Source organism: Streptomyces sp. NPDC017940, from assembly GCF_044328435.1.
Classification (GTDB): Bacteria; Actinomycetota; Actinomycetes; order Streptomycetales; family Streptomycetaceae; genus Streptomyces.
Genome location: NZ_JBIRHJ010000005.1, coordinates 111,700 through 227,042 on the forward strand (window position 1 = coordinate 111,700; position 115,343 = coordinate 227,042).

Consider the following 115,343-nt stretch of genomic DNA (forward strand, 5'->3'; position numbering starts at 1 on the left):
GGCGCCTTGCGGGGGCACAAACCCGGGGACGCGGGGGGGGGCCGCAGGGGGTCGAACGCGGGCGGCGGGCCGCCCCGCCGCCCGCCCCCCCCCCCCCCCCCCGGGGGGGGGGGGGGGCCTTCCCCCCCGCCCCCCCCCGCCCTGCTTCAGGACGTGCGCCACTTCTGGGCGGGGTGGTTGTGGCATCCCCACATCTGGATGGCAGCGCCCTGGGCCCGGTTACCGCCGGAGATGTCCAGGCACAGGTTGTTGTGGACGCTCACCAGGGGCGCGTCCGTGCCCGCCCAGGTCCACTTCTGCGCCGTCCGGTCGTCGCGGCAGGTGTACATCTGCACGGCCGCGCCCTGGTGGGGGTTGCCCGCGACGATGTCCAGGCACTTGCCCGAATGGTCGTTGCGCAGCTTGCCCCCCTCCCACGTGAAGCGCTGGCCGGGCGCCCCGTGGCACTCCCACGTCGTCAGCAGCGCCCCGTCGCCCGCGTTGCCGTTGCTCACGTCCAGACACAGGCTGTTCAGCTGTGACTGGAGCAGAAAACCCACCCGGGCCCCGCGGGCGCCGCCCTTCTCGGCCGCCGGGGCGGGATCGGCGGCCGCCGATGCCGTGAAACCAGCCGTGCCCACCGCGATCACCGACGCTGCCAGGATCGCCGCCCGCCGCTGAGGTCTGCGCATGCCTGTCACCTGTCTCCTTGGTCCTCATGTGCTCGCACCGGTCAGTGCCGGAGCCAGCATCCACAGACCACTCACGGGCCACCAAGCGCTGTTCCGTTCAGCGGAACGCACCGGCCGCCCTGTACGGGGCCGGGGCCAGGTCACCGCCCGGTGATGCGGGCCGAGGTGCACAGGTCCTCGGGCGAGCAGGTCCTCGTGGTCCTCGGCGCCCAGCCGGGTCACCCGCCCCTCACCCGGTGTGGCGGGCGGTTCGGCGAGCGTCCAGCGAAAGACCCACTCCACCACGCCGGTGAGTCCAAGGCACTCCCCCACATGCCTCTCCACGCCCCGCGGGCCGGTGAACTCCCTGACCGTTCCGCGCAGTTCACGCGCGGCGTGCAGGACGAGGTCCGCAGCCGCCACCGCGTCGCCGACGCTCCGCACATGCCCGCGTGCGGCGTCCGCGGTACCGGCCGGGGGCGGGCGGCGCCCGTCCGGGTGCCCGGGGTCCCGCCGTGGAGCGTGTTTTTGACGGGGGGTCAGCTCGCTGCGGGGTGGGGGTGGGGTGCCCGGGGAGGGCGGGCTGGCGTTTGTGGCTGCGGGTCCGGTGCCGGGCGCCGTATCGTCCTGTGCGGCAGCACGGCAGCACGGCCTCCTCGTAGTCCCGTATCCCCGTATCGCAGCCATCGCGGCATCTCGGCATCGCGGCGCGGGCGGCGGGCTCTCGCCACGACCCCAGGAACGGACGGCGCAGTGATCTCCAGACACGGGACCGGCAGGGCGCAAGGAGCGGCGGGCAGGCGGGTGCGCGGTGGCGTGGCGGTGGGTGTCGCGCTGCTCGTGCTGACGGCGTGCGGCGGATCGTCCGGCGGCGGCGACGGGAAGGGCACCGGGGACGCGAAGGGTGCCGCCGGTAGGGCGGGATCCGCCGCTGACCGTACCGGTCTGACGTTCAGGCCCGCCGCCGGGCAGAGCGCGGCGGGCCTGAAGAGCGCCGCGGACCTGATGCGGCACCGGGCCACCGCGATGGGCCTGCGCGGGGCCCGCGTCGAGGTCGCCGCCAGTGCCATCACGGTGAGCGCGCGGGGAGCGTCGAGGGCGAAGCTCACGGTCCTCGGCAAGCAGGCCCGGCTCGACTTCCGCCCCGTCCGGGGCCAGGCCCCGGCCACCGCCAAGGCCCAGTGCCCCGCGGCCGAGGGGCCCTCGGCCGAGCCGCTCACCGCCTGCGCCACGAACGGCTCCGACGTCCGCTACGACCTGGGCCCGGTCGCCGTGCCGGGCACCGATGTGTCCACGGCGCGGGCGCACCTGGACGAGCGCAGCGCGCAGGGCTGGCTGGTGGATGTCACCTTCACCGCCGCCGGCGCGCGCAGGTTCGCCGCCCTGACCGCGAAACTGGCCCCCCAGGCACCTCCCGCGAACCAGCTGGCGGTGGTCCTGGACGGCACGGTGATCTCCGCCCCCGCCGTCCAGCAGGAGCTCACCGACGGCCGGGTGCAGATCTCGGGGGGCTTCACCCGGTCATCGGCCGAGGAGCTGGCCGCGCAGCTCTCCGCGGGGGCGCTGCCGGTGCGGCTGCGGGTCTCCTGAGCGCGCCGCGCGGAGGGTGGTCCTAGGTCCGGGGGGTGCCGGGGCGGCGGCGGGCCAGGAGGAGGCCGCCGAGGGTGCTCTCGGGGGAGCTGAGGGTGTGGAGTGTCTCGGTGGTGAAGCCGGCGTCGTCGAGCCAGGCGGTCATGCGGGCGGGCGGGCGGCGGTGGACGTACAGGTGCATCGGATGGCCGCCGTACCCCGTGGTCTTGAGCTGTGCGGCGTTGCCGACGTGGAAGGCGAGCAGCAGCGGGGCGCCGGGGCGCAGCACGCGCGCGAAGTGGGTGAGGACCGCGGCGATGTCCTCGTCGGGTACGTGGATCAGCGAGTACCAGGCGACGAGGCCGGCCATGGAGGTGTCGGCGAGGTCGAGGTCGGTCATGGAGCCGACGTCGAAGCGCAGGTGCGGGTGGTCGCGGCGGGCGACGTCGACCATCCGGGGCGACAGGTCGACGCCGAAGGCGTCCACGCCCTGTTCGTGCAGGTAGGCCGTGATGCGTCCCGCTCCGCAGCCCACGTCCGCGACCGGTCCCCCGCCGCGGGCCCGCACCCGGCCGGCGAACCGCTCAAGGGCCGCGCGTTCCTGGGGTGCTTCGTCCAGGAGGTGGCGTAGCCGGTCGGCGTAGTCGAGGGCGACGGTGTCGTAGGAGGTCCGGGCCTCGTCCAGCCAGGTGCCGGTGTTCGGTTCGCTGTCCACGCCCGCAGGCTACGCAACAGCCCTCACCCGGTGCTCTCTTGGGCGCGGTCCTTGCGGGCCGCGGGCAGGGGGCCTTGCTCAGGTGGACAGCAGGGGGCTGCCGGGGGTGCGGGGCTTGGGGGTGCGGGGCTTTGGGGTGTGGGTCCGTGACAGCTGGTGGCGGGCGACGATCAGCGCGGTGTCGATCTCGCGGGTGCCGGTGGCCGCGCACAGCGCGTAGGCGGCGTCGTTCATGCGCCGCTGTGTCTGTTCGGTGCCCAGGTCGGCGTGCAGCCCGCGCAGCGTCTCGTACCGCTCGACCAAGTCCTTCAGGACTGCCTGGTGTGCCCTGAGCATCGCCGGTTCTCCCTCGTGTCCGCCCCCCGCGGGGGTCTGCACCAGGTCGTGTGCCCCGGCTGGAGGCCGGTATTCCTCATTGCGCCGGGCCGCGCGGCGGCAGCCGCCGTGTGATCCGGTCGAACAGGTCCGTCAGGGGTTCGCCGATGTCCTGGCCGAACCCGGTCAGCCCGTAGGTCACCCGGGGCGGCGGACGCCGATCCTGCCGGGTACGGGCGGGCCGGGGCGATTACCCGCGAGTAGGGCACGCCACGCCCCCCGGCGGCGGGGGCCGGGCGGGGGTCAGGGGGTGAAGGGGGTGTCCTGTTTCCCCTCGATCCTGACCTGGTAGGCCTCTTTCTCGCCGTCGGTGTCGATGAGGTGGACCAGCGTCCAGAAGTCGCCCTCCCTGCCGTCGTGCAGGCGCAGCGTCCCCTCCCCCGCCAGGAAGATCGCGTACGCGCTCGCGTCGTCCCGCGCGGTGAGGGTGGCCCGCCACCCCTGGTGGCCCTCGGGCGGGGCGAGGCGGGCCGCCGCCCGGTACTCGACGTCGTCGGCGATCACGGTGATGATCTCGTCGGTGCTCATGACGCCATGGTCGCCCGCGGGCCGGGGGGACACCACTTCCGCACCGGCGGCGGGCGGCGGGCGGCCCCGGGCGCCGCTCAGTCGCGGTCGAGGTGCTCCCTCACGACCTTGCGGCTGGCCGCGTCGATGTCGTAGGTCGTCTTGTTCCAGTCCTTGGTCGTCACGACGTCGACGGACCACACCAGCGCGCCCGCCTTGTCGGAGTCGTCGAGTTCCACGGAGGTGACGGTGCCCTTGGTCTTGCCGGTGGCGGTCCGGGCGGCCTGCTGGGCGCTCACCTCGGCCTTGCCGAGCCGGTCCGCGAGCTTGCGCTTGTCGTCGGCGTCCTCGTCGGACTCGGCGCGCGCCCTGTCCGCCTTGCCGGTGACCGCGTCGACGTCGACGGTGTGGGCGGCGCCGTCGGCCGTGGCCACCTCGGTCTCCCACACGGGCTTGTCCGGCGTGCCCTTGAGCTCGACCGAGACCGGCTCGGACTTGTCCACCGCCGCCACCGCGGCGTCCAGGGCCTTGTCGTAGCCGACCTTGGCCCTGGGGAGGAGCTCCTTGCGCTCGGCCTGGTCCTCGGTGAGGGTGGCGCCGCCCGCCGACGCCGAGGTCGGGGCCTTGGGGGTCCCGGCCGCGCCGGTCTTCGCACTGTCGTCGCCGTCGTCGCTGCCGCAGCCGGTGAGCAGCGCCGCCGCGAGGGCTGCCGCGCACACCAGGGCGGCGCCCCGCGGGGCGGGCCGGCGCCGGTGTCCGGGAGCGTGAACATTCCTTTTAGTGATCATATGGGCACGTTAAGGGAGATATCGGTGCGGTGCAGGGACACGGGCGGCAAGGGCGGTAGCGGCGCGCCGTGTCCGGGGCGGGGCGCTGGGGCCCGGTGATGATGGGTACGTACACGTACCGCACCCCGCACCCCGCGTACCGCGTTCATCCCTCATCACGAGAAGAGGCGAAGGCATGCACATCGACCTCACGGGCCGGACGGCCCTGGTCACCGGCTCCACGCAGGGCATCGGAGCGGCGATCGCCACGGGGCTCGCCCGGGCCGGTGCCCGGGTGGCCGTCAACGGACGTGACCGGCAGCGGGTGGAGGAGGCCGTCCGGCGCCTGCGCGGCGAGCTGCCCGATGGCGACTTCGTGCCCGTGGCCGCCGACGTCGCCGCCGAGGACGGACCCGGCCTGGTCCTGCGGGCGCTGCCGGAGGTGGACATCCTCATCAACAATCTGGGCATCTTCGGCGCCAAGGACCCGCTGGAGATCACCGATGCGGAGTGGCGGCGCTACTTCGAGGTGAACGTCCTGGCCGCGGTCCGGCTCACCCGCACCTACCTGCCGCAGATGGCCGGGCGGGGCTGGGGCCGCATCCAGTACATCGCCAGCGACTCGGCGGTGGCGGTGCCCGCCGAGATGATCCACTACGGCATGTCCAAGACGGCGCTGCTCGCTGTCGGCCGCGGCTTCGCCAAACAGGCCGCGGGCACCGGGGTCACCGTGAACTCCGTCATCGCCGGGCCCACCCACACCGGCGGCGTGGAGGACTTCGTCTACGAACTCGTCGACCGTGACCTGCCCTGGGAGCAGGCGCAGCGGGTCTTCATGAAGGAGCACCGGCCCCAGTCCCTGCTCCAGCGCCTCATCGAGCCCGAGGAGATCGCCCACATGGTCGTCTACCTCAGCTCCGACCTGGCCTCGGCCACCACCGGCGGCGCGTTGCGGGTGGACGGCGGGTACGTGGACGCGATCCTTCCCTGACCGGGGCCCCGGGCGGGGGTGCCCGGGCGCCGCTCCCCAGCCCGCTCCGCGCCCGGGCGGGCGGGCGGGCCGGGGAACGGCAGCATCGGGTCAGCCCGTGCCGGTGAGGGTGACGTTCTGGCGCCGGGCGGCGTGGAAGTGGGGCAGCGGCAGGCCGCCTGCGGAGCGCAGTTCCAAAAGGGCGACCTCCACGCCCGCCCGGCCGGGGGTCACCGATCCCGGCGTGAGCGTGCCCGAGCTCCGCCAGCGGTGCTCGGCGCCGTCGCACACCGCGCGGCTGCCGTTCAGGGACTGCTTGACGCGGGGGTCGCGCTGGCTGACCGAGACGGCGAGGAGTACCGGGCCGGTGGCCCCGGCGCACCGGTAGGTGCCGGACAGGGTGACGGTGGTGTTCCTGGAGATCGTGCCGGTGGGATCGGCGCCGACCCTCTCACCGGCACCGGCACCGGCACCGGCAGCACCAGCGCCGGCGGCGGCCGGTCCTGCCGGGACACACAGCACGGCCGCCGCGCAGAGCACGGCGCCAAGGACGGGGCGTAGGGGCATGGAATGCCTCCCAGTTCGTTTCGGGCGGGGGCATCCACTGATACGGCAGGGCGCGGCGGCCGGGCGCGACCCTCACTCCATCTGCGGCGCGTCATCCCGCCGCATGGCCAGGCGGGCGGCTCAGCCGGTTGCCGCCGTGCGGTAGGGGCGGAAGAAGGTGCGCAGTTCCCTGGCGTAGAGCTCGGGTTCCTCGAAGGCGGCGAAGTGGCCGCCGTGTGCGGGTTCGCTGAAGTGGACGAGGTGGGTCGTGCGCTCGAGCCAGGCCCGGGGCGGGCGGACGACGTCGCCCTTGAACAGGGAGAATCCCGAGGGGACCTCGACGCGGCGGGTGAGCTGCTCGGGCGCGATCGCGGCGTTCGCGCGGTACATGCGCATCGAGGAGCCGATCGTCGAGGTGAGCCAGTAGATCATCACGTTGGTGAGGATCTCGTCCTTGGTGTAGCTGCGTTCGATGTCGCCGCCGCAGTCGCTCCAGGACCGCATCTTCTCCACGATCCACGCCGCCAGGCCCGCGGGTGAGTCGGTGAGCCCGGCGGCGGCGGTCTGGGGCTTGGTGCGGTGCACGGCCGCGTAGGCGCCCTCCTGCGCGCTCCAGGCGGTGACCTCCTCGAACCAGGCGCGCTCTTCGGGCGAGAGCTCGGCGCGCTCGCCCGCGAAGTGGGGCAGGCCGCCGTCGGTGCGGTGGACGGCCACCACCCGCTCGGGGTGGTCGAGGGCGAGGTAGCGGCTGACATGGCTGCCGATGTCCCCGCCCGCCGCGCCGAACTTGTCATAGCCGAGGGCGCTCATGAGCTGGGCCCACAGGCCGGCGACGGCGATGGAGTCGGGGGCCGGGCCCGCGGGGCGGTCGGAGTAGCCGAAGCCCGGCACGTCGGGCACGACCACGTCGAAGGCGTCGGCGGGGTCCGCGCCGTGCGCGCCGGGGTCGGTGAGCAGCGCGACGACCTTGGAGTAGCGCCAGAAGGAGTCGGGCCAGCCATGGGTGAGGACCAGCGGCAGCACGGGCCCGGCGGGGGCGACGGCGCGGGCGTGCACGAAGTGGACTCCCGCGCCGCCCAGTTGCGTACGGAAGCGGGGCAGACGGCCAAGGGCCGCCTCCTGGGCCCGCCAGTCGAAGCCGTCCGCCCAGTAGGCGAGCAGTTCCTTCAGGTAGGCGGTGTCGGTGCCCATCGTCCAGCCGGCGTCCTCGGGCACGTCCGGCCAGCGGGTCGCGCGCAGCCGCGTGCGCAGGTCCTCGAGTTCCGCGGGCGCGGCCCGCGCGGTGAACGGCTCCAGGTGAGGCTGTGCGTGCGGCATGGCAGGCATGCTAACGCGGGCGCCGCCCGCCCGGCCCGTGCGGGGTGCGGCGGTCCCGCCGGGGCCCGGAAAGGGGGCGCGGGGATGTCAGGGCGGCGTCAGCGCCGGGTCAGGGGCCCGGTGCAGACTCTTACCTGTGACCGGGAGACGCCAAGTCCCCCGGGAGCTGGGAGAGGTGCCCGGAGTGGCTTATCGGGGACCGAGGTTCGCTTCAGTCGGGTGCAAGCCCACGCAGGTTCGAATCCTGCCCTCTCCGCCACCACCGCTGTGACCGGCGGCGCCCTGCGGGGGCCGGCCTGGGCCGGGGCGCCAGGCGCGCCCCGGGCCGAGCGCCTTCCGTATCGAGCAGAGCCCCCGGCCGGGGGCGGCCCGTGCCACCGTGCTGCGGTGGGGCGGGCCTTTTCGCCTGCGCCGCCGCGTCCGGTGCGCGGGTCCCTGCGCTCCGGTGCGCGGGTCCCTGCGCTCCGGTGCGCGGGTCCCTGCGCGGGCGGTGGCGCCCCTCCCTTGCGGGAGCCACCGCCCGGCGGCGTCACTCACCAGCGTACGGGCAGCTCCCGTACGCCTCTGATGAGCATGCCGGGCAGCCAGTCCAGGGTGTCCAGGTCGGTGTCGGCGGCGATGTCGGGGCAGCGGGTGAGCAGGGAGTGCAGGGCGATGCGGCCCTCCAGGCGGGCCAGCGGTGCGCCCAGGCAGTAGTGCAGGCCGTGGCCGAAGGCGAGGTGGCCGCGGGTGTCGCGGCGGATGTCGAAGCGGTCCGGGGCCTCGAAGTGTGTCTCGTCGCGGCCCGCGTCGCTCAGGACGATGCGTACCGTGGAGCCGGCCGGGATCAGTACGCCGCCCATCTCGACGTCGGTCAGGGCCAGGCGCTCGAGGGTGGACTCCACCGGGCCTTCGTAGCGCAGCATCTCCTCCACCGCCCCCTCCACCAGGCTCAGATCGGCGCGCAGCAGGGCCAGCTGGTCGGGGTGGGTGAACAGGGCGCGCATGCCGTTGCCGATCTGGTTGACCACCGTCTCGTGGCCGGCGATCAGCAGCAGGCTGCACATGCCGATCAGTTCCTCGGGCGCCAGGCGGTCGCCGTCCTCGTCGAAGGTGTGGATCAGGGCGCTGAGCAGGTCCTGGCCCGGTTCGGCGCGCTTGGCCCCGATCAGGCGGGGCAGGTAGGCGGCCTGTTCGGCGTAGGCGGTGCTCTGGGCGCCGGGGCTGGTGGGGGCGAGGATGTCGTTGGACCAGCGGCGGAAGGTGGCGCGGTCCAGTTCGGGTACGCCGAGCAGTTCGCAGATGACGGTGATGGCAAGGGGGAAGGCGAAGGCGGCCAGGAAGTCGGCGCGGCGGGCGCCGTTCGCGGTCATCTCCTCCAGGAGGGCGTCGGTGATCTGCTGCACGCGCGGGGCCAGGGCCTGGATGCGGCGGGGGGTGAACTCCCGGGAGACCAGGCGGCGCAGGCGGGTGTGGTCGGGCGGGTCGGCCATCGACATATGGGCCAGGCTCGGGTCGTCGGGGGCGGCGCTGATGATCTGCGCCAGGCGGCCCTGGCCGCGCCAGTCACGGCTGAGCCGGGCGTCGGCGTAGGCGGCGCGGCAGGCCTTGAGGCCAAGGACGAGGTAGACCTCGGGGCCGTCCGGGGTGCGGACGCGGTGTACGGGGCCCTTGGCGCGCAGGGCGGCGTAGACGGGGTGGGGGTCGCGGACGAAGTCGGGGCTGAGCTGCAACAGGTCGGTGGTGGTGCCGCCGGCGCGCATGCGTTGAGGTCCCTTTCGTCTGGGTGAGCGGCCTCGTACCCGGCCGCATGGGGTGGTGCGCGGGACTCGGTGGTACGCGGTACTCGGTGCAGTGCGGGGCTCAGGGTGTGCGTTGTGCGCGGTGACGCGCGGGGCTCGGGCTTGGAGGTGCGCGGTGCCCGGTGACGCGGGTTCGCGGTGCTCGGGCATGGGTGTGGCGCGGCACCGGTGTGTCCGCCGCCGCACACGGCGGAGGGTTGACGGTGCCGCGCCATACGCGGCCCCGGGCCGCCGGGCGGCGGTCGCCCGCGCTCCCCCTGACCGGGCGCGCGGGCGACCGCGGCTGCGGCTGCGGCTGTCGTTACCAGGTGACCATGAGCGACTCGACGCCGTACACCAGGCTTTCCTGGCGGAAGGTCAGTTCGTTGAAGTCGCCCGCAAGGCGCAGGTCGGGGTAGCGGTTGAAGAGGGCGGGGATGGCTATCTCGACCTCGCGGCGGGCCAGGGAGGCGCCGGCGCACAGGTGGGTGCCGAAGCCGAAGGCGACGTGGCGGTTCTCGCCGCGGTCCAGGTCGAAGCGCTCGGGGTCGGGGAAGGCGTTGCCGTCGTGGTTGGCGGAGGGGATGGCGAGGACCGCCAGGTCGCCGACGGACATCCGGGCGCCGGAGAACTCCATGTCCTCGTCGACCACGCGCAGGATGTTGTCCTGGGAGACCGACCAGAACCGCAGCGACTCCTCGACGAAGGCGGTGATGCGCTCGGGCTCCTCGGCCAGCTGCACCCGGATGTCGGGGTTGGTCATCAGGGTGAGGGAGCTGAGTGTGATCTGGCTGGTGGTGGTCTCGAAGCCGGAGACGAGGATGAAGCGCACCATCGGCAGGAGGTCCTTGCGGTCCAGCTCGCCGGTCAGCACCCGCTCGTGGAGCAGGCGGCTGATCAGGTCGTCCTTGGGGTCGTGCTCCTTCTCCTCTATGAGCTTGTTGAGGTAGTCGTTCATGTCGTTGAAGGCGGCCCACGACTTGGTGGGGTCGTCCAGGCTCAGGCAGTCGCGGCTCTGCTGGGCGAACAGGAGGTAGTCCTGCGGCGGCACCCCCAGGAGCTGGGCGATGACCTGGGTGGGCAGGGCCAGGCAGAACTCGGAGTACAGGTCCAGGGGGCGCGGCAGCGTCTCCAGGCGGTCCAGGAGCTGCTCGACCAGGGCCTCGATACGCGGGCGCCACTCCTTGATCCGCTTGGCGGTGAACTCCGTCATCATCATGTGGCGCAGCCGGCCGTGCTCGGGTTCGTCCTTGCGCCAGAAGGAGTTCAGGTCGTGGCCGGGCGGCAGTTCGGTGCGCTTGCGGTTCATCTTGTCGTCGTCGGAGCTGAAACGCGGGTCGTTCATGGCCTGGCGGACGTCGGCGTAGCTGGTGAGCAGCCAGGCCCAGCCGCCGTCGGGCATGTCCACCTTGACCGGGCCCTGCTCGCGCAGTTCGGTGTACTGGGCGGGCGGGGCCATGGGGCACTGGCGGGCCATCGGATAGGCGGGGTTCGCCATGATCACACGTCCTCATACGTAGCAGGTCCTGGGGTGAGCCGACCCTATGAGGAACCTCTGACGCACGGCTGACCCCGGACTCAGGAATGGCACGGGCGCCCCGGTGACCTCGCCTTTTCCTCAAGTGCCCCTTGAGTCACCTCTGTCACATTGAATGGTGGCGCCGCCCGGGCGGTACATCCCTGTCACGGCGGCGTGCCCGCCGGTGCCCGGGCGTGCCGCTCCCCCGGCGCGCCGGCCGCTTGCCCCCTGCTCATCCCCTCCCCACACCTGGTAGGTCACCATGCCCTTTGTCACGGCCAAGGACGGCACCCGGCTCCACTACGAGGACTGGGGAGAGGGCCGGCCCGTCGTGCTGCTCTGTTCGGCCACCATGGACTCGCGCATGTGGGAGTTCCAGGCCCCCTACCTGGCCGGGCAGGGGCTGCGCTGCGTCCTGCCCGACCGGCGCGGCTTCGGCCGCTCGGAGCGGCCCTGGAACGGCTACGACTACGACACCCTGGCCGACGACCTGGCCGCCCTCCTGGACCACTTGGAGCTGTCGGACGCCACCTTGGTCGGCTATGCGATCGGCGGCGGTGAGGCGGTGCGCTATCTGGCCCGGCACGGCTCGGCGCGGGTGGCCCGCCTGGCCCTGGTGGGTGCCACCACTCCCTTCCTGCTGCGCGGCCCCGACAACCCCGAGGGCCTGGACGCCGATGTCCTTGAGCAGGTGCTCGACGCGATGGGGACCGACCGCGCCGGGTGCGCGGCGCGGATCGCCGGCCCCTTCTTCGGCGGCCCCGACGCCGACGTGGACTCCCTCGCGCTCTCGCCGGAGCTGGTGCACTGGCTCGTCCAGATGTCCCTGGAGGGCTCCCCGCGCGCCACGATGGAGATCACCCGCACCCTGTTCACCGAGGACCTGCGCGCCGACGTGCGCGGCGTGGGCGTACCGACGCTCATCGTCCACGGCGACAACGACCTGAGCGCGCCGCTGGAGCTGTGTGCCCGGCGCACCGCGGACCTGATCCCCCACAGCCGTCTTGAGGTGTACGAGGGTGCCGCGCACGGCCTGTTCGCCACCCACCGGGAGCAGTTGAACGCCCATCTGCTCCAGTTCGCCCGCGGCCACTAGGCGCGGGCCCGGCCCGCCCGCACCGACGACGCCGCGCCCGCACCCCCGTTCATCGGGGGGTGCGGGCGCGGCGTCGTCGGTGCGGGGCCGGGCGGCGGGGTCAGTCGATGCCGCGCACGATGTGCGGTTCGGCCGCCACGGCCGCCTCGTCGTCCGCTCCGGCGAGCCGCAACGGCGGGGCCGTGGGCGGGATGTGGTGGAACACCCTGCCGTACTCCTGCGGGTCATCGTGCACCGGGTCCTCCCGTCACCGAGGTCCGCCGCGAGCGGGCCCAAGGGGTTCGATCGGACCACCGTGCCCCAGCACGCTCCAGATCCGGTGGAGAGGGCCTCGAGGACGGCTGGGGTATGTGCCTTCGTGGTCGGCTGTGGGGCCGGGGGTGGGGAAGACTGGGCGGCACGCGGATACCTTCGGGGCAGCGGCCCGGGGGCCGCCCTGCGGTCTGAGGAGGGACGGGAAGGGGCCGGGCACGCGAGCGGGCCGCCCCTGCTGGTGTCAGGGACGGCCGGAGCTTGCGGAGCGTGGTGCCCGCGGGGCGGGCGGAGTGCCAAGGAGGGGACCGGGAGGGGCTCCCCGCGCCGACCGGATCGCGGTGGGGGCGCGGGGAAGCCATTCCGAGACGGGCGGCCTGCGCGTCACGGGGAGGGGATCACCGGTGTTTCCGGCTTCCGTCCCGTGGCGTGGTGTTCCCGCCTGTCTCTGTCCCGTGCACGGTGGGTGATTCCTACTGTGCTGGCACCGGCCGGAGTCTTGATGGACTGCGGCTGGAGTACGGCCGGGGTGCGCCCGCCCGGCTCAGCCGGTGCTCTCGGAGGGGACGGGGGTGTGGAAGCCGCGCTGGTACCACAGCAGCGGCGGGGCGGCGGCGCTGTTGGTGCGGATCTCCAGCGGGGTGCCGAGGAGCAGGTCGTGGTCGCCCGCGCGGATGACGTCCACCGCGCGGCAGCGCAGCAGCACCTTGGCGCCGGGCAGATAGGGCGGTCCGGCCTGTCCTGCGCCGTCCTGCCAGGCGGCGAAGTCGCCGTCGGCGAAGCGGTCCACGCCGCGGGCGGCGAAGCGCGTGGCGAGGTGGCGGTGGCGGGCGTCCAGGACGTTGATGACGAACTCGCGGGCCTGTGACATCGGGGTGTGGCAGCTGGAGGTCAACGCGATGCCGACCATGACCAGGGGCGGTTCGAGGGAGACCGAGGACACCGAGCTGGCGGTGAAGCCCCAGCGCCGGCCGGTGTCGTCGACGGTGGTGACCACGGAGACGGGGGCGGCAAGCAGCGCCATCGCGTCCTTGAACGCCTGGGCGTCCGCCGCGGTGGGTGTCTGCTCCTGAACTGGGCTCATGGGGGCGGTGCTCCTTCGTCTTGAGGGACCGGCGGGCTCGGCGGGGGCGGGCACTGGAGACGATGGCAAGGACGGCTCAAGAGGTGCTCGAGAACGCCGAGAGCAGTCCCTGCACGGGGCGGTGGGTCAAGTGGGTGTCGAGTCGCGGGCGGCAGGATGAAGGGGGTGGGCACAGTGCCGACCGGAACACGTTAGGAGCTGCACATGGCGGTCAAGGAGCCGGTCATGTCCGAGGGCGAGATCCTCGGCTGGCTCGCGGAGAGGCTGGGCACCCACGTGTCCGTGCCGGTAGCGCAGATCAGTCCCGACGTCCCGTACGCCGAGTACGGCCTTGACTCCGTCGCGGCCCTGGGCCTGTTCGGCGACATCGAGGAGAAGTTCGGGCTCGTCCTGGACCCGATCGTGGCCCTGGAGCACGAGACGCTCACCCAGATGGCCGCGTACGTGGCCGTGGAACAGCCCGAGGCTGTGCGCAGCTGACCGTGCCGCAGGCGGCGGGGGGGGGGGGGGGGCGGGCCCCCCCCCCCCCCCCCCCCCCGGGGGCGGGGGGCCCCCCCCCCCCCCCCCCCCCCCCCCCCCGCCCCCCCCCCCTGGGGGCGGCGCGGGGGGCCGTCACACCCCGGGCGGGTGGCCCCGGGCCCGGGGCCGGGGGGGGGGGGGGGGGCCGGCCCCCCCCCGCCCGCCCCCGCCCGCTTTCTGTGTGCCCTGCCCCCCGCCCCGCGGGCCCTGCCCCCCGCGGGCGCGGTGCCGGCGGGGCAGGGGGGTGTCAGTCGCGGTCCACGGAGACGCCGGTGGTGCGTCCGCCCAGGGTGAGGACGGCGACCACCAGGGCGGCCATGGCGGCGGCGATGAGGGTGAACATGGTGCCGGGTCCGTGGCCCTCGAGGACGGGCAGGAGCACGAACGGCAGGGCCGCGGCGGAGAGTTTGGACAGGGAGTAGGCCAGGCCGGTGGCCGCGGCGCGGATCTCGGTGGGGTACTGCTCGGCCAGGTAGACGTGGCTGACGGTGGAGAAGACGTTGCTGACCAGGGTGTAGAGGATGCCGAAGAAGACCAGGAGCGCGGCCGACCCGGCGTAGGCGAAGCCCAGGCCGGACAGGGCCATCACCGAGGCCGAGAGGGCGACGAGCTGTTTGCGTTCCATGCGGTCCATCACCGGCACCGAGAGCAGGGAGCCCAGCGGGTAGCCCAGGAAGGACACGGCGGTGAAGCCCAGGCCGGTGACCACGTCGTAGCCCTTGGCGGCCAGGATCTGCGGGGCCAGGGCGCCGAAGCCGTAATAGCCCACCACCGACAAGGTGGTGAACAGCCACAGCATCGCGGTACGGCGGCGGAAGCGGGCCTGGAAGACCGTGCCGATGCCCGCCGGCCTGGCCGCCGGGACGGCCTTCTCAGCCGGGCGCGGGCCGCCGGCGGGGGTGTGGAGCTCGGCGCGGGCGGGGGCGGGCAGCGTGGCCTCCATGCGGGCCACGATCTCTTCCGCCTCCTCGTGGCGGCCGCGGGCGGCCAGCCAGCGCGGGGACTCGATGAGGTTGCGGCGCAGCATCCACACCACCGCCGAGCCGAGCGCGCCCATCACGAACAGCCAGCGCCAGCCGTCGATGCCGAGCGGTGACAGCGGCACCAGCCACAGGGCGGCGAAGCCGACCGCGGGCACGCCGCAGAAGGCCAGGGTGTAGGCCCAGGCGGTGTAGCGGCCGCGCTGTTTGGCGGGCAGTACGTCGGCCAGGTAGCAGTCCGACAGGGACTGTTCGGCGCCGATGCCCACCCCGGCGAAGAAGCGGGTGACGATCAGGAACACGGCGTTCGGGGAGAACGCGCCGAGCAGGGAGAAGCCCGAGTACAGGGCCAGGTTGATGAGGAAGGCGCGGCGGCGGCCGTAGCGGTCGGCGACGCGGCCAAGGAGCAGGGAGCCGAAGAACTGTCCGATGAAGGCCGAGGCCAGGACGAGTTTGAGGGTGGTGCCGTTGAAGGCGAAGTCCTCCTGGAGCACCGTGGAGATGGTGCCGGAGAGGTTGTTCTCGAAGGTGTCGAAGAGCAGGCCCACACCGACGACGGCGGTGAGCTGGCGGTGCGTGGAGGTGACCGGCATCCGGTCGAGGCGGTCACCGATGGAGGGCGCCGCGGCGGCTGTGGCCTGCGGCGCCGTCTGAACGGCCATGGTGCTGGTCTCTCCTTGTGGGGCGGGGACAGGGCGCGGCGGAGGGCGGGGGGTTTGGGTGACGTGCGCCTCCGCCCCGGCAGGGGGGGTGCCGGGGCGGAGGCCTTGGGTGCCCTGCGCCCCCTCTTCCGCACAAAAAGGGGGGGCGGGCGGTTGTTGCGGGTGGGACGGAGGGGGGTGGGGGTCAGGCCGCGGTGTCCAGGCCCTTGCCGGTGCGGGTGGGTTCGCTGACCTCGTGCAGGAAGGTGGCGACCTGGCGGTAGGACTCCCAGAACCCGACCTCGAGGTAGGGGATGTCCCGCTCGGCGCAGTAGTCGCGGGTCAGTTCGCGGGCCCGGCCCAGGTTGCGCTTGGGCATCGCGGGGAACAGGTGGTGCTCGATCTGGTAGTTCAGGCCCCCGTACAGGAAGTCGATCCACCAGTTGGGGCGGATGTTGCGGGAGGTCAGGACCTGGCGCTCCAGCCAGTCCAGGGCCTCCTTCTCCCCGTCGCGGACCTCCATGCCCTTGTGGTTGGGGGCGAACATCAGGCCGAAGTAGACGCCGAGGGCGGCGTGCTGCACCAGGACGAACGCGATGGCCTGCAAGGGGGTCAGGAAGTAGAAGACGGCGCCCAGGTAGATCGCGGCGCGCAGCACGACCAGGCCGATCTCCATCAGCCGGTGCTTGGTGCCGGGCTTGGCGAGCTCCTTGACGGTGGTCTTCTCCATCTTGTAGCCCTCGAGGACCAGCAGGACGAAGAACAGCACCCGCTGGTGGCGGACGATGAAGCGCTGGACCGGGGTGCGGGCGGCGTACTGCTTGATGTCGAAGATCGCGGTGCGGCGGCCGATGTCGGGGTCGAGGCTGATGTGGTTGGGGTGGCTGTGGTGGCGGTTGTGGTGGTTGACCCACCAGGCGTAGCTGACGCCGCTGAAGAAGTTGGCGTGGAAGTAGGCCACGAACGTGCCCACCCGCTTGTCGCGGAACATGGCCTTGTGGCCGACCTCGTGCCACATGTAGGCGCTCTGTACGCCGCACATGCCCAGCCACACCGCGACCGGCATCTGCCACCAGGAGGCGCCGATGAGGAAGAAGGCGGTCAGGCCGGCGCCGATGAGGGCCAGGTTCAGGGCCAGGCGGCGGTAGTCGTAGCGGGTGTCGAGGTCAAGGAGACCTTCGGCCTTCACGCGCTTGAAGAGCTCGGCGAAGGTGGCGGAGGCGCCCTTGCTGCTCGCCTCTCCCGTTGCGACCGCGAGTCCGGGATCGAGCGTGCGTACCGAGCCTGGTTTGGTCTCTTGGATATTCGCAGACTGCATTGAGGGATCTCCTTGAGCAGGCGTATCGCGGCTTAAGGCACCGGATGAGAGCACACGTCAGCGTCGGTCAGGGGCCTGATGCGGCACTGATGGGTACGTGGACCGGCGCTGGAGTGCGCGTGGGGTGCCCCTGGTGCCGCGCGGGTCGGCCCGGGTGCGGCGGGGCGCGGTGCGGGGGCTGCGGGGGCGGTGCGCGGGGGGGGCCGCGGTCCCCGCCCGCCGTGCGCGGCGGGCGGGCCGGGGCGGGGCGCGGCTGCGGCGCGGGTGTGCCGTGCCTCGAGCGCGCCTGTCCCCGCGCTCTGCCTCATGCGGCGGCGGTCTCGCCGGCCAGGCGGGCGTCCAGGGCGCGAAGGACGGTGTCCGCGGCGCGGGCGGTCTCGGCGTCGTCGGGGGCGCCGATGATGCCCATCAGGGCCTGCACCAGCTGTTGTTGCAGGGCCTCGGCCGCGTCCGGCGCGGGCGTGGAGTCGGTGCCGGTCTCGGTGGCGGTGGCGGGTCCGGCGTCGGTGCCGGGGGTGGTGTGGTCGGTCATGGCGGTTGCTGCTCCTTGCTGCGCCGCGTGCGCCGCGGCGCGCGTCGCCGGGTGAAAGGGGGGCACTTCCCGGGTGCGTCCCCGGTGGGGAGTTGCGTCCCCGGTGGGAAGGGGTGGCGTCCCCGGTGGGGAGGGGGTTTGGGTCAGAAGGCGTTGCAGGCGCGGAAGATGTGGGCGAAGGCGGCGAGGGAGGCGGTGTCGCCCTCGAAGGCCACGTACTCGGGGATCGGGTCCGCGGGCGCCCACTTCTCCTTGTAGGCCAGCTGGGTCTGGGCGGGGTAGAGGGCCGCGCCCTGGTCCCACAGGAAGTGCATCAGCCACTGGAAGGCCGGGCTGTGGCCGGGCAGTTCGTTGGCCTGGTCAAGGCCGGTGAAGGGGGTGAAGCCGAAGTGCAGCCACTGGCTGCCCTCGGCGCGCAGGACCTCGATGACCCGGGAGTTGATGGCCTCCATCAGCCCCGGTGAGGATTCGGGGATGCGGCGGCTGAGGTCGTGCATCCAGCCCGCCCGCTCGCCGTACACCGGGGAGTAGGAGATGTAGCCCACCGGGCGGGCGTCGATGGTGCCCACGAACAGGCGGCGGTGCGCCTGGCCGGGGCCGCCGATCTCGCCGACCAGGAACTCCAGCGGGCGGGCCTCCTCGCCCTTGGAGCGCAGCCAGTTGGTGTCGATCTCCCTGATCGCCTCGGTGTGGTCCGTGGCCGGTACCTCGCTGACTTCGAGGCCGTTGCGGAAGGCGCGGGAGATCTTGTTGCGCATGCGCATGAACCGGCCGCCCTGGAGGGTGAAGTCGGGCAGGTGCACCACCCAGGAGGCGCCGAACTGGTTGACGGTGAAGCCGCGCCGGGCGTAGATCTCGGCGTCCGCGCGCTGTAGCTGGGCGCTCACCACGCGCAGGTCCTGGGCGTGGGCGTGGTCCAGGAAGCGGTCCAGGAGGGGGCCGTAGTGGTCCTCGGCGGCGAAGGGGCCGCCGAGCTGGACCAGGTAACGCCCGGCCCGGCGGTAGGCGATGACGCCGTCGAGGCCGGGGGCGGTGAAGGCCAGGGTGCGCCGGCTCATGGCCAGGAAGGCGCTGGGGTTCTCCGCCCGGGTGTGGGTGCGGATGGCGTGCAGGACGGTGTCGGGACCGCCGGTGGTCTCGGGACCGGCGGTCGTCTCGGGTCCGGCTGCGGTGCCGGGTCCGGCTGCGGGGGTTGTGCCGGCCGGGGCGGTGGCGGAGGTGGTCGGGGTGGCTGTCGGGGGCATGGGGCCCTCTTCCTTCCGGGAGCGGCTCTGCCCGCCGCGTGCCGGGGCGGCGCGCTCCGGCGCCGGGCGGAAAGCCGAAAGCGTGGAACTCGGGTGTGGGACACCTGAAGTAGAGCACTGCGGATATGGCCCCTGGAAGAGCCGCCGGTGCGGGCCGAGGGGGAATTCAGTGCGCTGTCAGCGGCATATCAGGAGCGGGCGGAGACTGGTCTCGAAACCGGGACGGAAACGGCAGTTCTTTTTCCTTGCCCGGACATCAGGAGAGGTGCCCGGAGTGGCTTATCGGGGACCGGAGCCCGTTGCGGTCGGGCTCCCTCGGGCGCAAGCCCACGCAGGTTCGAATCCTGCCCTCTCCGCTGGTGGTCACGGCCAGGTCCGTCAGTCTGGAGAATGCCTCATGCCCTTCGCGGCGTCCCCGGCCCCCCGGCGGGCCCTGGTCGTGGTCAACCCCACGGCCGGCACCGCCCGCCCGCAGCTGCTCCAGGAGGTCGTCGGGCGCTGCCGCGCACGGCTTGCCTCGGTGGCGGTGCACCGTACGACGCACCGGGGCTCGGCCACCGAAGCCGTCCTGGCCGCGCACGCTTCCGGTGCGGGCCCGGCGCCCGATCTGGTCGTGGCCGTCGGCGGGGACGGCACCGTACGCGAGGTGGTGCAGGGCCTGCTGGCCGTGCACCGCCAGGCCTCCCCCGCCGCAGGTCCCGCCCCGGGGCCGGCGGCGCTGGCCGTGGTGCCCGCGGGCACGGGCAACTCCGACTACCGCATGCTGTGGGCCGACGCCCCCTGGGCCGATGCCCTGGCGGCGACGCTGGCGGGCGATGCCCGCCGGGCGCGGCTGCGCCGTATCGATGTGGGCCTGCTGGCAGAGACCGGTGCCCTGGTGCTCCTTGGCGCCTGCTCCGGTCTGATCGCCGAAGGCCTGATCACCGCCCGGGCCATCACGGTGCCCGGGCGCGAACGCTATGCCCGGGCGCTGCCCGCGGCGGCCGCCGCGTTCACGCCCTATCCGGGGCGGGTCACGGTCGATGGCGCCGTGCTGCACGAGGGCGCCACCGTCCTTGCGAACGTGGGCGGCGGGCGCTACCGCGGTGGCCAGTATCTGATCCTGCCCCACTCCGAGCTGGACGACGGTCTGCTGGATGTGTGCGTCGTGGGCGCCGAGGTGGCCGCGGTGGACGTGCCGGACCTGGCCCGTGCGGGGCTGCTGCACGAGCGGCCCGGCGTGGTGCACGGCCGTGGCAGGCGCATCGTCGTGGAGCGCCTGGACGGGCGCCCGCTGTGCTTCGAGCACGACGGTGAACTGCAACAGCCCTCCTGGACCAGCATGACGGTGCAGGTGCTGCCCGGCGTTCTTCCGGTGTGGGGCGCAGCGACGAAGGAAGTGACGCGTGTCCATACTCAAGGAGCTGTGCCGCTGGGCGGCCTGGCTGCGTCCTGAGGACATTCCCGCGCCCGTGCGGGCGCTGGCGAGCAGTCAGCTGCTGTCGCAGCTCGCCTCGATCAGGGCGGGGATGGCGCATCCGCTGGGCCGGCGTCTGATCGAGGGGTTCGGCCCGCCGTTGCAGGCCGATCCGCGGACCTCGGCGTGTGTCCTGTCGGGCCTTGGGTCCTGGCTGAACCTGGACGACACCGCCTATGCGGGCCATCTGTCGAACTCCACGGTGTCGGTGCCGCTGGCCTACGCCTACGCGCGGCGTCTGGAGGGTCCTGCGCTGCTGACGGCGGTGGTCGCCGCCAATGAGTGCGCGGCCCGCATCACGGCCGCTGCCACCTTGGGTCCGCTGCGCGGGCACAGCGCGGTGCACACCCATCTGGCCGGTGCGGTCAGCGGGCGCCTGCACTGCGAGGGCGCCGACGACGCGGTGTGGCGCAGTGCCATCGGCCTGGCCTTCGCGATGCCCAACTGGCCGCTGATGCGGGCCTTCCTGGCCAGTGACGCGCGGCTGTTCAACACCTTCACGCCGGTGCGCACCGCCATGGACTCCTGCGACGCGGCGCGGGCGGGCCTGCACGGGGCGTACGACATCCTGGAGCACCCCGACGGGTTCTTGGACCGGTTCGCCAGTGTGCCGCTGCCCGATGCGATCAACGCCTCCCTCGGTGAGCGCTGGCACACCGAGACCCTGTCGTTCAAGATGCACCCCGGCGGTCCGGGGGTGGACGCGGCGGTGGACTGCGCGGCGGCCCTGCACCGCGAGCTGGGCTCCTTCGGGCCCGAGGACATCGAGGACATCGTCGTGGAGGCGTCGCTGTACACGCTGTTCGCGGGCAAGAAGGCGGCGTCCTATGTGGTGGGGCCCGGCTCGCCGCTGGGGGCGCTGGTCCTGCACACCCCTTATCCGGTGGCCACCGCCCTGCTGACCGGCGGGCTCACCGTCAACGACTTCGCCGCGCCGCTGTTGAACGACCGGGCCCGCTGGAGCGTGGCCGAGCGGGTGCGCCTGGTGCACGACCCGGAGCTGACCAAGGCGCTGTTCGCCTCGGACGCGCCCTTCGGGGAGGCGGTGCGCCAGGCGGGGAAGGCCGCCGGGCCCTGGCTGCGCGCGTTCGGCGGCGAGGAGGTCGCCGAGCTGGCAAGGGAGGCGGCCGCGCAGCCGGTCAGGCACTCCTTCGCCGCGGCCGCCAAGGCCACCGGCGCCCGTGTCACCGTGACCCTGCGCGACGGGCGCACCGCCACCCGCAAGCGGATGATCCCGCTGGCCGCGGCGGGGCCGCACACCCGCGCCCACCACGCCGAGCTGATGCGGGAGAAGTTCCTGGAGTTCGGCGGGCCCGAGGACGTCGCCGACGCCGCGGTCAAGCTGGACTCGATGGACGCCGACGACCTCCAGGAGTGGATCGAGGCGGCGCTGCGGTAATCCGCGAGGCGGGTATCAGCGCACCGTCAGGCGGCGCTGCCAGCATCGAGTGCCGGTGGGCCATTGAGCGCGGCCAGAATTCAGACGTGGGAAAGGTCCTTTGATGCCTGAAAAGGAACTCCGCAGCTACAAGCTCTATATCGCGGGCAAGGACGTCGAAGGCGACGGCTGGGTATACACCGTCAGCGCCCGGTCGCTGCTCGAGGATGTATTCACCAGCATCAGCCTCAAGCGGGAACTGGAGCAGAATCCCGATTCCGATGCGGCGGGCCACCCCTATGTGGTGGGCCGCTGCGCGATCGCCAGCGACGCCTCCATCGACCTGGCCACGGAGGCCGCGGCGGCTGCCGCGTCCGCCTGGGCCGAGGTGCCCCTCGAGCGCAGGATGCGCCTGGGCACCATGTTCCGGGAGGAGTTGATGCGCCGCGAGGACGAGTTCTTGGACATCCTCACCTCCGAGGCGCACCCGCTGCGCCTGGCGCGCTGGGAACTGAGCTGCATGAAGCAGATCTACAGCGAGGAAAGCCTGTACTGGTACCGGCAGCGGATGCACACCGAGTTCGAGCACGAGGGCCGGCGTCTGATCGTGCGCCGCCAGCCCGACGGTGTGGTGGCCTTCAACCCGCCGCAGAACGCCCCCGCGCCCAGCGCGGCCCTTGCGGTGCTGGCGCTGATGGCGGGCAACGCGGTCGTCATGCGCGCCCCGCGCTCCATCGCGCTGTCCACGATGTGGCTGATGCGCGATGTGGTGGGCCCGCTGCTCGATGAGATCGGCGCGCCTCCCGGCGTGCTGAACGCGGTGTGCTCCAACCCCAAGCAGACCCTGGACCGGTGGGTGACCTCGCCGCTGGTCAACGACATCTTCTACATCGGCGGCAGCGAGGAGGGCCTGCGCTTCCAGGAGAGCTGCGTGGCCAACGGCAAGAAGCCGATCCTGGAGCTGGCCGGCAACGACACCATCGTCATCTGGAAGGGCGCCGACCTCAAGCGTGCCGCGGAAGCGATCTGCGAGTCCTTCTACGGCTCGGGGCAGATCTGCATGGTGCCCAACTGCGTCCTGGTGCACCCCGACATCGCCGATGAGCTCATCGAGGCGGTCACCGAACGCATCAAGCTGGTGCGCCCGGGCTATCCCGAGGACGAGGACGTGCTGCTGTCCCCGGTGCGGCGCAGCGAGAAGTTCTTCGCGCTGCTCAAGCAGTCCCTGGACCGCGGCGGTGAACTGATCTGCGGCGGCAACCGCATGGAGGTCGACGGCACGGTCTCGGAGACCGGGGTGTTCCTGCAACCCACCGTGGTCCGCGTCAACGGGCTTCCCGGGGCGCGCACGCACGACATCGTGCGCAGCGAAACGTTCTTCCCGCTGCTGCCGATCGTGGTGCCCGAGCAGGGCGCGGACGACGACGCCCTGCTGAACTGCTTCATCGACTTCGTCAACTCCAACGAGTACGGGCTGCGCAACTCGCTGTGGGTGAAGTCCGCCCGCGTCATCAACGCCTTCGTGCAGCGTGTCGTCAACGGCGGCCTGCTGAAGATCAACGACTCGCACATCGGGTTCCTGCCCTATCTGCCCAGCCACGGCGGCACCGGTCTGACCGGCGGCGTCTACGGCGAGGCCAACTACCCGATCCTGAAGACCTCGCACGTCCAGGGCGTGTCCATCGCCCATGACATCAGCCCGCACGAGGCCGTCTTCGGCCCCTGAACCGCCCTGCGCGCCCGCCCCGGGACCCGGGTGCGGGCCCCGCTCCCGGCCGCCGGCCGGGTGCGGCCCCCCGGCGCGGGGGCACCGGCTTCGATCCACGTAAACGGAGGTGTTCCCCGTGCGTACCCTGGATTCGGCCCGCGCGGTCTGCGACCGCTACCACCCGGGGCTGCTCAAGGCGCTCGATGCCATCCCCTTCACCGAGCGGGAGGCCCTTGACAGCCCCGCGCTCGGCCTGTTCCGCAGCCACGGCGGGGTGGGGCTGCTCGTGCCCGCCGAGTTCGGCGGTTTCGGCGCCGACCCGGTGGAGGCGGTGCAGGTCCAGCGCGCCATCGGGGCCGCCTCGCCGTCGGTGGCGGCGGGCGTGACGATGCACCACTTCACCGTGTCGATGCTCTACGCGCTGGCCAAGGGCGCGGGACGGCTCACGCCCGCGCAGCTTGAGCTGCTGCACCGGGCGGTGCCCGACCAGATCCTGATGGCCTCGGGCTGGGCGGAGGGCAAGAGCCAGCAGAACATCTTCTCCCCCTCGGTGGCCGCCGAGCCCGTCGCGGGCGGCTACCGCCTCAACGGGGCGAAGAAGCCGTGCAGCCTGGCCCGCTCCATGCAGCTGCTCACCGCGAGCATCGCCGTCCCAGGCCCCGACGGGCGCCCGGAGCTGGCCCTTGCCCTGGTCCCCGCCGACGCGCCGGGTCTGAGCGTGCACCCCTTCTGGGGCACCGAGGTCCTGGCCGCCTCCGAGAGCGAGGAGGTGCGCCTGAGCGATGTCTTCGTCCCCGACGACATGGTCATCCGCACCACCGACGACGACCCGCACCGGGTGGACGACCTGCAAGCCGCCGGTGTCATCTGGTTCGAGATGCTCATCTCGGCCGGCTACACCGGGGCCGCGGCCGCCCTGGCCGAAGTGGTCCTTCAGCGCGAGCGCGGGGGATGCAGCGAGCGGGCCGCGGTCGTCGTCGCCGCCGAGAGCGCCTTCGCCCTCCTGGAGGGCTGCGCCCGCGCGGTGCGCGAGGGCGGCCTGGACAGCGAGCAGGCCATGGCGCAGGTTCTCGTCGCCCGCTACGCCGCCCAGGACGCGCTGGCACGGGCCACCGAACTGAGCCTGGAACTGCTGGGCGGGGTGGACTTCATCCGCCACCGCGAGCACGCGATGCTCGCCGCCTCGGTGCGCCCCCTGGTCTTCCACCCGCCGGGCCGCATCTCCACCGCCGAGGCGCTGGTCGGCTACTTCGCCGGCGGCCCGCTGGCCCTGTGAGGCGCGCGCGGCCCCACCGGCCCGCCCCCGGGGGGCCGCCCGCCGCAAGACCCGGGCCGCGCCCGCCCGCCGTTCGTGTTCCCGCCGTTTCAGCACCCGTCCTTCCAGGGAGTTATCCGTGACCGTGACCCAGGACATCAGGGTCGACACCGAGGACGACATCCTCGGCCTGTACCGGGCCCACCTCAGCAAGGGCCGTGCCACTCTCGCCGAGCTGTTCGGCAGCCACATGGAGGTGTCCTCCGCCGGGAACTGGGTGACCACCAGCGACGGCGAACGCTTCCTGAACGCCGGCGGCTACGGCGTGTTCATCATGGGCGCCCGCCACCCCATCGTGATGGAACACGTGGAGCGGCAGCTGCGCACCCACCCCGCGGCCACCCGCATCCTGCTGGAGCCGACCGTGGCCCGCGCCGCCGAGGCCCTGGTGTCGGTGATGCCGCCGGGCCTGGACCGGGTGCACTTCGCCCTCTCGGGCTCCGAGGCGGTGGAGACCGGCCTGAAGCTGGCGCGCGCCAACGGCTTCAAGCGCACCGTCTCCATGCGCGGCGGCTACCACGGCAAGACGCTGGGCGCCCTGTCGGCCACCGCCAAGGACGTCTACCAAAAGCCGTTCCGGCCGCTGATCCCCGACGTGCTGCACCTGCCCTTCGGGGACGCCGACGCCCTTGAGGAGCAGCTGCGCGCCCACCCCGGCGAGGTCTGCGTGATCCTGGAGCCGGTCCAGGGCGAGGGCGGCGTGATCATCCCGCCCAGGGGCTACCTCAAGCGCGTCGAGGAACTGGTGCGCGAGTACGAGGGCTTCCTCATCCTGGACGAGGTGCAGTCCGGCATGGGCCGGCTCGGCGAGTGGTGGGGCGCCGACATCGAGAACGTCGTGCCCGACGTGCTCCTGGCCGGCAAGGCCCTTGGCGGCGGTGTGCTGCCCGTCTCCGCGGCCGTGGCCACCCGCAAGGCCTTCCGCCCCTTCGACAAGGACCCCTACGTCCACACCGCGACCTTCTCCGGCCAGCCCCTGCTGATGGCCGCCGTGCAGGGCGCGGTGCAGGCCATCCAGGAGGAGCGCCTGGTCACCCGGGCCATGGACCTGGGCGCCCGGCTGCTGCCGAAGATCGCCGAGATCGCCCGGCGCAACATCGGCGACCTGGTGGTCGACGTACGCGGCCGCGGCCTGCTCATCGGGGTGGAGCTGACCGAAGCAGGACTTGCCGGGGAGCTGCTCATCGAGCTGTTCAACCACGGCGTCGTCGCCAACCACTCCATGAACGGCAACTCGGTGGTGCGCTTCACCCCGCCCGCCACCCTGACCGAACTCGATGAGCAGTTCCTGCTCGACTCCTTTGACAAAGCAACCCTCGACCTGGTCGCAGGCTCGGCCCGGATGCCGGAAGGCGGTAGCAACTGATGCGCCACGTGGAACTGGACGCCGTAGTCCTTGACGAGAGCGCCGAGAAGGTCTTCACCGAGGTCGCGCGCTTCGACCGCTTCCCCGAACTGGCCCCGCACGTGCAGGCCACCACCGTGCACGCCGCGCTGCCCGCGACCCGGGGCAGCTCCAGCTGGGAGCTGCACTTCCGCTCCGGCCTGCTGCGCTGGACCGAGACCGACGTGTTCGACACCACCGCGCTGACCATCGGCATCGAGCAGGAGGACGGCGACTTCGACTCCTTCGCCGGCACCTGGTCCTTCCGCCAGGACGGCGCGAACGTGGCCGTGCACTTCGAGGCCGACTTCGACTTCGGCATCCCCAGCCTGGAAGGCATCCTCGACCCGATCGCCGAGCGCGTCATCAAGGAGACCGTGGCCTGGGCCGTCACCGGCCTGTTCGAGCGCACCGAGCTGCGCACCGAGGTCGAGCTGGGCACCCCGGCCGACGCCGTCGGCGTGTAACGAGGAGAGCGAGCGTCATGGACCAGGCGAACCCCTTCGAGACCCCCAAGACCTTCGCCGTGCACCGGGCCGAGTACCTGGTCGGCTTCGCGGTGTCCACCGCCCTGATCATCGCCCACTTCGGGGAGATCAACTGGTGGGTGTGGATCGGTCTGTTCCTCTACATCGACCTGATCGGCTACATCCCGGGCGCCATCGCCTTCAAACGCAGCGGCGGCCGCCCCATCCCCAAGGCCTACTACGTCCTGTACAACGTGATGCACTCCCTGATCACCCAGGCCGCGGTCGTGGGCCTGTGGTGCTGGTGGTTCGGCCCGGAGTGGGCGCTGCTGGCCATCCCCTGGCACCTGAGCGGGGACCGGGGCCTGTTCGGCAACTTCATGAAGTCCTTCGCGCTGCCCTATGAGCCGGTGCGCCAGCAGGGCTACCTGCGTCTGCTGGACGATCTGCGCCTGGCCCACCCCAAGCCGGTGGGGCACGTCATGGATCCCGAGCCGGTGGGCCACCTGCCCGCCGTGCCCGCGCAGAACCCGCTGCCCGCCCCCGCCCCGGTCGCCGCGGCCAACAACACAGAGCGGCCGGTGTCCACCGCGGCCCGCTGACACCCCGCCCCGTGAAGCCATCCCCCGGGCCCCCCTCCTCCTTGGCGGGGCCCGGGCCAGAAAGGAGCACCACCCGCCATGACCGGTACACCGCAGCAGCCGCAGCCCGTGGCTGTGGAGGCCGACTTCGACGCCGCTCCGGGCATGCTCGAGGGCGCGATGGAACTGACGATCGGCCCCAAGGAGTGCAACCTCGCCTACTGGATCACCCAGGTCGCCCAGGGCACCCTGCGCGAGCGGGGCGTCACCGGGCACCACGAGAGCGCGCAGGTGCCCGACTTCCTCAAGGCGCCGGGCCCGCTGCGTGAGGCCCTGGTCCTGGAATTCGGGCTGCGGGCGCTGTCGGAGGAGATCGCCACCCGCCTGCTGGCCCCCTACGTCGAGATCGCCCCGGGCATCCTGGAGATGGAGTTCTACTCCACCCAGCTCCTGGACGAGGCCCGCCACGCCCGCGTGTTCCGCCAGCACCTGGTGGAGCTGGGCATGCCGGAGGCCACGTTGCTCGAGGACATCGAGGAGATGGCGGTGGACTTCCGCCGCGAGGTCCTCAAGCCGGTCATCGACTTCACCCTGGACATCGTGCAGAAGCAGCGCGACTTCTACGGCGGCGTCGCGGTCTTCGCCATCGTCATCGAAGGCGTCCTGGCCCCGGCCGCCGAGCTCAGCGAGCGCAAGTGGACCCCGCTGTCCCCCGCCACCGGGGAGATCTCGCGGGGCACCTCCATCGACGAGATGCGCCACCTGACCGTCGCCAACACCATCCTGCGCGACTACGTACGCGACAACCCCGCCTACCGGCCGCGCCTGCTGGAGATCCTGCGCTCGGGCGTGGAGCTGTGGGACAGCGTCGACGACCGCAAGTTCGTCATGCACCGCGAGGAGCTGTTCCAAAAGGGCATGGCCGAACACGCCGGCCTCATCGCCGACTACGAGATCTGGCCCGGCACCCGCCTGCTGGACACCACCGCCGACCAGCGCTACGCCATGGCCGAGCAGTGGACCGACACGATGGCCGAAGCCCGCCTTGCCGAGATGGGCCTGCCCCTCGAGGTGATGCGGTCCACCACCAAGGCCGTGGCGTGAAACGCGCCGTCATCGCCGGCGCGGGCGCCTACCTGCCGCCCAAACTGGTCACCAACGCCGACCTCACCGCGCGCCTGGACACCAGCGACGCATGGATCCGCACCCGCACCGGCATGTCCGTGCGCCATGTCGTGGAACCCGGCACCGCCACCTGCGACCTGGCCGTCGAAGCCGGCCGGCGCGCCCTGGACGCCGCCGGCAGCGACGCGGACATCGTCATCCTGGCCACCACCACCCCCGACCGGCAGGTCCCGCCCACCGCACCGGAGATCGCCGACCGCCTCGGCCTTGGCACCGTGCCCGCCTTCGACCTGTCCGCGGCCTGCGCCGGCTTCCTGTACGGCCTGTCCACCGCCTCCGGTCTGATCGCCACCGGCGCCGCCCGGCGCGTCCTGCTCATCGGCGCGGACGCCTTCACCACCATGGTCGACCCCGACGACCGCACCACCGCCGTGCTCTTCGGGGACGCCGCCGGCGCCCTGCTGCTGCGCGCCGGGGACGCCGGTGAACCCGGCGCCGTGGGCACCGCGGTCCTGGGCAGCGACGGCAGCCTGGCCGACCTCATCCAGGTCCCCGCGGGCGGCTCCCGCAGCCGTGTGAACGGGCCCCTGGGCGCCCTTGCGGACCCCAAGGACCTGTACTTCAAGATGAACGGCCGCGAGACCTTCCGGCACGCGGTCACCCGCATGAGCCAGTCCTCGCGGGCGGCCGTCACCGCCGCCGGCTGGGACATGGCGGAGGTGGACCGCCTCTGCGCCCACCAGGCCAACGCCCGCATCCTTGCCGCCGTCGCCGACGAACTCGGCTTCGAGAGCGCCCGGCAGCTGTGCAACGTCGCCGAGGTCGGCAACACCGCGGCCGCCTCCCTGCCCACCCTCCTTGCCATGGCCGCGGCCGAGGGCACCCTCAAGAGCGGCCACCGCGTGCTCCTGACCGCCTTCGGCGGCGGCCTCTCCTGGGGCGCGGCCACCCTCACCTGGCCCGACACCGACGTTCTCGTGGACTAGAAAGGACCCCCCATGTTCGACACCCTCAAGGAAATACTCGTCGACAAACTCAAGGTCGACCCCTCCCGCATCACCCCCCAGGCCACCCGCGAGGAAGCCGAACTCGACTCCCTGGCCGTCGTGGAGCTGTCCATGCTCCTGGACAAGGAGTACGGCGTCGTCATCAGCGACGACGAACTCATGGAAGCCGAGAACATCGGCGAGATGGCCCGCATGATGACCGAACGCCGCGCCACCGTCTGACCCCCCGGGCCCCACACCACCCCCCACAACCCCCACACACAGCACAACCCGCACCACCCCCACAGCACCACCCGCACCACCCGCACCACCCGCACCACCCGCACCACCCGTACGGAACCATCCGCACCACCGCACGGCTCGCATCACCCGCTCCACCCGCACGGCAGGTGCGTCCCGCCGCCCTGCGCGGCCGCCCGGCCCCCCCTGTGGCCGGGCGGCGCGCACGGCAGGCGGCGCCGCCGCACGGGCGGGCGGTCCATCAACCGGCACGCGTCCAAGGAGAGTTCATGCACGACGCACGGGAGCTGATCGAGGCGGGCGAGGTCGCCGTACAGCACCTGGCACGGCGGCGCTTCCCCCTGGACACCGCCGCCCTGGAGAGCGCCCACAAGAACCGGGCCGCAGCCCTTGGAACCGTGGCCGACCTGCGCGCCGAGCTGAAGAAGGCCGCCCGCGGCGGGCCCCCCACCCCCCAGGCCCGCGAGGCGATGCGGCAGCTGCGCGAGCGCGTGCAGCAGGCCCAGGACAGCGCCCGCGACGCCGAGAGCGAGCTGAGCGCGCTGCTGCTGTCCATCCCCAACCTCCCCGCGCCGCAGGTGCCCGAGGGCCACAGCGACGCCGACGCCGTCGAGATCCGCCGCGGCGGCCCGCCCCCGGCCCCCGCCGAGCAGGCCGTGCACCACGCCGACCTCGGCGAGCGGCTGGCCATCCTGGACACCGCCCGCGCCGCCCGCCTCTCCGGGGCCCGCTTCACCGCCGCCCGCGGCGCCGGCGCCCGCCTGGAGCGCGCCCTGGCCGACTTCTTCCTGGACCTGCACACCGGCGAACACGGCTACACCGAGCACTCCGTGCCCTACCTGGTCAACCGCCAGACCATGACCGGCACCGGCCAGCTGCCCAAGTTCGAGGACGACCTGTTCGCCACCCGCGTGGGAGAGCGCGAGCTGTTCCTGGTGCCCACCGCCGAGGTCCCGCTGACCAACCTGGTGGCCGGGGAGGTGCTGGACGCCGGTGACCTGCCGCTGGCCATGACCGCCCGCACTCCCTGCTTCCGCGCCGAGGCCGGATCCTACGGCCGCGACACCCGCGGCATCCTGCGCCTGCACCAGTTCGAGAAGGTGGAACTCGTGCGCGTGTGCGCCGCCGAGGACGCCCCCGAGCAGTTGCAGCTGATGCTCTCCCACGCCGAGGAGTGCCTCACCCGCCTGGAACTGGCCCACCGCACCGTCATGCTGCCCGCGGGCGACCTGGGCTTCAGTGCCCGCACGACCTACGACATCGAGGTGTGGCTGCCGGGCAGCGGCGCCTGGCGGGAGATCTCCTCCGTCTCGGACTGCGGCACCTTCCAGGCCCGCCGCGCCGGCATCAAAGTACGCACCCCCAAGGGCGGCAAGGCCTACGCCGCCACCCTCAACGGCTCCGCCCTGCCCATCGGACGCACCCTGGCCGCCCTGCTCGAACAGGGACAGCAGCCCGACGGCTCCGTCACCCTGCCCCGCGCCCTGCACCCCTACACCGGCTTCACCCGCATCCACCCCGGCGGCACCACCAGCTGACCCCACACCCGCCCGCCGTGCCCGCCCTGCCCGCCGGGCCCGCACGCCGCCGCCCCCCGCCGGCGTGCGGGCGGGGGGCGGCGGCACCGTACAGGCCCGGGGCGCGGGGCCGGGCGGCGGGCTCATGCGGAGCGGGCCAGCTCCGGCGCCGGCTGCACCGGAAGGACCGGCGCCTGGTTGAGGATGTCGAGGAAACGTTCCCGCAGCTGTGGCGAGGGCTCCATGCCCAGCTCGGCGACCATCCGGCCGCGCGCGGCATGATAGGTCTCGATCGCCTCGGCCTGGCGCCCGCACCGATACAGGGCCAGCATCAGGATCTCGGTGATCCGCTCCCGCCAGGGATGCACCACACTGAGCCGCTTCAACTCCCCTATGGCCGAGGGAACTTCGCACTCGAAGTCCAGCCACAGCTTGTCCTCGGTGGCCACCAGGTGCTCCTCGCCCAGCTGCACCGCCACCGACTGGCACAGCGGCCCCTTGGCGGCGTCCTGCAACGGGGCGCCCCGCCACAGCTGAAGGCACTCCTCGAGCAGGGCCGCCGCCTGCCCCGCGTCCTGCTCCATCACCGCGCGGGCCTGGGCGGCCCGGCGCCGGAAGACGTTCATGTCGAGGTCGCCGGCCGCGAACTCCAGCGCGTAGCCGGTGGAGCGGGCGAGCAGCGCCGCCTGTCCCGGCCCCCACTCGTGCAGGGTGCGGCGCAGCCGCGAGACATGGGCCTGCAACGCGTTCTCCACCGTCAGCGGCGGGTCGTCGCCCCACAGTTCGGTGTAGAGGTCTTCGGCCGGCACCATGCGGCCGCCGTTGACCAGGAGCACCGCCAGCAGGGCCCGCTGCTGGGCGCCGCGCACACTGTGGAACTGTCCGCCGACCTCGACTCCGACCGAACCGAGCACCTTGAACTTCACTGCTTGCTCCTCCCTGCCAAACGCCCCTGAAGGGTGCTGGCCGCAAGCGGCCGGCGGGGCGGTACGGAGTGTGCTGTGCGTGTTGAACGTTGCACCAGGACCTTGAGCCCGGCTCGAAACCGGCCGTGCGCCCGGCACCGCGGCAGCCCGGCGGGGGCGGGCCTTGAGCAGGTCTCAAGTGGAGGTCGAGTCGGCTCTGTCACTGTGGAATCCGGGAGCCGCCCAAGGGCGCGTGCGCGTCCGCGGCCCTGTCCCAGGCAGAGTTGTTGAAGCGATCAAGGAGTACGCGTGAGTGACCTGACCGAACTGGCCGGCCGGTACATCAGCATCTGGAACGAGCCGGACGAGGCCAAGCGAGCCGCGGCGATCGCCGACCTGTACACCGCCGACGCCACCTACACCGACCCGGTGGCCGACGTCTCCGGCCACGAGGGCATCGCCACCGTCATCAGCGGTGCCCGCCAGCAGTTCGCCGGTTTCGAGTTCAAGATCCTCGGTGAGGTGGACGCCAACCACCACATCGCCCGCTTCCAGTGGGAGCTGGTGCCCGCCGCCGGCGGCGAGAACGTCGTCATCGGCTTCGACGTCATCGCCACCGACGGCGCCGGGAAGATCAAGACCGTCTCCGGTTTCCTGGACAAGGTGCCCGCCGGCGCCTGAGTCCTTCGCACGTCTTTCTCGGACTGTGTGCCGGGCGGCACCTCCGCATCCACCTGCGGGGCTGCCGCCCGCTCGCGTCCCCGCAGCACATCAGCTGACCTCAAGGAGCACCACGATGAGTACGGACACAGGGGCGCCCGCCGCCGGGACCGAAGAGGCGGTGACGTTACCGGCTGCCGCGCCCGCCAAGGGTGCGGCCGCACCTGGCTGGGGAGCCCTGGCCATCGTGATGGTGGGCACCTTCATCACCGTCCTCGACTATTTCATCATCAATGTCGCCGTGCCCGCGATCCAGTTGGACCTGACCGCCTCCTCGGCCCAGTCCCAGCTGGTCATCATCGGCTACGGTGTCGCCTTCACCGCGGGCATGATCACCGGCGGGCGGCTCGGCGACCTCTACGGCCGCCGGCGCATGTTCAGCCTGGGCATGCTCGGTTTCACCCTCGCCTCGGCGCTGTGCGCGCTGGCGCAGAGCCCGGACGCGCTGGTGGCCTTCCGGGTGCTGCAAGGGGCCGCGGCCGCGCTGATGGTGCCGCAGGTCCTTGGCATCCTCGGGGTCGTCTACACCGGGGCCGCCCGCGCGCGGGCCTTTGTCGTCTACGGCCTGGTGATCGGCCTGGCCGGGGTGTTCGGACAGGTCATCGGCGGGGCGCTGATCTCCGCGGACGTGGCCGGGCTGACCTGGCGGGCGATCTTCCTGATCAACCTGCCCGTCGGCGTCATCGCCCTGGTGCTCACCCCGCGGCTGATCCCGGAGTCCCGTGCCGCCAAGGGCGGGCGCCTGGACCTGGTGGGCGCGGTGCTCTCGGCGGCCGCGCTCGCGGCGATCGTGCTGTCCCTGGTCGAGGGCCAGGAGCGGGACTGGCCGCTGTGGACGTGGCTGCTGCTGGTGGCCGCGGTGCCGCTCAGCGCCGCCTTCGTACTGCACCAGCGCGCCCGCCAGCACGACAGCCCGCTGGTGGACTTCGCCCTGTTCAAGGGCCGCACCTTCCCCGTCGGGCTCGTCGCGATGCTGCTGTACTTCCTGGCCATGGGCTCCTTCTTCTTCCTGCTGGCGCTGTATCTGCAACAGGGCCGGGGGCTCTCGCCCGCCGAGTCGGGCCTGGTCTTCCTCACCCTGGGGGCCGGTTACCTGGGCTCCTCCATGCTCTCCACGAAGCTGGCCGCACGCCTGGGCGACGGCCTGATCATCTCCGGCCCGCTCACCCTGGCGGTGGGCTATGTGCTGACCGGTCTGACCGCCTCGTGGATCGACACCGACAAGTCCATCGGCTGGATCATCGCGCCGCTGATCCTGTCGGGCATCGGCATGGGAATGACCACCGGGCCGCTGACCGGGGCGCTCCTTGCGGGCACCGACCCCGAGCACGCCGCGGCCGCCTCGGGTACCGCCAACACCGTGCAGGAGGGCGGGGTCGCCGTCGGCGTGGCCGTCGTCGGCGCGGTCTTCTTCCCCGCCCTGGGCGAGGCCCCGGTGCCCGGCGACTATCCGCACGCCTTCGACGTCGGGCTGATCCCGCTGGTGGCGTTCTGCCTGGCCTCCTCGGTGATGGTGCGGTTCATGCGGCCGCGCGCCGACCGCAAGGCGACCGCCAAGACACCCGCCCCGCACTGAACCCGGGGTGCCGGGCCACCCCGGCGCCCACGGGCGATCCCCCGCCCGGACCAGGCCGAGCCGACGCACCCCGCGGCTCGGCCTTTCGCCTGCCCGCACCCGGCACAAGCGGCGCCCACACCCGGCAGGGGCGGTGCCCGTACCCCGGCGGGGGCGGCGGCGCGGGGGGGGCGATAGGGCGCCATTGCCGGGCGAGCGCCCGGTCAGTGGCGTGTCAGGCGCCGGTGGTTGGCTTGGCGCTCAATTCACCGGCGCGGCCCGTGCGCGCCCGGACCTCCACGGATCGGTCACCGCCATGTCTGACACACCCATACCCCTGGAGCAGCTGCGCGAGCTGCCCGCCCACGAACGGAAGGAAGAGATCGAGATCCTCGTGGTGGAGCTGTTCAAGGACGCTCTGCTGATGGAGGACGACGAGGACCTCCCGCTGGCCGTCAGCTACTTCGACCTCGGCCTGACCTCGCTGCGCCTGACCGCGCTCAAGCAGAGCCTGGAGGAGCTCCTGGAGCTGACCATCAACACCAACGTGCTGTTCAACGAGCCCACCGTCGAGCAGCTCGTGTACTACCTCACCGACCTGATGGCCGGCGCCTCCGCCGCTTTCCAGCCCGCACCGTAGCCGCCACCGGTTAGAAGGAGCCTTCGCGGACATGTCTTTCGACCACCGCCCCGCCACCGCCGAACCCGTGCCCGCGCCCGTGCCCGCTGGTGAGCCCGTCGCGATCATCGGTGTGGGTCTGCGCTTTCCCGGCGGCAGCACCAGCCTCGATGAGTTCGACACGTTCTTGCGCGCCGGTGCCTCGGGCATCGGGCCGCTGCCCGGCGACCGCTTCGACGTCGCCGCCTTCACCCCCGAGGGCCCCGACGACAAGGGCAAGATCAAGGCCTCGGGCGGCGGCTATCTGGACCGCATCGACCTGTTCGACGCCGGCTTCTTCAACATCTCGCCCAAAGAGGCGCAGTACATCGACCCCCAGCAGCGCATGATCCTGGAGACGGCCTGGCAGGCCCTGGAACACGCCAACATCGACCCCACCCCGCTGCGCCGCTCCAGCGGCGCGGTCTATGTCGGCGCCAGCTCCGTGGACTACGCCCTGGAACTGGACCAGCTGCCCTATGAGGACCTCGACGGGCATCTGGCCTCCGGCATCACCCTGTTCCCGCTGGCCGGGCGCCTGTCCTACTTCCTGGGCTGGCGGGGCCCCTCCATCAGCGTGGACACCGCCTGCTCGTCCTCCCTCGCCGCCCTGCACCTGGCGGTGACCGCGCTGCGCCGCGGCGAGACCGACATCGCGCTGGGCGGCGGCGTCAACGCCCTGCACCACCCGCGCATCCCGGTGATGTTCTCCAACGCCCAGATGCTCGCCCCCGACGGGCAGTGCAAGACCTTCGACGAGTCGGCCGACGGCTACGCCCGCGCCGAGGGATGCAGCGTCGTCGTCCTCAAACGGCTCTCCGACGCCACCCGCGACGGCGACCGGATCCTGGCGCTCATCCGCGGCACCGCGGTGGGCCAGGACGGCGACAGCGCGGGACTGACCGTGCCCAACGGGCCCGCCCAGGAACGCGTCCTGCGCCTGGCCCTGGCCGACGCGGGCCTCAAGCCCGGTGACATCAGCTACGTGGAGGCCCACGGCACCGGCACCCCGCTGGGCGACCCCATCGAACTGGGCGCCATCAGCAACGTGTTCACCGAAGGCCACAGCCACGACGACCCGCTCCTTGTCGGCTCGGTCAAGACCAACCTGGGCCACATGGAACCCGCCTCCGGCCTGGCCGGGGTCATCAAGGTCCTGGCCCAGCTGCGCTCGGCGACGATCTACCCGCACCTGAACTTCACCACCCCCTCCAAGCGCATCCCCTGGGAGGTGTATCCGGTACGGGTGCCCACCGCGGCCGAGCCCTGGCGCGCCCCGGTGCGCCGGGCCGCGGTCAACAGCTTCGGCTTCGCCGGCACCATCGGCGCGGTCGTCCTGGAACAAGCCCCCGACCCCGCCCCCACCGCCACCCCCGCCGGCACCGGCACCGGCAGGGCCACGGACACCCGTACGGCAACAGCCACAGGTACACAGCAGGCACCACCCGCCCGGGCGGGAGCGGCGGCCGGGGCGGGAGCGCCGGCCGGGGCGGGGGCGGCGGCGATGTTCACGCTGTCCGCCAAGAGCAGCGCCGCGCTGCGCGAACAGGCCGCGCGCTACCGTCAGTTCCTTGAGGAGCGGCCCGACACCGACATCGCGCGCCTGTGCTACACCGCCAACGTGGGCCGCGCCCACTTCACCCACCGCCTCGCCGCTCCCGTGGAGAGCCGGGAGGGCTTGCTGAAGGTCCTGGAGCGGGTGAGCCACCCCGACCACGTGGTGGAGCCCTCCGGCATCCGCAAGATCGCCTTCATGTTCACCGGCCAGGGCTCGCAGTACCCGGGCATGGGCGCGGCCGCCTACCGCCAGTTCCCGCTGTTCCGGCAGGTGGTGGACGAGTGCGACGCGCTGTTCGCACCCCACGTGCAGCGCTCGGTGCGCGATCTGGTCCTGGGCAGGGGTGAGGACCTGCACGACATCGAGCAGACCCGCTACACCCAGCCCGCCCTGTTCACCCTGGAGTACGCGCTGGCCCGGCTGTGGCTGTCCTGGGGCGTCAAGCCCACCGTGCTGATCGGCCACAGCATCGGCGAGGTCGTGGCGGCCACCGTGGCCGGCCTGTTCACCCTGCCCGACGCGGTGACGCTGGTCGCCGCCCGCTCCCGTCTGATGCAGTCGGTGCGCACCGCCGGCGGCATGGCCGCCGTCAGCGCCCCCGCCGACCGGATCGAGCCCCTGCTCGAAGGGCGTCCGCTGCTGGCCCTGGCCGCCGTCAACGGCCCCGAGCAGTGCGTGATCTCCGGCGCCGACGCCGAACTGGCCGAGGTCAGCGCCCTGCTGCGGGAGCAGGGGGTGCGGGTGAACGACCTCACCGTCAGCCACGCCTTCCACTCCCCGCTGATGGCCGAGGTCTTCGACGAGTTCCGCACCGTGGTGGAGTCCCTCACCTTCGGCGAGCCGACGATCTCCCTGATCTCCAACGTGACGGGCAAGGTGGCCCGCTCCCGCGAGCTGCGCTCGGCGCAGTACTGGGTGCGCCACATCGGCGAGCCGGTCGCCTTCATGGCCGGCATGCGCGCCCTGGCCCGGCGCGGGAAGCACGCCCTCATCGAGATCGGGCCCTCGGCGATGCTGACCGCCCTGGCCAAACCCTGCGTGCAGGCCGAGGACCACCTGTGGCTGACCAGCCTGCGCCGCCGCGACACCGGCGAGGGCACCAGCACCACCCTGCGCGCCCTGGCCGATCTGTACGCGGCCGGGCTGAGCGTGGACTGGCACGGCTACCACGCCGGGCACACCCTGCCCGCCCAGGACCTGCCCACCTACGCCTTCCAGCGCAAGCGGTACTGGCTGCCCACCCCCACCGCCCGCGCCAGCCGCAGCGGCGGCGGCCCGCTCACCCACCCCCTGCTCGGCGAACCCGCCACCCCCGCGGGCCTTGCGCAGCAGGGGCCGACACCCCCGCAGGGGGAGGTCACCGAGTTCACGGCCGAGTTCGTCCCCGCCGACCTGGGTGAGCTGGGCGCGGGGTTGCAGCACGGCGAGCCGGTGCTGCCCGCGGCCGCCCTGGTGGACCTGCTCCTGGCCGCCCAGGACGCGCTCAGCGGACACACCCGCGGCGCCCTCACCGGCCTCGAACTGCCCCAGAGCCTCGCGCTGGGCGGGGACGGCGTGGTGCGGATGACCACCCGCCTGCACCGCACCACCACCGCCACCGGGCCCGGCAGCGTGCGGGCCGAGGTGCGGGCCACGGTCGAGGGCCAGGACCATGTGCTGGCCCGCGCCCTGATCGAGCCCGCCACCAACGACCCCGCCCCCACCGCCCCCGCCACCGGCACTCACACCGGCGGCGCTGTGGTGGAGCGGGTGCCGGGCGAGGACCTGTCCACCGACCTGCGGGCGGTGGGCCGGGCCGGGGAGGCTGCCGCGCCGCGTGTGCTGCACGCCGCCCGCCACGAGGACGGCAGCTGGAGCGGCGAGGTGAGCGGGCGCAGCGCCAGCGCGGTGCAGCAGCTGCCCGGCGAGCTGCTGGAGAGCGTCCTTGAGGCGCTGGTCGCCTTCCAGGACGCGGGCCCGCTGCCCGTGCTGCACGCAGCCGACAGCATCCGCCTGTTCAAGAAGCCCCGCGGCCGCACCCTGCGCTTTTCCGCGATCCCGCTGCCCGCCGACGAGGGGCTGAAGGCGGATGTGGTGCTGTGGGAGGACGGTGAGCCGGTCGCCGAACTGCGCGGCGCGCGCCTTGCCGCGCCCGCGGGCGCGCAGCAGGGGCCGCACTTCACCCACCGTGTGGAGTGGCTGCGCCACAGCCTGCCGCCCGCCCCGGCCCCCGCCCCCGCCGCCGCTTCGCGGCATGTGCTGGTGTGCGGCACCACGCCCGCCGCCCACGACACCCTCACCGCCCATCTGGGCGCCCGCGAGAGCGGTCTGAGGCTTTCGCCCGCCGCGGCGGTGGCCGATGTGCGTGCCGCCCTTGAACAGGGCGGCGAGGCGGCCGTCCATGATGTGGCGTGGTTCTGGCAGCCGCGGCCGGAGGCGATGTCGCTGGAGCGGCTGCGCGCCGAATGCGCCCGCAACCTCAGCGAGCTCCTCGAGGTGGTGGCGGCGGTCAGCGCGGCGGGCGGGCAGCAGCCGCCCCGGCTGTGGCTGGTCACCGAGCGCGCCCAGTGGCTGCCCACGGACAGCGCCGATGGCGGCGAACAGCTCGCCGCGGCCACCGTGTGGGGCTTTGGCAGCGTGCTCCTTGGCGAGTACCCGCAGCTGAAAGCCACCCTGATCGACCTGCCCGCCGGCGGTGACGCCGCAGCCCTGCTCGCCGAGTGGCGCTCCCCCAGGCCCGGCGAGCACCAGGTGGCCTACCGGGACGGGCAGCGCTATGTGCGCCGTGTCCTGCCCGGCGACGCCGCCCCCGCCGGCACGGGTACGGAGGGGGTGTGTGTGCTGGCGCCCGCCTCCGGCGATCTGGAGCACACCTCCCTGGCACAGGCCGCCCACACCGCTCCGGGCCGCGGCCAGGTGCGGATCCAGGTGGCCGCGGCCGCCCTGGGCGTCGCCGACGTGCCCGCCGTGCCGGCCGTGCCCGCGCCCTCGGGTACGGGGCCCGGCGCCGAGGAGCCCGCGGTGACGGCGAGCGCGTACGCGGGCACCGTCACCGCCACCGGCGAGGGCGTCGGGCAGTGGGCCGTCGGCGCCGAGGTGATGGTGCGTCATGCGGGGCCGCTGGCCTCCACGGTGACCGTGCCGCACACCGCCCTGGCCCCCCTTCCCGAGGGTCTCGATCCGGCGCGGGCAGCGGCCCTGGCCGCCCGCACCCCCGGCACCCCCGGCGCGTCCGGCACCGCTGAGGTGCCCGGTACGGCTGGGGTGCCCGAGGTGCTGGAGGCGCCGGTGGTGTACGGCCTGGAGGAGGTCGACGAGGCGCTGCGGGTGCTGTCCGCCGCCGCGCCCGGCCCCCACGCGGGGCCGGTGGTCGTGGCGTTCGCCCCGCCGCCGGTGCGGGGGGCCCATTCTGCGGGCGTGCGGGGCGGGTTCACCGTACGCGGGGACCGCACGTATGTGGTCACCGGTGGTCTGGGCGGTCTGGGGCTTGCCACCGCCTGCAAGCTGGCCGATCTGGGTGCCCGGCACCTGGTCCTGGTCGGCCGCAGCGGGCGGCCGGCGGCGGAGGCGGCGGGTCTGCTCGATGAGCTGTCCGCGCGGGCGCAGGTGGAGGTGGTGCGCGCCGACATGGGCCGGCCCCAGGACGTGGCCGCGCTGGTGGAGCAGCTGCACCGGCGGGCGCAGCCGGTGGCCGGGATCGTGCACGCGGCCGGCGCGATGGGCAACTCCCTGATCTCCGCTCTGGACTGGGCGGCCATCGAGGAGCAGCTGGCGCCCAAGGTGTACGGCGGCTGGCTGCTGCACGAGGCCGCCGCCTCCTTCCCCGAGCTGGACTTCTTCACCCTGTACTCCTCGGTGGCCTCGGTCACCGGGGTGCGCGGCGGTGCGGGGCAGGCGCACTACGCGGCGGCCTTCGCCTTCCTGGACGGCCTGGCGCACTGGCGGGAGCGCAGCGAGCTGCCCGCGGTGTCGGTGAACTGGGGTTCGTGGGGGCGGGTTGGCATGTCGGCGCGGATGGAGGCCGCCCACATCGCTGAGATCGAGCGCAGCGGTGTGCGGCTGTTCTCGCCCGCCTGGGGGCTGCGGACCCTGCACCGGCTGTGGCGCCAGGGCGCGGCGCAGCGGATCGTGAATGTGTATGACTGGCCGCAGTTCGCCAGCCGGCTGCCGGCCGCCAACGCCCTGTACGCGCGGGTGCTTCCCCACGTCCCTGGCGAGGGCGGCGGCGGTGACCTGGCCGATCTGCTGGCCCGGCCCGCTCCTGAGCAGCTGAAGCTGATCAGCCGGGTGGTGGCCGAGAAGGTCGCGGCCGTTTTGCACTTCGAGTCCGCCGACGAGGTGGAGCCGGGTGCGGACTTCGTGGGTCTCGGCCTGGACTCGGTGATGGGCATGGAGGTCAAGGGCAGCTTGCAGAGCCACTTCGGTGTGGGCCTGCCGGCCGCGCTGACCTTCGACTATCCCTCCGTACGCAAGATCGCGGAGTTCCTTCAGGCGCAGCTGTCAGGGGCCACCGGATGACCCTTCTCGCGGCGCCCGTTCATCTCATCAGGGGGCAGACATGAACCACCCCGCGCACTGGACGCTGTCCCATGCGCTGGCGCTGCACGCGCGTACCCGGCCCGAGCACGCGGCGGTGATCTGTGAGGAGCGGCGCACCACCTATGCCGAGCTGCACCGCGCCAGCAACCAGGTGGCGCACGCACTGCGGGCCGCCGGGGTCGGGGCGGGCAGCCGGGTGGCCTATCTGGGCCGGGAGTGCGAGCACTACTACCTGACGATCCTGGCCTGTGCCAAGGCGGGCGCGGTGATCGTGCCGGTCAACTGGCGGCTGACCCCGGCCGAGGTGGACCACATCCTGAAGGACGCGGGCGCCGAACTTTTGTTCGTGGATGAGGAGTTCCGCTCCACCGCCGATCAGGTCCTTGCGGGCGGCAGCCTCCAGGGGCTGCGGGCGGTGGTGCGTCTGGACGGCACGGGTGCCGGGGGGCGCCCGGATCGGGGTGCGGGGCTGCGTGCCTGGTGCGCCGGGGCGCCCGACACCGATCTGGCGGCCAGCGCGGGCCCCGATGACGCGGTGTTGCAGATCTACACCAGCGGCACCACCGGTCTGCCCAAGGGGGTGGTGCTGGCCCACCGCACGTTCTTCACCCTGCCCCAGGCCACCAAGGACAGTGGCGCGGACCCGGACGAGGGCATCGACTGGCGGGCGCAGGATGTCAGCCTGGTGTCGCTGCCGGGCTTCGGGATCGCGGGCATCGGCTGGTTCCTGCACGGCATGTGCGCGGGTGCCACCAATGTGGTGATGCCGATGTACTCGGCGCAGGAAGCGGTCCGTCTGATCGAGCGTGAGCAGGTGACCATCACCTTCGTGGCGCCGGCCATGTTGCAGATGATGCTGGACGAACGCGGGGTGTCCGCGGCCACGTTCGCCTCCATGCGCAAGATCGCCTATGGTGCGGCGCCGATCTCCGAGGGGTTGCTGCACCGGTGTCTTGAGGTGTTCGGCTGCCAGCTGGCGCAGATCTATGCCAGTACCGAGGCGGGCAGTGTCGCGGTGTGTCTGCCGCCCTCGGCGCACCGGGCGGGCAGTGTGCTGCTGCGGGCGGCGGGGCGGGCCTGCCCGGGCAATGAGATCAAGGTGATCGACCGCGAGGGGCGGGTGCTGGCGCCCGGGGAGATCGGGCAGGTGTGCATCCGCACCCCCGCGCACATGCTCGGCTACCACAACCGGCCCGAGGCCACCGCGGCGACGCTGGTGGAGGGCTGGCTGCACATGGGGGACGCCGGTTATCTCGATGAGGACGGCTATCTGTTCCTGTGCGACCGCATCAACGACACCATCATCGTGGCGGGGCAGAACATCTATCCCGCCGAGGTGGAAAAGCAGCTCAGTGAGCATCCCGCGGTGGCCGACGCCGCCGTGGTGGGGTTGCCCGACGCGCGCTGGGGCGAGGCGGTGCACGCCGCCGTCGTGCTGCGCCCCGGTGAGCGGGCCAGCCCCCGCCAGCTGCTGCTGTTCCTGCGCGGAAGGATCGCCGACTACAAGATCCCCCTCGCCTACCACCTGCTGGACTCGCTGCCGCGCAACCCCTCGGGCAAGATCCTGCGCCGGGCGGTGCGCGAGCAGCTGCGCGCCCCCGGTCCCGGCCCGGAGGACAGGGCGGGCGCCGTGCCGGCACCCGCCGCCGCGGGGCAGGCGCCGGCGGGTCCGGCCTGAGCCGGATGCCCGCCCGCGCCGTGCTTGTTTCTCTCCCGTTCTTCTTTTCGCTTTCGATCGGAGTCCGACATGGGCACCTCCGCCGGCCCGCTGCGCATCGGCGTCCTGCTGCCGACCCGGGAACAGGCCATCACCGACACGTTCGCCGCCGCGCCACTGCTCGACTTCGCCCGGCAGGCCGAGGACCTCGGCTTCGACTCGCTGTGGGCGGGCGACTCGCTGACCGCGCGCCCGCGCCTTGACCCGCTGGTGGTGCTGTCGGCCGCGGGCGCGGTCACCAGCCGGGTCACCCTTGGCACCGCGGCCCTGACCCCGGCGCTGCGCCACCCCCTGATCGGCGCCAACATGATCTCCAGCCTGGACCATGTGTGCGCCTCCCGGCTCACCCTGGGCCTGGGCTCGGGTTTCCCGATGCCGGAGACCGAGGAGGAGTTCGCCGCCGTCGGCGCCTCCTTCGCCGGCCGTGCCGGGCGCCTGGACGACATCGTCGCGCTGTGGCGGCGCGCCTGGAACGCCACCGCCGAGGGCGCCGAAACCGGCTACGAGGGACGCTACTGGCAGGCCGAAGGCCTTGACCGGCTGCCGCGCCCGCACCGCCGGGGCGGGCCGCCGCTGTGGCTGGCGGGCAGCGACACCCCGCGCGTGCTGGAGCGGGTGGCCCGCCACTACGACGGCTGGCTGCCTTTTCTGCCCGACCCGCAGGCCTACGGGCGGGCCTGGCAGCGCATCAGCGAACTGTCCGCCGCGGCCGGCCGCCCGCCCGGGGCCCTCACCCCGGCCCTGTACGCCACGATCACCGTCGATGACGACGCGGGCGCGGCCCGGGCGGAGCTCGAGCACTACATCAGCCACTACTACGGGGCCTCGCTGGAGCAGATGGCGAAGTTCCAGGCCTATGCCTGGGGCAGCGCGCAGGAATGCGCCCAGGCGCTGGCGGCCTATGTCCGCGCCGGTGCCCGCCATCTGGTGATCCGGATCGGGTCGCTGGATCCGGCGCCGCAGCTCAAGCAGATCGCCGACGTGCTGCTGCCCCGACTCAAGGAGAGCGTCCTGTGAGCGACTTCACCGACATGTCCAGCGCCGGGCACTGGTTCCACCCGGTGGAAAGCGACCCCGATGCCCGCATCCGGCTGTTCCTCCTGCCGCACGCGGGCAGCGGCGCCATCATCTACCGCGACTGGGGCCAGTTGCTGCCCTCGGACGTGGCCGCGCAGGCGGTGACCCTGCCCGGCCGGCACAACCGGCACGAGGAGGAGACCTACGAGGACTTCGAGCCGCTCCTCGAGGGGCTGTACGAGGCGGTCCTCGACGAGATCGACGACCGGCCCTTCGCGTTCTTCGGGCACTGCCTGGGCGCCCAGCTGGCCTACCGGCTGACCGTGCGCCTGGAGCGTGAGGGCGAGCGCACCCCGCTGGTCCTTGGCACCTCGGGCTGGTCCCCGATCGGCTTCTACCAGCCCACCGAGGAGGAGAGCCGCCTCCCGGACGAGGAGATGCTGCAATGGATCAAACGGCTCGGCTCCTTCCCGGCCGAGGTCTACGACAACCCCGAGATGCTGGCCCTGGTCATTCCCGCGCTCCGCGCCGACCTGCGGGTCTCGGCCCAGTACGTCGACGACGGGGCCGGGGTGTCCTGCCCGCTGGCCTCCTACGGCGGCAGCACCGACCCGTTGCAGCAGGCCCCGGACGCGATGTCGCACTGGGCGCAGCGCAGCCCAAGGTATCTGGGCCACAGCGAGTTCCCCGGCGGCCACTTCTACATCGACAACCACGCGCTGGCGGTGACCACGGACTTCGCCCGCCATCTGCACCGCTTCCAGGAACTGCTGGTGCACTGACACCCGCACCGCACCCCGCCCCCCGGGCAGAGATGTGCCGGGGGGGCGGGGGCGCGCAGCGGAAGCAGAGGCTGAGGGTATGAAGACAGAAGGAGAGGGCTGATGAAGGCGCACCCGCAACAGGCCGCTTCACCGCAGGAGTTGCTGGCGCTGATGCCGTTCGCGGCGCTGGTGGGCCTGCGGGCGGAGCGGGCCGGGGCGCAGGAGGTCACCCTGCGCCTTGCGTGGTCGGCTGAGCGGTGCACGGCCGCGGGGGTGCTGCACGGCGGCGCCCTGGTCACGCTCGCCGACTGCGCGGCGGGCATCTGCGCCCATCTCAACCTGCCCGCGGGCGCCGCGACGTCGACCATCGAGCTGAAGACGCACTTCTTCGCCGCGGTGCGCGGCGGGGAGGTGGTGGCCACCGCCCGTCCGCTGCACCTGGGCGCCTCCTTCGCCGTGATCCAGACGGAGCTGTTCCACGAGACGGACAAGGGGGTGCGCCGGCAGGTGGGGCACAGCACCCAGACCCAGGCCGTCCTGCGCGGCCACTGACCGCCCAAGGGGTGGGGTATAGGGGCGGGCCCGCGGCAATGCCGCGGGCCCGCCCCCCTACCCCACCCCTTGGGGTGTCCGGGGGGTGTCAGGGGGTGGTGCGGCGCTGGTTCTCGGCCCGGCGGGCCTCGCGCAGCAGGGCGTCGACCATGCCTTCGTCGAGCATCGTCTGCGCGGCGATGTCGGCGGTGTCGCCGAAGCCGAAGTCGAACAGGGCCACGCTGACGGTGTAGTCGTCTGCCACCGTCCAGGTGCGAAAGCTCCATTCGTCGCCGGCGCCCGGGGTGCCGTCGGGCCGCAGCACCTGCATGCGCCGCGCGCCGGGGGCGAACCCGAACTCGGTGAAGCGAAAGCGCAGGCCCTGCCCGATCGCCTTGCTGTAGGCCTCTTTGAGGGTCCACAGCCGCACCAGGGTGGAGTTGCGGCGCCGGGGGTCGATGCGGGAGATCAGCTCGGTCTCGTGGGGGGTGCAGATCTGCCGCTCCACCGCCGAGCCCTGGAGGCGGCGGCTGTCCAGTTCGGCGTCCACACCGATCCAGCCGCGCCGGGTGACCCCGACGACCAGCAGGTCGGCGGTGTGGCTGAGGCTGATGTCGACCTGGTCGCAGCCGCGCAGGTAGGGGCGCCCGCCGGGTTTGTAGGCCAGGTCGATGTCGGCCGGGCGGGCCTCCAGGACGGCGCCGGCGGCGTACTTCAGCAGCAGCCGCGAGGCCAGGAACCGGGCGCGTACGTCCTGGTTGGTCATGCCGCGGTAGCGTTCGAAGTCCCGGCCCAGAAGGGGGGCCAGGGCGGAGTCGGCCTCGCCGGCCTCGGCGCTGTCGCCCTCCTGCTGGCTCTCGGGCAGCCAGTCCCCCAGCCGCGCGTAGAGCACCACGCTGGCGTGTTCGGCCAACTCCCGCCGTACGGTGTCCCAGGGCCCGGCCGGGGTGACCTGGACCGGTTCGGACAGCTGGGCCAGCGCGGCGGGGGCGGGCAGCACCGCCGAGGCGGCCACGGCTGTGCTCACGCCGCGCGCTCCTGGCCCGTGCCGTGCCCGGCGCCGAGCAGGGCCGCGGGGTCGTGGCCGGTGTCCTCGGTGGCGGCGCGCAGCAGGTCGGTCAGGGTGCCGATGTCGGCCATGTGGCTGACGATGTCGGACAGCAGCAGGTCGCCCAGGGCGGGGCGGCGCTCGGTGAGCAGGTGCATGAACTCCATCAGCATCAGCGAGTCCATGCCCAGGTCCTCATACAGGCGGCTGTGCTCGTTGGCCGGGGGGCGGCCGCTCTCCAGGGCCGCGACGACGTCGTCGGCGACCCGGTCCAGCAGTAGTTCACTCACGATTGTCCTCCAAGGACAGACAGGACCGGACAGGCGTCGGGTCAGCCGGCGGCCAGCGGGCTGTCGTACAGGTCGAAGCTGGCGGGCTGGTGGTGGCGGCGCAGGAGTTCGGCGAAGACCTGGGCCTCGGCGGCGGGGGCGCCTGCGGGCAGCGGGCCGATGCCCAGGCGGGTGCAGATCCGCAGCAGGGCGCTGACCAGCCAGCCCGAGTGGGCCAGGAAGGGGTCGGGGCCCTGTTGCTGGTGGCGCCATACGCCCAGGCAGGCGGCCGCGGAGAGCAGCAGGGTGTAGCGGTCGGCCAGGGCGTAGGTCTGGGGGTTGGCCAGGCAGTGCCGGCTCAAGGGGGCAAGGGTGGTGCAGGCCGCGCGCAGGCGGCGCAGTTCCGCGCCCAGGAGCCGTACCAGGGGTTGCAGGACGGCGGCGAACTCCAGGCCGGGGTGTTCTTCCAGGAAGGCGGGGGCGGCAAGGAGTTCGGCGCACAGCACATCGCCGTCGGCGACGGTGTCGGTGCGTGTGAAGGTCAGGGCGGGCTGGTCCTGGCGCAGGGTGAACAGGGCGCTGTCGCCGGTGCCGGCCGCCGACCAGGAGCGGCGGGCCAGGGCGGGCAGCTGGGGGCTGATGGTGGACAGCGCGGCGGCGGCCCCGGCGTGGCCCAGGCTGGTGACGGGCAGGTCGCGGACGTGTTTTTGGAAGATGCCGAACTCGCCCTCGCGCACATAGATGCTGGAGCCAAGGAGCACCGACAGTTCGTGCACGGCGTCGTTGAGGAGGATGGGCAGCAGGTATTTGGTGGCGGCCGCGTACACGCCGGTGATGCCCAGGTGGTGGCCGGTGGCGCGCATGGCGGCCAGGCTGAGGCTGTCGCAGATCAGCAGGTCGGTGAAGGCGCCGGCCAGGGTGCGCCGGGCCTGGGGGTTGCGGGCCAGGGGCCGGCCGCCCACGCCGTGCTGTTCGGCGTAGCGCAGGGCGGTGCGCAGTGCCGTGTCGCCGCCGGCCAGGACCATGGCGGGCAGGATGGAGCGGGTGAAGGCGAAGGTCTGCAAGGCCAGCTCCACACCGCCGCCCATCTGTCCCAGCAGGCTGGTGGCGGGCACGGGGCAGTCCTTGAAGGCCAGCCCGGTCATGCGGCAGCCGCGCATGCCCACCATCGGGTAGGGGTCCAGGTCCTTGACCCGGCTCGGGGGCAGTTCGCCGCGGTCCAGGAGCAGGGTGGAGTGGGCCTGGCTGCCGGGCTCGTTGGAGCTGCGGCAGACCACGACCAGGCCCTGGGCCCGGTCGGCGTTGATGATCACGCGTTTGGTGCCGTCCAGGACCAGCCGGCCGCCGGTGCCGGTGAGGCGGAACTCATCGCGCAAGAAGGCGTTGCCGTGGGCCAGTTCGCGGTAGGAGACGGCCAGGCGGCCGCCGCCAAGGAGCAGGTCCGCCGCCCAGCGCTGCTGCTCGGGGCTGCCTGCCGCCCACACCGAGGCGCCGGCCAGGAGGGAGAAGACGCCATAGCCCACGCCCAGGGACTGATCGCGGCGGAAGACGGGCCGCAGGATGCGGGCCAGGGCGTCAGCGCGCACCAGGCGCCCGCCGAGGGCTGCGGGCACGAACTCCGCGTTCAGCGCGAAGTCGTCAAGGAGTGCCTCGGCCTCGGCCTGCACCCGCCCGCGGGCGTCGGCGGCAAGGACGGGGCCGTGGCCCAGCGCGTTTGCGGTGTCCCAGGGATCGCCGAAGCGCGCCTCCAGATCGGCGGTACGTTTCTGCACCGCGGCTTCCGAGGCCAGCGCCGCCGCCCGTGGTGCGGACGCGGGCGTGCCCGGTGTGTGTGCTGGTACGGCTTGCAGGGCGAACGTCGTCCCCGATGCCATCGTTGCGCCACCTTCCGCCGGGCCGCCCCGGTTGGAACGGCCCCTTTTGCTCCGAGCCTCGCCAAGGGGTCTTGAGAACCGCTCGACCCCGGCCGGGGCCCGGCCCAAGCTCCCAGCTCCCCGCCCCGCCCCCACCGCGCGTTCCGTACCGCCGCACCCCTCCCCCACCCCACCCCATTTGCGTTTGCGGCAGCAATAATTGGTGGGGGGTGGTGCGGGGCGGGGGCGGGCGGGAATCAGGCGGGGACCAGATGAGGATCGGGCGGGGACCGGGGGGGGACCGGGGGGCGGGGTGCTGTTTGTGGCGGCGGGCGGGGGCGCGTGCCGGAAAAGGGCTCGAGGACGGCCATACAGCGAACGGAATAGCGGGGGCGGCGGCTTTCCGGTGCCGGTATTTCGTCTATCGTCTGGAATTCATCAGTGTGTGTGCAGCAAGGGTTGCCGAGCAGCCGGGCACCGCCGCCCCCGCACACCGCCGGCACCACTCCAGCCGCCCCCGGGGGCACCATCCCCGGGGGGCTGGTGCAGCGGCTGCCGGGGGGCGGGCGGGGCCGGCTGGGCCAAGGGAGAGCGATGCCCACGGACATGAGCACCACCCCCGTCCCGGTGCGCCTGTTCGTCCTGCACCACGCGGGCGGCTCGCACCTGACCTTCCGGCACTGGCCGCGGCTGCTGCCCCGGCACTGGCAAGTGCACCTGCTGGACGCCCCCGGACACGGGCGGCTGCTGGACATGGAACCGCTGGACGACGCCGGCCGGCTCGCCGGTTTCCTGCTGGAGCGCACCGCGCCCCAGCGCAGCGGGGCGTTCGCGTTCTTCGGCCACAGCATGGGCGCCGTCGTGGCCTATGAGATGACCCGCCAGCTGGCCGCCCGGGGCGCCGCGCTGCCGCTGTGGCTGGGCCTTTCCGCCCGCGGCGCGCCCCGGGCGCACGGTGCGCCCGGGCAGCGCCACCCCGCGGGCGAGGCCGAACTGCAAGCCCACCTCAAAGCTTTGGGCGGCACCCCCGCGGAGGTCTTCGACTCCCCCCAGATGTGGGCCCGCCTGGCCCCGCTGCTGCGCACCGACCTGCGCCTGGTCGACTCCTACACCACCGGGCCGGCCGCCGTGCGGCTGCCGGTGGCGGTGTCCGCCTACGGCGGGCGCAGCGATGCCACCGTCGAGCCCGCCGCGCTGGCCGCCTGGCAGCACCTCACCCACCGCTTCATGGGGGTGCGCCTGCTGCGGGGCGGCCACTTCTACTTCCAGGACGACCCCGCCGCGCTGCTCACGCGCGTGGTGGCGGACGTGGGCGCGGCGCTCGCCGCGGCCCGCACGGCGGCGGCACCCAACTGACCGGCCCCCGCGCCGGTACGAGGGGGAGGAACCCATGCAGTTCCGCATTCTTGGCCCCGTGGAGATAGGCGAGGAGCGCACCGGCCGGCGAATCCTTCCCGCGGGCGCCAAACAACGGGCCCTGCTCGGCGCCCTGGTGGCCATGGCCGGCCACCACGTGTCGGTGGCCCGCCTCATCGACGAACTGTGGGGCGAGCACCCCCCGGCAGGCGCCGCCAACGCCCTGCAAGCCCACGTCGCCCGCCTGCGCCGCCTCCTGCCCGCCCCCGCCCCTACGACGGGGCCCGCAGGCACGGGCACAGGCGCAGGCGCGGGTGCCGGGGCGAGTGCCGGGACGGGCGCAGGCGCAGGTGCCGGGGCGGGGGCGGGTGCGGGTATCTGGACCTGCCCGCCGGGCTACGTCCTGCGCCTGGGCCCGGCCGGCACCGACGCCGGCCGCTTCCAGCAGCTGACCGCCAAGGGCCGCCGGCTCGCCGCGCACGATCCCGCCCGCGCCGCCGAACTCCTGCGCGCCGCCCTGACGCTGTGGCGCGGCCCCGCCCTGGAGGGCAGCCTCGGCGGCGACATCTGCGCCGCCGAGGCCACCCGCCTGGAAGAACACCGCCTGGCCGCCCTGGAACTGCTGCACGAGAGCTCTCTGCGCGCCGGACGCCACGGTGAGATCATCGGCGAACTCGAGGAACTCACCGGCGATCACCCCATGCGGGAACGTTTCTACGACCAGCTAATGCTCGCGCTCTACCGGTGCGGGCGCCAGGCGGAGGCCCTGCGCGTCTACGAGCGGGCCCGCAGACGCCTGGTGAACGAACTGGGCGTGGAACCCGGCCCGGCCCTGCGCGCACGCATGGAAGCCATCCTGCGCCACGACACCGCCCTGAGCGCCCCCACCCCCGTCCTCTCCCCCGCCGCCGCCTCCGCCGCCGTCCAGGCGTACACCCTCGCCGCGGCCGCTCCGGCGGGCCAGGGCCTGATCCTGCACACCAGCACCAGCACCAGCACCAGCACCAGTACAGGTACGAGTACAGGTACGGCTGTGAGTACGGGTACGGCTGTCAGTACAGGTACAGGTACAGGCGCGGGTGCGGGTGCGGGTGTATCCGGGGTTATGGATACGGATGTGGGGGCGGGGGTGGGGGCGGGTGAGACGGTGCAGAGTCTGGGCAGTGAGATCGCGCGCCTGCACCACCGCATCGAGGGCCTGCGGGTCCAGCAGCGCCAGTTGCAGCGCCGTTTCGAGGCCCTGGCAGCCGCCGTCGGCCAGCCCGCCCCCGCCCCGGCGGCGGCGGTGGCGGCGGTGGTGGTGCCCGCGCCGGTGCCGGTGCCGTAGCGCAGAAGGGGGGGCGGGGCGGGGGGTGTGCGGCGGTCTTGCCGGGGACGGGGTACGACCCGGCAAGACCGCCGCGGACCGGGACCGGCGGACAGGTGTCCGGCGGTGGGCAGGCACGGGGGAGGCCTGCCGTGTCCCGGCCCGACCCACCCTGGTGCCTGCCGCCTGAGCGGCGCTCGAACATCACCAGGCCCCCCGGGGCCGGGGGGTGTTCAGGGGGTGTGGCGGGCGGCGGTCGCGGCGGCGATGGCGTGGGCCAGGCCGCGTCCGGCGCTCTCGCAGCAGCTGTTCGTGCCGGGGCCCTCGGCACCGCTCTGGGCGGTGCCGAGGACGACCAGGGGGGCGCGGCCGCAGTGGGCGGCCAGGTGGCGGGCCAGTTCGTAGGCCAGGGCGCCGGCGCCGGAGAAGGCGCCGAGGACCAGGGGGGCGTGTGCGTGCAGGTGGGGGGCGAGCAGGGGCAGGCAGTGGGGGACGCGGGCCGCGTCGGGGTGCAGGGCCATCAGGGCCTGCGGGCCGGGGTAGTGGCGTGCCAGGGCCTGGTGGCAGGTGTGGGGGGCGCCGGGTGCGGCGATCAGGCAGACGGTGCCGGCGCCGTCCTGCCGGGGCGGGCGCAGGTGCACCAGGCCGGGGGCCGCGGCGGCGGGCGGGTCGTACAGCAGGGCCGCGGGGGTGTCCGCGGTGCTGCCCAGGCCGGCCAGGGCCTGGGTGATGGTGGTGTTCTCCCCCGCGATCAGGGGCAGTTGGCGCAGCAGCCGGGCGCTGCGGGCCAGCAGGGCGGCGGCGGTGTCGTCGGGCAGCCGGGCGCGGTCGTGGACGGCGGTCAGTACCAGGCAGCCCGCGCTGTCGCGGTGGGCCAGCACGCCGATGGGGTGGGCGCTGTGCTCGCCGGCCGGTTCGGGTTCCTCGACGTGGATGCTGCGGGCGGCAAGGGCCAGGGTGATCTCTTCGGCGGGGCGGTGGGTGTGGGCGAAGGACAGCAGTGTCTGGGGGGCCGGGGCGGTGGTCCACTCCCGGATGCGGCCGGCGGTGAGCCATTCGTAGGCGCTCAGGTCCAGGATCTGGTCGCGGGCCTGCTGGAGCAGGGCGGTGACGGGGGCGCCGGGGTCGACGTGCAGGGTCACCGGCAGCGGGCTCTCCAGCGGGCCGGGCAGGCGGGTGATGCCTTCCATGGGGATGCCGCGCCCGGAGACGGTGACGTGGAAACCGACCGGCGCCGCGCCGCTGTGCCGGCCGGCCAGGTGCAGCAGCATCGCCCACACCGCTTGCAGCGCGTTGCTCTCCGAGGCGCCGTGGCGGGCCGCCCAGGTGGTCAGGCGGGCGGCCTCGGCGCGGGTGAGGCGGGCCCGGGTGCGGCCAATCCCGCTGTGTCCGGTCACCGCGCCGGGCCGCGCCCGGGGCAGGGGGGAGGCGGGGCCGGCCTGGCGGGTCAGCAGGTCACGGGCGGCGCGGGGGTCCTGCTCGTTGAGCCAGCGCCGGTAATCACGCAGGTCCGGTCGGCGCTCGGCGCCCGGCAGGGAGCCGCCTGCCAGGTAGGCGCGGTAGAACTCCTGTACCAGGATCCGTACGCTCCATGCGTCCAGCAGGCCGCGGTGGTAGGTCAGCAGCACGAAGGTCGGTGCCGCCTGCGCCTGTTCCCGTCCCGGTGCCGGTGCCGGTGCCGGTGCGGCCGCGGGGTCGGGCGGGGCGCCTTCCAGCAGGGCCGCGCGCAGCATCCCGGGCCGGGCCGGGTCGAACCCGCGCCGGCGTTCTTGTTCCATCAGGGCCTGGCGGGTCAGCCGGTGGTGGGCGTAGCGGGTCACGGTGGCGCGGGCATGGGCGTGCAGGGCCACCCGGGGTGCGGGGTCGAAGACGAACGCCGCCCGCAGCACCGCCTCCCGGTCGAAGACCGACTGCCAGGCGGCCCTGAACCGGGCGGTGTCCAGCGGCCCGTGCCAGCGCCAGCACAGCTGCGCCACCTGGTGCTCGGGGTGGGCGGCGATGTCGGCGAGCAGTTCCTGCTGGAGGTCGGTGGCCTCCAGCACCTGCGGCAGCCGCGGCCACCCCCCGCTCCCTTCCCCGGCGCCGGGGCTCTTCCTCCCGGCAGAGCTGCCCGCAGGGCCACTGCCCCCGTCGCTGCCCCCGTCGCTGCCGCCGTGGCTGTCGCCGTGGCTGCCGTGGCCGCGGTCACGGTGGCTGTCGCTGTCGTGGGGGTGGTCGTTGTGGTGGGGGGCGGCGGTGAGCAGGTCGGCGAGGATCCCCAGGGGGTACAGGCCGGTGAGCTCGAGGGTGTGGTGGGCGGGGCCGTGGCGCAGGATGTGCGGCCGCTCCTCACGCAACGCCGGCTGGTCGGCGGCGACATGGGCCAGTGCCGCCTCCAGCAGCGCGGGGTCCAAGGGACCGCGCAGTTCCAGTGTGGAGGGGGCATCGAGCATGAGCGCGCCCGCGTCGAGCACGGCGGTCAGCGGCCCGTGCGCCTGGTTGCGTCCGTCGGTCATCGGCTCTGCGGGGCCGGCGTGTCACCGCGGGTGCCGCGGCTGCGCGACGGCGGCCGGCCCCGTCCTCCTCTCCTGCGAGCGCAGAGATCGAGCATGGCCCCCCGGCCCCACATCACCCTGACGTGGCGCTGACACGAACGTCAGCGGCACAGCCCGGCCTGCCGCCCCTCGGGCCACCCGACACCCCCCACCGGCCCGCCCGCAAGCCCGCGGGACACATCCGCCGCGGGGGAAACAGCCCGGATACGGACAGCCTCCGCAAGGCGGACGGCAAAGCACGGGCTGCGGACGGCAATCCGCCCGGGGGGCGCCGAGGGGGGACGGCAGTGCGGCGGGGGGGCGGGGGCGGTCCGGCCGGGTGCGTCCGGGCACCCCCCGGGCGGCCACGGGCGGCCCGGGGGGTGCGGGAGTGCGCCGGGGGGGTGCCGGGGGTGCTGGGGGCGGGTCAGCGGGGGGTGGTGAGGTGGTGGACGGCCGTCTCGGCGTGTTCGCGGGCCAGTTCCATCAGGATGCGGCTGTCGTGGCCGAGGCGGGCGCGTATCTGGCGCCGGGCCCGGCTCAGCCCCGAGGAGAGCCCGCCGGCAGCCGGGCGGGTGCGCTGGAGGGCGTCCTCGGCCAGGACGACGTGGTGGCGGGCCACCACGGTCACCCCGCTCTCGTCGGGGTCCACCAGCCACTCGCCGCAGTGCGCGGCCAGCGGGCCGCGGGGCCGGACCTCCTTGAACACGATGCGGCCGGCGTGCGGGAAGCACACCCGTACCGATTCGACGTCCTGCTCGCTGCCGTCCCCGCCGCGCACCCCCATGGTGATCTTCTGGATGCCGGCCTGGGTCTCGTCCAGGTCCACGCGGGTGATGTGCGGGACCTGCGCGCTCCAGTCGGCCGCCTCGTACAGGAAGCCGTAGACGAGTTCGGCGGGTCCCTGGACGCGCGTGCTCTCCTCGAAGGAGAGGACCAGTTCGGGAAGGCGCAGGAAGCGGCGGGCGATGTCCTGGAGGCTGTCGAGGTCGGCGCGGGCGTTGGCGCGGGTGGCCCGTTCCAGCCAGGCCAGGTGGTCGGGCCGGTCGTCCACGGCGCTGAAGGCGTGGTCGATGGCCAGCCGGCTGCGCCGGGGGCCCAGTTCGGTGACCGACCAGGTGCCGCCCATGGAGGCGGCGGGGTGCATCAGCTGCTCCTGCTGGTAGGTGACGGTGCGCCGGGCGGGGTTCTGCACCCGCCTGGAGGTCCAGGACTTGACCTGGTTGTCGGCGACCACCCACATGCGCAGACGTTCGTGTACTCCGTCGTAGTCCAGGCGTTCGACGTGGACGTTGGCGGGAAAGTACAGCGGCCACTGCACCGCGTCGGCGATCAGCCCGTAGACGACTCCCGCGGGGGCCTCCACCTCGACCGCGTGCGAGACCCGGTGAACACGCTCGTCCGGCACCGGCACCACCTTCTTTCGAGAAAAAGGGCGCCGCTTGTGGCTGCGGTGGTGCGGGCGCGGGGGCCGGCAGGCCAACGGGATCGGCAGCGGTCATGGGCAGCCCTTGGTCAGGGGCTCAGCAGTGGGCCCACTGTCGTCCAGGGTGCTCAAGCGGTGGTGGAGCCCGCCTGGAGCCGGCCGCCTGGGTCCTCTTGGGGGTGGTTGTGCCCGGCCGCCCGCGCCCCGGCCGGAAAATAAAAGGGGGGGGCGGGGGGCGGGGGGATTCTCAGGCGGCGTAGAGGTCGAAGGTGGAGCCGCGGCGGGGTCCTGCGGCGACGTCCAGCTGCGGGTCGACGGCCAGCATGGCCTGGTGCAGGCGCTGCATCTGGGGTGAGGGCTCCACGCCGAGCTCGTCGATGAGGCGGGCGCGCAGCCTGCGGTAGATGTCCAGGGCCGAGGCCTGCCGGCCCGAGCGGTACAGGGCCACCATGGCCTGGGAGTGCAGGCCTTCGTGCTGGGGGTAGCGGGCGGTCAGTTCGGTGAGTTCGGCGATGAGTTCGGAGTGCCGGCCAAGGCGCAGGTCGGCGTCGATGCGCCGTTCCAGGGTGCCAAGGCGGCTCTCCTCCAGGCGCATCACCTCGATCTCCAGGATGGGGCCGGTGCGTACGTCCACCAGGGTGGGTCCGCGCCACAGGGCAAGGGCCTGGCGGAAGTGCTCGGCAGAGGCACCGTCGTCACCGGCCTCGAAGGCGCCGCGGCCCTGGACGATGAGGTGTTCGTACTGGTGGACGTCCACGCTCTCGGGTGCGATCTGCATCAGGTAGCCGCCGTGCCGGGTGGCCAGGACGTCCTTGGCGCTGCCGGGTGCGTCGGGGCCCATCGCGGTGCCAAGGCGGCGGCGTAACTGCAGGATGTAGGTCTGCAGCGTGGTCAGCGCGCTCTGGGGCGGCTCCATGCCCCAGATCTCCTCCATCAGGATCGGGACGGGTACCAGCCGTCCCGGGGAGAGGGCGAGCAGGGACAGGATCTGCCGCGGTTTCGCCGCCGTCGGGACGATCGACCCCCCGTTGACACTGGCGCTCAGCGGCCCCAGGACCTGAATCTCCACGGGAATTGTCCTTTCGTACTTCGTCGAGTTCCTCTCAGTGGCTGATGCCATCACCGCGAGCACATTAGCCAAAGCCCCCGGGGCCCTTGACGCTTCTCGAGCCGTCCTTGAGACAAGGTGAAAGCAACATATTCCCCGGCCCTCTCCTCCCCGCCCCGCCCCCCTTTTTTTTGCCGGCCCGTGCGGGCCGGCGGGGGCGGGAGCGGGGCCGGGCCCGCACATTTTCCGCGATAATCTTCGGCAGCAAAGCTTTTCGGCGGCAAAGAAGTTGAGGGGGCGGCGGGTGACGCCGATCACCGGCCGCCCCTGCCTGCGCCCGTCCCGGTGGGTGGCAACCCGGTGGCGGGCGGGCCTGCGCGAAAGCACCCGGGCCGCCCGGCAGCCAGTTGCCGCACTCCCCGCACGCCCCCCGGGCCGTTGCATGCCGCCGGGGTGCGGGGCCGCCTGGCGGGGTGTGGCCCCGGGGCGGGGTTCCGGGTGCGGTGCGGGTCCCGGGGTGTGCGGGGAAGCGTCCCGGGGTGTCCGGGCCGTCCCTGGCCGCGGGGTGACCGGGCCGGGCGCGGCTGCGGGGTGCCCGGGCCTGTCTGGCCCGGGGTGTCCGGGCCGGTGTCGGCGCGGGGTGTCCTGCGCGGGCGGCCCGGGAGGGCGGCGCACCCCGAGGGGGCGGGCGGGTCAGCTGACGGGGGTGAGGCGGGGCCGGGCGGGCTCGGCCGCGGCGGCGGTCTCGGGGCCGGCCAGCAGGATCGAGCGCTGCATCCGGCGCAGGCCCGCCGAGGGCTCCAGGCCGAGTTCGCGCACCAGGGTGGCGCGCAGCCGCTGGTAGACGTCCAGGGCCTCGCCCCTGCGCCCCGAGCGGTGCAGGGCCAGCATGAACTGGGCGTGCAGGTTCTCGTGCGTACGGTGGCGGTTGACCAGGACGGTGAGCTCGGCGAGCAGCTCGCGGTGGCGCCCCAGGCGCAAGTCGGCCTCGATCCGCTGGTCCAGGGCGCACAGGCGGCTCTCGTGCAGACGCCGGATCTCCACCTTCAGCTGGGACCCGGCCGGGACATCGGCCAGCGCGTCCCCGCTCCACAGTGCCAGCGCCTGGCGCAGCTGCCGGGCGGCTCCCGCGTAGTCCGAGCCGTCCATGGCCCGGTAGCCCATCCCCGCGAGACGCTCGAACTCCCGGGCGTCGTTGTCCCCCTGGCCCCCGGCCAGCAGATAGCCGCCCGGCGTGGTCACCAGCACGTCCTTGGCCGAGCGCCGCCCCCGCCCGCCACCGTCACCGGCCTCGTATCCCGCTGCGGTGTCATAGCCCGCTGCGGTGCCGTGGCCCGTACCGGTGTCGTGGGCGGGTCCGGTGTCGTGGGCGGGGCCGGCGCGCAGGGCGGCGGCGATGAGTTCGCGCAGTTGCAGCACATAGGTCTGCAAGGTGGTGCGGGCGCTGCGCGGCGGGGTGGTGCCCCACAGCTCCTCCATCAGCGCCGAGACGGGAACCACGCGGTCGGCATGCAGCGCCAGCAGCGCAAGCACCTGACGGGGCTTGGGGGCGCTGGGCGTGACGGAGACTCCGCGCTCCTGTATCGCCAGTGCGCCCAGTACGTTGATGTCCACAGCGTTTCCCCTGTCCCGTGGATGCTGCCGCGCCGGGGGCTGTCCCCCTGCCCGGGGGCGGTCCCCCTACCCAACGATTCAAAAACAGTCCAGGCGGTTTGTCAATATGAAACCGCATGGATGGTTTCTATTTTTTGGCCGGATCGGGCCTGCAACCGCCCCGCGCATCCCGCGCCGCTGTCCCGCCGTGCGGGGTTGGTGTGCAGGTCACAGAGGTGCGCAACGGGCCGCTGGGGCCTGGTCCTTGGCGTCCGGGCGGGCGCGGCGCGGCGGGAGGGCGGGGTGCGGGGGCGGGGCCGTACCCGGGTGCGGATGCCGGGGTGCGGTACCCGCCGGGGGCGGATAACAGTCCGGTCAGTCGGTTTCTTGGGGGTGGGGACAGACGGAGACGGCCCCCGCGCCGGGACAGGCGGGAGCGGGGGCGGGGGCGGTGCCGCAGGGCACCAGGGCGGGCAGGGTGTCCTCGGGGGCCAGGCGCGGGAGCATGAATTCCCAGTAGTGGCGCAGGGTGGAGCGGGCGACCCATCTGGGGTCGGTACTGCCCAGGACCTCGAAGCCGACGGTGGCGGCAAGCACGGCGGCGCAGGCCTCCTCGGGGCCGATGCCGTCGGCGAGTTCGCCCTTGGCGGCCGCGGCGACAAGGAGCTGTTCGACCCAGTGCTGCCACTGGCCGCGCAGGTCCAGGGCCTCGCTGCGGCGCGGGGTGGTGCCGGCCAGCTCGAAACCGGCCCGCACCACGACATCGGCCTCCAGGCTGTGCATCAGCGCGTGGGTGGCATCCACCAGGCGCTGCAACAGGCTGACGTCACTGGCCTCGGCCTGGCGGGTGATACGGCTGATGGCACGGGCGGCGGTCTCCTCCACCGCACGGGCCAGCACCTGCTTGCTCTCGAAGTGGAAGTGCAGCGCGCCGCTGCTCACCCCCGCCCGGCTGCTGATGGTGCTGAGCGAGGCCGCGACGAAGCCTTCCTCGGCGAACGTCTGGGCCGCCGCCCGCATCAGCAACTGTCGTGTGCGCGCGGCTCGCGCTTGCTGCACCATGGTGGTTCTCCCGATCGTGGGGGGTGCACCGCGGCGGCGTGCACGCCGCCGCCCGGATGCCCTGACCTGCTCCACTCCCCCGTGGACACTGCGACTGATCAACACTGCGAAAACTTCGGCACTACGGGACTTCGGGACCCGTACGGGACTGAGGGACTACGGGACCCGTACGGGACTACGGGACTTCGGGCTGCGGCACTGCGGCCGTACGGGACTACGGCACTGCGGCACTGCGGGACTTCGGCCGTACGGGACAGAGGGTCTCCGGGACTGCGGGACTTCGGCGGTACGGGACTTGGGATCTGCGGGGCTTCGGGGCTTGGGCGGTACGGGGCTTCGGGGTGTGGGCGGTACGGGGCTTCGGGGTGTGGGCGGTAGGGGACTGCGGGGTGTGGGCTGTGGGGGTCTTGGGGCGGCGGGGGCGGCCGGGACGGCCGGGGGGTGGCGGGCGGGGTTCTCGGGCGGCGGGGCGGGGGGGGTGCCGCTACTGCGGGGGGTTTCCGTGTTTGCGTGAGGGCAGGTCGGCGTGCTTGTTGCGCAGCATGGCCAGGGACTTGATGAGGACTTCGCGGGTGGCGGCGGGGTCGATGACGTCGTCGACCAGACCGCGTTCGGCGGCGTAGTAGGGGTGCATCAGCTCGGCCTTGTACTCCTTGACCATGCGGGCCCGCATGGCCTCGGGGTCCTGGGCGGCGGCGATCTGGCGGCGGAAGATGACGTTGGCCGCGCCTTCGGCGCCCATGACGGCGATCTCGTTGGTGGGCCAGGCGTAGGTGAGGTCGGCGCCGATGGACTGGCTGTCCATCACGATGTAGGCGCCGCCGTAGGCCTTGCGCAGGATGAGGGAGATGCGGGGCACGGTGGCGTTGCAGTAGGCGTACAGGAGCTTCGCGCCGTGGCGGATGATGCCGCCGTGTTCCTGGTCGACCCCCGGCAGGAACCCGGGAACATCCAGGAGGGTGACGATCGGGATGTTGAAGGCGTCGCACATCTGCACGAAGCGGGCCGCCTTCTCGGAGGCCTCGATGTCCAGGACCCCCGCCAGCGCCTGGGGCTGGTTGGCGACGATGCCCACGACCTGCCCGTCCAGACGGGCCAGAGCACAGATGATGTTGCGCGCCCAGCGCTCGTGGACCTCCAGATAGTCGCCGTCGTCGACGAGCTCCTCGATGACCTTGGTCATGTCGTAGGGGCGGTTGCCATCGGCCGGAACCAGGTCGAGCAGGATCTCGCTTCTCCGGCCGGGCGGGTCGGTGCAGGGCAGCGGGCAGGGCGCCTGCTGGTTGTTCTGCGGCAGCAGTCCCAGCAGGTAGCGGACCTCGGCCAGGCAGGTCTCCTCGTCGTCGTAGGCGAAGTGGCACACCCCGGAGGTCTCGGCGTGCACGTCCGCGCCGCCGAGCCCGTTCTGGGAGATCTCCTCGCCGGTGACCGCGCGGACCACGTCGGGGCCGGTGATGAACATCTGCGAGGTCTCCCGCACCATGAACACGAAATCGCTCAGGGCGGGGCTGTAGGCGGCGCCGCCCGCGCACGGGCCCAGCATGACGCTGATCTGCGGGATCACACCCGAAGCCCGGGTGTTGCGCTGGAAGATGCCCCCGTACCCGGCAAGCGCGGAGACGCCCTCCTGGATGCGGGCGCCGGCGCCGTCGTTGAGGGAGACCAGCGGCGCACCGGCCGCGATGGCCATGTCCATGATCTTGTGGATCTTCGTGGCGTGGGCCTCCCCGAGCGCCCCGCCGAAGATCCGGAAGTCGTGCGCGTACACGAACACCGTACGGCCCTCGACGGTGCCCCAGCCGGTGACGACCCCGTCGGTGTAGGGCCTCTTGGCCTCCAGGCCGAACCCGGACGCCCGGTGCCTGCGCAGCTGCTCGACCTCCTGGAAGGACCCCTCGTCCAGGAGCAGACCGATCCGCTCACGGGCCGTCAGCTTGCCCTTGGCGTGCTGCGCCTCGGTCGCCCTCTCCCCCGGTCCGGCGAGGGCCTGTGCCCGCACAGCGCCCAGCTCCACCGCCCTCGCGCGCGCGTCAGCAGCCGGCTGCGCGTCAGGCGCGGCGCTCTCCAGCACCGTCGTCATGGCCCTTCCCCTTCCTGCGCGTGCCCTCAAGGGGGCGTACCCCCGGGACACCACCAGCAGAATTCTAACAAACCGCCTGTGCGGTTTTCGTGGATGGAGTGGGGGGATGGCTGGTCACCACCCCCCGCCCGAGAACGCTCTCAGGACGCCTGCTGCCAGCTCTCGGGGGCCCTGTAGGCCGGTGCGTGCCACCGTCCGCGCCCCAGCACACGGGCACCGGTGTTGACCGATTCCCGGCCCTGCCCCCCGCCCGGGTGCGCGCCCGCGCCCGCCGCGGCCGCCAGCGACAGCAGCGTCACCACCACCGCCGCCAGCTCCTCCGCGCTGGCCTGGCCCCGCGTGATACGGATCCAGTCCGCGCCCGCCACATCCTCCACCGCTGCCTCCCTCACCCTCGGCCCGGCCCACGGGCCCCTCGGCCGCCAGCCCTCGCCCCCGGCCCGTGACCCCGGCCCGCCGGGCCCGGGCCCATACGGCTCCCGGCCCGCTCGGCCCCGGCCCAGCGCCACACGGACCCCGGCCCGCTCGGCCCTCGGCCCAGCCGGTCCTTGACCCTCGGCCCTTGGCCCAGTCGGCTCTTGGCTCTCGGCCCAGTCGGCTCTTGGCTCTTGGCTCTTGGCTCTTGGCTCTTGGCTCTTGGCTCTTGGCTCTTGGCTCTTGGCTCTTGGCTCTTGAACGATCACGGTCTCCCGTGCGGCTCGAGAAGTGCTCGTATCCGCCTCGCAGCCGCGCCCGTTGACGCTTTCGTCCCCGGTGAGGGATGCGTGGCTCCGCGTATCCGGCAGCGGTGGCCGGGGGGTGAGGCGGGGCGGCCTGGGGCCGGGGCCGGGGGGTGCGGGGCAGCCCTGCGGCCGGGGGGTGGCCGCAGGGCTGTGTGCGTCAGGGGGTGCAGGGGGCGGCCCTGCCCTGCCCCCGGGGTGCTTGCCTGGCCCTGTCCTCTCCCCCGCCCCCTGGGGGGTGTGCGCGGGCGGGGGTGGGCCCGGGGGCTGGGGACGAGGGTCGGGGGGCGGGGGCTGGTGTGTGTGCGGGGGGGGTGGGGTCAGGGGTGGAGGGTGACGGGGAGGGTGGCGTAGCCGTTGACGATGAAGGATTCCACCGGTTCGAGAGTGTCCACGGGCTGGGCCAGGCGGATGTCGGGGAAGCGTTCGAACAGGGCGGACAGGGCGACTTCGCCTTCGAGCTGGGCCAGCGGGGCGCCCAGGCAGCGGTGCACGCCGTAGCCGAAGCCCAGTTCCTCACCGCGGTCGGTGCGCCGTACGTCGAAGACGCCGGCGTCCTGGCCGACGTCGGCAGGGTCCAGGCCGGCCGCGGCGAAGGAGACCAGGATGGCCTCGCCCTGTCTGATGGTGATGCCGTCGAGTTCGATGTCCTCCACGGCAAAACGCATGGGCGGGTAGGCGGCCGGGTTGCGGGTGCGCATGGTCTCGGCGACCACATCGGCCCACCGCGCCCGCCCCTGGCGTACGTGGTCCAGCTGGGCGGGGTCGGCCAGCAGAGCCGCGGCCGCGTTCACGATCAGGGTGGCGGCCGTGTCGTGCCCGGCGGCGATCAGCAGATACAGGGTGCCAAGGAGTTCGGGCTCGCTGAGTTTCTCGCCCTGGTCGCGGGCCTGGATCAGCGAGCTGGTCAGGTCCTGCCCCGGGGTGCGCCGCTTGAGGGCGACCAGCTCGGCCATCATCTCAAAGGCGCGTTCGTTGGCCGCTTTCATCTCCGCTGCACCGGCGGTGGTGTCGAAGACGGTGTGCACCATCGCGCACAGCTCGTCCCGCGCCGCGGGCGCCACCCCGAACAGCTCGCAGATGATACGGGTGGGCAGCAGATCGGCGTAGGCGGCCCGCAGGTCCACCACCTGCCCCGCCGCCAGCCCCGCAAGCCCCTCAAGCAGATCCGCCGCGCACCGCTGCACCCCCGGGCGCATGGCCGCGGTGCGGCGCGCGGTGAACGCCCCCGCCGCAAGACGGCGCAGCCTGCGGTGCTCGGGCCCGTAGGCGGTGAGCATGTTCTCGTTGTACACCCACGTGTACAGCGGCCACTGCTCGGTGATCCGGCCCTCGATGAACTCCGGCCAGTGCCGGCGCGGATCCCGCGAGACCCGCGGATCAGCCAGCAACTGCTTGACGTAACGCGCCTTGACCACCGCCCACGCCGGCACCCCGCCCGGCAGCAGCACCGACACCGCAGGCCCCTGCTCCCGCAACCACGCCGCCTGACCGGCATGATGCCGCCCCCGGGTATCCAGCGCATACGGACACGCAGCCATCTCCATCAGCACACTCCATCCACTCGACACCACACACCGGACACCGGACACCGGACACGAACTGAGCACTGACCGAAGGACACACAACAACCGTCCAGCACAAGACGGCACGAACCCGCCACCACACCCCGACACCCCGCACCAGGCGCCATGCACTGCGCCGGACACCCGGCACACACCCGGCACACGCCGGACACGGACCCGGCACGGGCCAGGCACGGACCCGGACCCGGCACGGGCCAGGCATGGACCCGGACCCGGCACGGACCGGGCACGGACCCGGCACACGCCGGGCACGCACCAGGCACGCACCCAGTACGGACCGGGAACGCACCCGGCACGGGCCGGGAACGCGCCGGGCACGGGGCCGGGCATGGGCCGGGCGCGGTGTCCGTGCCGCCGCGGGCAGTGCCGCACCGGACACGATGCACCCGCTGCACGCTGCGGCGGTACCGCGCCTCCCCCCGGGGGGGGGTGCGCCGCGCACTCCCCCGGAGGGTCAAGAACCGTGCTGGGGGCCGGACTTGCTGCCCGCGGCTGCGCGGGCGACATCAGGAAAGCACCGGAACCAGCCACCAGCCAGCCCCAACCCCCCGGCCCGGCCCCGCACACCCCCAAGAACCCGCACCGCACGGCCCCCTGGGGAGGGATGCGCCTGGCACCGTGCCCCGCGAACCGGGGAAACCCTGACCCGCCACCGCCCGCAGGAACGGACCCCAGCCCGAAACAGACCAGTAGGAACCATGCCAAAGCCCCACCGAGCCGAGCCCCGCACCAGGCCGTGGCCCGTACCGGGGCCGGGCCGTGGCCAGCGCCGAGCCGGGCCGGGCCGTGGCTCAAGCCGACGCCAGGCCTCGGCCGGGGCCGTGCCCCAGACCGATGCGTGGGCCGGGGCCAGGCTGCGGCATAACCGGACCCGGGACCAGGCCGAAACCGTGGCCGTGGCCGTGGCTCAAGCCGAAACCGAGCCGGCGGCCCAAGTCAGGCCTCGGCCGGAGCCAGGACCGGGCCACGGCCGTGGCCGGACCCGGGACCAAGCCGCAACCGTGACCGTGGCCGTGGCCAGGGGTGGGGTCAGGGGTGGGGTCAGGGCAGGGGGACGGTGTCCTCCTGTTCCTGGTGCCGTCTCATCGCCTCCTCATACACCCACTCCCCGCGCTGCAGGGAGAAGTCCAGGCGGGCCAGCACCGCCGGGGAGGCGATCGCCGACATCAGATAGGAGTAGAAGTCCAGCACCCGCTCCTGCAGATCCTCACGGCCCGTCAGGATCCCCGACAGGACCTGCACCCCGGTGAACGCCGCCACGAACACCTTCACCACCCGCGCCAGATCGACATGCGGCAGGATCTCCCCGGCCGCCTTCGCCTTCTCGAACAGCTCGGTGGTGTGCGCCAGCCAGCCCTCGACCGGCACCCGCCGGTCCAGCAGATCCCTGGGCCCGCCCTGCTCCACGGTCAGACGCATACTGCCCTGCACGATCGGATCCCCGGTGCCCTTTTGCAGCAGCCGCGCAAGCAGCACCGCCTCATCGATGGACATCTGCAGATGCAGCTCATGCACCGGCACCGCAGGCAACCCGCCCACCTGCGCATCCAGCACACCCTGCGCCAGCTCCTCCTTCGAAGCGAAGTGGAAATACAGCGCGCCCTTGGTCAGCCCCGACCTCTTCAGGATCTCCGAGATCGTCGCCGCCTCATACCCCACATCGTCAAAGACCTCGGCCGCCGCCGCGAGAATCGCCTTCCGCGTACGAATCGCTCTCTCTTGCCGCGCCACAGGCGCACCTCCGCAACCCCCGCTGCACGGACCAGGACGGGCAGCCCCACAACCCGCACCCCACCCAAAGGGCAGAACACAGACCACAAGACCACCACACACCCCCCCACCCCAACCCCAACCGAAACCACAGCCGGAGCCAGAACCACAACCGCCAACACAGCCACAACCGAACCCGAAACCGCGGCCACAACCGAACCCGCAGCCACAGCCGGACCCGCGACCGCGGCCAGAACGACAGCCACAACCGAAGCCCCAGCCTGAGCCGCAGCGCGAACCGCGGCCAGAGCCGGAGCCGGAGCCGGAACTCCGCCTGCCCGCAGCCGCCCCGCGGCCGAACCGCCACAGCGGACACCACCACCTGCACGGGACCGGACAGCCCGCCAGGAGACGGGCCGGTGATACATGTCCGCCGCCCCCGCCCCCCGCCCGGAGACAGAGAACAGGAGTCAACACACCCCATAATAAAACCAGGCGAGCGGTTTTGCAACGATTCCCGATCACGGATACCCGGCACCACCGGCCCGTCCGTACCGCCCCCACCCGCCCCGGCCGGCCTTTCACGGGGTCAACTACCCCTGAAATATGCGCTTTTGCCACGGGACGCGGCTTCGAGAAGACCCTCCGAAACGTTTTACAAGAAACCGGGGGGTCCGTATCTTTGGTCTCCGCACCGTCGCACCGTCCTCATCGACTCGGCGTCCGTACGGGAGAGGTCCATGACCCTGCTGACCGTAAAGAACCACGCCCAGCACAACCTCGAGACGGCAGAGCGGAACACCCCCGCTCCCCCCGCCACCGCCCCCGGGCCGGACACCGGCCCCACCACCACGGCGGACACCCCCCAGCACAGCCCGGACAACGACCCGGACACAGAAACCGGAACCGGACCCACCAACACCACCAACAGCAGCAGCACAAAGAACACCAGCACTACGGGCACCACAGGCACTACGGGCAACACGGGCAACACGGGCACCACCGGCACGGACACCACCAGCACTACCAACACGGGCACGGGCACCACGGCTGCTCACCACACCGGGTCAACCAGCACCACGAAGACCCCGGAAACCAGCACCGCAAAAACCGGCACCACGGGCACGGACAACACAGGTACGGATAACACAGGCACGGGCAACGCAGGCACGAGCGCCGCGAGTTCAGACCTCACCGCCCGCAACGCCACCGATAACGGCACCACAGGCCACCACACCACGGGCCACGGCACCACAGACGACAGCACTACCGCCACCGGCACCGCCGACGGGAACAGTGCCGGTGGCCGGGACAGCGCCAGTGGCAGGGCCGAGGCCGGGACCAGCACTGGGGACAGCGCCGGGATCGATACCGGGACCAGGTACAGCGCTAGGCCCGGTACCGGAGACGGGACCAGGAGCGGGGCCAGCGCCCGAGTCGGGGCCAGTGCCGAAGCCGGAACCGGGGACAGCGCCGGGGCGGGTGCCGGGACCGGGACCGGGACCAGCGTTAGGGACAGTGCCGGGTACAGCGCTAGGGCCGCTGCCGGGGACGGTGCCGGGGCCGGGGACAGCGCCAGGACCGGGACCGGGGACAGCGTTAGGGACGGTGCCGGGGACGGGACCAGGACCGGAGCCAGTGCCGGAGTCGGGACCGGGGCCGGGGACGGGGTCGGGGTCGGGTCCGGGACCAGGGACAGCGCCGGTGCCGGTGCCGGAGCTGGGGACGACGTTGGGGACGGGACTGGTGCCGGGGACCTCGACCAGGACCCCGAAACCACCGCCACCATCAACGAACTCACCCGCCTCCTCTACGACGGCGACGACTTCGACCGCCTCCACACCCCCTGGCGCAACCTCATCTCCACCAACGAATTCCGCCCCCAGACAAACCTCACCCCCACCCAGCAGATCACCCGCTCCTACCAACGCCTCCACCACGTCAACAACACCGCAGGCCCCCACCCCCACACCCTCGCCCAAGACCCCCAACGCCTCGCCGCCATGCACGAATGGCTCGGCCCCGTCGACGGCGGCCTCACCTCCCTCGCCAGCATCCACTACAACCTCTTCCTCGGCACCCTCCTCGACCACACCCCCACCACCAACACCAACAGCGGCAGCGGCAGCGGGGGCAGTGACGGCGACGGCAGCGGCAGCGACGGTGGCAGCGGCGACAACAGCAGAGACAACCAAGACCGCCAGAACCGCCGAGACCGCGGAACCGGCAGACACGACGGACACGGCGGAATAGACGAACGCGACCGGTACGACGGACGCGGCCGGCACGACGGCTACGACAAGCACGACGGACACGACGGGAACCGCACGGACCGGCACGACAGGCACGAGGGATACGACGGGAACCGCAGGGACCAGGACCGGCACGACGGACACGAGGGACACGACGGGAACCGCAGGGACCAGGACCCGCGCGAGGGATACGGCCGGCACGACGGCTACGAGGCAGGCGAGGGGATCCGCAGGGACCAAGACCGCCACCAGAACGACCGGAACGACCGGCAGGCCCCCCACCCCGGCGACCTCACCCCCTACCTCCTCCTCGAACAAACAGGAACGTTTCTCTGCACCGAACTCGAACACGGCAACGACGCCGCCAACCTCCAGACCACCGCCGACTACAACCCCAAAACCGGCGGCTTCACCCTCCACACCCCCCACCCCGGCGCCCAGAAATTCATGCCCAACACCAGCCCCCTCGGCGGCCCCAAAACCGCCCTCGTCGCCGCCCGCCTGCGCACCCACGGCCACGACCACGGCGTCCACCTCTTCCTGGTCCCCCTCACAGGCCACCACCACCCCCACCCCCACATCACCACCCACACCCTGCCCACCCGCACCGGCCCCACCATCGACCACAGCCTCACCTCCTTCCACCACCTCCCCCTCCCCCCCACCGCACTCCTCCAGGCCCCCCACAGCCACCTCGACCCCCACGGCACCCACCACACCACCATCGGCAACCCCCGCAAACGCTTCCTGCGCACCCTCAACCGCGTCACCCTCGGCAAACTCTGCATGAGTGCCGCCTGCCTCGGCATGGCCCGCACCGCCCTCACCACCGCCATCACCTACGCCCACAACCGCCACATCGCCGGCCCCCACAAAAACCAGCGCATCCCCCTCACCGCCCACCGCACCCACCACCAACCCCTCCTCACCCACCTCGCCACCACCTACGCCCTCACCCTCCTGCACCGCACCACCCTCACCCAATACACCCACCACACCCAAAACCCCCACACCACCCCCCACCAACGCGACACCATCGAACGCCAGATCGCCCTCACCAAAGCCATCACCACCTGGCAATGCCGCACCATCGCCATCGAATCCCGCGAACGCTGCGGCGCCCAAGGCCTCTTCCCCTACAACAACCTCCTCGAACAACAACTCAACATCGAAGGCGGCATCACCGCCGAAGGCGACAACCTCGTCATCACCACCAAAGCCGCCTCCGAAATGCTCTTCAACCACCAACCCCCACCCCCCACCCCACCCACCCAACCCCACACCCCCCAAACCCCCTACCAACAAATCACCGACCCCCACCACCTCCGCAACCTCCTCCTCACCCTCGAAACCATCCACCAGCACAACGCCCGCACCGCCCTGCGCAACGCACCCCCCGGCAACCCCCTCAACCGCTGGAACCACGCCAGCACCCACGCCCTCGACATGGCCCACACCCACACCCACCGCCTCGCCGCCGACGCCTTCCTCACCACCATCAACAACACCACCCACCCCCCCACCAAACACCTCCTCACCACCCTCTACCGCCTCTACACCTACACCCAACTCACCCCCCACACCACCACCCTCCTCACCCACAACCAACTCACCCACACCCAAACCCAAACCCTCCCCACCGCCCTCACCAACACCCTCAACACCCTCACCCCCCACCTCAAAACACTCACCCAAGCCCTCCACACCCCACCCCAATACCTCACCCACATCCCCCTCACCCACCCCCACTACACCCACCACATCCCCACCCACACCACCCACACCCACCCCAACAACACCAACACCAACACCAACACCAGCCACGACAACGACATGAGCAACGACAACAGCACAGACAACGACAACAGCTACGGCAGCGGCGACCGCGACACCGGCAACAACGACCGCGGCCCCGGCAGCGACCGCAACAACAACGAAGCAGACAGCCACAGCCAAACCAACAACGGCAACAACAACCACGACACAGGAACAAGCACAGGCAGCAACGACGGCATGAGCAGCAGCACAGGCACAGTTGCAGGTGGCAGTGGTCACCGCTACGACCGCCACTACCTCCACACCACCAACCACCACACCACCCAACCCACCACCACCCACAACCCCACCCACACCACCACCCACCACTGCACCCACCCCGACTGCCTCACCGACAACACCCACTGCATCACCCCACCCACCCCCACCACACAAACCACCCACTAACCCCACCCACCAACCCGCATCCACCACAGGCCACAACACACAGACCACCACCCACCCACAACCCGCACCCCGCAACCCCGCAACCACCCCCACCAGGCCGCGGCGCACGAGGGACGCCACGACCACCACACCAGCACCGCAGCACCGCAGCACCGGCACCCACAACACCCGGCAGCCCCCACCCACACCTGAGGGCCACCAAACACGTAACCACCAACAACAACAGCCAAGCCGAGACAACGAATGGGCCAGCAGCGAACAACCCCCACAGATTGAAGAGGTGGATAGGGCCTTCGAGGCACGCGAAGGACTGGACATCCTGACACCACCGATGGGAGCCGGTGGCGGTGGCAGGGGCCGAGTCACGGGGTTCGATGTTGTAGATCCCGTTGTTCTGCGCGTTGACCATGTCCGCCATGTCCTGCCTCAGCGGCGGCCTCGCACCGCGCTGCACCATTTGGGCCTGGAAGCCCGCGAGCGGAAACTGCTAGGGCGTGTATCGAAAGTGCTGGTCGTCGGCATGGCGCCGCCCAAAAATGACATGCGGTCTTCGCCGGATCGTGCTGGAATCGATCCCTATGAATGATCACTTTCTCGATGAAGCCGACTTGACGGACAGGATGGAGCGGAACCTGGCGGAACATGCCTGCCATCTGCACCGGAGCATGTCCGGTGCGACCGTCATGGAGACCGGTGACCTCCTGGTCGCGGACAGCGGCCTGGACGATGACACGTTCAACATCGTCGCCGCGGCCCGCTTCAAAGTCGGCGACGCCGCGGCCCGCATCTCCGAGACCGTCGGGACGCTGGCCGGCACCGGCCGCGGTTTCTCCTGGTGGGTGGGACCTGCATCGACACCGACAGACCTCACCACCCGCCTGGCAGCAGTCGGCCTGCCGGTGTCCGAGCGTGAGACGGCCATGTGGGCTGAGCTGGACGACACCCTGTCGATTCCCTCTGTCCCAGGTCTCGACATTCGAACGGTGACCACACCCGAGCAGCTCGCCGACTACGCCACCGTCCTCGCCGCGAACTGGAATCCACCCGCCGCAACCGTCCGTGACTTCTTCGCCCGTGCTGCTTCCCAGGCGCTGGCCGCGACCTGCCCCGCCCGGTACCTGGTGGGCTACGTGGAGAACCGTCCGGTCTGCTCCGCCGAGGTGTTCCACCACGCGGGAGTCGCCGGCATCTACAACATCTCCACTCTGGCCGCCCACCGCCGGCGCGGCTACGGCGGAGCCATCACGCTCGCGGCGCTTCACGCTGCCCGCGAGCGAGACCATGACATCGCGGTCCTTCAGGCATCGGCCGACGGCGAGCCGGTGTACCGCCGCCTGGGGTTCCGCGCCTGCGGCCAGTTCGTCGAACACGCCATCAACACCTGACCCTCCACGACTCCACGGACATCCGTCCGCCGTCCCTGATTGAGCTGTTCACAGCCATTCATCGATGGTTGTTACGAGGACAGTGGCCTCGTAACGGCCCGCAAGTTTGTCGTATCTCGTGGCTACAGCCCGGTTCCTTTTGAGGCAGTTGATGCCGCACTCGACGGCATGCCGAGCCTTGTAGTCCTCGGCGTCGAACCTGGGCGGCCGACCACCGAGGGGACCGAGCTTCTTGCGGTTGCGTGCCTGGTCGGCCTTGTCCAGAATGATGCGGCGGATGTCGCGACGGCGCAGGTAGCCGCGGTTCCGGCGGGAGGCATACGCCTTGTCCGCGCGGGCCAGGTTGGGTCGGCCGCGTGGCCGACCCGGCCCGAGGCGGGGCACGCGGACCTTCTTCAGTACGGGCTCGAACTGCGGCGAGTCGCCGCGCTGCCCGGCGGCGGGACTGGAGCCGAATAAGGATCCGCTGCCAGGTGCCGTTGCGCTGCCACCGACTGAAAAAGTCGTAGACCCGGCTCCATGTTCCGTACTGGACGGGCACGTCCCGCCACGGCACACCAGACCGTACACGGAACCGTATGCCGTTGATCAACTGCCGGTGCGGCCAGACAAGGGGCCACCCCACTCTCGCGCCGGCCAATGTCACCGGTCGGCGTAGCGATGGCGATCCTGTGTACCTCCGCGGGGGACGTTCGACGGGCGACTCGTCCCTAGCCTGGGCGTAGTCGCCGTCCGCGTTCGGGCGCCTGGTCATGCGCCGTATGGGTTAAGAGCGTCGGTAGGCAGGTGCTCCAGCTGGACACGTTCCCCGATGTCGTACTTGTCGGCCAGTTCCAGCAGCACATCGAGGACGGCGTGATCTTCTAGTGCATACCCGGTCGAGTCGAAGACGGTGCGCTGGCTGCGTAGTGCCCGTGCCCGCATGGGTGAGGCGAGCAGGCTCGGTAGGTCCGGGCCGATCTCCGCCATGCTCAGCCTCTGGCATTCGCCTTCTTTGCGGGCCTGCTCGAGGTGGTCGGGGACGACTGTGGCGGAGCGCAGCAAGTCTAGTGGCAGTTCAGTTTTTCCGGGCAGGTCGGCACCGACGGCGTTGATGTGAGCATGCGGTGTGAGGTGCGTGGCCTCAAGCACCGGTCCGCCGTCGACGGGGACTGAAGTGGCCGTGCAGATGATGTCGGCGGCTTCCTCGATCTCCTGCGGTGCTGCGACGCGGACGTTGAGCCCGAGGAAGGCGGTTCGTTCAGCGAAGCTAGCGCAATGCACGGGGTTGCTGTCATGCACGAGGACTTGGGAGAGGCGGAAGACCCGCGCGAGTGCGTGGAGCTGGGTGACGGACTGTGCTCCCGCGCCGATCAGTCCGACCGTGCCGCTGTCCGGGCGAGCGAGCAGCCGACTGGCTACAGCGGAGGCCGCGCCCGTGCGGACCGCGGTCGGCAGCACGCCGTCGCACACCGCGGTGAGATGCCCGCTGGTGTCGTCGAAGCGGGTGAGCGCGGCAAGGATGGTGGGCAGGGATCTTGAGGTCGGGTTAGCCGGTGTGTAGGCCACCGTCTTCAGGGTGAGGCAGCGCCCTGAGTCATGGTGCGGCATCCACTCCAGGACGCCGGTGCCGCCCGGGCAGCGCCGTACGCCGGCGCGGGCGGGCGTTATCGTCCCCTCCTGGTGGGCGAGGAGGAAGGCCTCCTGTAGGCGCTCTATCACCAGGTCCATGAGTTCATGGCGGCCGTGGAGCCGGATGAGCTCGTTGAGGTCGTCCTGGGTGATGACGAGGGTTTCGAGCCGCATACGGTCCCCCCTTCCGCTAGGCATAAGGGGCGAGGTACACCTGTTGAAACTATCTTCGTTGCTCATAGGCGGCAATTCGTGAGAAGACAGCCACGGCCTCTTGTCTGCGAGGAACTCATGTCGACCGTTGACGGCCTGTCCGAGCTGGATCAGCACCGCGAGCGCAACACCGATGAGGCGGCCGTGAAGGCAGTGCGGGACCGGCTCACAGAAGCCGGCGTGGAGTATGTGTACTACCAGACGGTGACGCTCACCGGCCGGGTGATCGGCAAGGTGGTCCCCGCTCGGCATCTGGTGCGCAGCCTTGAGGGTGGTGTGCAGCTGCACCGCACCGGGCTGGTGGACCTGCTGACCGATCGGCGCGGCACACTCCTGGGCGGCGGTTGCGGGGCGACCGAGTTCACGGCCATGCCCGACCTGGACACCTTCGCCGTACTGCCCTGGGACACTCGGACAGGTCGGTTCTTCTGCCGTCTTTACGTACCCGGTCACACTCTTGGAGGCGCCGGCGGACGGGCTCTGGCCACCGACCCGCGCGGCAACCTGCAACGCGTGCATGCCGCTTTCACCGCGCGGACGGGACTGGAGGTGCGTAGCGGCTGCGAGCCCGAGTTGTCCTGGAGCGGGCCAGGACTCGAGCCTCGCTTCCGGCCACACACCAGTCCCGCTTACCACATCGACCATCTTGAGCGGTATCGGCCCATCTATCAGAAGGTGATCGAGTACGGGCAGGCGCTCGGGCTGGACATGATCGAGGGCGACTACGAGGATCCGGGGCAACTCGAGCTGAACTGGATGTACGACCACGCGGATCGCACTGCCGACCGGCTCATCGTGCACCGGCAGATTTGCAGGCAGGTCGCTCGCGAGTTCGACGTGTCCGTCAGCTTCATGCCCAAACCCGCCGACGACAGGAAAGGCAACGGCTGCCATCACAATCTCAGCCTGTGGCGCGGTGAGGACAATGTGCTGGCCGACCCTCGGACCACGCGCTTGCATCTCACTGATATCGGCCGGTACGCCGTCGGCGGCATTCTTGCTCACACACCTGCCATGGCCGCGGTCATGGGGCCGACTGTCAACTCCTACAAGCGATACTGGCACGCGGGCCAGTTCGCGCCCACGCACGCGGACTGGGGAATGGACAACAAGACGTGCACGGTCCGTGTGTCGGCCAACGGGCGGCTGGAGTTCAAGCTGCCGGACGCCATGGTCAACCCGTACCTCTCCCATGCCGTCCTCATCGCCGCCATCAGCGACGGCATCAAGAACCAGACCGACCCCGGCCCCGCCCGGGAGGGCGACGGCGAGATGCCTCGAGACTGCCGACCCACCGCGGTACCGCTGACACTGGGTGACGCGTTGGAGAAGTTCGCCGCCGATCCGGTCGTCACCGGTGCCCTCGGGCCCGAACTCACCGAGCTGTACCAGACGGTCAAGGCCGATGAGTGGGCCCGCTTCTGTGGCAGTGTCACAGACTGGGAACGGGCGACGTACGGCAACGATGGCTGCTGAACGGACCCATGGCCGGTGCCGCGTAGGGTCCGACCCATGGCTGACACTGAACTGACGACGCTGCTCAGCGTCCTGAACAGCAAGCGCAGGCACATCCAGGACATCCTGGAGGGGCTGGATGAAGAGGCGCTGCGGCTCCGCCGCCCGATCAAAGTTGCCGAGCGCGAGGTAGCGGTGCCCGGTGGCGTACCTTGAGAACCCCACCCGGGCCGGTGACAATGCGGCTGACCGCCGGTGCAGATGCCGCCACCGGCTAGGTTACTGGGTCCCGACAGGCCGCCGAGTCATACATCCACCAGCCTTTGTGCGTACCGATGTGCGACATGTTCCCCGCCTTGACCTGAACCCCGATGCGACACCCGGATACCCGGGCACCCGGACACCCGGTCACCTGGGTCCGCCCAGGCGCAGCGGTCGAGGCACGCCCCCGAGACATACGCCGCCGCGCTCGGCTGCTTCGACGTAGGGAACCCGGCCGACCCCGCTTGGTCCGGGTCCGGGTCCGGGTCCGAGTCCGGGCCAGGGGACGCACGAACGCTCCCCCCAACAGACCGGATCGCGGCGGTCCGCTGTTACACAACGATCATTGAGTGCGTCGGATCGGCCTCGGCATACTCAGGAATCCGGGGGCGAACGCGTACCCGAACGCACCCCGTGCGGTGGGGGCTTCGCCCACCGATCCACTCCTGACCAGGGACCATCTTGCGAAAAAGATCAACGCGGGCGTACGCCCTCGTCGCCGCGGCCTCGGTCGCGCTCACGGCGGGCTTGACCGGCCCGGCGTCGGCGGGGACCGACGGCCCGGAGACGGCCTTCCCGGCCAAGGCCAAGAACGTGAAGTCGAGCGGCCGGTCCGTTACCACCGTCACCCTCATAACCGGCGACCGGGTCCTCGTGGATTCCCGCGGCCGGGCCGACGGCATCCAGCGGGCGAAGGGCCGGGAGGACATGCCCTTCTTCACCGAGACCCGGAACGGCCGTACCTATGTGGTGCCGCGCGACGCCAGGCGGCTGATCGCCGACGGGACGCTGGACCGGCGGCTGTTCGACGTCACCGGGCTCGCCACGTCGGAGAGCCAGAAGGCGCACCGGGCCGGGCTCAAGGTGATCGTCGGTTACCGTGGCTCGGCCGCCAAGTCCGCCCGCTCCGAGGTGCGTTCGTCGGAGGGCACCACGCTCCGGCGGACCCTGTCGGTCCTGGACGCCGACGCCGTCACCAGCGCCGGCACCGCCACGCACGACGGCACGGGCGCGCTGTGGGACGCCCTGACCAGCCGACGCGATGACGGCTCGGCGGCCAAGGCGTCCGGCATCGCGCGGATCTGGCTGGACGGCGTACGGAAGGCGTCGCTCGACCGCAGCACCCGTCAGATCGGTGCTCCGGCGGCATGGGCCCGTTCCTACGACGGTACCGGTGTGAAGATCGCCGTCGTGGACACGGGGATCGACGCCACCCACCCGGACCTCGCGGGCAAGGTGGTGGCGGAACGCAACTTCAGCCGTTCCCCGGATGCCAAGGACCGCAGCGGACACGGTACGCATGTGGCATCCACGGCGGCCGGTACGGGAGCCAAGGACGCCCGGTTCAAGGGCGTGGCGCCCGGTGCCGAACTCATCAACGCCAAGGTACTGGACGACAACGGCGTCGGTGACGACTCCGGGATCATCGCGGGGGTCGACTGGGCCGTCTCCCAGGGTGCCGACGTCATCAACATGAGCCTGGGCAACACCGACACCGCCGGGATCGACCCGATGGAAGCCCAGGTCAACAAGGTCTCGGCGGAGAAGGGCGTCCTGTTCGCGGTGGCCGCGGGCAACAGCGGGCCGGGGCGGGGCACGGTCGCGTCCCCGGGCAGCGCCGACGCGGCGCTGACGGTCGGCGCCGTCGACGACGACGACCTGATCGCCGACTTCTCCAGCGCCGGGCCCCGTACCGGGGACGGGGCGGTCAAGCCCGACCTCACCGGGCCGGGCGTGGCGATCACGGCGGCCGCGGCGGCGGGCACCGGCGGTCAGAGCCCTCCCGGGTACACCACCAAGGACGGCACCTCGATGGCGACCCCGCACGTAGCGGGCGCCGCCGCGATCCTCAAGCAGAAGAATCCCGCATGGACCGGCACCCAGCTCAAGGCCGCCCTGACGGGATCGGCGGAGGGCGGCTCCGCCACGGTGTTCCAGCAGGGCGCGGGGCGGCTCGCCGTCGACAGGGCGATCGACCAGACCGTCGTCTCCGAGCCGGTCTCCGTCAACCTGGGCACCCAGGCCTGGCCGCACACCGATGACACGCCCGTCACCCGGCAGGTGACGTACCGGAACAACGGCACCGCCGACGTGACGCTCGACCTGTCGCTGGCAGAGCCCACCGGCGGGGACGGCAAGCCGGCCCCGGAGAAGTTCTTCACTCTCGACGCACGGCGGATCATGGTCCCGGCGGGCGGGACCGCCGCCGTGGGCCTGACGGCCGACACCCGCCTCGGGGGTGCGGTCGACGGTGCGTACTCCACCACGGTCGTCGCGTCCGGCGAGGGCCAGAGGGTGCGCACCCCGGCCGCGGTGGACCGGGAGAGCGAGTCGTACGACGTCACGTTCAGGACCGTCGGCCGGGACGGCGGCAACGCCACCGGCTGGCACGCCGATCTGAAGGGTTACCGCGACTCCGCGGCGGGCCAGCGGTTCTTCCCGGACCTGTCGTCGGGTACCACCAAGGTGCGCCTGCCGCGCGGCACCTACAGCCTCGCGGCCGACATGCTGGTAGACCCGGCGGCCCCGAAGAAGGGTGCCGACCTGATCAGTGTTCCCGAGCTGAAGGTGACCGGTCCCACCACCGTCACCCTCGACGCCCGGACCACCCGGCCCGTGAACGTGAAGGTGCCGGACACGGCCGCGCGTTCCACCCGTGCCGGGATGCTGTACAGCCTGAACACGCCCGAGATGTTCCTCATCGAGGGGGGCGAGTTCAGCAGCTTCGACAACCTCCGCACCGCGTACCAGGGCCCGAGGATGGCCGACGGCGTCCTCGCCCAGCAGTGGTCCGGCCACTGGGAGCGCAACGGCACCGAGTACAACATCCTCACCGGCGGCCCGGTCCGTGAGCTGGCCACCGGCTTCGAGAAGACGTACACGGTCAAGGACATGGCCCTGGTGAAGGCGAGGGTCGGGTCGTCCGTGGCCGGTGCCGACGGTGCCCTCGCGGCGCACGGCATGCTCGACTACGGAGGCGGCGTCGAGCCCCTCTACACCGTGCGTTCCGCACCGGGGACGAGGAAGGTGTACCTGTCCACGGAGGACGGGGCGTCCTGGAACATCGTCGCGGGCATCCTCGGCGCGGCGGACCAAGACGGCAGACGCGGCTTCGACTCGAGCTTCGACCTCGGCGGGTACCAGCGGTTCGCGGCGGGAAAGACGTACACGGAGACCTTCAACGTCGGTGCGCTGGGGCCGCGGATGGGCGCGGACGAGGGGATCGTGCGCGACGGCGACGACATCTACGGTGCGTTCCCGCTGGTCAGCGACGGCGCGGGCCACTCCGGACTCGCCGAGTACACCGACGCGAAGACCACCATCCACCGCGACGGGCGGCTGTACGCCGAGAAGGATGCCGCCATCGACCAGGGGCCCTTCAGGCTGACGCCCGATTCCGCCGCCTACAAGGTGCAGACCACGATCCACCGCGACCCGTCGGTCAACCGCACGGGAACCCGGATCGACGCGTCCTGGACCTTCACCTCGGCCACCGCTGCCGAGCCGACGCGGCTTCCCGTCTCCACGGTCCGTTTCCTGCCGCGCCTCGCGCTGGACTCCACCGTTCCGGCGGGCGCCACGCAGACCGTTCCCGTCGAGGTGCAGGGTGCGGCGGCCGGCGCCGCCCTCAAGTCGCTGCGCGTCCTGGTGTCGTACGACGGCAGGAAGTGGCTGCCCGCTCCGGACAAGGCGGGCGGTATCACCGTACGCGGACCGGAGAAGGGCAAGGCGGTCTCGCTGCGGGCCGTCGTCACCGACAAGAGCGACAACGAGTCTACGGTCACGATCCACAACGCCTACTTCGGCAAGTGAGACACCACCGGGGCCGACCCCGACGAGGCCCCGCGCGGCCGCGTACGGGACTGCGGCTCCGCCGGGTGGCACACGGCCCGGGGTGAGAGGGACGAGCGCGGCCCGCCGGAGCGATGGCTCCGGCGGGCCGCCGCTCTGTTGCCGCCGACGTAGGGAGGGTGCTCTGTCGCCACCCCCAAAGGGGCTTGCCCCGTGGCGGTTTGGCGTGTGCCCCTGGTCAGCGTGCCGGGGCTCGGGCCGGGCGAACGGAGCAGCGGGCCGGGGCCAGACGCTCGTCCTGTCCGACCAGGCTGACGGGCGGTGCCCCCTGCGCGTGCGCCGCGTACGCGGCCGTGCAGACGAGTTGGTCGCGGGCTGCCGCGGTCAGCCGCCGCACCCGCAGGTTCAGTTTGACCTCGACGGTTGCGCGGCCTTCCACGACCCGTTGTGCGGTGGACGCCGCACGGGGCAGCGAGGGGTCGTTGCGCAACCCGGCCCGCCGTTCGGCCTTGCTCGGACCGTCGAGTTGGGCGGTGACGGCTTTCAGGGGAGAGAGCGTCGCGTCCAACTCCTCGCTGTCCGAGGGCGGACCGCCGCTGCGCCACGGTACGTCGACGATCCGAGGCACGGGCAGCAGTTCGCCGTCGGGAGAGAAGAAGAACAGCAGCAGCCGTGTCTCCCGCGGGGGCAGCAGGTCACCGAAAGCGGGCCTGCCCGCCTCGACCACCTCGGTCTCCTGGATGCCGCAACCGGTGAGCGGCCCCCCGGCAAGGGTCAGCAGCACCGCGACGCGGACTGCCCGGCCCGCACGGAACGCCCGCACCCTCACGCGGTGGCCTCCGTCCGGTCGGTGTCGTTCCCCGGTGCCCCCCTGTACGCGGCCGCGCCCCCGTCCGCCGCACCGACCCCGGGGGCGGGCCCGCCGAGGGGCAGTTCCACGGTGAACAGGGCGCCGCCGCCGGGTGCGTTACGCGCCCGGATCGTGCCGCCGTGGAGCCGGACGTTCTCCTGGGTGATCGCGAGGCCGAGGCCGCTGCCCGACGAGCGGGAGCGTGCGGAGTCCGCCTTGTAGAAGCGGTCGAAGACGTGCGGCAGCACGTCGTCCGCGATGCCGGGGCCTTCGTCCCGCACCTCGACGAGCAGAACGCCCGCGCGGGCCGACAGCCGTACGGTGACCGGTTCGGCGCCGTGGTGCAGGGCGTTACCGACGAGGTTGGCCACGATGACGTCGAAGCGGCGCGGGTCGAGGCGGACGCGGATGCCTTCGGGCAGCTCCGTACGGACCCGGTCGTGCCACTTCCGGTCGGACAGGGTGCTGCGCACGGCCTCCGCGGCGTCCACCTCGTCGGTGTTCAGTTCCGCCACGCGGGCGTCGAAGCGGGACATCTCCATGAGGTCCTCCACAAGGACGGCCAGCTTGCCGGTTTCGGCGCTGATCAGACGCACCGCCCGGGCGGTGTCCGGGTCGAGTGTCCCGGCGTCCTCGTCCAGGACGTCCGTGACGGCGAGCATCCCGGCGAGCGGGGTGCGCAGTTCGTGCGAGACGTCCGAGGCGAAGCGCCGGGCGCGCACCCCGGCGTCCCGCAGCTCCCGTACGGAGTGTTCGAGGCGGGCGGCCGACGTGTTGAATGTCCGGGCCAGGTCGGCCATCTCGTCCCTGCCGCGCACGGTGATACGGGTGTCGAGCTGCCCACCGCCCATGGAGTGCGCGGCGCGCCGCAGTTCGCGGACGGGGCGCAGGACGCTGCGCGCCGCGAACAGGGCAGGCACCAGGGCCACGGCAAGGCCGGGCAGCGCTCCGTCGCGGGCGGCGGTCACCAGTGCGTCGATGTCGGTCTCCTCGTTCACCATGGGCATCACGGCGTAGAGGACCAGTCCGCTGGGGACCGCGCGGCCGCCCGCGACGACCCGTGTCATCACCGGCATCCCGATCGTCAGATACGCGTCCCCGCCCTTGACGACCCGTTGGAAGGTGCCGCGCGGCGACGTGCGCGCGGAACGGCGCAGCTCCGCGGTCAGCACGCCGGAGACGACCCGGTCGCCCGAGGAGACGCGTACCGATCCGTACTCGGCGAACACGATCCACGGATGGGGTTTGGAGCGTGCCGCGATGTCGTAGAGCTGCCATCGGACCCCTTCCCGGTCCAGGGGCAGGCCGGGGACGAACCGTTCGACCTCTTCGCGGAAGGAGGCGACGGCCGTGTCCTGGGCGCGTTCGAGGACGGCGCTGCGCGCCTCGCGGTAGGTCAGCGCGGCGGTGGTGACCGCGCTGACGGCGGCCACCAGCAGGAAGGCGAGCACCAGCCGGGGGCGTACCCCGAAAGCGGCTGCCGCTCCCGGTATCCTCACAGCGGGCCGAAACGGTAGCCGAACCCCCGCAGGGTTTGGATGTACCGAGGGCTGTCGGACCGGTTCTCGATCTTGCTGCGCAGTCGGCGTACGCAGGCGTCCACCAGGCGTGCGTCGCTGTGGTAGCTGTGGTCCCACACTGCTTCCAGGAGCCGTTGGCGGCTGAAGACCCGGCCCGGATCCGCGGACAGGAACAGGAGCAGCTTCAGCTCGGACGGTGCCAGGGCGACCGGCTGGCCCGACTTGGACACGGTGTGCCCGGCTCGGTCGACGTCGAGGTCACCGTGGCGTTCGACGGCGGGCCGCGGGCCGCCCGGGGCTTCGACGCCGCGCAGCACCGCGCGTATGCGGGCCTCGATGACCGCGGTACGGGCGGGCTTGACGACGTAGTCGTCCGCTCCCGCGTCCAGGCCGACGACGATGTCCACGTCGTCGCCGCGCGCGGTGAGCATGATGATCGGCAACTGGCTGGTCCTGCGTACCCGGCGGCACACCTCGACGCCGTCCATCCGGGGCAGCATCAGGTCGAGCAGCAGGAGATCGGGGCGGAACGCGTCGAGTGCTTCCAGACCGGCCTCGCCGGTCGCGGTGGCGAACACCTCGTGGCCGCGCCTGCGGAGCCCCAACTCGACGCCGTCCCGTACGGACGGGTCATCTTCGACAAGGACGACGCGTGGCATGCCGGTAGCTCCAGGCCCTGGGAGGAGGTGGAAGGGAGGAAGAGGGTACGGGGGGCGTATGAGACGGCCTCGTCGTGGACGTCATGGCCCGACGCGGCGAGCCCTGCGAAGCGCTGAGCGTGTTCCTCTCCCGCCTTCCTCCCCTGCCTGCCCCCGAGTTCCGCCCGGTCGGCGCCTCTCCTGGCGGGAGCATAATCGAGCACGCCGTACGGAGTCCCGTTCGAGCGGCTCCGAACCGTTGGGGCCCAGCGGGCCCTTGCGGCACCACGGCCGTCAGGGGCCGCCTTGATCCAAGCAAGGCCCATGCGGGGTCTGAGCAGGCTGTTCCCGGGTGGCACCCGGGCGAGGACGGCCTCGACATATTGGCCTAGACCTATTGTGCGGCGGTGTCCGTGCCGGTACGTTCATGCTCGGCTGCGCAGCCCAGCACGTCGAGCACGTACCGCACCACATCGCATCGTCGGACACTCCGCCGAGGCATCTCGGCGTCTTCGGGAGGACATGCCATGTACCGTCGCGCAGCAGCCGCTCTCACCACCGCCGCCACCGCCGCAGTCCTCGCGCTCGGCTTCGCCGGTACCGCCGAGGCCGCCCCGGGCCCCGGTTTCTACGCACGCAGCCACCACGCCTCGTACGCCGACTGCCAGGCCACGGGCCAGGCCGGATACCGGATCTGGGGCCCGATCTTCTTCTGCGAGCCCCTCAGCTCCGCCAGACCGGACGTCATCGTCCTCTGGGTCCGCTACTGACAAGAACGGGTGGTCCCGGCGAGCACGCCGGGGCCACCCGCACCCATCCCGTGCGGACCGCGGGTGGCATGCCCCACCAGTTCGGGTGCACGAAGACCAGGGCGTCGAGGGTCGCCACCTCCGCCTGATGAAGCGCCAGCTGCGCGTCGTGGGCGCCCGCGCCGGACCGGACGGCTTGCGCTCGGGTGAGCCGGCGGCTCAACCCCCAGGTGCATGCCGTCCCGGACCAGCACGCGAACGGTGCCGTCGCGGCCAGTAATGGCACGGCCCCGCTGTCCGTGCTGCTCCAGGTTTCCGGCTCGTAGAAGTTTCTCTTGGTCGTACAGGGCTGCTTTTACTCACCCTCCAACAGCCCCTGCTGGACAAGTAGTTGACGTGTCATATAGAAAGATGACACGTCAACCATACTGGTTCGGGCACGCCCCGTACTCCTTGAGGAGACCTCCATGACCACGTCGCCGAAGGCCGGCCTCGAAGCCCTGCTGACCCCTGAGGAGAGCGTCCTGGTACTGATCGACCACCAGCCGTACCAGTTCGCCAACCTGCACAGTCACGAGCCGATGATGGTCACCAACAACGTCGTGGGCCTGGCCAAGGCGGCCAAGGGCTACGGCGTCCCGACGATCCTGACCACGGTCGTGGAAGAGCGCGGGGGCCTGTTGATCCAGCCGCTCCAGGACGTCTTTCCGGACCAGAAGCCGATCAACAGGACCTTCATCAACACCTGGCAGGACCAGGTCGTCGTGGACGCGGTGAAGGCCACCGGACGCAAGAAGCTGATCATCGCCGGGCTGTGGACGGAGATCTGCGTGGCCATGCCCGCCATCCAGGCGGTGGGCGAAGGCTTCGATGTCTACGCCGTCACCGACGCTTCCGGCGGCGTGTCGGCCGAGGCCCATGACATGGCCGTGCAGCGCATGATCCAGGCGGGGGTCGTGCCGATCACCTGGCTGGCCGTGATGGGCGAGTGGCAGCGCGACTGGGCCCGGACGGACCGCATCACGCCGGAGGACCAGCTCGCGGCCCTGGAACACACGGGTGCCACCGGGATAGCGACGGTCTGGGAGCAGCAGCTCCTGAACACCCCGGTCGCCCAGACGGCTTGAGCGTGACGGCCGGGGGCACCGGGGCGACCCGATGCCCCCGGCCCCTCCTGCCCCGGCCGCCCTGCCGCGCGGCACGCTCCCGCCCGGCACGCTGACGCCCCCGACACCCAGCCGGGTCCGATGACACGTCAACCGGTTCATTACACTCGCCCTCGTGACCGATGGAGTGAACTGGCTGACGGCAGAGGAGCAGCACGCGTGGAGGAGTTTCGTCCGCCTGCATGAGCGGCTCATCGGCCGCCTGTCGCATCTGTTGCTGACGGAATCCCAGCTGACGGCCACGGATTACGCGGTCCTGGTCAACCTGACGGACGTCCCGGAGGGCCGTCAGCGGTACCAGGACCTCGCCCGGTCGCTGGAGTGGGAGAAGAGCCGGATGTCCCACCACCTGGCACGGATGATCCGGCGGGGTCTCGTGGTGCGGGAGGAGTGCGGGGATGACGGGCGCGGCGCCTTCGCGGTCATCACCGATGCGGGACGCGAGGCCATCACCGCAGCCGCTCCCCTGCATGTGCAGGCCGTCCGCTCCCTCTTCCTGGACCACCTCACCGCCGCCGAACTCCGCACCCTGGCCGAGGTCTCCGTCCGCGTGGTGAAGAAGCTGGACGACGCCTGAACGGAGGGCGCCGACCCGCCCGAGGTGAGTCGAGTACTACTGGAACAGAGTTCCCGCTACCGCGAACTGGTCGTCGGGTACGACCTGGACAAGAAGACCCAGTGCGCAATCCGCAACAGCGTCCACGGCGCGCGGTACGGCCGATTCCGCACGGTGCGGCACGCTGTGCGCTTGCCGGTCCGCGAGCGCGCTGTGAAACTCCCGAGGTGCGCTCTGCGGGGCACGGACCGGAGCCCGGCCCGTTCTCCACTGATCGGTTCCGCTCACAAGGACGACCAACCAGGAGAGCAATCCCATGTTTCGATCGAGACTCCGGCCGCTGCTGCTCGGCCTGGTCACCGCTGCCGCCGTGTTGGGCACCACGCAGGCATCCGCGACGGTGACCGGAACCCCGGCTTCGACCGCGGGCGGCAACAAGGCCCCCAATTACTGGTCCTGCACCGTCCCGTCGGGTTACACCTACGTCTCGGTGACGGTCACCAATTCCTGCTCCACCATCGGTACCCGCCCCTACTACGACGTGGTGAAGCCCAGGACGGGCCTGTGGGCCTGCACCGTCCCGCAGGGGTTCACCTACACCGAAGCGAGGAGCACCCTGTCCTGTTCCACCATCGGGACCGGCTACATCTACCTTCTCCAGGCGGTGTGAGCCCGGCCCACGGACCTCCTCGCCCGTCGCCGTGTTGAGAGCGGGTGGACCGGCGTCCCGCACGGCCCTGTCGGGGGCGTGCGGGACGTCGTCGTGCACTGCGTACGGAACGGTCGGCGCTCCGAAGGCGAGAGTGACATCACGTCACAACAGCCCGCCTCCCCGCCCGGCCGGCCTCTGCGGTGCTCGCGACCGCACGGAGACCGACCCGGGGATGCTCAGAGAGTGCCGGTGATGGCGATGGAACCGAAGTTGCCGGTGACACCCCCGGTGGCGACCGGGAGGGTCGGGGCCCAGGTGCGGTCGGTGTGGCGGATGGTGTGCAGGAGGCGGTTGTCGGATGTGGTCACGGCGACTTGCAGTTCACCGTCGACCGTGCCCGCGCTCACGGACTTGGCCTGGACGCCGCCGAGCTGGTCGGTCAGCTCACCGAACCGTTCCCAGTTCCCGTCACCGCGGCGGATGGCGTGGTACTGGCGGCTTCCGTCGTCGGTGGCGATGACGAAGTGAGTGTCGTTGCCCGCGCCGGCCATGGTCACGGATGTGAGGGGGCCGGTGTCTCCCGCGACCTGTGCGATGTCGCCCCAGCCGGTCCAGTGGCCAGCGCTGTCGCGGGAGGCGTGGTACGCCTTGCCGCCGCTGACGGCGGCGATGTGCAGACGCCCTCCCACACTCGCTGTGGCGGCATGGGTGATGGTGCCGAGCGGACCGACCACGGAAGCGATGTCGCCGAACCGCGACCAGGTGCCGTCGGCACGTCGCTGGGTGTGGAAGATCCTGCCGTCCGCGACCGCGACGACGTGCAGGTCGGCGCCGATGGACACGGCCGACAACTGGGTGACGTCGCCGAGGACACCGGCGACGGCTCCTACGTCCCCGTAGCCGCCCCACCTGCCCTGTGCCGTACGGATGGCATGCCGGATACGGCCGTCACCACCGAGCGCCAGCACGTGCGTGTCGCCGTCGACGCCGGCAGCGGCGGCCGTACGTATGCCACCGATATCACCCACCTTGGCCTGTACATCGGCGAAGCCGGTCCAGGAGCCGTCGGCCAACCGGATGCCCTGGTACAGGGTGGAGCCCGCCTGCACGAGGGTCTCGGTCTTCCAGCCGGGCGTCAGGGCACGTGCCTGCTGCACCCAGTCGTGCAGGTCGTCGATGCGCGCCGAGACCGCGCCGGTGCGGACTTCGGTCGTAGGGGTGCCGAGGCAGCCGCCCTGCCATGAGCGGCTGTTGATGGCGACGAGTTCACCGGACGCGTTCATCAGCGGCCCGCCGGTGTCACCCTTGCAGAGGGCATCGGTGCCCTTTCCCGTGCTGGACAGCGTGGTGGAATCGGCGGAGTCGACCGTGAACGCCCCGGTGTGCAGTTTGCCCGGAACCCATTCGGTCCGGGTGCGTCCGAAGCCGGCCGCCGTGAGGGTGGCGCCGACGTCGGCGGGGGCGGCGGCGCGCCTGACGCCGGCGATACCGGTGGCAGGGGTGGCAAGCCGGGCCAGGGTCAGGTCCCGGTCGGTACGGGGCAGGAGTTCGGCGATCTCGACGGTCCGCCCGTCGCTGAGGGTGGCCGTGCTCTGCATCGCCGGCTTTCCCGCGGGCACCTGTTCGCCCGGAGCGGTGGCGAAGCAACTGGCGGCGGTGGCCAGCCATCGCTCGTCGACCAGGACCGCGGTGCAGGCACGGGAGCCGGGCCGGTCGCCGATGTTCAGTTTCGCCACGGAGGCGTACGTGCCGGCGGCGACGTCGGGTCCGGTCACCGCACGGACGGGAGCAGACCCGATCATGCCGGTGGAGATGGCGGCGACGGAGACCAGGACACCGGTGGTCCGCGCCGAGCGTGAGTGGGATGCGAGCATGCTTCTACCTTCCGCGGTGCGGGTTCAGAAGACGAGCGGCTGTCGGGACGGGGACCGCCACCGTGGCGGTGGAGAAACGCAGTCGGACGGGCGTCGGGAGGCGCCGACAGGCCCGACGGGTGGATCGGTGAGCGCATGAGCACGCGGCGGTGCGCGCCCCGCGACGCCTACTTCACGCTGATGATCTCCACCAGCGTGTGCTGACGCCCCTGGTCGTCGCTCGTCTCCCCTACCGGAGTCCAGGTGTTCTTCTCGATGTCGAAGGACTTCGTCGTTCCGGCTACGGTCATGTTCACATCGGTGTCGTAGCTGTTTCCCTTGACTCCGAACACGCCGGGGAGGTCCAGCCTCAGATAGCCCCGGTTCCCACTCACCTTGAAGCAGTACCTGTCGCGTGGGCCCCGGGCCCAGACTTCGAGCAGGCCGGGCTCACCGTCGCACGTGGCCAGCGTGATGTGGCCGTCACCGCTCTTGAGGCGGATGCCCTGTTCGGCGAAGATCTTGTCCGCGTTCGGGTAGCCGAAGTCCTCCACGGCCAAGGGCGGTTGGGCCGGAGCGTCCACGGGCGTCGCGCTGCTCATCCCGATCATTCCCACGCTCACGCCAAGAACCGCCCCGCATGCGACCGATCCGGAGACCAGCCATCGTGACAGACGCATGGCGAACCTTTCAGTAGGTGCTCCCGACCACTGGCCGCAGGGCACGCCTAGGTACTCCCGGAGGTTCGGCCTCGACGGCCCACGAGAGTGGGTCCATCCTTCAACCACCTCGTTTCCGTCTCGATACGTTTATCAGCCATCTTGAGTCGAGAAACGTATGCAGATGATTTCGCCATGTCCAGTTTCCCACCATTTTTCATCGTGAGGGTTTCGTATAGGCCTCTCGGCAATTACTGGGGCGAGCGCATCCGATCTTGGAACATCACGACATATACGGGGGGATTTTGAAAGCAATATATCGCCCATAACACCTCCCTTCGCCTTAAATACCTCGCACTTGAACATGGAGCAACTGTGAATACCAGCGGAAACACTGACGGACGGTGGGCCGGAAAAACCTACTCTTCCGGTGAGGTCTGCACGTGTGTGAGAATTCCTTCTCGTATCGCCTCGCTCGGGGCTGGTTCGGAATAGAGCATTCCGAGTTTCACCCCCTAAGCCTGCACGTCTTCCGCCGGGGAGAACGGGGACGGGAAGAAATCCACCCACCTCGCCCGTGTGCCGTCCCGCACCGACCACGGTGCCACGGACGGCACGTGCGGACTCACCGCCGCAATGGCCAGCCACCGGTCTGCTCATCGGCAGGCCCGACGTGAACGGTATTAGCATGCAGACAACCTTCTGGAGCCGGCGTCGTTTCGTCGGCGCTCTGGCCGCCGTCACGACCACGGTCTCTTCTCCCTGGATCCTGTCCCTCCCCGCCCGGTCCGCCGTTCCCGAGGACCAACCGGCAGATTCGTTCGCGCTTCCGGACACCGCACGCGCGAAGGTGGTGAAGGCCTGGGTGCTCGGCGGACACGCGGTCAAGAGGGCCGCCGCCGACGCACTCACAGGCGATGGGGCCGCCATCTCCGCCTTCTTGACCGAGCAGTTGCCGCGGCTGACGGTGGAGGACGGTCGCGTCGCGGTCCTCACCTATCTCGCCCGCGGCGGCACGGGCACGCGCCGAGAGGCCGGGCAGGCCCTCAGCCAGGGTGACGACGCCATCGCGGCGTTCGTCAAAGAGGGGTTCCGCCCGGCCATCCTCGAGGACCTGCGGGCCGCGACCCTCGCCGTGATGAAGAACGCGGGCCCGGCGGTCAGGCGCGAGGGCTCGGCCGCCCTGGACACCGGCACGCGGAAGTCCCTGGAGGACTACCTGACGAAGGGCCAGTACGCCGCTCGCGCGGAGGACATGAGGGCCGAGATCATCAGTTCTCTGCGTACTGCGGGACCGGAGGTTCGCAAGTACGCCGACCGGGCGCTCAGCGGTACGGCCGAGGACGTGCAGTGGTACCTCGACACGGGCCAGCACATCGCTCGGGCCCGCGACCAGGAAGCCTCGACGATCGAGGAACTCGTCGCGGTGGTCGAGCGGGAGGGGCGGCACGCGCGGAACCAGACCGACCTCGCCGTCGAAGCGGCCGAGCGCGCCAAGAGCTCGGCCGAGAAGGCGAAGGAGGCGGCCGAGAAGGCGGCGGCCGAAGCCGAGAGGGCCAAGGAGGACGTCAAAAGGTCCGGTGACGCGGCGCGCAAGGCGACCGAGGCCGCCAAGGGCGCCGCGAACGCCGCCCGAACCGCCATCAAGGCGTCCCACGCCGCTGTGGATGCCTCGCGCCGGGCCTCCTGGGCCGCCACCGCCGCTTCGCAGGCCGCTGCGTCGGCCGGGGCCGCCGCCTCCCGCGCGTACAACGCCGCGATCGCCGCGTCCAGGGACGCCGCACACACCAGCACGGCCAAGAACGCCGCGATCGAGGCGCGGAACGCGGCGGCGCAGGCGCGGTCGGCGGCCACGGCGGCCGACCACGCGGCAGTGGCCTCTTCCCAGGCCGCTGAGGCGGGCCTCGGCGCCGCCTCCGCCGCACGCAACGCCTCCGCCGCGGCGCGCGCGTCGGCCCAGGCAGCCGCCGCAGCCGGCAAGGCGGAGAAGGACGCGGCCGAGGCACGGCGGCAGGCGGCCATATCGGCGACCGCTGCGAACCAGGCCACCAACGCCGCCTCCACCGCCCAGGCTTTGGCCAGTGCCGCCGGGGTCGCCGCACGCGCCTCGCGGGACGCCGCCAACTCGGCCGCCGAGCACGCGGAGAGGGCGGCCGGCGCGGCCGAGGAGGCGGTGCGGCACGCGGGCGAGGCACTTGACTACGCGAACAGGTCCACCGCGCACGCGGCCGAGGCGGTCAAGGCCGCCGACGTCGCTACCGAGACGGTCGAAACAGCGATCAAGGTGGAGAAGGCGGCCCGCGAGGCGGAACTGGCCGGTGTGGAGGCGGACAAGAAGCAAGGCATGGAGGAAGCGCGGGAACTCGCGCGCATCGAGGCGGAGGAACTCGATGCGTACCGGGACAAGCGCACACAGGCCGAACTGATCGACAAGGCCCTCAAGGAGACGATCGCCGAGGCCGAGCGGGCGCTGAAGGACGGTGACCTGGCGACGGCGGTGGAGTTGGGACGCAAGTCCGCGGCGGGTCTGCTGACCGCGACGGGTACCTGGACCCGTGAGGCTGCCCAGTTCGCGCTGGCTGCCGACGACGACGATGTGCTCGCGTGGATCGACCTGGATCGGATCGTCGCCCAGGGCCAGGACGACCGGGAATCCGTCCTTTACATCGCTCAGGTGGCCGAACCGGCCGTCGCGGAGGCGGCGCGCAAGGTCCTGGAGAGCAGCGACCCGCGAGCCGTCGGGGACTTCATGACCTCGGGAGTGGTCGGGGCCAGGGAAACAGAGAACCGAGTCACCATCTTCCGCATCCTCAGCAGCAAACCCGGTACGGCCGTCAAGGCCGCGGCGAACGCGGCCCTCGACGCCAACACGGCCAAGGCGCTCCAGGACTTCTTCGACCACGAGCTGGCCGAAGCGGTACGTGAGGACGACGCGGTCGCCACCGGACGGATCATCGCCACCGCCGCCCCCTACACCAAGGCGCACGCCGAGGTGGCGATGGAGGGCCCGACTTGGATGCGCAGGCGGTTCATCGAGGTGGTGCAGTACGAGACCGCGCAACTCGACTACGACGCGGCCAGTCACGTCGCTGCCATCCGCGCCGCGATCGCCGGAGCGGCGAAGATCGCCCAGGAAGCGCAGCGAGACGCGGCTCGCGCATCACAAACCGCCGCGGAGGCACGGCAGGCCGCCACCGAGGCAGCCCAGTGGGCCAGCAGGGCGCAGGCGTCCGCGGACGCGGCGGCCGGATTCGCCCATAAGGCACGCGAGCACGCCGACACGGCGGACAAGTCCGCCGCCGACGCCCGGGGATCGGCGGACACGGCCAGGGCTGCGGCACGCACCGCGCACAGTGCGGTGCGCACCGCGAACTACTCGGCGAACAGAGCCATCGACGCGGCCCGCCGTGCTGTGACCTCGTCCAACACCGCACGGGCGGCTGCCACGAGCGCGCGGCAGTCCGCGATCGCCGCCGGCAAGGACGCGGCTCAGGCGGCCGCAGCGGCCAGCGAAGCCCGCAAGATCGCCGTGGTCAAGCGCCAGGCGGAGGTGGCCGAAGCCGCGCAGAAGGCAGAGGCAGAGGCCAAGGAGAACTGGGAGAAACAACACAACCCTGCCGAATCCCCTGTGCATGACTACATCAAACCTCACGGGAGCACGTCCGACACCGGCGGCCAGGACCCGACGCAGGGACAGGCTGGTCGGTGGGCCGACATCTTCCACACCCTCAGTGTGAGCGCGGGCCTGGTCTCGATCGGGCTGAGAGCAGTGTCCTTCCTGGCCGCTCCTCTCCGTCCCCTGGGTGCGCTCGCGAACGTTCTCAGCTGTGTGTCGATAGCGTCCGGCGGGATCAGCACCATCCTCACTGGCTTCGAGCACGGTTTCACCAGCGATGAGTTCGTCTCCAGCGCCTCGATGTTCGCGTTGCAACTCGCCACTCGAGGTCTGTTCAGCGTGGTGCCCAAAATCGCACCGGGCAAAGCGATCGACAAAGTAGTGGGGGTGGGCGGAGGGCTCGCCTCTTCCGTCACGAAGAAGCTGTCCTCCTTGCTGTGACGGCCACAGGATCGCGGGGGACGCTTCGGCCTTCCGCTCACCGGCTCCGCCCCGATCGTCATCGCAGACCATGCAAGGATATCGACTGGGCCTGGCGGGCCCGCCGTCGCTGCTGGGCGGCCGGCGAGTCCCCGTAGCCGGAGCAAGCCACCCGTTCCCCGACCGGCATGGCCGGGGAACGGGTGGCCGCACGGCAGCAGGCCGCACCTGCGTACGCGGTCAGCCCACGGTGACCATCCGGGCCTTGCTCGGTACCCCGGCGGCGTCGAGTGCGAACAGCAGGTAGCTGCCGGGTAGTGCCACCCCCGGGTCGGAGGGGATGTCGAGGGTGTACGACGTCGCGCTGTTACGGGTGAAGGTGAGCGGCACGCGCCGCTGGTCGTTGTCCGTGGAGTGGGTCGCCGCACCCGCCCGCACCAGGGCGAACTTGGTGACCGCCGAGTCCGTGGTCACGGGCACGGTCGCCCCGTGGGACACCCGGGAGGGCACCGTGCCCGTGATGACCGGGCGCTTGCGCTCGGTGCCGTCGGCGTTGAGCAGGTAGGGCGGAGTGAAGACGGCACCGTCGGCGTGGTTGGTGGCGCAGTCGCCGCACAGGCCGCCGCCCCCGGAGAAGATGCGCCCGTCGGGCAGCAGGTTGGCCACGCTGTGGTAGTTGCGCGGCACGGGCATGCTCGCCATCCGCGTGAACCGCCCCGTCGCCGGATCCCATATCTCCGGTGTCAGCGCCGACGTCGCGTCGCTGAACGGAACCGGATAGGACTGCCCGCCGAACACGGCGACCTTGCCGTCCGGCATGACCACGCTGTTGCTGAAGGAACGGGCGTAGTCCATGTCGCCGGTGCGCGCGGCACGCGGCTGGCCGCCCGTACCGAGGTCGACGGTGTAGGCGCGCCGGGTGGCCGTCGTGTTCTCGTAGGTGGTCGCGCCGCCCAGCGTGAGCAGTTTGCCGATGTCGTACGCGACGGCGTTGCCGTTCATGGCGTCCGCGCTGTCGGCGCGCGTACCGGCGGCCGTGAGGGAGCCGTTGCCCTGGGTGGAGATCCAGTTCATCTGCTTGCTCGGCCCGAGGTGCAGGACCCGGCCGTTCGACGTCGCGTGCAGCCACTGGTGGTTGTCGGCCCGGTAGGGGCCCCGCGGATCGGCCGTCATGGTGTTGGTCGCCGGTACGCCGGACAGCTTGCGCCAGCCGCCGGTGGTCGGCGACCAGACCTCGCCGTCCTTGCCGGCGGCCGGGTTGCCGCTCCAGGAGCCGCCGAGGACGAAGGCGTCACCGTTGGAGAGCAGGGTCATGGCCTGGTAGCCGCGGGCGATGTTCATGTCGGTCGTGGACGACCAGCTGTCGGTGGCCGGATCGTAGATGCTGGCCCGTTCGGCGTTGCTGCCGCCGGTGACGAGGACCCGGCCGTCCCTCAGGACCGCGATGCCGGGGCAGAACATGTCGTGCTTGGTGTTGTCGACGCGCCGCTGGGTGACCGCTCCCGTACCGAGGTCCATGATCGCGGTCTGGGTGTAGCCGTTGCTCCCGCCGAAGCGGTCGATGCCGTACGCGGACCAGGCGAGGAGCTTGTTGTTCGGCAGCAGGGCGGTGGCCACGGGAACCAGCGGGAATCCGGTGACCCGGCCCCAGGAGCCGGAGGTCGCCGGATTCGCCGGGGCGCTCAGACGGATCTCCGCCGCCGAGGACCACGGCCCCCGCCCGCCTGCCTCGGTGGTCGCCGTCAGCCGTACGTAGCGCGCGCTGACGGTGCGGGAGAAGGTGGCGCCCTTGACGGTGTCGTCGTCCTTCCAGGTGCCGCTCGCGACAGGCGCCCCGAACGTGGTGCCGTCCGTGCTGGTCGTGACGGTGTAGGCGCCGACGCGGCCGTTGGCGCCGGAGGTGCGCGGCTGGTAGGTGAGGGCCGAGACGTCGCGGGCGCTCTTCATGTCGATGGAGATGCTGTGCGGCAGGGGTTGCGGGGTGCCGGAGTAGCGGCTGTGCCAGATGGTGTCCGCGTCGCCGTCGAGGACGTTCGCGGCCCGGTCCGACGAGCTGCTCGTCTCCTCGTCGCTCGCCGTCGCGGTCCAGCCCGTGCGCGGCAGGTCGACCACGGAGGCGGGCGAGCCGGGGTCGCCGAGGAGGTTGATCTCGGCCGCCGACGACCACGGGCCGCGGTTTCCTGCCTCGCTCGTCGCAGTGAGCCGCACATAGCGGGTCCCCTGTGCGGCGAAGCTCAGGGTCTTGGCGGCCGCGTCGTCGCCGAGGGTGCCGGAGGCGACGGCCGAACCCCAACTCGTACCGTTGGCACTGAGCTGGATGCTGTACGAACCCACCCTGCCGTTGGCGCTGTCGGTGCGCGGTTGGTAGACGAGCCCGGATACGACAGCGGTGCGGTGCATGTCGATGGTGATGCTGTGCGGCAGAGGCTGCGGGGTGCCGGAATAGCGGCTGTGCCAGATGGTGGCGTTGCTGCCGTCGAGGACGTTCGCGGCGCGGCCGTCCTCGGATGCCGTCTCCTCGTCGCTGGCGGACACGGTCCAGCCGGTCCTCGGGAGCACGGGGGCGGTCGGTTCCATGGCGTCGGCCGGTACCACCGGCTCGTGCGGTGCTGCCATCGGATGCCGCGGGTCGGGTGCCGCGGCGGGTCCCGCGTCGTTGGCGGCGGTGGCCGGGCCGACTCCGGCGAGCGGGAGCAGCGCGGCGACGACGGCGGCCAGCGCGACCGCTATGAGGCCGGTGGATCTGAGTCTGTCGGGTCGAAAGGGCTTGAGCAGACGGGTCAACATGGTGTCCCCCCATAGGTGCGCGAAGGTGCGCAGATGAGGGCATGACCATGGCAAACGGGTGGAGGCGTGTAAAGGGTGCTCGCACGCCAATCGCCTCATGTCCAGGCAGACCCGTCGGTCTCGTACGAGCCTCGGGCGAGCGGATAGCCGCCGACCGGTGTGCGGTGCCGACAGGCCTCCGAAGCGCGGGAGGCACGGGAGCGGAGTGGCCCTATGCGACTTACCGAGCGATGAGTTTCCGCAGTGCCGGGAGTCCTATGAAGCGAACGTCAACCATCAGAGGGGACCCACCATGGCTGTGCACACCGAACAGCAGCGCAAGGTCATCGCCGACGCCGTCGTCTCGATGGACGGATACACCAGTACAGGCGCAGAGGACGACATGGGCTGGGCCATGGAGCACATCACCAGCGAGCAGAGCGAGATCATGTACGAGGGGATCTGGCGCGGGGTGAGCACAGCGGTCGTCGGCCGTGTCAACTGGGAGGGCTTCACCTCCGTATGGCCCGGGTTGACCAGCGACCCGACCAGTTCGGCCCGGACCCGCGATCTGGGAAACTGGCTCGCCACCGTCGACAAGGTGGTTGTCTCCAGGACCCTGGAGCAGTCCGACCTGGACAAGACGGAATGGACCAACGCCCGGGTCGCCCGCGACCTCGAAGCCGAGGTGCGCTCCCTCAAGGCCGGTCCGGGCCGCGACATCCTCGTCCTGAACAGCGCCAGCGTCATCCAGGCGCTGCTCAGGGCCGACCTGATCGACGAACTCTCCCTGACCGTGCTCCCGACGACTCTCGGAGGAGGAGTACGTCTGCTGCCCGAGGGCTTCTCGTCGAAGTGGCGGCTCTCGCACGCCACTACCGTCCCCACGACAGGCGCCGTCGCCCTGTGCTACCGGCGGACGTAGGACCAGCGGTTTCGTTCCGGGCCGCTGCGGTGATGCTCGGGCGGGCTCAGGGGGCGTGGCAGCCGGAGGCGAAGAGGGTGGTGGTGCCCTGTACTTGGGTGCACTCCGTGGTCAGGTTCTCGACGGTGTGCGTGCGGACCTGCCCCCCTCCGACAATCACGTTCGACGTCGCCGTGCCGATGGTGAAGCGGTAGGGAGCCCCGTTGTCGACGAAGCCGCAGGCAGCCGCCGACACCGTCAGATTGGGAAAGAAGTACCCCTGCCCGGTCGGCAGCAAGGCGGTGGATTTGGACGTGGGGCAATGGGTGACCGTGGCTGCCTGTGCGGTCGGCGCTCCCGTGACGACTGCGCTCGTGGCGGCTGCCAGCACGGCGCCCGTTGCCAGGAAGCGGCGCGATCGATGACTCATGTGTCCTCCACCCTTCGCCAAGGACCCTACGGCGCACGGTGGATGGCCGTACGGGCTGGCGTAAAGTCTCACGGTGGCCCGTCTGCCGTGCACAGTCCGGAACCGGCCGCGTCTGCGCCCCGCTGTCCGGAACCGCCGCGTCTGCACCGGCCTTGTTTGCTGTGCCTCGCGCCGTCCTGCCGTGGTGGACCGGGACGTGGAGTGGCGGGACGGCACGGCCGTGTTATGACTCGCCGCTGATCCTCGCCGAGCCGATCGACGCCGCGACGATCTCCCTGGCCGCGGTCTGGGTCGACGAGTTGGAGTTCAGCCTGGTCAGCGATGTCTGGTTGAGCGCGTGGACGACGAACTCGTAGGTGTTCACCGTCGAGGGCGAGCACGGTCCCTGGTAGCCGTAGAGGCTGGCGCTGCCGCGGTAGTAGACCTGCCTGGCTCCCGCCGGGGTCGAGGGCCGGTATGTGTGGTCGACGTTCTGAGGGAGCGCTGTCGTGCTCGCCGGGATGTCGTAGATGACCCAGTGGATGAGGTGGGAGTTGTCCAGATCGCGCATGACGATCGCGTAGCTCTTCGCGGCGGTTGGAGCACCCGACCAGGTCAAGGGAGGCGATTCGTTCCTCTTGGCGGGGTCGTTCCCTCCGCCGCTGGTGCACTCGTGGACCTTGGGGATGACGCCGCCGTCGACGAATGCGGGACTGGAGAGGGCGAACGCGTTCCGGGGTGTCGAGGATGCCGACGGTGTCGAGGGTGCCGACGCGGTCGATGAAGCGGTCGTTGGCGAGAGACCGACGGCTCCGGTGACGAGCAGAGCGCACAGTGCCACTTTTGCACTTCTCACTGGGGGCTCCCGAGGATACTTGTGGTCGCTTGGGTTCCGTGGCGCGAGAGTGGTGATCGTCCGTAGGAACCAGCGTAGGCATCGCGGGTTCTGTCGTCATGTCACTTATCGACCCGATCGGTGTACTTCTCTCGCGTCGGACTCACAAGCCGGTTACCGCCGCCAGTTGGAGTGGTACGTGGTCTTTCGGTGCGGGACTGGTCGCGACAGTGGCGAGCCGTAGCACCCTGAGCACGCCACAGGGCCCGGCGGAAAGTTCTCCGCCAGGCCCCGGGCGTACGAGGGACGTAGGTGCGTCGTCGAGCGACCGCACCGGGTCCAGCTGTCAGAAGTAGTGCTTGCGACGGCCGACCGTGCGACCCGTCGCACCGAGAATCCACAGGGCTGCTCCGACCACGACGAGAACCCCGCCGACGACCGTGAGCAGTGAAATACCGACCAGCATGCCGATGATCAGCAAAATCGCGCCAAGCACAATCATTTTTCCGCTCCGACCTAACGACTCTTCGGTGTTCGCGGTCCTGGCGTCGCCAGCCCCGCACCACCCTGTTCTTATCCGTTTCGTACCCGAACCGGATGGCTTGCCAGCCGACCATGACCGGTGGCCGCTGGATTCCTGCCGTGCCACCATCAAGTGCCCTGCGATCCGGCACCCATGCATCCGCAGGCCGAATCGGGCTCGCGCGGCCGAACTGTCGCCGGCGGCTCGTCGGGCGTCCGTATGACTCCTTTCTTGGTCTTCTGCGTTACCGGCAGGGTTGAGGGCATCCGCAGGTGCAGGGAGCGCCGGCACCGGAACGCAGCGCTCCTGTCCGTACATCGCCTACGTAAGGAGCCGAACGTGAACGAGCACATATGGGGATATCAGCCGTCGAGCGGCTACAGCACGGGCGTCGACCTGATCGGGTACAAGGTCGAAGCCACCGACGGCGGCATCGGCAAGGTCGACAAGCACTCCGACGAGGTCGGTTCCGCCTACCTCGTCGTCGACACCGGAGTGTGGATCTTCGGTAAGCACGTCCTGATTCCCGCGGGCACGGTGCGCCGGATCGACACGGAGAACCGGACGATCCACATCGACCGCACGAAGGCCCAGATCAAGGACGCTCCCGAGTTCGACAAGGACAAGCACATCGGAGACGCCGGCTATCACGACCAGATCGGCGGCTACTACGGCGACGGTCGCGTCTGACGCCCGCCTCCCTCATCTGTCGTCCGAACGGTGCGTGGGCGGCAGATCAAACAGAGGGCCAGCTGTTCCCCCCTCAGGGTGGTTTCGTCACACCCGCCGACCCGCTTCATCCTGCCCCGCAGACACTGGGTGGGGCTGCACCGGGCGCCCGGGAATGGGGGGCGGTATGCCCGACCGGATTGTTCTTGTCGCTGTGCCGGAGCACGCGCGGGACGACAGCGCAGGCGTGGACCAGCTTGTCAGGATCAGGGACGAGATCGAGTCCCAGGGGCACAGCGTCCGCTGGGTGGTCAGCGCCCGGGACGCCGAGGCGGTGCTGCACACCGAGGCGGGACTCGCCGCCGCCCTCGTGGCGTGGGACCTCCCGGTCGGCCGTGGTGCGAGCGGGCACGGCGCGGAGGACGAACCCGGCGGCGCGGCGGTGCTGCGCCGCATCGGCCGTCGTTTCACGGACCTGCCGGTGTTCCTCGTGATGTCCGACGACGGCCTGCGGGAGCTGCCTCTGTGGGTCTCACAGGCCGTGGTCGGGTACGTATGGCCACTGGAGGACACCCCGAGATTCATCGCCGGACGTGTCACCACCGCCGCGCGCGCGTATCAAGAAGCGCTTCTCCCACCGTTCTTCAAGGCGATGCGTCGCTTCGACGACGCACACGAGTACTCCTGGCACACCCCCGCGCACTCCGGTGGCGTGGCTTTCCTGAAGTCACCGGTGGGGCGGGCCTTCCACGACTACTTCGGCGAACGCCTCCTGCGCAGCGACCTGTCGATCTCGGTCGAGGAACTCGGGTCCCTGTTCGAGCACACCGGGCCGATCGGTGAGGCCGAGCGCAACGCGGCCCGGGTGTTCGGATCCGAGTCCACGTACTTCGTGTTGCACGGTGACTCCACGTGCAACCGGCTCGTCGGTCACTTCAGCGTCACGCGCGACGAGGTGGCGCTGGTGGACCGCAACTGTCACAAGTCCGTGCTGCACGGCCTCGTGGTCTCCGGTGCCCGACCGGTGTTCCTGGTCCCCACACGCAACGGCTTCGGCCTCGCGGGGCCACTGCCGCCGGCTGAGATCACAGCGAACTCCGTGGCATCGCGGATCGCCGCCAATCCGCTGGCCAGGGGCCTCCAGGCAGCCGACTGCCAGTACGCGGTGTTCACCAACTCCACCTATGACGGCTTGTGTTACGACGCCGTCGCGGCGGCCAGGTCCTTCGCCGCCAGCACTCCCCGGCTGCACTTCGACGAGGCGTGGTTCGCCTACGCCCGCTTCCATCCGCTGTACGCCGGACGCTACGGCATGTCGGTGGACCACCACACGATGCCCGGGCCGGAGCGGCCCACCGTCTTCGCCACCCAGTCCACGCACAAACTCCTTGCGGCGCTGTCGCAGAGCGCCATGGTGCACGTCAGGCCCGCGCCCAGGGCCCCGGTGGAGCACGACCGTTTCAACGAGGCGTTGATGATGCACGGCACGACGTCACCGCTGTATCCGATGATCGCCTCCCTGGACGTCGCCACCGCGATGATGGACGGCGCGCAAGGTCACTGTCTGATCGACGAAGCGATGACGGAGGCGGTCCGCTTCCGCCAGGAGATGGTGCGCATCGGCCGGCGGATCTACGACGCCGGGGACCGGCCGCCCTGGTTCTTCGGTGTGTGGCAGCCCGCAGTGGTGACGGACCCGGCCAATGGCACCCGAGTGCCCTTCGACGAGGCCCCGGCCGAGCTGTTGCGCACCGAACCCTCGTGCTGGCACCTGGAACCCGGCGCGGACTGGCACGGCTTCCCCGGCCTGACCGACGGCTACTGCATGCTCGACCCCATCAAGGTCACCCTGACATGCCCGGGTATCGACGCCTCCGGGCACATGGACGACTGGGGCATCCCCGCCCGTGTCCTCACCGCCTATCTGGCCGGCCGCAACATCGTCGTGGAGAAGACCGACAGCTACACCACCCTGGTGCTGTTCTCCATGGGCATCACCAAGGGCAAATGGGGCACGCTGCTCGACGCGTTGATGGACTTCAAGGCCCTCTACGACGAGGACGCCCCGCTCGACCGCGTGCTGCCCACCCTGGTCGGCGAGCACAGCAGCCGTTACGCGGGCCGTACACTGCGCGAGCTGTGCCAGGAGATGCACGACCATCTGCGATCCGCCCGCCTCGTCGCCCTCCTGGACGACGCCTTCCAGCAGCTTCCCGACCCCGTCGCCCCACCGCAACAGTGTTATCAGCGCCTCATTCGCGGCGGCACCGAACGAGTCCGCCTCGCCGAAGCGGCGGGCCGAGTCGCGGCCGCCATGGTCACCGTCACTCCGCCCGGAATCCCGGTACTCATGCCGGGCGAGAGCGTCGGCCCGCAGGACGGGGCCCTGCTGCGCTACCTCACCGCACTGGAGACCTTCGACCGGCACTTCCCCGGCTTCCGCAGCGAGACCCACGGCGTGACGCTCGACCCCGGCACCGGCGACTACCTGATCGAGTGCCTCCTCCCCCAGACCTCGACCAAGCCGGGTGACACCAGCGCCAGTGCCGCCTCGACACCGGCACAGCGACGCGGCCCGGAGGCCCGTGAGCCGTCTCCGTGAACAGTGGCGGAGCCGCCTCCGTGAATGGTCTCGTGAGTCTCCCCGTGGCTCGTCCGCCTCGTCCGCTTCGCCTAGAGAATCACCGGTTCACCGCCCTGCGGACATGGCCAGCTCGGTCGGTGGTGAACGCCGACTGTCTGGCTGTCTGACAGTCGGGACAACCGCCGACGCGACACGCTGCCCTCGGCCGAGATCGGTGCCACGCACTGGCGATCACTGATACTCGGAGTAGGCGTCTGCGACGAGTTGCCCCGTGCGCTCCACGCAGCGCATCCGGGCGGCAGAGAAGTCGTAGGGCATCTTGGTGACTGCTTCGTAGACGCTCATCTGCGTGTCCTCCTCCCCCTCGCGGTCAGCGTCGTAGGTTTCGAAGAGCTCCTCCTCGGCTGTGTCCAACCCAGCTGCCTCTTCGACGCGCGGCTCCTCGGGGTGGACGCCGTCGTCGAGGGCGGCCTCGGCCGCGTCGAGACGGTCCTGATGCCCGCCGCTGCCACCTTGCGGATCCACAGCAGGCGGATTATGTCTTCGTAACCGTAGCTGCGGCGACATCGCAGGCAGAACCTTTCGTACGGGGTACGTCGACCACACCACATGCCGCTACGGCAGGTGCAACAGAAGGCCGAGCGGCCCCGCGCGCCGGGAACAACCGGCCTGGTCGGCACGGTTGCACCGACCGAGGGGCCGGCGTCGCACGGGCGGGGAACACGGAGACCACACGGTCGTCCGCCCCACCGGGATCCGGACCCCAGGACCGCGGTGCGCCACCGCGCCACTTGGACGAAGACGAAGACGTATCCTTGCAGGAGGACTGTTTCATGACTGACCGGCCCTTGACACTCATGGCAGTACACGCCCACCCCGACGACGAGGCCACCGGTACCGGAGGAGTCCTCGCTCGGTACGCGGCGGAAGGCATCCGCACGGTCCTGGTGACGTGTACCGACGGCGGTTGCGGTGACGGGCCGGGCGGCGTCAAGCCGGGCGATCCCGGGCACGATCCGGCAGCCGTCGCGTCGATGCGCCGTCGGGAACTCGAGGCTAGCTGTGGCGTCCTGAAAATCAGTGATCTGGAGACGCTGGACTATGCCGACTCCGGGATGATCGGTTGGCCGAGCAACGACGCCCCCGGGTCCTTCTGGCAGACCCCCGTGCAGGAGGGCGCGGCCCGACTCGCGGAACTCATGCGGCACTACCGACCCGACGTGGTCGTCACCTACGACGAGAACGGCTTCTACGGCCACCCCGACCACATCCAGGCCCACCGCATCACGATGGCAGCGCTGGAGATGACTTCGCTGACGCCGAAGGTGTACTGGACGACGATGCCCCGTTCGGGGATGCAGCGGTTCGGCGAGATCATGCGCGAGTTCGGTGAGGACATGCCGGAGCCGGATCCTGCCGAGGCCGCCGCGATAGCCGAGATCGGCCTTCCCGACGACGAGATCTCCACGTGGGTGGACACCAGCGCCTTCAGCGACCAGAAGTTCGACGCGTTGGCCGCGCACGCCAGTCAGGGCGAGAACATCTTCTTCCTCAAGATGGGCAAGGAGAGGTTCGGTGAACTGATGGGCATGGAGACCTTCGTCCGCGTCCAGGACACCACGGGCGCGCCCGTGCCCGAGAACGATCTCTTCGCCGGACTGCGCTGATCCATTTCTTCGCGCGGGTGCGCTGTCCCTCTCCGCACCCGATTGCGCTGACCCGCCCGTCCGACCCGTCGGGAAAGCCCCGGGCCTGCTGCCATCGGGAAACGGTCACCGGGAAGGGGAACGGTCGCCCGTGGCCCGTCGTCAGTCGATTTCGGGTGAGCTGCCGGTGCACGCGCTGCCCCGGAACCAGTCTCAGGCGGTTCGGCTGACGTCCAGCCGTTCCGGCGACGGCTCGTATCCGGCTGCCCTGTAGGTGGCGACGGCGGCGGCGTTCGCGCTCGGGGTGCTGACGAGTGCGCTCGATGCGCCCAGGGCGCGCAGCGCCGCCGCGGCGGCGACGCCGATCGCCGTCCCGTAGCCGCGACGGCGGTGGTCGGCGTGCACGCCCACCGGCTCCAGGAGGCCGGGCTTGCCGGGCCCGGCCGACCAGACCGTCGCCGCGGCCACCGCGTTGTCCCGGTCGTCGTAGCCGATCAGGCAGCGCGCGTCGGCGTAGAGGGGCCCGGCCGCGAGGACGTGCCAGATCTCCTCGGTGAACCTCGGGCTGCCGAACGCCGAGCGGTGCACCGCGGTCCGCACCCCCGCCGTCCCCGGCCCTGCTACTTCGACCCGCAGGCCGCAGTCCTCCACCGGTGCGGCGAGGTCACGGCGCAGCGGCGTCCACGGCTCGTCCGGAATCCAGCCCGCCGCCAGAAGGACCTCGCGGAGCAGGGCGCCGTCGGGGACCTCGATGCCGACTTTCCCGGGCGGCAGGACCCCGCGCTCCGGGTCGTTGAGGTCCGCCAGCAGTCGGCGGGCCAGGGTGCCGTCCTGTCGCAGGTCCGGCGCGGTCGTCAGGCGCAGCACGTCAGGGCCGTCCAGGTATCCGACGGCGATGATCCGTCCGGCCACGCTCCAGGTGCGGACGGCCGCGGCCAGCCGCTCCGCGCCGAGGGTCCAGGCCCAGCCGAGGTCCCCCGGATGGAGTTGCAGCGGCGTACGGTCGTCCTGCCATACGCGGAGGGCCTCCACGGCCCCGGCCAACCCGTCGACGCCGGGCTCGTTCAGGTCGATCGTCATGTCCGGCATCTCACAGCATCGCGGCGACCGGGCGCATCTGCTTTTCCTCAGCCGGGCAGAGCACCAGGACACGCCCGAGGCGCTTCCGGATCTCCGAGGTGACGAGCACGGGCCACGGGCCTCCTCCCCGGGCCCACGAGCCGACTGCTTGCGGGAATGCACCGCGTACAGCAGGTCATGATGGATGTGTGGCGGCACAAGACATGCAGTACACCGAAGACGGTCACTTCATCATCATCAAGGGCAGACGATGGCGGGCCACCGACCCCCGCGTACCCGAGGGCGTGGAGAAACGCCTCACCCACCACCTCATGGCAGCGCGCAGGGCGGTCGCCGCCGCGGGCGACGACGAAGAGGCACGGAAGGCCGCTCGAGCCCGCGTACAACTCGCGAAGACGGGGCTGGGAGAACGCGGCACCCCCTGGTGGGAGCAGACGCTGCCCCAGCGACGCCAACGCTGGAACAGCAACCTGGCCCGATTGGACCAGGACGAGGAGGGCTCCTCGCAGGACGGGCCCGCCCCGCGGTGACACCGCGTGCGTGCCGACGCGGGGCGGCGCCGCGCTACTCCGCGTAGGGCTGATCCGCTCCCTTGGCGCTGTAGCCGACACTCCAGATGTAGCCGTCGGGGTCGGCGAACGTACCGCCGTACCCGCCCCACGGCAGGGCACCGGCCGGCTTGAGGATCTGGGCGCCCGCCTTCTGGGCCTCTGCCATGACCTCGTCGACCCGTGCCTCACTGCGGACGACATAGGTCAGAACGAGCCCGCTGAAACCGCTGCCGCCCGCCTCGGTGCCCACCTGCTCGGCCAGGCCCTCGCGGCCGTAGAAGCCGACGGGCGAGGCACCGTCCGACTCGAAGAACACCGAGATGCCGTAGTCGTTCTTGACCTTCCAGCCGAGCCCCTCCAGGTAGAACTGCTTGGCCCGGTCCATGTCCCGGACAGCGAGGAGGAGGGAGCTGACGTGCGCCTTCATGTCGTTTCTCCTGGTACTTCGGAGGTACGCGCCCGCGGTTGCCGGGCCCCGGTCAGGGCCTGGGTGTCACATCGGCGCGGGTTCGCCGGTCAATCGTTATGACAGGAGCGAACGAAGGAATGTGACAGATGGCCGAGCAGGACTGGCTGAGCCAGCGATTTACCGAGCACCAGAAACACCTGCACGCGGTGGCCCACCGGATGCTCGGCTCCGCCGCCGAGGCCGATGACGCGGTGCAGGAGGCCTGGCTGCGGGTCACCCGCGCCGACACCGAGCAGGTGGAGAACGCGGCCGGGTGGCTGACCACCATCGTCGCCCGGGTCTGCCTGAACATCCTCGAAGCACGCAGGGCCCGGCGCGAGGAGCCGGTCGGGGAACTGCTGCCCGAGCCGGCAGCACCGTACCCGAGCACCCGGCTGGGCGGCCGGGCCGACCCGGAGGAAGAGACGCTGCTGGCCGACTCGGTCGGTGTGGCCCTGACGGTCGTGCTGGATACGCTGACTCCCGCCGAGCGGCTCGCGTTCGTCCTGCACGACGTCTTCGCCGTGTCGTTCGCCGAGATCGGCGCCATCATCGACCGCTCCCCCGCCGCGGCCAGGCAACTCGCCAGCCGTGCCCGGCGCCACGTGCGAGGAACGGCCGACGCGTCCGACGCCGCGCGCTCCCCCAAGCGGGACATCGTCGAGGCCTTCCTCGCCGCGGCCCGCGGCGGGGACTTCACCGCCCTCCTGGAGCTGCTCGACCCGGACGCCGTGGCCGTGGAGATCCGTGGAGCCCACGAGGTGGCGGCCTTCTTCGCCGGACGCGCTCAGGCCGCCCGACTTGCCCTGGTCGACGGAGTCCCGGCAGCCGTCTGGTCACACCGCGGCCGGCCCAAGGCCCTCCTCACGTTCACCACGTACGGCGGAAAGATCACCCGCATCGCCGTCGACACCGACCCGGACCGACTCCACGACCTCGACATCGTCTTCCTGCCCGCCAAGGAGGAAAAGCGGTGTTGACCGGCGCCGACTGCCCTTCGGTGTGACAGACCTGCCTTCCTCCTGTACGTCGTGCCGTGCCCGCGTGACCCTGCCGTCAGCCCGTGTGTGTCGACCCGCGGCCGGCGGCCCGCTGAAGGCGGAGTTGGCCGATCTCCGCGGCGTTCTTCATCAGCTCGGCGTTCACCCAGGCGACCATGTGCGCCACCGTGTGGCGAGGGTCGTCCTGCCACGGGAAGGGGGCGGTGGCGTCCAGGTCGGCGCGCGTGAACCGGTCCAAAGCCTCCAGCCACTCCGTACGAAGTCCTCGCAGCCACGCGACAGTCGGCTCGCCCGCACCGGGCCACATAATGTCGCTCCGCTCCCGAGGCGCTCTGCCGCGGGCGTGGTCGACAGCCACGCTCCACCACCAGCCGATGTGCCAGCTCAACCAGCCGATGGTCGGCACCGGAACGGGGTCGGGCTCGCTCTCCGCCCAGTCGGGCACCCACGTTCCGTCGTCGGCCCGGCGCAGCGTCCAGCAGTTCGCCGCGGGCTCCCACAGGAAGTCGTCGGCCTGGAGTCTCTCCAGGTGGTACTCGAACAGCGCCCAGGTCAGGTCGAATTGCCAACGCAGCAGGTCGACGGCGTACCGAGGGGTGGGTTCGTCACTCGATGCAGTCACCCGCCGACCCTCGCACGTCATGGGCGTGTTGGGAATCGAGTATCCGGTGGCACGGCGGCTCCGTCGCCCTATCTCCCCGGGGCGTGCCATGACGGCCGACCGCACTCCCGGCCGGGGGGCCCGAGCACATACGTCCGCTCGGACCCCCTGGCTTTCGCACAGCCGTCGGCAGGCGGAAGTACGTGCGGGATGCGGGGTCCTCAGGCGGTGTACTGGTGGGCCGCGTAGGTGAGGTAGCCCAGGTCGCCGCCCTCGTAGTACGTGGCTTCGTCGGCGGGTGCGATCGGCAGGCCGGTGCGGAGGCGTTCGACGAGGTCGGGGTTGGCGATGTAGGCACGGCCGAAGCTGACCAGGTCCGCCCCCAGACCGAGCCAGTGGTCGGCTGCGGTCCGGTCGGTCTGCTTGGGTCCCATGGGGAGCACCGGGTTGACGATCAGGTTGCCGGGCCAGGCGCGGCGCAGTTCGACCAGCACCTCCTCCTCCGCGGTCGCCTCCAGGTGCACATAGGCGAGGTCGAAACGGGCGAGCTCCGTAAGCAGGGCCGCGTACAACTCCGGTATCTCCGTCTCCTGCACGCCCCAGAACGTGCCGCCGGGGGAAAGCCGGATCCCGGTGCGGGCAGCGCCCACGGCCTCCACCGTGGCGGCGACGGCCTCGACGGCGAACCGTATGCGGTGGGTCACTGGGCCGCCGTAGGAGTCGGTGCGCAGGTTCGCGTTGGAGGACAGGAACTGCGAGATCAGATAGCCGTTGGCGCCGTGCAGTTCGACACCGTCGAAGCCGGCATCGACGGCGCGCCGGGCGGCGTCGGCGTACGAACGCGCCTGCTCGGGCACCTCGGCGGTCTCCAGGGCGCGGGGTACCGGGGCGGGTTGCGGCCCGGTCGGGGTGAACACCGTTCCCGTGGCGGCGACCGCGGACGGGCCGAGCGGGCGCAGGCCGGTGGTGTCGGGGTGGGAGACCCGGCCGCCGTGCATGATCTGGGCGAAGACGCGCCCGCCGTTGACGTGCACGGCGTCGGTGACGGGCCGCCAGGAAGCCACCTGCTCGTCGGTGTAGAGGCCCGGCGTGCCCGGGTTGGACTGGCCGACCAGGCTCGGCTGCACTCCCTCGCTGACGATCAGTCCGGCAGTGGCCCGCTGGGCGTAGTAGACCGCCATGGAGGGGGTCGCGAGCCCCTCCGCCGCGGCCCTGCCCCGGGTCATCGGGGCCATCACGACGCGGTTGGGCAGCTCCAGACCGCCGAGACGGTGGCGGTCGAACAACGTGGTCATGCCGGTACTCCTCGCACTGGTCCGCACTGGTGGGGAGGCCCTCACGGAAGGGCCCGAGAGGTACGCTAGAACCTGACATCAATGTGAGAGGCAAGCCGTGTGACCGAGGTCACGGACAGGAGTGCGAGATGCGGATCGGCGAACTCTCGGCGCGGACCGGAGCCAGCATCCGCTCGCTGCGCTACTACGAGGAGCAAGGGCTGCTCAGGAGCACCCGCAGCGCCGGTGGGCAGCGGCACTACACCGAGGCCGAGATCGAGCGGGTCGCCTTCGTCCAGCGCCTGTACGCGGCGGGGCTGTCCAGCCGCACCATCGTCGAACTGCTGCCGTGCGTGGACTCCCCCAGCGACGACCATTCCGACATCGCGATGGAGCGCATGCTCCAGGAGCGGGAGCGGCTCTCCGACCACATCGAGGAGTTGCGGCGCACCCGCGACGCACTCGACGCACTCATGGCCGAGGGCCGGGCCTACCGCGACACCCGCCGGATTAGCTGCGGTGCGACAGCTGTTTCGTTGGCCTGAGGCGCGGCCACATCCTGGATCCTGGCACGGCGGCGTGACGGGTACTCACATCCGGGATCTCAGCACGTCGACCTGACGGATTCTCACATCCGGGATCTCAGCACGTCGACCTCGCAGCCCGGCGCGGACGGGTCGAAGCCGTGCTCGACCAGCCACCGAACCCCCAGCAGGCTTCGCAACGACCACCACGCGCGGATCACCTCCAGGTCGACGTCGGCGCCATAGCCCGCGACGACGTCGCCGAGGTGCTCCTCGTGTCCGAGCGTCAAGGTGGCGAGGTCGAACAGGGCATCACCCCGGCCCGCCTCGGACCAGTCGATGATGCCCGTGACCTCGTCGCCGTCGACGAACACGTGCGCGATCTGAAGGTCGCCGTGCGTGAACACCGGAGTCCACGGCCGGAGCACGGCCTCGGCGATCCGGCGGTTGCGGGTGACCAGGTCGGTGGGCAGGACGCCGTTCGTCACGAGCCACTCGCACTCGCTCTCGAGCTCCGCCGCCAACTCGTCGAGGCCCCGGCCCGGCCAGGGCGGCAACGGCGCGTCGTGCAACCTCCGGATGGCGGCACCCGCCGCGGCCCACGCCGTCGGCGAGGCGGTCGACGGCTCACCGAGGCGGCCGAGCACCGTCCCCGGAACCGCGGCGATCGCGAGCACCGGCGGCTCGCGCCACAGGACCTTCGGGGTCGGGACCGGCGCCAGGGCCATCGCCTCGACCTCGACGTCGATGCGCGCCTGATCGGCGTCCACCTTCAGGAACACGTCGCCGACGCGCAGCGTCGCGCGCTCGGAATGGGCGACGATGACTTCGACCTCATCCATGGGCAATCAGTATCCCTGGGGTGATCGTCGGCGTCGCCGGGTTTTTGTCGCGTGCGCCGCGCACCAGCCCGGTCCACCGTCTCCCCCAGGCCGACGGTCAGGGTTCGGTACAACCCCATGCGCGTACTGCGCTTGAGCAGTACGCCCAGGGGCGCTCACCCGGCATCCGGCATCCGGTGAGACGCGAGCTGCCACGCGCGCCGTCACCACCCGCCGAGCCGGTCACCCTACGAGGTGGTGAGCCGTCCGGGGCACAGAGCCGACGCGGTCTCGAAGGGTCGGCGTCAACCGCCATATCAAGCCACGGTTGCGCGCACCACGTCCCTCAAGTGGACGCGGGATGAACCGTGATGAAACTCACTCAGGCAACCTACGGGGCCACAACACCATCTTGTTCACCAGACAAGTGACCTCTGTTCAGTGCCCTCGCCCGTACGCCAAGCACGCACGAAAAGAGAAAGCACACCATTCCATGCTGCCCAGAGCGCGTGGCTCCGCGCATTCGTCCCGCCGCGACACTCCCGCGGCCACAATCCCGTGCGCCGTGGCCTCAGCCGGGGCGGTGACGGGCCCGCGTACGCGGAATGCGCCGCTCGGGCCGAGGCATCGGACTCCGTCGCCGACCACTGCGACACCCTCGGGCGCGTGGGCGAAAGCCCGACCACGGCCCCGGATCGTTGATGACTTAGAGCCCCTGACCACCGCCGACCACGAGGCACACGATGAAGATCACCTTCCTGCTCTACAACGCTTACGGAATCGGTGGCACGATCCGTGCGACGACCAACCTCGCCGGCGCCCTCGCCGAACGCCATCAGGTGGAGATCGTCTCCTGCTACCGCACCGCGGACCGCATGAGCCTGCCCGTCGACCCCCGCGTGCGCGTGCACGACCTCGTGGACCTGCGGCCCACCTCCCGGCACTACGCCGGTGACGACAGCGACCAGCGGCTCCCCGGCACGGTCTGCCCGCACGACGCGCCGTACACGAGCAAGACACCGCCGAGCCGGCTCGGCGAGCAGCGGCTCGCCGACTTCCTGCACTCCACGGACAGCGACGCCGTCATCGCCACCCGCCCCTACCTGGTCTGCTTCCTCGCCGACCGCGCTCGCACCGGCTCCTACCTGCGCATCGGCCAGGAACACCTCACCCACGCCTTCCACCGCGAGAAGCTGCGCAGCGACCAGGACGCCGCCATCGCCAAGCTCGACGCCTTCGTGACCGTCTCCGAAGGCGACGCACACGCCTACCGGGCCGCCCTGCCGAACGCCCCGACCCGGCTCACCCACATCCCCAACTGCTGCCCCGCGCCCCGCGCCGAGGCGGCCACCGGCGCCTCCCGAACCGTCGTCGCCGCGGGCCGCCTGATCCCCGTCAAGCGCTACGACCGCCTCGTCACCGCCTTCGCCAAGGTCGCCGCCCAGCACCCCGACTGGACCCTGCGCATCTACGGGCGCGGCCGGGAGCGCGCCAAGCTCCTCCGTCGCGTCGACGAGCTCGGCCTGCACGGCCGCGTGCTGCTGATGGGCCCCCACACCCCCATCGACACCGAGTGGGCCAAGGGAGCCATCGCCGCCGTCTCCAGCTCCACCGAGTCGTTCGGCATGACCATCGTCGAGGCGATGCTCCTGGGCGTCCCGGTCGTCTCCACCGACTGCGACTACGGCCCCCGGGAGATCATCAACGACGGCGTGGACGGCGTCCTCGTCCCCACCAGCGGGTCGGTCGAGGACAATATCGCCGACGCCCTGAGCCGCCTCATCGAGAACGACACCGAACGCCTCCGCATGGCCGAGGCGGCCCGCCACTCCGCCCGCCGCTACCTCCCCGACCACATCGCCCGCCAGTACGAGGCACTCCTCGCCGACCTGCGCCCGCGCCTCACCGCAAGCACCACCCCGCCGCCCTCCCGCCCTCGCCCCGAGCACACCGCCCGGACGCTGCGCCGGCGAGCGGGAGTCCTCGCCGAACGGCTCGGTGTCGCCGCCCGGCTCGGCAAGTCCCTGCCCCCCACCACGGTCGACTGCCGCGTCGCCCCGGACGGTTCGCTGCTCTTCCGCACCCCGACCCGCGATCTCCCGGGCGGGCCCTGGCAGTTGGTGCTGCGGCTCCGCGGCGACGAGACGCTCGATACGGAGATGCGACTCCCCTTCCGCCACAGCTCCGCACCCGAGAGAGCCGCCGACGCCGCCCCCGCCGCGAACCTGGTCCTCCAGCGCAGTGGCCCCCCGCTGACAGAAGGCCGCTGGGACGTCCACCTCCAGCAAGGCACCGACGGCCGCATCCGACGCGTCCACGCCGGCCTGGTGGAAACCAGCCGTCTCCTCGACTCCCCCCTACCGCACCCGTCCGGAGCGGGCTCAGTCGGCGTCATCCCGTACGTCACCAAGAACGGCTACCTCGCGCTGCGCGCCTGGCACCGTCCCGAGCACGCCGAGATCCACACCGTCGCCACCACCCCGGACGGCATCGCGCTCGAAGGCACCCTGCACGGCGTCGGCGTCCGCTCCAACCGCTACCGGCTCACGGCCCGCCTGCGCGGCAGCGACGACCTCTGCGTCCACACCTCGTGCCACGCCGACGGGACCGGCGCCTTCCACGCCGACCTGCCCCTGCACCGCCTGGCCGAGCACCACCGCAAGCGCAACGCGGTATGGGACATCCACCTCACCCCGCACGACGCACCGGGCCCCGCCATCCGGCCCGCCCGCCTCTCCGGCGACAGCGCGACACACCCAGGCGTCACCACCTTCCCCACCGCCCGGCACACGGTCCCCGGTGGCGTCCTGACGGCCCAGCCCTACCTCACGGTGCACAACAACCTCGCGCTGAAGGCAGCGTTCCAGGCCGTGACCGCGCTGTGAGCACCCCTTGCCGCACGTCACCGACGGCGGACGGTTCTCAGCCGAAGTCGTCGGGGACGATACGGAGTTTCTGCGCGATGCGCGTGAGCGCCTTCTGGTCGGCGGTGCTGAGCGAGTCGAGGACGACGCGGCGTACGGCGCGCAGGTGGGTGGGCGCCGCCAGGTGCACGGTGTCGAAGCCGGCGTCGGTGAGTTCGGCGAGGGTGTAACGGCCGTCGGCCGGGTCCGGTGTCCGTACGACCCAGCCGCGCTGTTCACAGCGTTTGACGACGTTGGACAGGCGGGAGAGCGATCCGCTGGCGAGGAAGGCGAGTTCTCCCATCCGCAGCTTGCGCTGCGGGGCCTCGGAGAGGTGGCTGAGTACGAGGTACTCGAACAGGGTGAGGCCGTGCTCCTGCCGCAGCGGCGACTCCAGCTTGCCGGGCAGCAGCAGGACCAGGGAGATCATCCCCGTCCACGCCGCCTTCTCCTGCTCGTCGAGCCACCGCAGCTCCTCGTCGTCGTCCTCACGTATGCCCGTATCTCCCTCGTGTGCGCCCGTATCGTCCCCACGTACGTGAACGTCCGTATCGTCCGCGCGTACGCCTGTCCCGCTCATGGGATCTCCCTTACTCATCGTGGATCTTCCCGCCTCTCCAGCGACACCTGTCATCACTTTACGGTTGAAGTCATTGCGTGCTAGCTTCACTTTACGCGTGAAGTCATACGCGAGGAAGCGCGCCTCTATCGACAGGAACAGGGAGCATCATGAGCACCGTTACCTTCGGCATCACTCCGGGCTTCGGCGAGAAGCTGCACGAGGCCCTCGGCTACAGCGGGGCCGTCCGCGTCGGCGACCGGGTCGAGATCTCCGGTCAGGCCGGAGTGGACGACGACCTGGTCGTCCCCGACTCGCTGGCGGACGAGATCGTCCTTGCTTTCGACAACGTGGAGCGCACACTCGCCACGGTCGGCGCGACGTGGAAGGACGTCATCCACGTCAACTCCTACCACAAGGTCGCACCGGGAGACGACGCCATCGGCGACGACCACAACACCGTCATGGCCGAGCAGTTCCGCCGTCGCCTCGACGGCCGCGCGCCGATCTGGACCGAGACCGGCGTCACGGTCCTCGGCCTCCCCGCCATGCGGGTGGAGATCCGCGTCACCGCCATCGTCGGCTCTGGAAACTGAAGCAGCACATCCAGCGGGCGAACCGGGGGACACGATGGGCCTGGTCGGCGGAACCCGCGGTGGCTGCGGCCAGGGTAGCGGTCGAATTCGGCAGGTCGGCGAGCGCGGTGAGGAGCCGTCCCCACCGGCGCAAGCGGGTGAGCGCGAGGCTCACGTCCTGCCCGACCAGGGCGCGCAGCCGAGCCGGGGTCGGGTGCCCGGCGGTTTCGGGCGGCGCGGCGAGCCGCTGGTCGATACGCGCTGAGTTCGGACGGAACGCTGCCGGACCCCAGCGCGCCGCCTCGACGCCGTCCGTACCGGACAGTTGGGTTGATGCGCGGCATACGCGAACAGGGGGTGGCGCATGCGTCGAGGTTCGTGGCGGCGGTTGATCGCCGCCGTGTGGGCCGTCGTCGTGCTGTCCGGCGGGCTCTTGACGCTGTATCTCCAGGGCAGTGGCAGTACAGCGAGCGAGCCGAGCCGTCCACCGGTGAGGTCCTCGGTATGGCCGGACCCGAGTGAAACTCTGCCGTGCCCCGGCCGTACCGAGGACCCGGACGATGCCACACTGATTGCGTGCGCGTTCCCGCGCGGGAAGTAGTCGGCCGGACTTCCGCGGGTCCGCTTCGAGGCTTCGTGGCTCGGAACTCTGCCCCCGCTCGGTGCCCAGGAGCAGCACAGCGGATCGGGTGCGAGCCCTATCCGGTAGTCGGCGGCACGGATGCCCATGTCTGCGACTTACTCCAACCAATTTTCGATGACCCGGTCACCTAGGCTGCACCACGCGGGGAACGGAGGCACTGCTCGGCGAGAGCCCGCCTCCTGTCCGAAACGCTCAGCGAGAGGCATGTGGCCCAGGGGTGTGGGGAGTTCGGGTCGGACGGGCGTTGCAGTCGGCTCCCGGGCCGGGGGCGTTTCAGCGGGTGAACCATTCCGTGCACGCGGCGGTCAGCGCATCGGCCCGGTCCCAGGAGCCGCCGATGAGGTCGCCGGTGCCGTCGGGCAGGGAGCGTCGGCCCGTACCCGGACCGGATCGCCTGCTCCGGCCGATCTCGAGTGCGGCGCGAGCGACGGCGGCCGGTGCGGCACAGCCACTGACCGGCAGCGCGTACTCACGCGCCAGGCTGCCGTCGTCGTTGGGCTCGCTGCACTGCCACAGCGGCCCGCTCTCCGGGCCGTCTGCCAGCCATCTCCAGATCAAATCCAGACCGTTGGGCCACTCCCCGCTGGGCGGCGCGGACGGGCCGTCGCGGTCGTGCGCCGGGCACGGATCGACCCTGATCTCGGCGTAGAGGTAGCCGTGCGAGTCCTTGTCCGGGCACCCCCAGGCCCGGGGGCAGGCGCGAACACGGAGGTGAGCGGCTTCCAGTGCCTCGACCACAGCTTGGACGTACGCGCTGTGGGGCAGGCCGGCCGTCGCCTCCGAAACGGCTGTCCGGGTCAGTCCGTCGGCGTGCAGGTTGCTCTCATGGGGACCCACTGCGTTCCCTTCGATCGTGTGAGAGGCCTGACCGGAGCAGTCGAAGAGCTCCAACGCCGCGTCGCTCACATGCCGTTTTCCCCATGAACGCTACCGGGCCCCCGGGTGATTCCAGCGCTCGACGAGTCCCCCGCTTGCCACCGCACCGGGATCGGGCGGCACGCCGGGGGCGAGCGGAGTCTCACTCCTTCAGGCAGTAGAAGTGGATCGGTGAGTTCGACTTGAACCCGATACGCGGATACACGGGGGCCCCTGCGACGGTCGCGTGCAAAGTGGCGCGGGTCAGCCCGGTGGCACGCGCCCCCTCGTGCAGCGCCTTGCGCGTGACCGCCTCGCCGTAGCCCCTGCGCTGCCACTCCGGGTCGGTGGCCACGAAGGCGACGAAGAGGCACCCCCGCACCGCGACCGTAGCGGCGCACGCCACCGGGACGTCGCCCCGCATGCCCAGATAGGCGTACATCTCGCTCTTCCAGTGCGCGGATCCGACCAGGCCGTCGCGGCCTTCCTCCACGGGGAACCCGTACGCGCGCGACTGGAGGTCAGCGTAGGCCCGCAGGTGCTCGTCGGTACGTACGCGTACGAACGTCAGGTCGGGGTGGACGGGGTCGGGGATCGGCAGCAGGTCTCCGGCCATGCCCCGCCCGGGGAAAGCGTATTGCAGGCCTGCCCGCTCGGCCGCCGTGGCCAGCGCGGCGCGAGCCTCGGCGTCCAGGAGGTCCTCGAAGAGCCACAGGAAGCCCGGGTGCTTCTTTCCGCGCATGATGTCGGCTGTCTCGCGCAGGCGCTGTGCGACGAGATCGGCCCCTGCCCCCGTGTCGGTCAGGGTGACGCAGTTGTAGAACGCGAACCGGCAGTCGGCCCAGCGGACGGCGATGCCGGGGAGGTCGCGCACATCCGCGTCCGCGTCGCGGTCGAGCACCAGGGCACGCCAGGCCACGGCGAGCTGCTGTGCCGATTCGATGGATGCCGTGAGGTCGGACACCGTACTCCCATGGATGGTCGGGTCGTTGAGGTCGGGCGGTTCCGGCGCCCTCCGCCGGGAAGCGTACGTGCGGCCCGCCGTGCCGCCGTCGTCAGATGATGCCTTCGAACTGCTTGTCCTCGGTGGGGGAGCTGGAGCGGGGCACATGGTAGGAGCCGCGCCCGAAGCGCCGCCACAGGGCGGCTATGAGGAAGGCCACCACGACGGCTACGGGGGTGTAGTTGAAGGTGCTGGCGGTGACCGGGCTGCTCTGCGGCAGCAGGAACAGCACCGTGACGGCGGCCGCCCACACCACCGCGACCCAGCCGATCGGCCGGCTCCAGCGGCCCAGGTGCCAGGGCCCCGGGGTGAACCGGTCGCGGTGGAGCAGTCGCAGCAACACCGGGATGGCGTAGGCCGAGGTGAACCCCACGACGGAGATGGCGGTCACCGCCGCGAACGCCGTGGAGGAGTACAGGGACGGGAGCGCCAGTACGAACGCCACGGCGACCGCGAGCCAGACGGCGTTGGCGGGGATGGCGGTGCGGCTGACCTTCTTCCAGAGCCCCGATCCGGGCAGGGCGCCGTCCCGGGCGAAGGCGTAGATCATCCGACTGGCGCTGGCGGTCACGGTGTAGCCGCACAGGAACTGGGCCACGATGATCACAAGGAGCAGGGCCTTGGCCGCCGCCATGCCGAGCGCGTCCAGGAGGATCTGCGCCACGGGTACACCGGTCGGGCCGTCCAAGGTCGTGGTGTAGTCCTGGATGGCGAAGAGCAGCGTGGTCAGCAGGATGCCGCCGGCGATCCAGGACACCGCCACCGAGCGGAAGACCCCGCGGGCCGCGGCGACGGAGGCGTGGTGGGTCTCCTCGCTCAGATGGGCTGAGGTGTCGTAGCCGGCCAGGGCGAAGACCGGGAGGAGCATGCCCAGCAGGATCACGTACACCGGGGCGCTCCAGCCGGTGTTGTTGGTGAACTCGGTGAAGACGAAACCGGCCGACTGGTGGTGGGAGGGCGTGAGCGCCAGGGAGCCGATGATGACGACGGCTCCCGCCAGGTGCCACCACGCGCTCAGGGACGTCAAGATGTTCATGAGCCGGGTGCCGAAGAGGTTGAGGACCGCGTGCAGGGCGAGGATGACCGCGTACAGGGCGAGCAGGGAGCCCGGGGTCGGCGTGTAACCGAATTGCAGGTTCATCCACGCGGCGGTGAAGGTCGCGATGCCGTAGTCCTGGGCGGCGATGCCGCCGAGCAGGCCCAGGAGGTTGAGCCAGCCGGTGTACCAGCTCCAGCGCTCGCCCCCGAGCTGACGGGCCATGTAGTACAGGCCGCCGCTGGTGGGGTAGCGGGAGGTGATCTCCGCGAGAGCAGCGGCCAGGCACAGCACCAGCGGCCCGACAGCGAGCCACCCCCAGGTGATCACCGCGGGGCCGCCCGAGTTCAGGCCGTAGCCGAACAGCAGCAAGGTCCCCGACATGATCGAGATGACGGAGAGGGACGCGGAGAAGTTGCCGAACGCCCCCATCCGGCGGTGCAGTTGCTGGGTGTAGCCCAGCGACTGGAGGATGCGTGCGTCCTCCCCGTCGTCGTTGGCGGGGATCGGTCGCTGGTGTTGTGTTCTTGCCGAAGTCATGGGTTCTCCGCACAGGGAAGCTGGAAGAAGGGGTGCGGGCGGGGTGGCTGCCGGGCCGTCGGCGGGACGTCCTGGGCGCCCGCCCGTGGGGCCGGGCCGGCAGTCAGGTGTGTTTCCCCGTGTGCCGCGGGTGGGATCTCAGACAGGCGTCGCGGTCCTCCTCGAATGCCTTCCGCCACTGGTCCTTGGGATACCGGGCGTCGTACTGCCACGGGGCGGGCGTGGCGAAGTCGCCGATGGCGTCGAACACTTCGGTCGCCCACCCGGGGAAGCCGCCCCTCGTCAGGGTGTAGGCGAGGTAGTTGAGGTCCTGCTGGGAACTGGCAGCCGGATCGCACTGCTGGAACCACCCCTCGTACGCTCGCGTGATGGCGCGGGTGGTGTCCTCTCTGGTCCACAGCAGGTTCAGCGCGACCTCGGCGCCCTTGTCCCGGCGCTCGCGGTGCTCCTGCACCCGGGCGTAGAGGGGCAGCAGGAGCAGCGGCGAGTCGGACGGAGCGAAGGAGACCGTCCAGCGGGCGAAGTCCACCGCGACCGCCTGGCGGCCCGCGGGACCCGGGCGGGCCTGGAGCGCCTGGGACATGCGGTGCCACGCCTCGCGGTTGAACGGATCCCGGCGGTGCACTTCGCCGAGGAGCCCCCACGGGCCGCGGGGCAGCAGGTACTCGTGC

95 protein-coding genes, 2 tRNA genes and 2 pseudogenes (1 of these 99 running past the window's edge) are annotated in these 115,343 nt (G+C 71.5%); 46 read left to right on the forward strand and 53 right to left on the reverse strand.

Translation table 11 applies throughout. The annotated features are described in order from the left end of the window. Window positions 1–146: 146 nt before the first annotated feature. Both ACH4DX_RS18685 and ACH4DX_RS18690 read right to left on the reverse strand, forming a co-directional pair. Entirely contained in the window at window positions 147–671 is a 525-nt protein-coding gene (locus ACH4DX_RS18685; RefSeq protein ID WP_398155913.1) for an RICIN domain-containing protein, read from the reverse strand. Between the two features lie 24 nt (window positions 672–695). Further along, the gene (locus ACH4DX_RS18690; RefSeq protein WP_398155914.1) at window positions 696–1,073 is read right to left on the reverse strand and encodes a hypothetical protein; all 378 of its coding nucleotides are present in this window, start codon (window positions 1,071–1,073) and stop codon (window positions 696–698) included. Between the two features lie 330 nt (window positions 1,074–1,403). Here ACH4DX_RS18690 and ACH4DX_RS18695 point away from each other — a divergent pair, with 330 nt between their 5' ends. Continuing rightward, window positions 1,404–2,240: a SecDF P1 head subdomain-containing protein gene (locus ACH4DX_RS18695; protein ID WP_398155915.1), complete on the forward strand. Its 837-nt coding sequence runs from the start codon at window positions 1,404–1,406 to the stop codon at window positions 2,238–2,240. A 22-nt stretch (window positions 2,241–2,262) separates the two neighbouring features. Here the strand turns inward: ACH4DX_RS18695 and ACH4DX_RS18700 are convergent, their stop codons facing one another. The 5 genes and pseudogenes from ACH4DX_RS18700 to ACH4DX_RS18720 form a co-directional block, all read right to left on the reverse strand. Next, window positions 2,263–2,934, reverse strand: a complete 672-nt coding sequence (locus tag ACH4DX_RS18700) for a class I SAM-dependent methyltransferase (protein WP_398155916.1) — start codon at window positions 2,932–2,934, stop codon at window positions 2,263–2,265. 78 nt (window positions 2,935–3,012) lie between these two features. Next, window positions 3,013–3,270, reverse strand: a complete 258-nt coding sequence (locus ACH4DX_RS18705; protein ID WP_398123861.1) for a DUF5133 domain-containing protein — start codon at window positions 3,268–3,270, stop codon at window positions 3,013–3,015. Window positions 3,271–3,346: 76 nt separating this feature from the next. Continuing rightward, a pseudogene (locus ACH4DX_RS18710) lies at window positions 3,347–3,460 on the reverse strand (transcriptional regulator); the annotation flags it as partial. Between the two features lie 92 nt (window positions 3,461–3,552). Next, complete coding sequence (locus tag ACH4DX_RS18715) at window positions 3,553–3,837, reverse strand: hypothetical protein (RefSeq protein ID WP_398123862.1); 285 nt, start codon at window positions 3,835–3,837, stop codon at window positions 3,553–3,555. Window positions 3,838–3,914: 77 nt separating this feature from the next. Further along, a complete protein-coding gene (locus tag ACH4DX_RS18720) occupies window positions 3,915–4,604 on the reverse strand; it encodes a PepSY domain-containing protein (RefSeq protein WP_398155917.1) in 690 nt (229 codons plus the stop codon). Window positions 4,605–4,779: 175 nt separating this feature from the next. Here ACH4DX_RS18720 and ACH4DX_RS18725 point away from each other — a divergent pair, with 175 nt between their 5' ends. Then, window positions 4,780–5,574 carry an SDR family NAD(P)-dependent oxidoreductase gene (locus ACH4DX_RS18725; protein ID WP_398123864.1) on the forward strand — a complete coding sequence of 265 codons (795 nt, stop codon included), beginning with the start codon at window positions 4,780–4,782 and terminating at the stop codon, window positions 5,572–5,574. Between the two features lie 90 nt (window positions 5,575–5,664). Here ACH4DX_RS18725 and ACH4DX_RS18730 read toward each other — a convergent pair whose 3' ends face one another. Both ACH4DX_RS18730 and ACH4DX_RS18735 read right to left on the reverse strand, forming a co-directional pair. Further along, entirely contained in the window at window positions 5,665–6,120 is a 456-nt protein-coding gene (locus ACH4DX_RS18730) for a DUF6299 family protein (RefSeq protein ID WP_398123865.1), read from the reverse strand. A gap of 120 nt (window positions 6,121–6,240) precedes the next feature. After that, window positions 6,241–7,416 carry an epoxide hydrolase family protein gene (locus ACH4DX_RS18735; protein ID WP_398123866.1) on the reverse strand — a complete coding sequence of 392 codons (1,176 nt, stop codon included), beginning with the start codon at window positions 7,414–7,416 and terminating at the stop codon, window positions 6,241–6,243. 169 nt (window positions 7,417–7,585) lie between these two features. Between ACH4DX_RS18735 and ACH4DX_RS18740 the strand changes: the two genes are divergently transcribed. Continuing rightward, a tRNA-OTHER gene (locus tag ACH4DX_RS18740) sits at window positions 7,586–7,675 on the forward strand. Between the two features lie 274 nt (window positions 7,676–7,949). On the opposite strand, the gene ACH4DX_RS18745 is transcribed toward ACH4DX_RS18740, so the two are convergent. Both ACH4DX_RS18745 and ACH4DX_RS18750 read right to left on the reverse strand, forming a co-directional pair. Next, window positions 7,950–9,158 (reverse strand): cytochrome P450, encoded by a 1,209-nt coding sequence (locus ACH4DX_RS18745; RefSeq protein ID WP_398123867.1) that lies wholly within the window; start codon window positions 9,156–9,158, stop codon window positions 7,950–7,952. Between the two features lie 340 nt (window positions 9,159–9,498). Continuing rightward, window positions 9,499–10,674, reverse strand: coding sequence for a cytochrome P450 (locus ACH4DX_RS18750; RefSeq protein WP_398155918.1), 1,176 nt, complete (start codon window positions 10,672–10,674; stop codon window positions 9,499–9,501). A gap of 283 nt (window positions 10,675–10,957) precedes the next feature. Here ACH4DX_RS18750 and ACH4DX_RS18755 point away from each other — a divergent pair, with 283 nt between their 5' ends. After that, window positions 10,958–11,791 carry an alpha/beta fold hydrolase gene (locus ACH4DX_RS18755; protein WP_398155919.1) on the forward strand — a complete coding sequence of 278 codons (834 nt, stop codon included), beginning with the start codon at window positions 10,958–10,960 and terminating at the stop codon, window positions 11,789–11,791. 100 nt (window positions 11,792–11,891) lie between these two features. Here the strand turns inward: ACH4DX_RS18755 and ACH4DX_RS18760 are convergent, their stop codons facing one another. Then, the gene (locus tag ACH4DX_RS18760; RefSeq protein ID WP_398123870.1) at window positions 11,892–12,026 is read right to left on the reverse strand and encodes a hypothetical protein; all 135 of its coding nucleotides are present in this window, start codon (window positions 12,024–12,026) and stop codon (window positions 11,892–11,894) included. Between the two features lie 561 nt (window positions 12,027–12,587). Beyond that, complete coding sequence (locus tag ACH4DX_RS18765; RefSeq protein WP_398123871.1) at window positions 12,588–13,127, reverse strand: flavin reductase family protein; 540 nt, start codon at window positions 13,125–13,127, stop codon at window positions 12,588–12,590. A 204-nt stretch (window positions 13,128–13,331) separates the two neighbouring features. On the opposite strand from ACH4DX_RS18765, the gene ACH4DX_RS18770 reads away from it, so the two are divergent. After that, window positions 13,332–13,607: an acyl carrier protein gene (locus ACH4DX_RS18770; RefSeq protein ID WP_030565763.1), complete on the forward strand. Its 276-nt coding sequence runs from the start codon at window positions 13,332–13,334 to the stop codon at window positions 13,605–13,607. Window positions 13,608–13,893: 286 nt separating this feature from the next. On the opposite strand, the gene ACH4DX_RS18775 is transcribed toward ACH4DX_RS18770, so the two are convergent. From ACH4DX_RS18775 to ACH4DX_RS18790, 4 genes are all read right to left on the reverse strand, one after another. Next, window positions 13,894–15,288, reverse strand: a complete 1,395-nt coding sequence (locus tag ACH4DX_RS18775; RefSeq protein ID WP_398155920.1) for an MFS transporter — start codon at window positions 15,286–15,288, stop codon at window positions 13,894–13,896. Window positions 15,289–15,472: 184 nt separating this feature from the next. After that, window positions 15,473–16,585, reverse strand: coding sequence for a fatty acid desaturase family protein (locus tag ACH4DX_RS18780; RefSeq protein WP_398123873.1), 1,113 nt, complete (start codon window positions 16,583–16,585; stop codon window positions 15,473–15,475). 304 nt (window positions 16,586–16,889) lie between these two features. Then, complete coding sequence (locus ACH4DX_RS18785; RefSeq protein ID WP_398155921.1) at window positions 16,890–17,117, reverse strand: hypothetical protein; 228 nt, start codon at window positions 17,115–17,117, stop codon at window positions 16,890–16,892. A 143-nt stretch (window positions 17,118–17,260) separates the two neighbouring features. Then, window positions 17,261–18,361 (reverse strand): bifunctional lysylphosphatidylglycerol flippase/synthetase MprF, encoded by a 1,101-nt coding sequence (locus tag ACH4DX_RS18790; RefSeq protein WP_398155922.1) that lies wholly within the window; start codon window positions 18,359–18,361, stop codon window positions 17,261–17,263. A gap of 259 nt (window positions 18,362–18,620) precedes the next feature. Between ACH4DX_RS18790 and ACH4DX_RS18795 the strand changes: the two genes are divergently transcribed. The 12 genes from ACH4DX_RS18795 (at window position 18,621) to serS (ending at window position 30,560) form a co-directional block, all read left to right on the forward strand. Continuing rightward, window positions 18,621–18,717: transfer RNA gene (locus ACH4DX_RS18795), tRNA-Arg, on the forward strand. Window positions 18,718–18,758: 41 nt separating this feature from the next. Further along, a complete protein-coding gene (locus ACH4DX_RS18800; protein WP_398155923.1) occupies window positions 18,759–19,796 on the forward strand; it encodes a diacylglycerol/lipid kinase family protein in 1,038 nt (345 codons plus the stop codon). Continuing rightward, a complete protein-coding gene (locus ACH4DX_RS18805; RefSeq protein WP_398123877.1) occupies window positions 19,747–21,216 on the forward strand; it encodes an MmgE/PrpD family protein in 1,470 nt (489 codons plus the stop codon). The genes ACH4DX_RS18800 and ACH4DX_RS18805 overlap by 50 nt, the downstream gene beginning before the upstream one ends. Window positions 21,217–21,319: 103 nt before the next feature. Continuing rightward, a complete protein-coding gene (locus ACH4DX_RS18810; protein ID WP_398155924.1) occupies window positions 21,320–22,921 on the forward strand; it encodes an aldehyde dehydrogenase family protein in 1,602 nt (533 codons plus the stop codon). Between the two features lie 118 nt (window positions 22,922–23,039). Further along, window positions 23,040–24,179, forward strand: a complete 1,140-nt coding sequence (locus ACH4DX_RS18815) for an acyl-CoA dehydrogenase family protein (protein ID WP_398123879.1) — start codon at window positions 23,040–23,042, stop codon at window positions 24,177–24,179. 118 nt (window positions 24,180–24,297) lie between these two features. Further along, on the forward strand, window positions 24,298–25,584 hold the full coding sequence (locus ACH4DX_RS18820) for an aspartate aminotransferase family protein (RefSeq protein WP_398123880.1): 1,287 nt from the start codon (window positions 24,298–24,300) through the stop codon (window positions 25,582–25,584). Next, a complete protein-coding gene (locus tag ACH4DX_RS18825) occupies window positions 25,584–26,069 on the forward strand; it encodes a type II toxin-antitoxin system RatA family toxin (RefSeq protein WP_398123881.1) in 486 nt (161 codons plus the stop codon). The genes ACH4DX_RS18820 and ACH4DX_RS18825 overlap by 1 nt, the downstream gene beginning before the upstream one ends. Window positions 26,070–26,086: 17 nt before the next feature. After that, window positions 26,087–26,671 carry a hypothetical protein gene (locus tag ACH4DX_RS18830; RefSeq protein WP_398123882.1) on the forward strand — a complete coding sequence of 195 codons (585 nt, stop codon included), beginning with the start codon at window positions 26,087–26,089 and terminating at the stop codon, window positions 26,669–26,671. A gap of 78 nt (window positions 26,672–26,749) precedes the next feature. Further along, the gene (locus ACH4DX_RS18835; protein WP_398123883.1) at window positions 26,750–27,754 is read left to right on the forward strand and encodes a VlmB-like protein; all 1,005 of its coding nucleotides are present in this window, start codon (window positions 26,750–26,752) and stop codon (window positions 27,752–27,754) included. After that, window positions 27,751–28,761: a beta-ketoacyl-ACP synthase III gene (locus tag ACH4DX_RS18840; RefSeq protein ID WP_398123884.1), complete on the forward strand. Its 1,011-nt coding sequence runs from the start codon at window positions 27,751–27,753 to the stop codon at window positions 28,759–28,761. Before ACH4DX_RS18835 ends, ACH4DX_RS18840 begins: the two co-directional genes overlap by 4 nt. Window positions 28,762–28,773: 12 nt before the next feature. Further along, entirely contained in the window at window positions 28,774–29,004 is a 231-nt protein-coding gene (locus ACH4DX_RS18845) for an acyl carrier protein (RefSeq protein WP_398123885.1), read from the forward strand. A 287-nt stretch (window positions 29,005–29,291) separates the two neighbouring features. After that, window positions 29,292–30,560, forward strand: coding sequence for a serine--tRNA ligase (gene serS / locus ACH4DX_RS18850; RefSeq protein WP_398155925.1), 1,269 nt, complete (start codon window positions 29,292–29,294; stop codon window positions 30,558–30,560). 122 nt (window positions 30,561–30,682) lie between these two features. On the opposite strand, the gene ACH4DX_RS18855 is transcribed toward serS, so the two are convergent. Continuing rightward, a complete protein-coding gene (locus ACH4DX_RS18855) occupies window positions 30,683–31,465 on the reverse strand; it encodes a BTAD domain-containing putative transcriptional regulator (protein WP_398123887.1) in 783 nt (260 codons plus the stop codon). Between the two features lie 288 nt (window positions 31,466–31,753). Between ACH4DX_RS18855 and ACH4DX_RS18860 the strand changes: the two genes are divergently transcribed. The 8 genes from ACH4DX_RS18860 (at window position 31,754) to ACH4DX_RS18895 (ending at window position 44,503) form a co-directional block, all read left to right on the forward strand. Further along, on the forward strand, window positions 31,754–32,125 hold the full coding sequence (locus tag ACH4DX_RS18860; RefSeq protein ID WP_398123888.1) for a nuclear transport factor 2 family protein: 372 nt from the start codon (window positions 31,754–31,756) through the stop codon (window positions 32,123–32,125). Between the two features lie 115 nt (window positions 32,126–32,240). Further along, on the forward strand, window positions 32,241–33,740 hold the full coding sequence (locus tag ACH4DX_RS18865; protein ID WP_398155926.1) for an MFS transporter: 1,500 nt from the start codon (window positions 32,241–32,243) through the stop codon (window positions 33,738–33,740). A 295-nt stretch (window positions 33,741–34,035) separates the two neighbouring features. Beyond that, entirely contained in the window at window positions 34,036–34,359 is a 324-nt protein-coding gene (locus ACH4DX_RS18870; RefSeq protein ID WP_398123890.1) for an acyl carrier protein, read from the forward strand. 31 nt (window positions 34,360–34,390) lie between these two features. Next, window positions 34,391–40,432: an SDR family NAD(P)-dependent oxidoreductase gene (locus ACH4DX_RS18875; RefSeq protein ID WP_398155927.1), complete on the forward strand. Its 6,042-nt coding sequence runs from the start codon at window positions 34,391–34,393 to the stop codon at window positions 40,430–40,432. Window positions 40,433–40,472: 40 nt separating this feature from the next. Further along, a complete protein-coding gene (locus tag ACH4DX_RS18880; protein WP_398155928.1) occupies window positions 40,473–42,131 on the forward strand; it encodes a fatty acid--CoA ligase in 1,659 nt (552 codons plus the stop codon). Window positions 42,132–42,200: 69 nt separating this feature from the next. Continuing rightward, on the forward strand, window positions 42,201–43,187 hold the full coding sequence (locus tag ACH4DX_RS18885) for an LLM class flavin-dependent oxidoreductase (RefSeq protein WP_398123893.1): 987 nt from the start codon (window positions 42,201–42,203) through the stop codon (window positions 43,185–43,187). A gap of 14 nt (window positions 43,188–43,201) precedes the next feature. Next, a complete protein-coding gene (locus ACH4DX_RS18890; RefSeq protein ID WP_398123905.1) occupies window positions 43,202–43,969 on the forward strand; it encodes a thioesterase II family protein in 768 nt (255 codons plus the stop codon). Window positions 43,970–44,071: 102 nt separating this feature from the next. Continuing rightward, window positions 44,072–44,503 carry a PaaI family thioesterase gene (locus ACH4DX_RS18895; protein ID WP_398155929.1) on the forward strand — a complete coding sequence of 144 codons (432 nt, stop codon included), beginning with the start codon at window positions 44,072–44,074 and terminating at the stop codon, window positions 44,501–44,503. Between the two features lie 88 nt (window positions 44,504–44,591). On the opposite strand, the gene ACH4DX_RS18900 is transcribed toward ACH4DX_RS18895, so the two are convergent. From ACH4DX_RS18900 to ACH4DX_RS18910, 3 genes are read right to left on the reverse strand one after another with little or no spacing between them, the layout of a single operon-like run. Next, entirely contained in the window at window positions 44,592–45,509 is a 918-nt protein-coding gene (locus ACH4DX_RS18900) for a 4'-phosphopantetheinyl transferase family protein (protein WP_398123895.1), read from the reverse strand. Beyond that, window positions 45,506–45,820, reverse strand: coding sequence for a phosphopantetheine-binding protein (locus ACH4DX_RS18905; protein WP_398123896.1), 315 nt, complete (start codon window positions 45,818–45,820; stop codon window positions 45,506–45,508). Before ACH4DX_RS18905 ends, ACH4DX_RS18900 begins: the two co-directional genes overlap by 4 nt. Window positions 45,821–45,861: 41 nt before the next feature. After that, window positions 45,862–47,673 carry an acyl-CoA dehydrogenase gene (locus ACH4DX_RS18910; protein ID WP_398123897.1) on the reverse strand — a complete coding sequence of 604 codons (1,812 nt, stop codon included), beginning with the start codon at window positions 47,671–47,673 and terminating at the stop codon, window positions 45,862–45,864. 585 nt (window positions 47,674–48,258) lie between these two features. Between ACH4DX_RS18910 and ACH4DX_RS18915 the strand changes: the two genes are divergently transcribed. Together ACH4DX_RS18915 and ACH4DX_RS18920 are read left to right on the forward strand one after the other, a co-directional pair. Beyond that, complete coding sequence (locus tag ACH4DX_RS18915; RefSeq protein WP_398155930.1) at window positions 48,259–49,008, forward strand: thioesterase II family protein; 750 nt, start codon at window positions 48,259–48,261, stop codon at window positions 49,006–49,008. Window positions 49,009–49,042: 34 nt separating this feature from the next. Next, window positions 49,043–50,335: a BTAD domain-containing putative transcriptional regulator gene (locus ACH4DX_RS18920; protein WP_398155931.1), complete on the forward strand. Its 1,293-nt coding sequence runs from the start codon at window positions 49,043–49,045 to the stop codon at window positions 50,333–50,335. A gap of 212 nt (window positions 50,336–50,547) precedes the next feature. On the opposite strand, the gene ACH4DX_RS18925 is transcribed toward ACH4DX_RS18920, so the two are convergent. The 9 genes from ACH4DX_RS18925 to ACH4DX_RS18965 form a co-directional block, all read right to left on the reverse strand. Beyond that, window positions 50,548–52,809, reverse strand: a complete 2,262-nt coding sequence (locus tag ACH4DX_RS18925) for a condensation domain-containing protein (protein WP_398155932.1) — start codon at window positions 52,807–52,809, stop codon at window positions 50,548–50,550. Window positions 52,810–53,254: 445 nt separating this feature from the next. Then, on the reverse strand, window positions 53,255–54,235 hold the full coding sequence (locus tag ACH4DX_RS18930; RefSeq protein WP_398155933.1) for an SRPBCC family protein: 981 nt from the start codon (window positions 54,233–54,235) through the stop codon (window positions 53,255–53,257). Between the two features lie 265 nt (window positions 54,236–54,500). Then, a complete protein-coding gene (locus ACH4DX_RS18935; protein WP_398123902.1) occupies window positions 54,501–55,322 on the reverse strand; it encodes a BTAD domain-containing putative transcriptional regulator in 822 nt (273 codons plus the stop codon). Window positions 55,323–55,994: 672 nt separating this feature from the next. After that, window positions 55,995–56,915, reverse strand: coding sequence for a BTAD domain-containing putative transcriptional regulator (locus tag ACH4DX_RS18940; RefSeq protein ID WP_398155934.1), 921 nt, complete (start codon window positions 56,913–56,915; stop codon window positions 55,995–55,997). A 354-nt stretch (window positions 56,916–57,269) separates the two neighbouring features. Then, window positions 57,270–57,956 (reverse strand): ScbR family autoregulator-binding transcription factor, encoded by a 687-nt coding sequence (locus ACH4DX_RS18945; RefSeq protein WP_398155935.1) that lies wholly within the window; start codon window positions 57,954–57,956, stop codon window positions 57,270–57,272. Between the two features lie 484 nt (window positions 57,957–58,440). Continuing rightward, window positions 58,441–60,036: an acyl-CoA carboxylase subunit beta gene (locus tag ACH4DX_RS18950; RefSeq protein WP_398155936.1), complete on the reverse strand. Its 1,596-nt coding sequence runs from the start codon at window positions 60,034–60,036 to the stop codon at window positions 58,441–58,443. A gap of 140 nt (window positions 60,037–60,176) precedes the next feature. Continuing rightward, window positions 60,177–60,413, reverse strand: a complete 237-nt coding sequence (locus ACH4DX_RS18955; RefSeq protein ID WP_398122436.1) for an acyl-CoA carboxylase epsilon subunit — start codon at window positions 60,411–60,413, stop codon at window positions 60,177–60,179. 662 nt (window positions 60,414–61,075) lie between these two features. Beyond that, window positions 61,076–62,212 carry a cytochrome P450 gene (locus tag ACH4DX_RS18960; RefSeq protein WP_398155937.1) on the reverse strand — a complete coding sequence of 379 codons (1,137 nt, stop codon included), beginning with the start codon at window positions 62,210–62,212 and terminating at the stop codon, window positions 61,076–61,078. 1,170 nt (window positions 62,213–63,382) lie between these two features. Then, window positions 63,383–64,072 (reverse strand): ScbR family autoregulator-binding transcription factor, encoded by a 690-nt coding sequence (locus ACH4DX_RS18965; protein ID WP_398122438.1) that lies wholly within the window; start codon window positions 64,070–64,072, stop codon window positions 63,383–63,385. A 719-nt stretch (window positions 64,073–64,791) separates the two neighbouring features. Between ACH4DX_RS18965 and ACH4DX_RS18970 the strand changes: the two genes are divergently transcribed. Continuing rightward, window positions 64,792–68,526 carry an acyl-CoA dehydrogenase gene (locus ACH4DX_RS18970; protein ID WP_398155938.1) on the forward strand — a complete coding sequence of 1,245 codons (3,735 nt, stop codon included), beginning with the start codon at window positions 64,792–64,794 and terminating at the stop codon, window positions 68,524–68,526. A 620-nt stretch (window positions 68,527–69,146) separates the two neighbouring features. Then, window positions 69,147–69,911 carry a GNAT family N-acetyltransferase gene (locus ACH4DX_RS18975; protein ID WP_398156218.1) on the forward strand — a complete coding sequence of 255 codons (765 nt, stop codon included), beginning with the start codon at window positions 69,147–69,149 and terminating at the stop codon, window positions 69,909–69,911. Window positions 69,912–69,959: 48 nt separating this feature from the next. Here ACH4DX_RS18975 and ACH4DX_RS18980 read toward each other — a convergent pair whose 3' ends face one another. The 3 genes and pseudogenes from ACH4DX_RS18980 to ACH4DX_RS18990 form a co-directional block, all read right to left on the reverse strand. Further along, window positions 69,960–70,481 carry a transposase gene (locus ACH4DX_RS18980; protein ID WP_398155939.1) on the reverse strand — a complete coding sequence of 174 codons (522 nt, stop codon included), beginning with the start codon at window positions 70,479–70,481 and terminating at the stop codon, window positions 69,960–69,962. Next, window positions 70,432–70,665: pseudogene (locus tag ACH4DX_RS18985) on the reverse strand (hypothetical protein); the annotation flags it as partial. The pseudogene ACH4DX_RS18985 and the gene ACH4DX_RS18980, both read right to left, overlap by 50 nt. Further along, entirely contained in the window at window positions 70,662–71,696 is a 1,035-nt protein-coding gene (locus tag ACH4DX_RS18990) for an ornithine cyclodeaminase family protein (RefSeq protein ID WP_398155940.1), read from the reverse strand. The pseudogene ACH4DX_RS18985 and the gene ACH4DX_RS18990, both read right to left, overlap by 4 nt. 117 nt (window positions 71,697–71,813) lie before the next feature. Between ACH4DX_RS18990 and ACH4DX_RS18995 the strand changes: the two genes are divergently transcribed. The 3 genes from ACH4DX_RS18995 (at window position 71,814) to ACH4DX_RS19005 (ending at window position 77,264) form a co-directional block, all read left to right on the forward strand. Beyond that, a complete protein-coding gene (locus tag ACH4DX_RS18995; protein ID WP_398155941.1) occupies window positions 71,814–73,211 on the forward strand; it encodes a glutamine synthetase family protein in 1,398 nt (465 codons plus the stop codon). A gap of 36 nt (window positions 73,212–73,247) precedes the next feature. After that, entirely contained in the window at window positions 73,248–73,406 is a 159-nt protein-coding gene (locus tag ACH4DX_RS19000) for a hypothetical protein (RefSeq protein ID WP_398155942.1), read from the forward strand. Between the two features lie 507 nt (window positions 73,407–73,913). Next, on the forward strand, window positions 73,914–77,264 hold the full coding sequence (locus tag ACH4DX_RS19005; protein ID WP_398155943.1) for a S8 family peptidase: 3,351 nt from the start codon (window positions 73,914–73,916) through the stop codon (window positions 77,262–77,264). A 217-nt stretch (window positions 77,265–77,481) separates the two neighbouring features. Here ACH4DX_RS19005 and ACH4DX_RS19010 read toward each other — a convergent pair whose 3' ends face one another. Genes ACH4DX_RS19010 through ACH4DX_RS19020 form a run of 3 tightly spaced genes read right to left on the reverse strand, consistent with a single transcriptional unit; the run spans window position 77,482 to window position 80,272 of the window. Further along, entirely contained in the window at window positions 77,482–78,072 is a 591-nt protein-coding gene (locus ACH4DX_RS19010; protein WP_398155944.1) for a hypothetical protein, read from the reverse strand. Continuing rightward, window positions 78,069–79,592 carry an ATP-binding protein gene (locus ACH4DX_RS19015; RefSeq protein ID WP_398155945.1) on the reverse strand — a complete coding sequence of 508 codons (1,524 nt, stop codon included), beginning with the start codon at window positions 79,590–79,592 and terminating at the stop codon, window positions 78,069–78,071. The genes ACH4DX_RS19010 and ACH4DX_RS19015 overlap by 4 nt, the downstream gene beginning before the upstream one ends. After that, complete coding sequence (locus ACH4DX_RS19020) at window positions 79,589–80,272, reverse strand: response regulator (protein WP_398123622.1); 684 nt, start codon at window positions 80,270–80,272, stop codon at window positions 79,589–79,591. Before ACH4DX_RS19020 ends, ACH4DX_RS19015 begins: the two co-directional genes overlap by 4 nt. A gap of 506 nt (window positions 80,273–80,778) precedes the next feature. On the opposite strand from ACH4DX_RS19020, the gene ACH4DX_RS19025 reads away from it, so the two are divergent. The 4 genes from ACH4DX_RS19025 to ACH4DX_RS19040 all read left to right on the forward strand — a co-directional run bounded on the left by ACH4DX_RS19025 (window position 80,779) and on the right by ACH4DX_RS19040 (window position 83,392). Then, window positions 80,779–81,021, forward strand: coding sequence for a hypothetical protein (locus ACH4DX_RS19025; RefSeq protein WP_398123623.1), 243 nt, complete (start codon window positions 80,779–80,781; stop codon window positions 81,019–81,021). A 446-nt stretch (window positions 81,022–81,467) separates the two neighbouring features. Beyond that, entirely contained in the window at window positions 81,468–82,127 is a 660-nt protein-coding gene (locus tag ACH4DX_RS19030) for a hydrolase (RefSeq protein WP_398155946.1), read from the forward strand. 154 nt (window positions 82,128–82,281) lie between these two features. Then, window positions 82,282–82,743 carry a MarR family winged helix-turn-helix transcriptional regulator gene (locus ACH4DX_RS19035; protein WP_398155947.1) on the forward strand — a complete coding sequence of 154 codons (462 nt, stop codon included), beginning with the start codon at window positions 82,282–82,284 and terminating at the stop codon, window positions 82,741–82,743. Window positions 82,744–83,038: 295 nt separating this feature from the next. Further along, complete coding sequence (locus tag ACH4DX_RS19040) at window positions 83,039–83,392, forward strand: hypothetical protein (protein WP_398155948.1); 354 nt, start codon at window positions 83,039–83,041, stop codon at window positions 83,390–83,392. Between the two features lie 218 nt (window positions 83,393–83,610). Here the strand turns inward: ACH4DX_RS19040 and ACH4DX_RS19045 are convergent, their stop codons facing one another. Together ACH4DX_RS19045 and ACH4DX_RS19050 are read right to left on the reverse strand one after the other, a co-directional pair. Continuing rightward, on the reverse strand, window positions 83,611–85,248 hold the full coding sequence (locus ACH4DX_RS19045) for a trypsin-like serine protease (protein WP_398155949.1): 1,638 nt from the start codon (window positions 85,246–85,248) through the stop codon (window positions 83,611–83,613). A gap of 167 nt (window positions 85,249–85,415) precedes the next feature. Next, window positions 85,416–85,829 (reverse strand): hypothetical protein, encoded by a 414-nt coding sequence (locus tag ACH4DX_RS19050; protein ID WP_398123628.1) that lies wholly within the window; start codon window positions 85,827–85,829, stop codon window positions 85,416–85,418. Between the two features lie 634 nt (window positions 85,830–86,463). On the opposite strand from ACH4DX_RS19050, the gene ACH4DX_RS19055 reads away from it, so the two are divergent. Continuing rightward, window positions 86,464–89,943: an ALF repeat-containing protein gene (locus tag ACH4DX_RS19055; RefSeq protein ID WP_398155950.1), complete on the forward strand. Its 3,480-nt coding sequence runs from the start codon at window positions 86,464–86,466 to the stop codon at window positions 89,941–89,943. Window positions 89,944–90,162: 219 nt separating this feature from the next. Here the strand turns inward: ACH4DX_RS19055 and ACH4DX_RS19060 are convergent, their stop codons facing one another. After that, window positions 90,163–92,709, reverse strand: a complete 2,547-nt coding sequence (locus tag ACH4DX_RS19060) for a discoidin domain-containing protein (protein ID WP_398155951.1) — start codon at window positions 92,707–92,709, stop codon at window positions 90,163–90,165. Between the two features lie 292 nt (window positions 92,710–93,001). Between ACH4DX_RS19060 and ACH4DX_RS19065 the strand changes: the two genes are divergently transcribed. After that, window positions 93,002–93,613, forward strand: coding sequence for a dihydrofolate reductase family protein (locus ACH4DX_RS19065; protein ID WP_398155952.1), 612 nt, complete (start codon window positions 93,002–93,004; stop codon window positions 93,611–93,613). Window positions 93,614–93,659: 46 nt separating this feature from the next. Here the strand turns inward: ACH4DX_RS19065 and ACH4DX_RS19070 are convergent, their stop codons facing one another. From ACH4DX_RS19070 to ACH4DX_RS19080, 3 genes are all read right to left on the reverse strand, one after another. Further along, entirely contained in the window at window positions 93,660–94,022 is a 363-nt protein-coding gene (locus tag ACH4DX_RS19070; RefSeq protein ID WP_398155953.1) for a hypothetical protein, read from the reverse strand. A gap of 223 nt (window positions 94,023–94,245) precedes the next feature. Beyond that, window positions 94,246–94,857, reverse strand: a complete 612-nt coding sequence (locus tag ACH4DX_RS19075) for a YbhB/YbcL family Raf kinase inhibitor-like protein (RefSeq protein ID WP_398155954.1) — start codon at window positions 94,855–94,857, stop codon at window positions 94,246–94,248. Window positions 94,858–95,182: 325 nt separating this feature from the next. Continuing rightward, window positions 95,183–95,338: a hypothetical protein gene (locus tag ACH4DX_RS19080; RefSeq protein WP_398123634.1), complete on the reverse strand. Its 156-nt coding sequence runs from the start codon at window positions 95,336–95,338 to the stop codon at window positions 95,183–95,185. A 360-nt stretch (window positions 95,339–95,698) separates the two neighbouring features. On the opposite strand from ACH4DX_RS19080, the gene ACH4DX_RS19085 reads away from it, so the two are divergent. Then, window positions 95,699–96,049: a PRC-barrel domain-containing protein gene (locus tag ACH4DX_RS19085; protein WP_398155955.1), complete on the forward strand. Its 351-nt coding sequence runs from the start codon at window positions 95,699–95,701 to the stop codon at window positions 96,047–96,049. Window positions 96,050–96,215: 166 nt separating this feature from the next. Further along, complete coding sequence (locus tag ACH4DX_RS19090) at window positions 96,216–98,630, forward strand: Orn/Lys/Arg decarboxylase N-terminal domain-containing protein (RefSeq protein ID WP_398155956.1); 2,415 nt, start codon at window positions 96,216–96,218, stop codon at window positions 98,628–98,630. A gap of 213 nt (window positions 98,631–98,843) precedes the next feature. On the opposite strand, the gene ACH4DX_RS19095 is transcribed toward ACH4DX_RS19090, so the two are convergent. Next, the gene (locus tag ACH4DX_RS19095; protein ID WP_398155957.1) at window positions 98,844–99,137 is read right to left on the reverse strand and encodes a hypothetical protein; all 294 of its coding nucleotides are present in this window, start codon (window positions 99,135–99,137) and stop codon (window positions 98,844–98,846) included. Window positions 99,138–99,445: 308 nt separating this feature from the next. Between ACH4DX_RS19095 and ACH4DX_RS19100 the strand changes: the two genes are divergently transcribed. Further along, a complete protein-coding gene (locus ACH4DX_RS19100; protein WP_398123637.1) occupies window positions 99,446–100,279 on the forward strand; it encodes a PIG-L family deacetylase in 834 nt (277 codons plus the stop codon). Between the two features lie 192 nt (window positions 100,280–100,471). Here ACH4DX_RS19100 and ACH4DX_RS19105 read toward each other — a convergent pair whose 3' ends face one another. After that, window positions 100,472–101,338: a GNAT family N-acetyltransferase gene (locus ACH4DX_RS19105; protein ID WP_398155958.1), complete on the reverse strand. Its 867-nt coding sequence runs from the start codon at window positions 101,336–101,338 to the stop codon at window positions 100,472–100,474. Window positions 101,339–101,526: 188 nt separating this feature from the next. Here ACH4DX_RS19105 and ACH4DX_RS19110 point away from each other — a divergent pair, with 188 nt between their 5' ends. Beyond that, complete coding sequence (locus ACH4DX_RS19110) at window positions 101,527–101,868, forward strand: hypothetical protein (protein ID WP_398123639.1); 342 nt, start codon at window positions 101,527–101,529, stop codon at window positions 101,866–101,868. A gap of 34 nt (window positions 101,869–101,902) precedes the next feature. On the opposite strand, the gene ACH4DX_RS19115 is transcribed toward ACH4DX_RS19110, so the two are convergent. Then, complete coding sequence (locus ACH4DX_RS19115; protein ID WP_398155959.1) at window positions 101,903–102,316, reverse strand: VOC family protein; 414 nt, start codon at window positions 102,314–102,316, stop codon at window positions 101,903–101,905. Between the two features lie 128 nt (window positions 102,317–102,444). Between ACH4DX_RS19115 and ACH4DX_RS19120 the strand changes: the two genes are divergently transcribed. Continuing rightward, window positions 102,445–103,317: a sigma-70 family RNA polymerase sigma factor gene (locus ACH4DX_RS19120; RefSeq protein ID WP_398123641.1), complete on the forward strand. Its 873-nt coding sequence runs from the start codon at window positions 102,445–102,447 to the stop codon at window positions 103,315–103,317. A gap of 76 nt (window positions 103,318–103,393) precedes the next feature. On the opposite strand, the gene ACH4DX_RS19125 is transcribed toward ACH4DX_RS19120, so the two are convergent. Both ACH4DX_RS19125 and ACH4DX_RS19130 read right to left on the reverse strand, forming a co-directional pair. Further along, entirely contained in the window at window positions 103,394–103,960 is a 567-nt protein-coding gene (locus tag ACH4DX_RS19125; protein WP_398123642.1) for a DinB family protein, read from the reverse strand. Between the two features lie 200 nt (window positions 103,961–104,160). Continuing rightward, window positions 104,161–105,234 carry an alkene reductase gene (locus ACH4DX_RS19130; protein ID WP_398155960.1) on the reverse strand — a complete coding sequence of 358 codons (1,074 nt, stop codon included), beginning with the start codon at window positions 105,232–105,234 and terminating at the stop codon, window positions 104,161–104,163. 128 nt (window positions 105,235–105,362) lie between these two features. On the opposite strand from ACH4DX_RS19130, the gene ACH4DX_RS19135 reads away from it, so the two are divergent. Then, window positions 105,363–105,758: a MerR family transcriptional regulator gene (locus ACH4DX_RS19135; protein WP_398155961.1), complete on the forward strand. Its 396-nt coding sequence runs from the start codon at window positions 105,363–105,365 to the stop codon at window positions 105,756–105,758. 83 nt (window positions 105,759–105,841) lie between these two features. Here ACH4DX_RS19135 and ACH4DX_RS19140 read toward each other — a convergent pair whose 3' ends face one another. After that, window positions 105,842–106,579 (reverse strand): phosphotransferase family protein, encoded by a 738-nt coding sequence (locus ACH4DX_RS19140; protein WP_398155962.1) that lies wholly within the window; start codon window positions 106,577–106,579, stop codon window positions 105,842–105,844. 722 nt (window positions 106,580–107,301) lie between these two features. On the opposite strand from ACH4DX_RS19140, the gene ACH4DX_RS19145 reads away from it, so the two are divergent. Further along, on the forward strand, window positions 107,302–109,443 hold the full coding sequence (locus ACH4DX_RS19145; protein WP_398155963.1) for a glycosyltransferase family 4 protein: 2,142 nt from the start codon (window positions 107,302–107,304) through the stop codon (window positions 109,441–109,443). 37 nt (window positions 109,444–109,480) lie between these two features. Here the strand turns inward: ACH4DX_RS19145 and ACH4DX_RS19150 are convergent, their stop codons facing one another. Beyond that, window positions 109,481–110,041 (reverse strand): MarR family winged helix-turn-helix transcriptional regulator, encoded by a 561-nt coding sequence (locus ACH4DX_RS19150; protein ID WP_398155964.1) that lies wholly within the window; start codon window positions 110,039–110,041, stop codon window positions 109,481–109,483. A 149-nt stretch (window positions 110,042–110,190) separates the two neighbouring features. Here ACH4DX_RS19150 and ACH4DX_RS19155 point away from each other — a divergent pair, with 149 nt between their 5' ends. Continuing rightward, window positions 110,191–110,616, forward strand: a complete 426-nt coding sequence (locus tag ACH4DX_RS19155) for a Rid family hydrolase (RefSeq protein WP_398155965.1) — start codon at window positions 110,191–110,193, stop codon at window positions 110,614–110,616. Window positions 110,617–111,511: 895 nt separating this feature from the next. On the opposite strand, the gene ACH4DX_RS19160 is transcribed toward ACH4DX_RS19155, so the two are convergent. The 4 genes from ACH4DX_RS19160 to ACH4DX_RS19175 all read right to left on the reverse strand — a co-directional run. Beyond that, on the reverse strand, window positions 111,512–112,144 hold the full coding sequence (locus ACH4DX_RS19160) for a hypothetical protein (RefSeq protein WP_398155966.1): 633 nt from the start codon (window positions 112,142–112,144) through the stop codon (window positions 111,512–111,514). Window positions 112,145–112,256: 112 nt separating this feature from the next. After that, window positions 112,257–113,057: a GNAT family N-acetyltransferase gene (locus ACH4DX_RS19165; protein ID WP_398155967.1), complete on the reverse strand. Its 801-nt coding sequence runs from the start codon at window positions 113,055–113,057 to the stop codon at window positions 112,257–112,259. A 91-nt stretch (window positions 113,058–113,148) separates the two neighbouring features. Further along, the gene (locus tag ACH4DX_RS19170) at window positions 113,149–114,672 is read right to left on the reverse strand and encodes an amino acid permease (RefSeq protein WP_398155968.1); all 1,524 of its coding nucleotides are present in this window, start codon (window positions 114,670–114,672) and stop codon (window positions 113,149–113,151) included. Between the two features lie 103 nt (window positions 114,673–114,775). Further along, on the reverse strand, window positions 114,776–115,343 hold the 3' portion of the coding sequence (locus ACH4DX_RS19175; protein WP_398155969.1) for a hypothetical protein. It continues 449 nt past the right edge of the window; only the last 568 of its 1,017 coding nucleotides appear in the window; its start codon lies beyond the right edge, outside the window — the gene reads right to left on this strand; its stop codon occupies window positions 114,776–114,778.

Coding starts and splice junctions, on each gene's coding strand:
- ACH4DX_RS18780 (WP_398123873.1), bottom strand. CDS start 16,585: ATGCAGTCTGCGAATATCCAAGAGACCAAACCAGGCTCGGTACGCACG.
- ACH4DX_RS18725 (WP_398123864.1), top strand. CDS start 4,780: ATGCACATCGACCTCACGGGCCGGACGGCCCTGGTCACCGGCTCCACG.
- ACH4DX_RS18685 (WP_398155913.1), bottom strand. CDS start 671: ATGCGCAGACCTCAGCGGCGGGCGGCGATCCTGGCAGCGTCGGTGATC.
- ACH4DX_RS19170 (WP_398155968.1), bottom strand. CDS start 114,672: ATGACTTCGGCAAGAACACAACACCAGCGACCGATCCCCGCCAACGAC.
- ACH4DX_RS19080 (WP_398123634.1), bottom strand. CDS start 95,338: ATGATTGTGCTTGGCGCGATTTTGCTGATCATCGGCATGCTGGTCGGT.
- ACH4DX_RS19030 (WP_398155946.1), top strand. CDS start 81,468: ATGACCACGTCGCCGAAGGCCGGCCTCGAAGCCCTGCTGACCCCTGAG.
- ACH4DX_RS18790 (WP_398155922.1), bottom strand. CDS start 18,361: ATGCCCCCGACAGCCACCCCGACCACCTCCGCCACCGCCCCGGCCGGC.
- ACH4DX_RS19060 (WP_398155951.1), bottom strand. CDS start 92,709: ATGTTGACCCGTCTGCTCAAGCCCTTTCGACCCGACAGACTCAGATCC.
- ACH4DX_RS19120 (WP_398123641.1), top strand. CDS start 102,445: ATGGCCGAGCAGGACTGGCTGAGCCAGCGATTTACCGAGCACCAGAAA.
- ACH4DX_RS18890 (WP_398123905.1), top strand. CDS start 43,202: ATGTCCAGCGCCGGGCACTGGTTCCACCCGGTGGAAAGCGACCCCGAT.
- ACH4DX_RS19020 (WP_398123622.1), bottom strand. CDS start 80,272: ATGCCACGCGTCGTCCTTGTCGAAGATGACCCGTCCGTACGGGACGGC.
- ACH4DX_RS18880 (WP_398155928.1), top strand. CDS start 40,473: ATGAACCACCCCGCGCACTGGACGCTGTCCCATGCGCTGGCGCTGCAC.
- ACH4DX_RS18865 (WP_398155926.1), top strand. CDS start 32,241: ATGAGTACGGACACAGGGGCGCCCGCCGCCGGGACCGAAGAGGCGGTG.
- ACH4DX_RS18705 (WP_398123861.1), bottom strand. CDS start 3,270: ATGCTCAGGGCACACCAGGCAGTCCTGAAGGACTTGGTCGAGCGGTAC.
- ACH4DX_RS18825 (WP_398123881.1), top strand. CDS start 25,584: ATGCGCCACGTGGAACTGGACGCCGTAGTCCTTGACGAGAGCGCCGAG.
- ACH4DX_RS18800 (WP_398155923.1), top strand. CDS start 18,759: ATGCCCTTCGCGGCGTCCCCGGCCCCCCGGCGGGCCCTGGTCGTGGTC.
- ACH4DX_RS19045 (WP_398155949.1), bottom strand. CDS start 85,248: ATGCTCGCATCCCACTCACGCTCGGCGCGGACCACCGGTGTCCTGGTC.
- ACH4DX_RS18910 (WP_398123897.1), bottom strand. CDS start 47,673: ATGGCATCGGGGACGACGTTCGCCCTGCAAGCCGTACCAGCACACACA.
- ACH4DX_RS18975 (WP_398156218.1), top strand. CDS start 69,147: ATGGAGCGGAACCTGGCGGAACATGCCTGCCATCTGCACCGGAGCATG.
- ACH4DX_RS19070 (WP_398155953.1), bottom strand. CDS start 94,022: ATGAGTCATCGATCGCGCCGCTTCCTGGCAACGGGCGCCGTGCTGGCA.
- ACH4DX_RS18870 (WP_398123890.1), top strand. CDS start 34,036: ATGTCTGACACACCCATACCCCTGGAGCAGCTGCGCGAGCTGCCCGCC.
- ACH4DX_RS18810 (WP_398155924.1), top strand. CDS start 21,320: ATGCCTGAAAAGGAACTCCGCAGCTACAAGCTCTATATCGCGGGCAAG.
- ACH4DX_RS19145 (WP_398155963.1), top strand. CDS start 107,302: ATGAAGATCACCTTCCTGCTCTACAACGCTTACGGAATCGGTGGCACG.
- ACH4DX_RS18990 (WP_398155940.1), bottom strand. CDS start 71,696: ATGCGGCTCGAAACCCTCGTCATCACCCAGGACGACCTCAACGAGCTC.
- ACH4DX_RS19090 (WP_398155956.1), top strand. CDS start 96,216: ATGCCCGACCGGATTGTTCTTGTCGCTGTGCCGGAGCACGCGCGGGAC.
- ACH4DX_RS18885 (WP_398123893.1), top strand. CDS start 42,201: ATGGGCACCTCCGCCGGCCCGCTGCGCATCGGCGTCCTGCTGCCGACC.
- ACH4DX_RS18835 (WP_398123883.1), top strand. CDS start 26,750: ATGACCGGTACACCGCAGCAGCCGCAGCCCGTGGCTGTGGAGGCCGAC.
- ACH4DX_RS19105 (WP_398155958.1), bottom strand. CDS start 101,338: ATGACGATCGACCTGAACGAGCCCGGCGTCGACGGGTTGGCCGGGGCC.
- ACH4DX_RS19065 (WP_398155952.1), top strand. CDS start 93,002: ATGGCTGTGCACACCGAACAGCAGCGCAAGGTCATCGCCGACGCCGTC.
- ACH4DX_RS19040 (WP_398155948.1), top strand. CDS start 83,039: ATGTTTCGATCGAGACTCCGGCCGCTGCTGCTCGGCCTGGTCACCGCT.
- ACH4DX_RS18735 (WP_398123866.1), bottom strand. CDS start 7,416: ATGCCGCACGCACAGCCTCACCTGGAGCCGTTCACCGCGCGGGCCGCG.
- ACH4DX_RS18730 (WP_398123865.1), bottom strand. CDS start 6,120: ATGCCCCTACGCCCCGTCCTTGGCGCCGTGCTCTGCGCGGCGGCCGTG.
- ACH4DX_RS18750 (WP_398155918.1), bottom strand. CDS start 10,674: ATGGCGAACCCCGCCTATCCGATGGCCCGCCAGTGCCCCATGGCCCCG.
- ACH4DX_RS18785 (WP_398155921.1), bottom strand. CDS start 17,117: ATGACCGACCACACCACCCCCGGCACCGACGCCGGACCCGCCACCGCC.
- ACH4DX_RS19050 (WP_398123628.1), bottom strand. CDS start 85,829: ATGAGCAGCGCGACGCCCGTGGACGCTCCGGCCCAACCGCCCTTGGCC.
- ACH4DX_RS18895 (WP_398155929.1), top strand. CDS start 44,072: ATGAAGGCGCACCCGCAACAGGCCGCTTCACCGCAGGAGTTGCTGGCG.
- ACH4DX_RS18845 (WP_398123885.1), top strand. CDS start 28,774: ATGTTCGACACCCTCAAGGAAATACTCGTCGACAAACTCAAGGTCGAC.
- ACH4DX_RS19130 (WP_398155960.1), bottom strand. CDS start 105,234: ATGACCACGTTGTTCGACCGCCACCGTCTCGGCGGTCTGGAGCTGCCC.
- ACH4DX_RS18945 (WP_398155935.1), bottom strand. CDS start 57,956: ATGGTGCAGCAAGCGCGAGCCGCGCGCACACGACAGTTGCTGATGCGG.
- ACH4DX_RS19025 (WP_398123623.1), top strand. CDS start 80,779: ATGTACCGTCGCGCAGCAGCCGCTCTCACCACCGCCGCCACCGCCGCA.
- ACH4DX_RS18830 (WP_398123882.1), top strand. CDS start 26,087: ATGGACCAGGCGAACCCCTTCGAGACCCCCAAGACCTTCGCCGTGCAC.
- serS (WP_398155925.1), top strand. CDS start 29,292: ATGCACGACGCACGGGAGCTGATCGAGGCGGGCGAGGTCGCCGTACAG.
- ACH4DX_RS19115 (WP_398155959.1), bottom strand. CDS start 102,316: ATGAAGGCGCACGTCAGCTCCCTCCTCCTCGCTGTCCGGGACATGGAC.
- ACH4DX_RS18720 (WP_398155917.1), bottom strand. CDS start 4,604: ATGATCACTAAAAGGAATGTTCACGCTCCCGGACACCGGCGCCGGCCC.
- ACH4DX_RS19100 (WP_398123637.1), top strand. CDS start 99,446: ATGACTGACCGGCCCTTGACACTCATGGCAGTACACGCCCACCCCGAC.
- ACH4DX_RS18950 (WP_398155936.1), bottom strand. CDS start 60,036: ATGACGACGGTGCTGGAGAGCGCCGCGCCTGACGCGCAGCCGGCTGCT.
- ACH4DX_RS19000 (WP_398155942.1), top strand. CDS start 73,248: ATGGCTGACACTGAACTGACGACGCTGCTCAGCGTCCTGAACAGCAAG.
- ACH4DX_RS18775 (WP_398155920.1), bottom strand. CDS start 15,288: ATGGCCGTTCAGACGGCGCCGCAGGCCACAGCCGCCGCGGCGCCCTCC.
- ACH4DX_RS18970 (WP_398155938.1), top strand. CDS start 64,792: ATGACCCTGCTGACCGTAAAGAACCACGCCCAGCACAACCTCGAGACG.
- ACH4DX_RS18715 (WP_398123862.1), bottom strand. CDS start 3,837: ATGAGCACCGACGAGATCATCACCGTGATCGCCGACGACGTCGAGTAC.
- ACH4DX_RS18765 (WP_398123871.1), bottom strand. CDS start 13,127: ATGAGCCCAGTTCAGGAGCAGACACCCACCGCGGCGGACGCCCAGGCG.
- ACH4DX_RS18770 (WP_030565763.1), top strand. CDS start 13,332: ATGGCGGTCAAGGAGCCGGTCATGTCCGAGGGCGAGATCCTCGGCTGG.
- ACH4DX_RS18745 (WP_398123867.1), bottom strand. CDS start 9,158: ATGCGCGCCGGCGGCACCACCACCGACCTGTTGCAGCTCAGCCCCGAC.
- ACH4DX_RS19155 (WP_398155965.1), top strand. CDS start 110,191: ATGAGCACCGTTACCTTCGGCATCACTCCGGGCTTCGGCGAGAAGCTG.
- ACH4DX_RS18755 (WP_398155919.1), top strand. CDS start 10,958: ATGCCCTTTGTCACGGCCAAGGACGGCACCCGGCTCCACTACGAGGAC.
- ACH4DX_RS19150 (WP_398155964.1), bottom strand. CDS start 110,041: ATGAGCGGGACAGGCGTACGCGCGGACGATACGGACGTTCACGTACGT.
- ACH4DX_RS18920 (WP_398155931.1), top strand. CDS start 49,043: ATGCAGTTCCGCATTCTTGGCCCCGTGGAGATAGGCGAGGAGCGCACC.
- ACH4DX_RS19135 (WP_398155961.1), top strand. CDS start 105,363: ATGCGGATCGGCGAACTCTCGGCGCGGACCGGAGCCAGCATCCGCTCG.
- ACH4DX_RS18995 (WP_398155941.1), top strand. CDS start 71,814: ATGTCGACCGTTGACGGCCTGTCCGAGCTGGATCAGCACCGCGAGCGC.
- ACH4DX_RS18875 (WP_398155927.1), top strand. CDS start 34,391: ATGTCTTTCGACCACCGCCCCGCCACCGCCGAACCCGTGCCCGCGCCC.
- ACH4DX_RS19140 (WP_398155962.1), bottom strand. CDS start 106,579: ATGGATGAGGTCGAAGTCATCGTCGCCCATTCCGAGCGCGCGACGCTG.
- ACH4DX_RS18925 (WP_398155932.1), bottom strand. CDS start 52,809: ATGACCGACGGACGCAACCAGGCGCACGGGCCGCTGACCGCCGTGCTC.
- ACH4DX_RS18915 (WP_398155930.1), top strand. CDS start 48,259: ATGAGCACCACCCCCGTCCCGGTGCGCCTGTTCGTCCTGCACCACGCG.